This window comes from Curtobacterium sp. PhB128 (assembly GCF_004340725.1).
GTDB lineage: Bacteria > Actinomycetota > Actinomycetes > Actinomycetales > Microbacteriaceae > Curtobacterium.
The window spans coordinates 1-115,343 of record NZ_SLUR01000012.1 but is presented as its reverse complement, the minus strand read 5'-3'; the positions used below and the strand labels follow the sequence as shown (position 1 = coordinate 115,343).

Annotated in this window: 103 protein-coding genes, 1 rRNA gene, 1 pseudogene and 1 riboswitch (1 of these 106 running past the window's edge); of the genes and pseudogenes, 53 read left to right on the top strand and 52 right to left on the bottom strand. The window is 70.4% G+C overall.

Features of this window, described 5'->3' with window-relative positions; translation table 11 throughout:
• Together EDF23_RS17495 and EDF23_RS17490 are read right to left on the bottom strand one after the other, a co-directional pair.
• Positions 1-438, bottom strand: partial view of a hypothetical protein gene (locus tag EDF23_RS17495; RefSeq protein WP_131922591.1) — the start only. 726 nt of this gene lie to the left of the window's left edge; 438 of the gene's 1,164 nt are visible here — the first part of the coding sequence; its start codon is at positions 436-438; the stop codon falls past the left edge of the window.
• Positions 439-631: 193 nt separating this feature from the next.
• Positions 632-889, bottom strand: a complete 258-nt coding sequence (locus EDF23_RS17490) for a hypothetical protein (RefSeq protein WP_243648972.1) — start codon at positions 887-889, stop codon at positions 632-634.
• Between the two features lie 33 nt (positions 890-922).
• Between EDF23_RS17490 and EDF23_RS17485 the strand changes: the two genes are divergently transcribed.
• Positions 923-1,285, top strand: coding sequence for an RNA-binding S4 domain-containing protein (locus EDF23_RS17485; RefSeq protein WP_123292446.1), 363 nt, complete (start codon positions 923-925; stop codon positions 1,283-1,285).
• Between the two features lie 31 nt (positions 1,286-1,316).
• Here EDF23_RS17485 and EDF23_RS17480 read toward each other — a convergent pair whose 3' ends face one another.
• The 3 genes from EDF23_RS17480 to EDF23_RS17470 form a co-directional block, all read right to left on the bottom strand.
• Positions 1,317-2,282: a DnaJ domain-containing protein gene (locus EDF23_RS17480; protein ID WP_123939180.1), complete on the bottom strand. Its 966-nt coding sequence runs from the start codon at positions 2,280-2,282 to the stop codon at positions 1,317-1,319.
• Between the two features lie 96 nt (positions 2,283-2,378).
• Entirely contained in the window at positions 2,379-3,470 is a 1,092-nt protein-coding gene (locus EDF23_RS17475) for a winged helix DNA-binding domain-containing protein (protein ID WP_131922590.1), read from the bottom strand.
• On the bottom strand, positions 3,467-4,213 hold the full coding sequence (locus EDF23_RS17470) for an aminoglycoside phosphotransferase family protein (RefSeq protein WP_123292443.1): 747 nt from the start codon (positions 4,211-4,213) through the stop codon (positions 3,467-3,469). The genes EDF23_RS17475 and EDF23_RS17470 overlap by 4 nt, the downstream gene beginning before the upstream one ends.
• A gap of 139 nt (positions 4,214-4,352) precedes the next feature.
• Here EDF23_RS17470 and EDF23_RS17465 point away from each other — a divergent pair, with 139 nt between their 5' ends.
• Together EDF23_RS17465 and EDF23_RS17460 are read left to right on the top strand one after the other, a co-directional pair.
• The gene (locus EDF23_RS17465; protein WP_131922589.1) at positions 4,353-4,994 is read left to right on the top strand and encodes a GntR family transcriptional regulator; all 642 of its coding nucleotides are present in this window, start codon (positions 4,353-4,355) and stop codon (positions 4,992-4,994) included.
• Positions 4,991-6,235 (top strand): MFS transporter, encoded by a 1,245-nt coding sequence (locus EDF23_RS17460; RefSeq protein WP_131922588.1) that lies wholly within the window; start codon positions 4,991-4,993, stop codon positions 6,233-6,235. The genes EDF23_RS17465 and EDF23_RS17460 overlap by 4 nt, the downstream gene beginning before the upstream one ends.
• 5 nt (positions 6,236-6,240) lie before the next feature.
• Here the strand turns inward: EDF23_RS17460 and EDF23_RS17455 are convergent, their stop codons facing one another.
• Entirely contained in the window at positions 6,241-7,167 is a 927-nt protein-coding gene (locus EDF23_RS17455) for an NUDIX hydrolase (RefSeq protein ID WP_131922587.1), read from the bottom strand.
• Positions 7,168-7,279: 112 nt separating this feature from the next.
• Positions 7,280-7,375, top strand: a riboswitch (TPP riboswitch).
• On the opposite strand from EDF23_RS17455, the gene thiM reads away from it, so the two are divergent.
• The 3 genes from thiM (at position 7,364) to EDF23_RS17440 (ending at position 10,499) form a co-directional block, all read left to right on the top strand.
• Positions 7,364-8,236: a hydroxyethylthiazole kinase gene (thiM, locus tag EDF23_RS17450; RefSeq protein ID WP_207895540.1), complete on the top strand. Its 873-nt coding sequence runs from the start codon at positions 7,364-7,366 to the stop codon at positions 8,234-8,236. Its footprint overlaps the riboswitch before it by 12 nt.
• Entirely contained in the window at positions 8,233-8,964 is a 732-nt protein-coding gene (gene thiE, locus EDF23_RS17445; RefSeq protein WP_131922586.1) for a thiamine phosphate synthase, read from the top strand. The genes thiM and thiE overlap by 4 nt, the downstream gene beginning before the upstream one ends.
• The gene (locus tag EDF23_RS17440; protein WP_131922585.1) at positions 8,961-10,499 is read left to right on the top strand and encodes a bifunctional hydroxymethylpyrimidine kinase/phosphomethylpyrimidine kinase; all 1,539 of its coding nucleotides are present in this window, start codon (positions 8,961-8,963) and stop codon (positions 10,497-10,499) included. Before thiE ends, EDF23_RS17440 begins: the two co-directional genes overlap by 4 nt.
• A 66-nt stretch (positions 10,500-10,565) precedes the next feature.
• Here EDF23_RS17440 and EDF23_RS17435 read toward each other — a convergent pair whose 3' ends face one another.
• The 4 genes from EDF23_RS17435 to EDF23_RS17420 all read right to left on the bottom strand — a co-directional run bounded on the left by EDF23_RS17435 (position 10,566) and on the right by EDF23_RS17420 (position 12,405).
• Complete coding sequence (locus EDF23_RS17435) at positions 10,566-11,075, bottom strand: YfcE family phosphodiesterase (RefSeq protein WP_131922584.1); 510 nt, start codon at positions 11,073-11,075, stop codon at positions 10,566-10,568.
• Positions 11,072-11,542 (bottom strand): MarR family winged helix-turn-helix transcriptional regulator, encoded by a 471-nt coding sequence (locus tag EDF23_RS17430; protein ID WP_123939187.1) that lies wholly within the window; start codon positions 11,540-11,542, stop codon positions 11,072-11,074. Before EDF23_RS17430 ends, EDF23_RS17435 begins: the two co-directional genes overlap by 4 nt.
• Positions 11,543-11,624: 82 nt before the next feature.
• Positions 11,625-12,086, bottom strand: a complete 462-nt coding sequence (locus EDF23_RS17425; protein WP_131922583.1) for a VOC family protein — start codon at positions 12,084-12,086, stop codon at positions 11,625-11,627.
• Between the two features lie 22 nt (positions 12,087-12,108).
• Positions 12,109-12,405 (bottom strand): GNAT family N-acetyltransferase, encoded by a 297-nt coding sequence (locus EDF23_RS17420; protein ID WP_111087034.1) that lies wholly within the window; start codon positions 12,403-12,405, stop codon positions 12,109-12,111.
• A 76-nt stretch (positions 12,406-12,481) separates the two neighbouring features.
• On the opposite strand from EDF23_RS17420, the gene EDF23_RS17415 reads away from it, so the two are divergent.
• A complete protein-coding gene (locus tag EDF23_RS17415) occupies positions 12,482-13,117 on the top strand; it encodes an NAD(P)-binding domain-containing protein (RefSeq protein WP_131922582.1) in 636 nt (211 codons plus the stop codon).
• Between the two features lie 126 nt (positions 13,118-13,243).
• Here the strand turns inward: EDF23_RS17415 and EDF23_RS17410 are convergent, their stop codons facing one another.
• Positions 13,244-14,212 carry an aldo/keto reductase gene (locus tag EDF23_RS17410; RefSeq protein ID WP_131846278.1) on the bottom strand — a complete coding sequence of 323 codons (969 nt, stop codon included), beginning with the start codon at positions 14,210-14,212 and terminating at the stop codon, positions 13,244-13,246.
• Positions 14,213-14,367: 155 nt separating this feature from the next.
• Between EDF23_RS17410 and EDF23_RS17405 the strand changes: the two genes are divergently transcribed.
• Entirely contained in the window at positions 14,368-15,474 is a 1,107-nt protein-coding gene (locus EDF23_RS17405) for a hypothetical protein (RefSeq protein ID WP_131922581.1), read from the top strand.
• A gap of 38 nt (positions 15,475-15,512) precedes the next feature.
• Here EDF23_RS17405 and EDF23_RS17400 read toward each other — a convergent pair whose 3' ends face one another.
• Complete coding sequence (locus tag EDF23_RS17400; protein WP_123292823.1) at positions 15,513-16,370, bottom strand: LysR substrate-binding domain-containing protein; 858 nt, start codon at positions 16,368-16,370, stop codon at positions 15,513-15,515.
• Positions 16,371-16,517: 147 nt separating this feature from the next.
• Here EDF23_RS17400 and EDF23_RS17395 point away from each other — a divergent pair, with 147 nt between their 5' ends.
• On the top strand, positions 16,518-17,840 hold the full coding sequence (locus EDF23_RS17395; protein ID WP_123292432.1) for an MFS transporter: 1,323 nt from the start codon (positions 16,518-16,520) through the stop codon (positions 17,838-17,840).
• Between the two features lie 219 nt (positions 17,841-18,059).
• Here EDF23_RS17395 and EDF23_RS17390 read toward each other — a convergent pair whose 3' ends face one another.
• Entirely contained in the window at positions 18,060-18,707 is a 648-nt protein-coding gene (locus EDF23_RS17390; protein WP_123939193.1) for an NAD(P)H-binding protein, read from the bottom strand.
• Between the two features lie 112 nt (positions 18,708-18,819).
• Here EDF23_RS17390 and EDF23_RS17385 point away from each other — a divergent pair, with 112 nt between their 5' ends.
• Positions 18,820-19,182, top strand: coding sequence for a helix-turn-helix domain-containing protein (locus EDF23_RS17385; protein ID WP_111086871.1), 363 nt, complete (start codon positions 18,820-18,822; stop codon positions 19,180-19,182).
• Between the two features lie 142 nt (positions 19,183-19,324).
• On the top strand, positions 19,325-20,356 hold the full coding sequence (locus EDF23_RS17380; protein WP_131922580.1) for an NADPH:quinone reductase: 1,032 nt from the start codon (positions 19,325-19,327) through the stop codon (positions 20,354-20,356).
• Positions 20,357-20,426: 70 nt separating this feature from the next.
• Here the strand turns inward: EDF23_RS17380 and EDF23_RS17375 are convergent, their stop codons facing one another.
• Complete coding sequence (locus EDF23_RS17375; protein ID WP_123312988.1) at positions 20,427-20,612, bottom strand: hypothetical protein; 186 nt, start codon at positions 20,610-20,612, stop codon at positions 20,427-20,429.
• A gap of 41 nt (positions 20,613-20,653) precedes the next feature.
• A complete protein-coding gene (locus EDF23_RS17370; protein ID WP_131922579.1) occupies positions 20,654-21,463 on the bottom strand; it encodes a GAF domain-containing protein in 810 nt (269 codons plus the stop codon).
• Positions 21,464-21,576: 113 nt separating this feature from the next.
• Here EDF23_RS17370 and EDF23_RS17365 point away from each other — a divergent pair, with 113 nt between their 5' ends.
• Entirely contained in the window at positions 21,577-22,473 is an 897-nt protein-coding gene (locus EDF23_RS17365; RefSeq protein ID WP_131922578.1) for a patatin-like phospholipase family protein, read from the top strand.
• Positions 22,470-24,554: an alpha/beta fold hydrolase gene (locus EDF23_RS17360; RefSeq protein ID WP_131922577.1), complete on the top strand. Its 2,085-nt coding sequence runs from the start codon at positions 22,470-22,472 to the stop codon at positions 24,552-24,554. Before EDF23_RS17365 ends, EDF23_RS17360 begins: the two co-directional genes overlap by 4 nt.
• A gap of 104 nt (positions 24,555-24,658) precedes the next feature.
• Here EDF23_RS17360 and EDF23_RS17355 read toward each other — a convergent pair whose 3' ends face one another.
• Positions 24,659-25,852 (bottom strand): acyl-CoA dehydrogenase family protein, encoded by a 1,194-nt coding sequence (locus EDF23_RS17355; RefSeq protein WP_131922576.1) that lies wholly within the window; start codon positions 25,850-25,852, stop codon positions 24,659-24,661.
• 47 nt (positions 25,853-25,899) lie between these two features.
• Between EDF23_RS17355 and EDF23_RS17350 the strand changes: the two genes are divergently transcribed.
• Positions 25,900-26,508 carry a QsdR family transcriptional regulator gene (locus tag EDF23_RS17350; RefSeq protein ID WP_131922575.1) on the top strand — a complete coding sequence of 203 codons (609 nt, stop codon included), beginning with the start codon at positions 25,900-25,902 and terminating at the stop codon, positions 26,506-26,508.
• Positions 26,505-26,948, top strand: coding sequence for a thioesterase family protein (locus EDF23_RS17345; RefSeq protein ID WP_123292423.1), 444 nt, complete (start codon positions 26,505-26,507; stop codon positions 26,946-26,948). Before EDF23_RS17350 ends, EDF23_RS17345 begins: the two co-directional genes overlap by 4 nt.
• Before the next feature lie 19 nt (positions 26,949-26,967).
• On the opposite strand, the gene EDF23_RS19370 is transcribed toward EDF23_RS17345, so the two are convergent.
• The 3 genes from EDF23_RS19370 to EDF23_RS17335 all read right to left on the bottom strand — a co-directional run bounded on the left by EDF23_RS19370 (position 26,968) and on the right by EDF23_RS17335 (position 31,222).
• Positions 26,968-27,117: a hypothetical protein gene (locus tag EDF23_RS19370; protein WP_165901185.1), complete on the bottom strand. Its 150-nt coding sequence runs from the start codon at positions 27,115-27,117 to the stop codon at positions 26,968-26,970.
• A 47-nt stretch (positions 27,118-27,164) separates the two neighbouring features.
• Complete coding sequence (locus tag EDF23_RS17340) at positions 27,165-27,605, bottom strand: VOC family protein (protein ID WP_131922574.1); 441 nt, start codon at positions 27,603-27,605, stop codon at positions 27,165-27,167.
• Between the two features lie 158 nt (positions 27,606-27,763).
• Positions 27,764-31,222, bottom strand: coding sequence for a bifunctional proline dehydrogenase/L-glutamate gamma-semialdehyde dehydrogenase (locus tag EDF23_RS17335; protein WP_131922573.1), 3,459 nt, complete (start codon positions 31,220-31,222; stop codon positions 27,764-27,766).
• A gap of 105 nt (positions 31,223-31,327) precedes the next feature.
• Between EDF23_RS17335 and EDF23_RS17330 the strand changes: the two genes are divergently transcribed.
• From EDF23_RS17330 to EDF23_RS17320, 3 genes are all read left to right on the top strand, one after another.
• The gene (locus tag EDF23_RS17330) at positions 31,328-32,230 is read left to right on the top strand and encodes a LysR substrate-binding domain-containing protein (protein WP_111086860.1); all 903 of its coding nucleotides are present in this window, start codon (positions 31,328-31,330) and stop codon (positions 32,228-32,230) included.
• Between the two features lie 238 nt (positions 32,231-32,468).
• Positions 32,469-34,055, top strand: coding sequence for a putative Ig domain-containing protein (locus EDF23_RS17325; protein WP_131922572.1), 1,587 nt, complete (start codon positions 32,469-32,471; stop codon positions 34,053-34,055).
• 126 nt (positions 34,056-34,181) lie between these two features.
• On the top strand, positions 34,182-34,814 hold the full coding sequence (locus tag EDF23_RS17320; RefSeq protein ID WP_131846290.1) for an NAD(P)H-dependent oxidoreductase: 633 nt from the start codon (positions 34,182-34,184) through the stop codon (positions 34,812-34,814).
• Positions 34,815-34,831: 17 nt separating this feature from the next.
• On the opposite strand, the gene EDF23_RS17315 is transcribed toward EDF23_RS17320, so the two are convergent.
• Positions 34,832-35,875: an MBL fold metallo-hydrolase gene (locus EDF23_RS17315; RefSeq protein ID WP_165901184.1), complete on the bottom strand. Its 1,044-nt coding sequence runs from the start codon at positions 35,873-35,875 to the stop codon at positions 34,832-34,834.
• Positions 35,876-36,034: 159 nt separating this feature from the next.
• Here EDF23_RS17315 and EDF23_RS17310 point away from each other — a divergent pair, with 159 nt between their 5' ends.
• From EDF23_RS17310 to EDF23_RS19360, 3 genes are all read left to right on the top strand, one after another.
• Positions 36,035-37,078 carry an ATP-dependent DNA ligase gene (locus EDF23_RS17310; protein ID WP_131922570.1) on the top strand — a complete coding sequence of 348 codons (1,044 nt, stop codon included), beginning with the start codon at positions 36,035-36,037 and terminating at the stop codon, positions 37,076-37,078.
• Positions 37,079-37,216: 138 nt separating this feature from the next.
• A complete protein-coding gene (locus tag EDF23_RS19365) occupies positions 37,217-37,378 on the top strand; it encodes a hypothetical protein (RefSeq protein WP_159573681.1) in 162 nt (53 codons plus the stop codon).
• Positions 37,375-37,518: a hypothetical protein gene (locus EDF23_RS19360; protein WP_159573682.1), complete on the top strand. Its 144-nt coding sequence runs from the start codon at positions 37,375-37,377 to the stop codon at positions 37,516-37,518. The genes EDF23_RS19365 and EDF23_RS19360 overlap by 4 nt, the downstream gene beginning before the upstream one ends.
• Before the next feature lie 19 nt (positions 37,519-37,537).
• Here EDF23_RS19360 and ligD read toward each other — a convergent pair whose 3' ends face one another.
• Positions 37,538-38,557 (bottom strand): non-homologous end-joining DNA ligase, encoded by a 1,020-nt coding sequence (gene ligD, locus EDF23_RS17305; protein ID WP_131922569.1) that lies wholly within the window; start codon positions 38,555-38,557, stop codon positions 37,538-37,540.
• A gap of 32 nt (positions 38,558-38,589) precedes the next feature.
• Here ligD and EDF23_RS17300 point away from each other — a divergent pair, with 32 nt between their 5' ends.
• The 3 genes from EDF23_RS17300 to EDF23_RS17290 are packed head-to-tail and all read left to right on the top strand — an operon-like array spanning position 38,590 to position 41,321.
• The gene (locus tag EDF23_RS17300) at positions 38,590-39,486 is read left to right on the top strand and encodes a DUF429 domain-containing protein (RefSeq protein WP_165901183.1); all 897 of its coding nucleotides are present in this window, start codon (positions 38,590-38,592) and stop codon (positions 39,484-39,486) included.
• A gap of 9 nt (positions 39,487-39,495) precedes the next feature.
• The gene (locus tag EDF23_RS17295) at positions 39,496-40,698 is read left to right on the top strand and encodes a glycosyltransferase (protein ID WP_131922567.1); all 1,203 of its coding nucleotides are present in this window, start codon (positions 39,496-39,498) and stop codon (positions 40,696-40,698) included.
• A complete protein-coding gene (locus EDF23_RS17290; RefSeq protein WP_131922566.1) occupies positions 40,695-41,321 on the top strand; it encodes a uracil-DNA glycosylase in 627 nt (208 codons plus the stop codon). Before EDF23_RS17295 ends, EDF23_RS17290 begins: the two co-directional genes overlap by 4 nt.
• Positions 41,322-41,343: 22 nt before the next feature.
• Here EDF23_RS17290 and EDF23_RS17285 read toward each other — a convergent pair whose 3' ends face one another.
• Positions 41,344-41,772 carry a hypothetical protein gene (locus EDF23_RS17285; RefSeq protein WP_131846299.1) on the bottom strand — a complete coding sequence of 143 codons (429 nt, stop codon included), beginning with the start codon at positions 41,770-41,772 and terminating at the stop codon, positions 41,344-41,346.
• 98 nt (positions 41,773-41,870) lie between these two features.
• On the opposite strand from EDF23_RS17285, the gene EDF23_RS17280 reads away from it, so the two are divergent.
• Together EDF23_RS17280 and EDF23_RS17275 are read left to right on the top strand one after the other, a co-directional pair.
• Positions 41,871-43,325 (top strand): APC family permease, encoded by a 1,455-nt coding sequence (locus tag EDF23_RS17280; protein WP_123292412.1) that lies wholly within the window; start codon positions 41,871-41,873, stop codon positions 43,323-43,325.
• Between the two features lie 267 nt (positions 43,326-43,592).
• Positions 43,593-44,213: a hypothetical protein gene (locus EDF23_RS17275; RefSeq protein WP_123340324.1), complete on the top strand. Its 621-nt coding sequence runs from the start codon at positions 43,593-43,595 to the stop codon at positions 44,211-44,213.
• A gap of 28 nt (positions 44,214-44,241) precedes the next feature.
• Here the strand turns inward: EDF23_RS17275 and EDF23_RS17270 are convergent, their stop codons facing one another.
• The 3 genes and pseudogenes from EDF23_RS17270 to EDF23_RS17260 all read right to left on the bottom strand — a co-directional run bounded on the left by EDF23_RS17270 (position 44,242) and on the right by EDF23_RS17260 (position 45,838).
• Positions 44,242-44,679, bottom strand: a complete 438-nt coding sequence (locus EDF23_RS17270) for a hypothetical protein (protein ID WP_131879050.1) — start codon at positions 44,677-44,679, stop codon at positions 44,242-44,244.
• Between the two features lie 293 nt (positions 44,680-44,972).
• Positions 44,973-45,491: pseudogene (locus EDF23_RS19670) on the bottom strand (DUF6264 family protein); the annotation flags it as partial.
• A complete protein-coding gene (locus tag EDF23_RS17260; RefSeq protein ID WP_123292408.1) occupies positions 45,458-45,838 on the bottom strand; it encodes a hypothetical protein in 381 nt (126 codons plus the stop codon). The gene EDF23_RS17260 and the pseudogene EDF23_RS19670, both read right to left, overlap by 34 nt.
• Before the next feature lie 76 nt (positions 45,839-45,914).
• On the opposite strand from EDF23_RS17260, the gene EDF23_RS17255 reads away from it, so the two are divergent.
• On the top strand, positions 45,915-46,250 hold the full coding sequence (locus tag EDF23_RS17255) for a hypothetical protein (protein WP_131879054.1): 336 nt from the start codon (positions 45,915-45,917) through the stop codon (positions 46,248-46,250).
• Between the two features lie 6 nt (positions 46,251-46,256).
• Here EDF23_RS17255 and EDF23_RS17250 read toward each other — a convergent pair whose 3' ends face one another.
• A complete protein-coding gene (locus EDF23_RS17250; RefSeq protein ID WP_123292406.1) occupies positions 46,257-46,748 on the bottom strand; it encodes a DUF427 domain-containing protein in 492 nt (163 codons plus the stop codon).
• 81 nt (positions 46,749-46,829) lie between these two features.
• On the opposite strand from EDF23_RS17250, the gene EDF23_RS17245 reads away from it, so the two are divergent.
• Positions 46,830-48,257 (top strand): amino acid permease, encoded by a 1,428-nt coding sequence (locus tag EDF23_RS17245; protein ID WP_131922565.1) that lies wholly within the window; start codon positions 46,830-46,832, stop codon positions 48,255-48,257.
• Positions 48,258-48,269: 12 nt separating this feature from the next.
• Here the strand turns inward: EDF23_RS17245 and EDF23_RS17240 are convergent, their stop codons facing one another.
• Positions 48,270-48,467 (bottom strand): hypothetical protein, encoded by a 198-nt coding sequence (locus EDF23_RS17240; protein ID WP_123292404.1) that lies wholly within the window; start codon positions 48,465-48,467, stop codon positions 48,270-48,272.
• A 127-nt stretch (positions 48,468-48,594) separates the two neighbouring features.
• Here EDF23_RS17240 and EDF23_RS17235 point away from each other — a divergent pair, with 127 nt between their 5' ends.
• A complete protein-coding gene (locus EDF23_RS17235) occupies positions 48,595-52,041 on the top strand; it encodes a DEAD/DEAH box helicase (RefSeq protein WP_131922564.1) in 3,447 nt (1,148 codons plus the stop codon).
• A 78-nt stretch (positions 52,042-52,119) separates the two neighbouring features.
• Here EDF23_RS17235 and EDF23_RS17230 read toward each other — a convergent pair whose 3' ends face one another.
• Entirely contained in the window at positions 52,120-52,899 is a 780-nt protein-coding gene (locus EDF23_RS17230; RefSeq protein ID WP_207895538.1) for an aldo/keto reductase, read from the bottom strand.
• 56 nt (positions 52,900-52,955) lie between these two features.
• Between EDF23_RS17230 and EDF23_RS17225 the strand changes: the two genes are divergently transcribed.
• The 4 genes from EDF23_RS17225 (at position 52,956) to EDF23_RS17210 (ending at position 56,014) form a co-directional block, all read left to right on the top strand.
• Positions 52,956-53,870, top strand: a complete 915-nt coding sequence (locus EDF23_RS17225; protein WP_243648971.1) for an HNH endonuclease family protein — start codon at positions 52,956-52,958, stop codon at positions 53,868-53,870.
• 76 nt (positions 53,871-53,946) lie between these two features.
• Positions 53,947-54,612 (top strand): GPP34 family phosphoprotein, encoded by a 666-nt coding sequence (locus EDF23_RS17220; protein WP_165901182.1) that lies wholly within the window; start codon positions 53,947-53,949, stop codon positions 54,610-54,612.
• Between the two features lie 77 nt (positions 54,613-54,689).
• Positions 54,690-55,493: an SDR family oxidoreductase gene (locus EDF23_RS17215; RefSeq protein ID WP_131922562.1), complete on the top strand. Its 804-nt coding sequence runs from the start codon at positions 54,690-54,692 to the stop codon at positions 55,491-55,493.
• A 104-nt stretch (positions 55,494-55,597) separates the two neighbouring features.
• Positions 55,598-56,014 (top strand): SseB family protein, encoded by a 417-nt coding sequence (locus tag EDF23_RS17210; protein WP_165901181.1) that lies wholly within the window; start codon positions 55,598-55,600, stop codon positions 56,012-56,014.
• 49 nt (positions 56,015-56,063) lie between these two features.
• On the opposite strand, the gene EDF23_RS17205 is transcribed toward EDF23_RS17210, so the two are convergent.
• The 5 genes from EDF23_RS17205 to EDF23_RS17185 form a co-directional block, all read right to left on the bottom strand.
• On the bottom strand, positions 56,064-56,927 hold the full coding sequence (locus EDF23_RS17205; protein ID WP_131922560.1) for a nuclease-related domain-containing protein: 864 nt from the start codon (positions 56,925-56,927) through the stop codon (positions 56,064-56,066).
• Positions 56,928-57,140: 213 nt separating this feature from the next.
• Entirely contained in the window at positions 57,141-60,635 is a 3,495-nt protein-coding gene (locus tag EDF23_RS17200) for a TM0106 family RecB-like putative nuclease (RefSeq protein WP_131922559.1), read from the bottom strand.
• Between the two features lie 87 nt (positions 60,636-60,722).
• Positions 60,723-61,223 (bottom strand): hypothetical protein, encoded by a 501-nt coding sequence (locus EDF23_RS17195; RefSeq protein ID WP_131922558.1) that lies wholly within the window; start codon positions 61,221-61,223, stop codon positions 60,723-60,725.
• Positions 61,224-61,273: 50 nt separating this feature from the next.
• Complete coding sequence (locus EDF23_RS17190; RefSeq protein WP_131922557.1) at positions 61,274-62,185, bottom strand: hypothetical protein; 912 nt, start codon at positions 62,183-62,185, stop codon at positions 61,274-61,276.
• Positions 62,186-62,629: 444 nt separating this feature from the next.
• Entirely contained in the window at positions 62,630-62,857 is a 228-nt protein-coding gene (locus EDF23_RS17185) for a DUF1653 domain-containing protein (protein ID WP_165901180.1), read from the bottom strand.
• 47 nt (positions 62,858-62,904) lie between these two features.
• Here EDF23_RS17185 and EDF23_RS17180 point away from each other — a divergent pair, with 47 nt between their 5' ends.
• From EDF23_RS17180 to EDF23_RS17165, 4 genes are all read left to right on the top strand, one after another.
• Positions 62,905-63,504, top strand: a complete 600-nt coding sequence (locus EDF23_RS17180) for a TMEM175 family protein (protein WP_131879072.1) — start codon at positions 62,905-62,907, stop codon at positions 63,502-63,504.
• 18 nt (positions 63,505-63,522) lie between these two features.
• Positions 63,523-63,894, top strand: coding sequence for a hypothetical protein (locus EDF23_RS17175; RefSeq protein ID WP_131922556.1), 372 nt, complete (start codon positions 63,523-63,525; stop codon positions 63,892-63,894).
• A 250-nt stretch (positions 63,895-64,144) separates the two neighbouring features.
• Positions 64,145-64,609 (top strand): thioredoxin family protein, encoded by a 465-nt coding sequence (locus EDF23_RS17170; RefSeq protein WP_131922555.1) that lies wholly within the window; start codon positions 64,145-64,147, stop codon positions 64,607-64,609.
• A complete protein-coding gene (locus tag EDF23_RS17165; RefSeq protein WP_131922554.1) occupies positions 64,606-65,082 on the top strand; it encodes a DUF4395 domain-containing protein in 477 nt (158 codons plus the stop codon). The genes EDF23_RS17170 and EDF23_RS17165 overlap by 4 nt, the downstream gene beginning before the upstream one ends.
• A gap of 147 nt (positions 65,083-65,229) precedes the next feature.
• Here the strand turns inward: EDF23_RS17165 and EDF23_RS17160 are convergent, their stop codons facing one another.
• On the bottom strand, positions 65,230-66,171 hold the full coding sequence (locus EDF23_RS17160) for an ADP-ribosylglycohydrolase family protein (RefSeq protein WP_165901179.1): 942 nt from the start codon (positions 66,169-66,171) through the stop codon (positions 65,230-65,232).
• A gap of 91 nt (positions 66,172-66,262) precedes the next feature.
• Between EDF23_RS17160 and EDF23_RS17155 the strand changes: the two genes are divergently transcribed.
• The 4 genes from EDF23_RS17155 (at position 66,263) to EDF23_RS17140 (ending at position 70,500) form a co-directional block, all read left to right on the top strand.
• The gene (locus tag EDF23_RS17155; RefSeq protein WP_131922552.1) at positions 66,263-66,907 is read left to right on the top strand and encodes an NUDIX domain-containing protein; all 645 of its coding nucleotides are present in this window, start codon (positions 66,263-66,265) and stop codon (positions 66,905-66,907) included.
• A gap of 208 nt (positions 66,908-67,115) precedes the next feature.
• Positions 67,116-68,012, top strand: a complete 897-nt coding sequence (locus EDF23_RS17150; protein WP_131922551.1) for a MurR/RpiR family transcriptional regulator — start codon at positions 67,116-67,118, stop codon at positions 68,010-68,012.
• A gap of 8 nt (positions 68,013-68,020) precedes the next feature.
• Positions 68,021-68,947 (top strand): N-acetylmuramic acid 6-phosphate etherase, encoded by a 927-nt coding sequence (gene murQ / locus EDF23_RS17145; protein WP_131922550.1) that lies wholly within the window; start codon positions 68,021-68,023, stop codon positions 68,945-68,947.
• Between the two features lie 50 nt (positions 68,948-68,997).
• On the top strand, positions 68,998-70,500 hold the full coding sequence (locus EDF23_RS17140) for a PTS transporter subunit EIIC (RefSeq protein WP_131922549.1): 1,503 nt from the start codon (positions 68,998-69,000) through the stop codon (positions 70,498-70,500).
• An 824-nt stretch (positions 70,501-71,324) separates the two neighbouring features.
• Here EDF23_RS17140 and EDF23_RS17135 read toward each other — a convergent pair.
• A complete protein-coding gene (locus tag EDF23_RS17135; protein ID WP_131922548.1) occupies positions 71,325-76,835 on the bottom strand; it encodes a DUF3320 domain-containing protein in 5,511 nt (1,836 codons plus the stop codon).
• 422 nt (positions 76,836-77,257) lie between these two features.
• On the opposite strand from EDF23_RS17135, the gene EDF23_RS17130 reads away from it, so the two are divergent.
• Complete coding sequence (locus EDF23_RS17130) at positions 77,258-79,357, top strand: DUF262 and DUF1524 domain-containing protein (protein WP_131922547.1); 2,100 nt, start codon at positions 77,258-77,260, stop codon at positions 79,355-79,357.
• A gap of 30 nt (positions 79,358-79,387) precedes the next feature.
• On the opposite strand, the gene EDF23_RS17125 is transcribed toward EDF23_RS17130, so the two are convergent.
• A complete protein-coding gene (locus EDF23_RS17125) occupies positions 79,388-80,068 on the bottom strand; it encodes a hypothetical protein (RefSeq protein ID WP_131922546.1) in 681 nt (226 codons plus the stop codon).
• Between the two features lie 115 nt (positions 80,069-80,183).
• The gene (locus tag EDF23_RS17120; protein WP_207895536.1) at positions 80,184-80,921 is read right to left on the bottom strand and encodes a hypothetical protein; all 738 of its coding nucleotides are present in this window, start codon (positions 80,919-80,921) and stop codon (positions 80,184-80,186) included.
• A gap of 129 nt (positions 80,922-81,050) precedes the next feature.
• On the opposite strand from EDF23_RS17120, the gene EDF23_RS17115 reads away from it, so the two are divergent.
• From EDF23_RS17115 to EDF23_RS17100, 4 genes are all read left to right on the top strand, one after another.
• The gene (locus EDF23_RS17115) at positions 81,051-82,511 is read left to right on the top strand and encodes a class I SAM-dependent DNA methyltransferase (RefSeq protein ID WP_131922545.1); all 1,461 of its coding nucleotides are present in this window, start codon (positions 81,051-81,053) and stop codon (positions 82,509-82,511) included.
• Positions 82,508-83,650, top strand: a complete 1,143-nt coding sequence (locus tag EDF23_RS17110) for a restriction endonuclease subunit S (protein ID WP_131922544.1) — start codon at positions 82,508-82,510, stop codon at positions 83,648-83,650. Before EDF23_RS17115 ends, EDF23_RS17110 begins: the two co-directional genes overlap by 4 nt.
• Positions 83,650-87,027, top strand: coding sequence for a DEAD/DEAH box helicase family protein (locus EDF23_RS17105; RefSeq protein WP_131922543.1), 3,378 nt, complete (start codon positions 83,650-83,652; stop codon positions 87,025-87,027). Before EDF23_RS17110 ends, EDF23_RS17105 begins: the two co-directional genes overlap by 1 nt.
• A gap of 371 nt (positions 87,028-87,398) precedes the next feature.
• Positions 87,399-88,442: a hypothetical protein gene (locus tag EDF23_RS17100; protein WP_131922542.1), complete on the top strand. Its 1,044-nt coding sequence runs from the start codon at positions 87,399-87,401 to the stop codon at positions 88,440-88,442.
• 209 nt (positions 88,443-88,651) lie between these two features.
• Here the strand turns inward: EDF23_RS17100 and EDF23_RS17095 are convergent, their stop codons facing one another.
• The gene (locus tag EDF23_RS17095) at positions 88,652-89,587 is read right to left on the bottom strand and encodes an NADP-dependent oxidoreductase (RefSeq protein ID WP_131922541.1); all 936 of its coding nucleotides are present in this window, start codon (positions 89,585-89,587) and stop codon (positions 88,652-88,654) included.
• 139 nt (positions 89,588-89,726) lie between these two features.
• Between EDF23_RS17095 and EDF23_RS17090 the strand changes: the two genes are divergently transcribed.
• Positions 89,727-90,299, top strand: a complete 573-nt coding sequence (locus EDF23_RS17090) for a hypothetical protein (RefSeq protein WP_131922540.1) — start codon at positions 89,727-89,729, stop codon at positions 90,297-90,299.
• 50 nt (positions 90,300-90,349) lie between these two features.
• Here EDF23_RS17090 and EDF23_RS17085 read toward each other — a convergent pair whose 3' ends face one another.
• Genes EDF23_RS17085 through EDF23_RS19355 form a run of 4 tightly spaced genes read right to left on the bottom strand, consistent with a single transcriptional unit; the run spans position 90,350 to position 93,483 of the window.
• A complete protein-coding gene (locus tag EDF23_RS17085) occupies positions 90,350-90,565 on the bottom strand; it encodes a hypothetical protein (protein WP_131922539.1) in 216 nt (71 codons plus the stop codon).
• Positions 90,552-91,223: an ATP-binding cassette domain-containing protein gene (locus EDF23_RS17080; RefSeq protein WP_131922538.1), complete on the bottom strand. Its 672-nt coding sequence runs from the start codon at positions 91,221-91,223 to the stop codon at positions 90,552-90,554. The genes EDF23_RS17085 and EDF23_RS17080 overlap by 14 nt, the downstream gene beginning before the upstream one ends.
• Complete coding sequence (locus tag EDF23_RS17075; protein ID WP_131922536.1) at positions 91,220-93,097, bottom strand: hypothetical protein; 1,878 nt, start codon at positions 93,095-93,097, stop codon at positions 91,220-91,222. Before EDF23_RS17075 ends, EDF23_RS17080 begins: the two co-directional genes overlap by 4 nt.
• A 32-nt stretch (positions 93,098-93,129) precedes the next feature.
• Positions 93,130-93,483, bottom strand: a complete 354-nt coding sequence (locus EDF23_RS19355) for a lactococcin 972 family bacteriocin (protein WP_165901178.1) — start codon at positions 93,481-93,483, stop codon at positions 93,130-93,132.
• A gap of 199 nt (positions 93,484-93,682) precedes the next feature.
• On the opposite strand from EDF23_RS19355, the gene EDF23_RS17065 reads away from it, so the two are divergent.
• From EDF23_RS17065 to EDF23_RS17045, 5 genes are all read left to right on the top strand, one after another.
• Entirely contained in the window at positions 93,683-94,519 is an 837-nt protein-coding gene (locus tag EDF23_RS17065) for an ABC transporter ATP-binding protein (RefSeq protein WP_131922532.1), read from the top strand.
• Positions 94,519-95,328 carry an ABC transporter permease gene (locus EDF23_RS17060; protein ID WP_131922530.1) on the top strand — a complete coding sequence of 270 codons (810 nt, stop codon included), beginning with the start codon at positions 94,519-94,521 and terminating at the stop codon, positions 95,326-95,328. Before EDF23_RS17065 ends, EDF23_RS17060 begins: the two co-directional genes overlap by 1 nt.
• Before the next feature lie 53 nt (positions 95,329-95,381).
• A complete protein-coding gene (locus tag EDF23_RS17055; protein WP_165901177.1) occupies positions 95,382-96,584 on the top strand; it encodes a sensor histidine kinase in 1,203 nt (400 codons plus the stop codon).
• The gene (locus EDF23_RS17050) at positions 96,581-97,213 is read left to right on the top strand and encodes a response regulator transcription factor (RefSeq protein ID WP_123340278.1); all 633 of its coding nucleotides are present in this window, start codon (positions 96,581-96,583) and stop codon (positions 97,211-97,213) included. The genes EDF23_RS17055 and EDF23_RS17050 overlap by 4 nt, the downstream gene beginning before the upstream one ends.
• 77 nt (positions 97,214-97,290) lie before the next feature.
• On the top strand, positions 97,291-98,895 hold the full coding sequence (locus EDF23_RS17045; protein WP_131922526.1) for a DHA2 family efflux MFS transporter permease subunit: 1,605 nt from the start codon (positions 97,291-97,293) through the stop codon (positions 98,893-98,895).
• 206 nt (positions 98,896-99,101) lie between these two features.
• Here the strand turns inward: EDF23_RS17045 and EDF23_RS17040 are convergent, their stop codons facing one another.
• From EDF23_RS17040 to EDF23_RS17015, 6 genes are read right to left on the bottom strand one after another with little or no spacing between them, the layout of a single operon-like run.
• On the bottom strand, positions 99,102-101,237 hold the full coding sequence (locus EDF23_RS17040; RefSeq protein WP_131922525.1) for a glycoside hydrolase family 36 protein: 2,136 nt from the start codon (positions 101,235-101,237) through the stop codon (positions 99,102-99,104).
• A complete protein-coding gene (locus tag EDF23_RS17035) occupies positions 101,234-102,127 on the bottom strand; it encodes an ATP-binding cassette domain-containing protein (RefSeq protein WP_131922523.1) in 894 nt (297 codons plus the stop codon). Before EDF23_RS17035 ends, EDF23_RS17040 begins: the two co-directional genes overlap by 4 nt.
• Positions 102,124-102,996: an ABC transporter ATP-binding protein gene (locus EDF23_RS17030; RefSeq protein ID WP_123313058.1), complete on the bottom strand. Its 873-nt coding sequence runs from the start codon at positions 102,994-102,996 to the stop codon at positions 102,124-102,126. Before EDF23_RS17030 ends, EDF23_RS17035 begins: the two co-directional genes overlap by 4 nt.
• Positions 102,993-104,027 carry an ABC transporter permease gene (locus EDF23_RS17025; protein WP_131922521.1) on the bottom strand — a complete coding sequence of 345 codons (1,035 nt, stop codon included), beginning with the start codon at positions 104,025-104,027 and terminating at the stop codon, positions 102,993-102,995. Before EDF23_RS17025 ends, EDF23_RS17030 begins: the two co-directional genes overlap by 4 nt.
• Positions 104,028-104,039: 12 nt before the next feature.
• Positions 104,040-105,029 carry an ABC transporter permease gene (locus EDF23_RS17020; protein ID WP_111086984.1) on the bottom strand — a complete coding sequence of 330 codons (990 nt, stop codon included), beginning with the start codon at positions 105,027-105,029 and terminating at the stop codon, positions 104,040-104,042.
• Between the two features lie 34 nt (positions 105,030-105,063).
• Positions 105,064-106,749 (bottom strand): ABC transporter substrate-binding protein, encoded by a 1,686-nt coding sequence (locus EDF23_RS17015; protein WP_131922519.1) that lies wholly within the window; start codon positions 106,747-106,749, stop codon positions 105,064-105,066.
• A 117-nt stretch (positions 106,750-106,866) separates the two neighbouring features.
• Here EDF23_RS17015 and EDF23_RS17010 point away from each other — a divergent pair, with 117 nt between their 5' ends.
• Positions 106,867-109,524, top strand: coding sequence for a glycoside hydrolase family 2 protein (locus EDF23_RS17010; RefSeq protein WP_131922517.1), 2,658 nt, complete (start codon positions 106,867-106,869; stop codon positions 109,522-109,524).
• A gap of 235 nt (positions 109,525-109,759) precedes the next feature.
• Here the strand turns inward: EDF23_RS17010 and EDF23_RS17005 are convergent, their stop codons facing one another.
• The 4 genes from EDF23_RS17005 to rrf form a co-directional block, all read right to left on the bottom strand.
• The gene (locus EDF23_RS17005) at positions 109,760-111,922 is read right to left on the bottom strand and encodes an alpha-galactosidase (protein ID WP_243648970.1); all 2,163 of its coding nucleotides are present in this window, start codon (positions 111,920-111,922) and stop codon (positions 109,760-109,762) included.
• Positions 111,919-113,934, bottom strand: a complete 2,016-nt coding sequence (locus EDF23_RS17000; RefSeq protein WP_131922515.1) for a beta-galactosidase — start codon at positions 113,932-113,934, stop codon at positions 111,919-111,921. The genes EDF23_RS17005 and EDF23_RS17000 overlap by 4 nt, the downstream gene beginning before the upstream one ends.
• A gap of 92 nt (positions 113,935-114,026) precedes the next feature.
• Complete coding sequence (locus EDF23_RS16995) at positions 114,027-115,157, bottom strand: ROK family transcriptional regulator (protein WP_131922513.1); 1,131 nt, start codon at positions 115,155-115,157, stop codon at positions 114,027-114,029.
• A gap of 98 nt (positions 115,158-115,255) precedes the next feature.
• Positions 115,256-115,343 (bottom strand): 5S ribosomal RNA (gene rrf, locus EDF23_RS16990); the annotation flags it as partial.

Here is a 115,343-nt window from a genome sequence, read left to right as displayed (position 1 = left end):
GGACGGCTCGGTGGCGCGGACACTCTCGAGGACCGCGAACACGAGCTCGTCGGTCTCGAGCAGGCGTGCCAGGGGGCGTTCGATCGTCAGGTCGACGCGGTGCCGCCCGGTGACGAAGAGCAGGTGCGCGCCCGCGACGTCGCCGTGTTCGTCGGGACGGACGTACTCGACCAGGCGCGCGGGAGCCCCGGCGGCGGTCCAGGTGTCGCAGCCGACGAGCAGCAGCCCCTCGACGGAACCGGGCAGTCTCGCGAGGAGGCCCGTGTTCTCGTCGCCGATCGCGCGGTCGCTGGGTCGGGATCGGACGGTGAGGACGATGTCGTCGCCGGTGACGCGCAGGTCCGCCTGGGCAGAGTCCTCGCGGCGCCACTGGTCGGGGCGGCGGAGGGTGAGGCGGGCGGTGCGGTCCTCGGTGCCGAGCGGGACGGGGACTGCCATGCCACGAGGCTACGTCGGGTGCGGGGTGCGGAGGGGTGCGGCTCGCCGTGCGCGCGCGGCGCGGCGCGGGCGCTGCGCGTGGCGTGCGCTGCGCGTGGCGTGCGCTGCGCGTGGTGCGAAGTTGACCACTCCGTGCCGCGCAACAACCTCGCACCGGGCGGACAACCTCGCACCGAGCCGCCACTCGCGCGCGTCAGCGGCGGGGCGCGCGCGGGGCCGGGGGCGGTGGGACGGGCTTCGCGGCGACGACGTCGGCGAGCCGGACCTCGACCGGGCCGCGGCGGGTGGCGATCGTCACGGTGTCGGGGGTGCGGGCGACGAGGTCCCCGAGGGCGTCCTGTGCGCCGTCACCGTGGTGCGCCCGGACCACGAGCCGGTCCCCGATCGCGGCGTCGTGGAGCACGCCGAGCCCACGGGTCCGCGCGATCGCCGCCTGTTCCCCGGTGCTCACCCGCCCAGCGTAGGGGCCGCCTAGAGTGAGGGGATGGCCAAGGCTCGCGTGGACAGCTGGATCTGGGCGGTGCGGATCACCAAGACCCGCTCCGCTGCGACCGCCGCGTGCAAGGCCGGGCACGTCCGGGTGAACGGGGAGCGCGCGAAGCCCGCGCAGCCGATCGGCCCCGGCGACGAGGTCCGGGTGCGGCAGAACGGCTTCGACCGGATCGTCGTCGTCACGGGCATCATCCTGAAGCGGACGAGTGCTCCAGAGGCCGCGAAGCACTTCGAGGACAAGACCCCTCCGCGGCTGTCCAAGGAAGAGGCGGGGTTCGTCCCGATGCGCGACCGCGGTGCCGGGCGTCCGAGCAAGCGGGAGCGCCGCGACCTCGAGAAGCTCCGCGGCTACTGACGCCGGCCCCCGACGCCGTGCGGGCCGGACGTCAGACGAAGCGGACGGTCTGCTGCAGTCGGTCGCGGATCTCGAACACGTCGACCGATCCGGGCGGGGACCACACGCCGTTCAGCACCTGCCCGAGCGCACTGCGGCGGACGACCAGGGCAGTCGGCTTCTTCGGGGAGCCGACGAGCTGCACGTCGACCTCGACCGCGGAGTCCGGCACGACGAGCAGCCGGCCGGTGAACCGCACCCGGGTTTGCTTCTGCACGGCACGGGCGGCGCGGACGAGTTCCTTCACCGGACGCTCGCCGGGCGCCAGGGTCTCCCCGACGATGTCGCCGTGCTCGACCCGGACGGGGGCTCCCCAGTCGATCGACTCGACGGCCCAGAGCCCGCTCGGGGTCAGGACGGCGTGGTCGAGCTTGCCCTCGGCCCCGGCGTCGAGGTCGTGCCAGACGGTGACGCCGATGCCCATGTCCGAGACGATCGAGGCAGTGGCCTCTTCGGCGAGCGCTTCGCCGAGCAGCCGTCGGATGTGCCGGGGCGCCGAACGGATGAGGGTGGGGTCGTAGGGGTCCTCGATGGGGTCGCCGAGTCCGACCCATTCGCGTTCTGCCTGCAGGAAGACCTCGCGGGAGCGTCCGCCGGGGTGTCCGTGGGACCGGGCGCGGGGGCGGGTGTCGCGACGGGCTGACGGGGGTGCGTAGGCGTCGCGACCGGTGTCGGGCCTCCCGGTCGACGAACCGGACGCACCGGACGTGCTGAACGGACCGGCGCCGCTGCTGCTGAACGATCCGCGGGAGCCCGCGTCGTAGGCGCGGCGTGCTGCGGGCGTGCCGATGCGTTCCCAGGCGAGCTGGACGCGGCGGAAGTGCTGGGCGTCGCCGCCGAGGTCGGGGTGGGATTCGCGGGCGGCGCGCCGGTAGGCGCGGCGGAGCGCGTCGTCGTCGGCGGTCGCGGGGACGCCGAGGACTTCGTACGGGGTGGCGTCGGCCGGGCTGTCGGTCATGGCCCTGCGACATTACCCGAGGCAGGGTACGAGTCCGCCGCGTGGTTGCTGGGGACGGCCTGGAGGAACGGATGGACTCGACCCCACCGGCTGCGGTCAGCGGCTGGTCGCCTCCACCACCCCGAACGCGACGGGCGCGTCGAGGAACCGCGCGTACCGGGCGGCGGCGGCCTCGAGCGCGCGCACCGAGGCGACGTCGAGTGCCGCGAAGGGTGTGACGGTGACGGCCACCCCGCTGGCGCGCTCGGTCCGCTTCCAGGTGCCAACGACCCGCCCGCGGACGACGGCCATCGGCAGGAACATGCCGTTGGCGCCCGGGACGACCCGGTCGGCGTGTGCGGGGTCGAGCTGGGCGGAGCGGTCGGCGTACCCGAGCAGGTACTCGTCGAACCCGGGCAGCAGGTGGCCGGTGGGTGTGCCGCCGGTGGTGGGTCGGTCGGCGAGCGCGAGGAGTCCGTCGCCGAGGTCCTCGACGGTGTCGCCGGCGACGGCTCGGGCACGGCGGAGGTCGCCGAGCGGGAGCTTCGTCCAGCTGGCGGCGTCGGCCTCGGTGGCGGGGCCGCGGCCGCGCAGGTACCCGAGCAGGACCCGGCGGAGTGCTTCTTCGCGGTCGGGGACCTCGGCGAGCGCCGGTGCCCACTCGTCGAGGAGCACGAGTCCCTGGCCGACGCGGGCGGTGGGGCCCCAGGCGACGAGTCCCTCCTGCGAGAGCTGCAGCAGCAGGTGGTAGCCGCGGCCGGCGGTGGGGTCGATGCCGGCGGCGCGGTACTCGTCGAAGAGTTCGTCGCGGACGAGGGCGCGGCGGCCGGACAGTGCGGCGACGGTGGTGTCCCGTGCTCGGTCGAGCAGGGGTTGGTCGATGCCGAGTTCGGTGGCGCGTCGGGCGATGCTGCGCAGGGTCCGTTCGGCGGTCAGGGAGAGCAGGAGCCGGAGGTCGTCGGGGCGCATGGCGTGCAGGGTGCCCCGCATCGGCCACGAGCGGACGAGCTCGCCGCGGTCGAAGGCGGCGCGGACGTCGTCACGGGTGGCTCCGGGTGCGCGGACCCCGATGGCCCAGAGCACCTGGCCGAGGTCCTGCCCCTGCACGGCGGTCATCCGTTCGACCGCACCGGTGGGGCCGAGGCCGGCGACGGCGATCCCCTGCGCGGCGAGCCGCAGCGTGCGGAGCTGCGCAGGGGTCGGGGTCACGCGACGGCGGCGGCGATGGCGTCGGCGTGCTGCTCGATGTAGGCGACGTCGGCCCGGTACAGGTCGGCGTGCCCGTGCGCCAGGTCGCTGACGAACTTCGGGTTGCCGGCGGCGGCCTCGGTCTCCATGGTGGTGACCATCGCGACGAGGGACGCGGCCATCGTCTCGGCGAGGACGCTGCGGGAGCGGTCGTCGAGGTCGTAGGCGCGGCAGAACTCCGCGGCACGGGCGAGCCGGTCGTCGAGGTCCGGGGCGGTCATGCCCTCGACGGCGCCGGTGGTGAACGGGGCGAACCGGTACACGGCACTCGCGACGTCCCAGACCCGGGGACCGGGGTGTGCGGTGTCGAAGTCGATGAGCCCCACGGCCTGGATGCCGTCGTAGACGCAGTTGTACGGGGCGAAGTCGCCGTGCACGATCGTCTCGACGGGGGTGCGTTCGGCCTGCGACCAGCAGTCGCGCGCCCCGTCACGCGGGAACGTGGTCGCGGCGTCGTGGAAGTGCCGGAGCAGTCGTGCGCTCGTGACGAGGGCGGCTTCGCTCGCGACGTCCTCGGTCCACGGGTACTCCCCCGCGACCCCGGGGACGAACGACACCGTCTCGAGGGTGTCGCCGTGCTCGATCGGTTCCGGTGCCGCGACGAACCCCTGTTCGTGCAGGTGTGCGAGCAGCCGGTGGACGGTCGGTGTCCACGGTCCGGCCGGGCGGTGGACTCGGTCGTCGGCCCTGGTGATCCGCTCCATGGGGAACCTCCTGTGTGTGCGTCTCCGTTGACGTCCGGCCAGCGTATCGACGTGTGCCGCCGCGTGTGACCCGGTGGTGTGAACAACACGTCACGTGACGGCATGCAGCGTTGCATGCAAGGGCGTACGATCGTTCACCGTGGAGCAGCACACGACGACCCAGGCCGCATCCGACCGCGCGTACGACCACGTCAAGCGAGCGATCATCCGCGGCGACCTCCCGGGTGGGACCGCGATCAGCGAGAACGCCCTGTGCCAGGAGATCGGGGTGTCCCGCACCCCCGTGCACGAGGCCTTCCTGCGCCTGGCCGCCGAGGACCTGCTCACCCTGGAGTCCCGCAAGGGTGCGGTGGTGCGCCCGATGTCCCCGAACGAGGCGGCGGACGTACTGGAGATGCGCGAGGCGATCGAGGCCACGGCGGCGACCCGCGTCGTGACCGACGGCCGCGTGGCGGACGTCACCCCGGGCCTCCAGGCCATGCTGACGGAGCAGGAGCAGGCGGTCGCGACGGGCGACGTCGACCGGTTCATCGAGTTCGACGCGGCGTTCCACGGTGCGGTGATCGGCGCGTCGCGGAACGCGATCGCGGTGCGCTTCGCGCAGACGCTCCGTGACCGGCAGAACCGGCTCCGACACCAGCTGATGCGGGTGCAGCCGTCGCAGCTGCAGGCCTCGCTCGACGACCACCGAGCCCTCGCGGCAGCCCTGGCGGCGGGCGATGCGGCCCGCTACGCCGAGGTCCTGCACGCCCACGTCGCCTCGCACCGGGGTGCCCTGTGAGCGCGACGGGGAGCATCCCCACCACCGGCTCGCTGTCCGTCCCCTCGGCGCGTGTGCTGCCCTGGGTCGCCGTGTGGGGCGCGGTGTTCGTCTGCTCGTGGGGCGGTAACCAGTTCTCGCCCCTGCTGCTCATGTACGAGGGCCGCGAGCACTACTCGTCGGTCGTCGTCAACGTCTTCCTGGGCGTCTACGTGCTCGGCCTCGCGCCGGCGCTGCTCGTCGCCGGGTCGCTGTCCGACCGGCACGGCCGCAAGCCCCTCATGCTCGCCGCCATCGTGTCCGCCGTCGTCGGCAGCGGACTGCTCGCGCTCGGACCACTCGGCCCCGGGTTCCTGGCGGCCGGACGGCTGTTCTCCGGCATCACCGTCGGCATCGCGATGGCCGTCGGCAACAGCTGGGTCAAGGAGCTGTCACAGGGACGCTTCGACCCATCCGCCGACACCGGGTCCGGTGCCCGCCGGGCCTCGCTGGCGTTCACGCTCGGTTCGGCCTCCGGCGCGCTGGTGGCCGGGCTCATCGCACAGTGGGGCCCGATCCCCGAGGTGCTGCCCTTCCTGGTCCACATCGTCGTCGCCCTGCCCTTCGCCGTCGTCGTCTGGCGCACCCCCGAGACCAACCGCTCCGGCGGTGTCCCCGGTCCGTGGTGGCGCCAGCTGCGGGTGCCGAGCGCCGGGCACCGACGGTTCACCCGCGTGGTGCTCGTCACCGCCCCGTGGATCTTCGGCTCGGCGGCGATCGGGTACGGCTACCTGCCGACCCGGCTCACCGGAGCCACCGGCGCGTGGGGCCTGGTGTTCGCCACCGCCGCGACCGTCGTCGCCCTCGGGGTGTCCAGCGCGGTCCAACCGCTCGCGCGGCGCGTGCACTCGCTGACCTCGGCCCGGGGGCTCACGACGGCCCTCGCGTGCATGACCGCCGGCATCGCCGTGGTCGTCGTCGCGATCGAGCTGCAGTCCGTCGTGGTCGGACTCGTCGCGAACGTCGTCATCGGCGTCGGGATCGGGCTCGCCCTGGTGTCGTCGCTGCTCGAGGTGCAGCGGATCGCGGGGTCCCGCGACCTGGCCGGGCTGACCGGGGTGTTCTACGCGGCGGCGTACGCGGGGTTCCTGGCGCCGGCCGTGATCGCGGCGATCGCGAACGTCGTGGCGCTGCCGGTCGTCCTCTGGGTGATCGTCGGACTCGGTGTCGTGTCGTGGGGCGCGGTGGTCGTGTCGTCGCGGCGGTACCTGCCGACGGCGTAGCGCCGCTAGAACTGGTCGCGCAGCCAGGACGGCCCGTGCACCACGGCACCGAGCGCCTCGACGCGGGCACGGAGCTCCCGGTCCGCCGTGACGACCACGACGGGACCGTCGCCGGCGTCCACCGCGGCACGAGCGACGTCCACGATGGCGTCGTCCCCCGAACCCGGCGCTGCGACGACGTCGAGTGCACGGGGCAGTGCGCCGTGCAGTGCGCCGTCCGACGACCCGGAGGTGCCCCGGGCCTCGCGGGCCTCGCCCTCGAGCACCACGGTCCACCGCGGCCACCAGCGAGCGAACGGCAGCGCCAGCACGTCGGCGGTCACCCCGGACTCGGCGAGCGCCGTCACCGACGAGAGCAGGCGTGCAGCGGCTCCCGCCCGGTCCTTCCACCAGCCGTCGGGCACGCTGCCGACGACGTTCGCCGCGTCGACCACGACGTGCGGGGTGGTGGTGAGGGACGCGCGGAGCGCCGGCCACGACCTCCCGAACCCGGGGTGCAGGGGCAGGTCGTCGACCTCGTCGACGGGGATCCAGGACAGGGCGAGGCTCTCGCGGTCCGCGATCACCGGTTCGAACGGCCGAGCGGCACGCCCCACCACGGTCGTGTAGGTCCAGAACCCGAGGTCGAGCAGTGCCGTGTGGCGCAGGTCGACGCCGTCGTGCGGCACACCGGCTTCCTCGGCGGACTCGCGGAGCGCACCGGTGACGGCCTCCTCGCCCTGGTGACGTGCGCCGCCGGGGATGCCCCACGTGCCGCCGTGGTGGCTCCACTCGACGCGGTGCTGCAGGAGCACGCGTCCGGCGCCGTCGTCGACGAGCAGCCCCGCGGCGCCGAAGAGTCCCCAGGCCTTGGTGCCGTCGGGACCGACCGCCCAGGCGTCGCCGGGGTCGCGGGGGCCCGGTGGCGGTCCGGGAGGCGTGGAGTCTGGCACACACCAACCCTGTCACACGGTGCAGGGCATGTGACCGGAGACGACGACGCCGGAGACGACGACGCCGGAGACGACGAGCCGTGGCCCGGCGCAGCTGCTCGTGTACGGTGTCGATCGAGACACGGGGTGCCGCAACCAGCGGCTGAGATCACACCCGTCGAACCTGCTCGAGCTCGTACTCGCGAAGGGATCGTCCATGGAATCCGCTGCGCCCTCCCCTGCCTGGGCCCACCGAACCGCCGAACTGCTCGAGGCCGTCCGGGCCCGGAGCCCGTTGGTGCAGTGCATCACGAACACCGTGGTGCAGAACGTCACCGCGAACGTGCTGCTCGCCCTCGGGGCCTCGCCCGCGATGGTCGACGTGGCGACCGAGGCGGGCCCGTTCGCCCGGGTCGCCGACGCCCTGCTGGTGAACACCGGCACCCCGCACGCCGAACCCCGGGTCGCGGCGCTCGAGGCCGCGCACGCCGCCCGCAACACCGGCACCCCCTGGGTGCTCGACCCCGTCGCGGTCGGCTCGTTGCCGGTGCGCACCGCCCTGGCCCGCGACCTGCTCGCGCTGCACCCGACGGTGCTGCGCGGCAACGCCTCCGAGGTCCTCGCCCTGCTCGGCACGTCGGCCGGTGGCCGCGGTGTCGACAGCACGGTGGGTACCGAGGACGCCCGTGCGGCTGCGGTCGACGCCGTGTCCGGTCAGGCGGCCGGGAGGCTCGTGGCCGCGGTGGCCGTGTCGGGTCCCGTCGACCTGTTGGTCGCGCCGGGCACCGGTGTGGTCCGGGTCGCGAACGGCACCGAGCTGTTGACGCGGATCACCGGGGGCGGGTGCGCCCTCGGCGCGGTCGTCGCCGCGTTCACGTCGGTCGCGCCCGACGACGCCGGTGCGGCCGCCGTCGCGGCGACCGCGGTGCACACGATCGCCGCGGAGCTCGCCGCCCGCGAGGCCGACGGTCCCGGCACCTTCCAGCCGCTGTTCCTCGACCGGTTGGCGTCGCTCACCCCCGAGGACGTCGTCCGCGAGGCCCGGATCACGGTCGAGGCCGAGCCTGCGTCCCTGGTGGTGCCGGCATGAGCGGGCTGCGGGAGGACTTCGGCGTGTACCTGGTCACCGACGGCACGCTGGCAGACCGGCACGGTGTCGGTGTGCTCGGGGTGGTCCGCGCCGCGGTGCACGCCGGGGTCCGGATCGTGCAGGTGCGGGACAAGGACGCCTCGGCGCGCGACCTGCTGGCCCTGACCGCTGCCGTGGCCGACGCCGTGGGTGACCGCGCCGCAGTCGTGGTCGACGACCGGCTCGACGTCGCCCTCGCCGCTCGGCACGCGGGACACCGGGTCGCGGGGGTGCACCTCGGCCAGTCGGACGTCCCCGTGACCGCAGCTCGTGCCCTGCTCGGGCCGGACGCGCACGTCGGGTTGACCGCGAACACCCCGGAGCACCTGGCCGTCGTCGCCCGCCTGCCCCGCGGCACCGTGGACCTGCTCGGCGTCGGGGTCGTGCACCCCACCACCACGAAGGCCGACCACCCGCCGGCACTCGGGCACGACGGGTTCGCCCGGCTCGCGGAAGCGACGGACGTGCCGTGCGTGGCGATCGGCGGGGTGACCCTCGACGACGTCGCGCCGCTCCGGGCAGCGGGCGCAGCCGGGGTCGCGATCGTGTCGGGCATCTGCGCCGCGGCCGATCCCGGGTCCGCAGCGGCCGCGTACGTGGCCGCGTGGAGCTCTGGGCCCGGCCACGGAGCGGAGGCGAGGGGACCCGGTCAGGGTGATCCGGGCCTCCCGGCCGGGGCCTGGTCGTGAGCGTCCCGCGCGTCCTGGCCATCGCCGGGACCGACCCGACGGGCGGCGCCGGACTGCAGGCCGACCTCAAGGCGATCGCGGCGCACGACGGGTACGGCATGGGCGTGGTCACCGCGCTCGTCGCGCAGAACACGCACGGGGTGCGGTCGGTGCACGTGCCGGACGTCGCGTTCCTGCGGGAGCAGCTCGACGCGGTGTCGGACGACGTCACCATCGACGCCGTGAAGATCGGGATGCTCGGCACAGCACCGGTCGTCCGCGTCGTGACGGACTGGTTGCGGGAGCACCGGCCGCCCGTGGTCGTCGTGGACCCGGTGATGGTGGCGACGAGTGGTGACCGGTTGCTCGACGAGGACGCCGCCGCGGCGATGGGGGCGCTGTTCGGGCTGGCCGACCTGGTGACGCCGAACCGGGCCGAGTTGCAGGTGTTGGCGGAGCTGGCCGGGGCTGGGGCTGGTGGTGCTCGTGCTGGTGCCGCTGGTTCTGCGGCTGGTGCGGAGCCTGCGTCGTTGTCGTCGCTGGACGCTGCGCGGCTCGTGGCGTCGACGTGGGACGTGCTCGTGCTGGCGAAGGGCGGGCACGACGAGGGGCCGACCTCCGACGACGTGCTCGTGTCGCCGTCGGGGTCCGCCCGGCGGTTCACCGGTCCCCGCGTCGCGACGGCCAACACGCACGGCACCGGGTGCTCGCTGTCGAGCGCCATCGCGACGCTCGCTGCGCGGCACGGGGACTGGGAACTCGCGGTCGGGGTGGCGAAGCCCTGGCTGACGGCTGCGCTGCGGGGAGCCGATGCCCTGGAGGTCGGGTCCGGCAACGGGCCCATCGACCACGGTGCCGTGAGCCGAACGTTGCTGCCCGTGGTCCCCTTCACCGACGTGTGGTGGTCCGATGTCGGCTCCGTGCTGCAGGCCACGATCGAGTGCGGGTTCCTGGTCGGGCTGCGCGACGGGACGCTCGACGCGGACGTGTTCGCCGGGTACCTCGCGCAGGACGTGCACTACCTGCGGGCCTACGAGCAGCACCTGGCGGCGTTGGCGGCGAGCGCTGCTGGCGCTGCGGCTGCCGGCGCTGGTCGTGGTCCTGCGGCTGCCGCCTTCTGGACGGCGGCGTCCGAGGGGTGCGCCGCCGAGGCTCGCGACCTGCACCACCGACGCCTCGCCGGCACCCACGCCGACGATCCCGTCCACCCGACGTGCGCCGGGTACCTCGCACACCTGCAGGAGGCGGCGGACTCCGGGTCGGCGGCCGTGCTCGCCGCGGCGGTGCTCCCCTGCTTCCGGGTCTACGCCTGGGTGGGGGCGCAGCTCGGCTCGGCGCCGGACGGCCATCCGTTCGCCGACTGGATCACGGCGTACGGGGACCCGGGCTTCGCAGCGTCGAGTGCCGAGGCGACCCGCTTGGTCGAGGAGATGGCGGCGGCCGCGACCCCGATCGAGCGGGGGCGGATGGCGCGGGCGTTCCGCCGCTCGACCGAGTGGGAGCTGGCGTTCTTCGCGATGCCGCTGGTGGGGGCCGCTGGCGAGTTCACGTGCTGACCGACACCTCACGGGTTCGTCGACCCGCGAGGTGTCGTCTGGCGCGAAACGTCGGCGCGGGTGTCCTCAGCGGGCCGGCGGCGGCAGGCGCACCAGCTCGACGGCCAGGTCGGCGCCGGTCACCGTCCCGCGCATCCACGTGAAGTCCGGCTGCCGACGGCGATCGGTCGGCGAGCCGGGGTTGAGCAGCCGCAGCCCGGTCGGTGCGACGGTGTCCCAGGGGATGTGCGAGTGCCCGAAGACGAGCACGTCGACGTCCGGGTACTCGGCGGCCGCCCGGCGCTCCCGGCCCGTCGCGGCACCGGTCTCGTGGACGAGCGCGAACCGCAGGTCCTCGACCGCGAAGTGCGCGACGAGCGGCAGCCGGTCGTCGAACTCGGGGCCGTCGTTGTTGCCGCGCACACCCTCGAACCGGTGGGATCGGGCCTGCACGGCGTCGAGGGTGGCGAGGTCGACCCAGTCCCCCGCGTGCACGACGAGGTCGGCGGCGTCGACTTCGGCCCAGAGCGCCGCGGGCAGGTCCTTCGCCCGCTTCGGCAGGTGCGTGTCGGAGAGCAGGACGAACGACGTGGTCACGTCGAGGATCGTCCGGGCATCGGCAGTCCGGCCTCGTCCGAGGCGCCGAGCCGTTCGAGCAGTCCGGCGAGCAGGGCGATGTCGTCGTCGGACCAGCCGGCGAGCCGTTCCTCCAGCGCATCCCGGTGCAGCTGCACGGAGCGTTCGAGCGCGGTGCGACCGGCGTCCGTCGCCACGAGGGGCTTCGCGTTGCCGGTACCGCCGTCGGTCGTCTCGATCAGCTTCGTGGCGAGGAGCCCGGACAGCTGCCGCGAGATCGTCGAGCGGTTCAGGCGCAGGTACCGGGCGATGTCGATGGCCATGCAGCCGGGGTGCTGCACCACGAAGTCGACGAGGGACTGGTCGACCACGCTCAGTGCCTGGTCGGACCCGCGGGCACGGATGCTCGCACGTCGGGTGATCCGGGCGAGCTCGGTGTACGCCCGGCCGATCTCGCTGTTCCGGATCCCGGAGCTCGGGTGGTCCATCGTGGCTCCAGCCTTTCGGTGCCGGCGCCGGCCGGCGGTCTTCTGTGCCGACACCATACCGGTCGGTACGCGAGATTCGGGCTCAGTGACCTGCAGCTGCGGCCCGGAGCGCGGGGATGTCGAGCTTCTGCATCGTCATCATCGCCTGGAAGACACGGGCGTTCGCCTCGGGGTCGCCCGAACCGGTCATGAGCTCACCCATCATCGACGGGGTCACCTGCCAGGCGACACCCCAGCGGTCGAACAACCAGCCGCACATGCTCGGCTTCCCGCCGTCGGCGAGCAGGGCGTCCCAGATGCGGTCGAGTTCGTCCTGCGTGTCGACGTCGACCTGGAACGAGACGGCATCGGTGTGCGGGTGTCCCGGGCCGCCGTTCATCGCCCGGTACGGCTGCCCGAGCAACGTGAACTCGACGACCAGGGTCGCGCCGTCCGGGGTCTTCGCCACACTGTCGACCGAACTACCGGGGAACAGGTCGACGTAGTACCGGGCGGCTTGCTCGGCTTGGTCCTCGTACCAGAGGAAGGGGGTGATGGTGGGCATGGGGCGCTCTTCTCGCGTCGGCTCAGTCCGCGGCACTGCGGATGAGCAGGTCTGACTTCTCGGGGTGCTCGTCGAACCACTTGCCGACGAACCAGCACATCGGCACGACCCGCTTCGTCGAGTTCGTCTCGACGTCGGCGACCGCGTACTCGACGAGCTCGGCCGCGTAGCCGTGCCCGCGGTGCTTCGGCACCGTGTACGTGTGCGGGAACGCGATCGCGTCGCCGTTCTCGCGGTAGTCGAGCACGCTCACGAGCTCGCCGCCGACGTACATCGCGTAGCGGTCCTGGTCGGTCTCGTCGCGGAACTCGTGGTCCATGCCGCCATCATGCTCCGCCCGGGGCGCACGTGCCCCACCGGGAATGCTCGTGGCCGCCGAGCGTTGGATGGACACCATGACAACGATCGGCATCATCGGCGCAGGCAACATCGGATCCCAACTCGCACGGCTCGCGGTGCAGCACGGCCACCAGGTCGTGATCGCGAACTCCCGCGGCCCCGAGACCCTGGCCGACCTCGTGGCCGAACTCGGCGACCAGGCCCGTGCGGTCACCCGTGACGAAGCTGCCGCCGCCGGCGAGGTCGTCGTCGTGACGGTGCCGCTCGCTGCCATCGAGACGATCCCGGCGGGGCCGCTCGTCGGCAAGGTCGTCATCGACACGAACAACTACTACTGGGAGCGCGACGGCCACATCGCCGCGCTCGACGACGAGTCGACGACGACGGCCGAGCTGCTGCAGGACCACCTGCCCGGCGCCCGGGTCGTCAAGGCGTTCAACCACATCGGCGCCGCAGACCTGACCGGCCACGCCACCCCGGCCGGCACACCGGACCGTCGCGCCCTCGTGATCGCAGGCGACGACGCCGAGGCGAAGCAGGTCACCGCTGACCTCATCGACGAGTTCGGCTTCGACGTCGTCGACGCCGGACCCCTCGCCGAGGGCTGGCGCATCCAGCGGGACACCCCCGGCTACGGCCCGCGCCTGACCGCCGACCAGCTGCACGAAGCACTGCAGGCAGCCACCCGCTGACGCCCCCGAGTCTCGGCCCCGCCGCCGCGAGACTCGCGCTGGGCGACAGTCCTCGGGCCGACAGCCGCGAGAACTGTCGCTCACGCCGAGACTCGGCCCCGCGGGCGGCCGCGGGCCGCGGCCCGCCTACGCCCGGTCGAAGATGACCGTCATGTCGGCGATGTCGTCCTCGGTCGGCTCCCACGTGGTGCCGGCCTCGACGTTCTGCGTGATCTGCTCCGGCTTCGTCGCCCCCGCGATGACGCTGGACAGCCCCGGCTGCGCGAGCAACCACGCGAAGGTCGCCTGCAGCATCGTGACGCCGCGGTGGTCGCAGAAGCGCTGGTAGTCGTCGAGCACGTCCCACGGGGCGTCCTCGAGCAGCTGCGGCTTCGACGTCGACAGACGCCCGTCGGCCGGACCCCCGGCCTTCGTGTACTTGCCGGTCAGCAGCCCGTTGTAGAGCGGGAAGAACGGCAGGAACCCGAGGGCGTAGGCGCGGACGGCCGGCAGCACCTCGGCCTCGGCGGCACGGGCGAGCGGGCTGTACTCGTTCTGCGCGGACACGAACGCCGTGGTGCCGGCGATCGACGCGGTCAACTCGGCCTCGGCGATCTGCCAGCCCGCGAAGTTCGAGTGCCCGATGTAACGGATCTTGCCCTCGCGGACCAGGTCGTCGAGGACCGACAGCGTCTCCTCGATCGGGGTCACGTCGTCGGGACGGTGCATCTGGTACAGGTCGATCCAGTCCGTGCCGAGGCGACGGAGCGACGACTCGACGGCCAACCGGACGTACCGCCGCGACCCGCGCACACCCCAGTCCGGGCCGTTCGCACCCTGCATGTCCATGCCGAACTTCGTCGCGAGCACGATCTCGTCACGCCGCCCAGCGATCGACCGGCCGAGCATCTCCTCGGACATGCCGGGCCGGCCGCCGTAGATGTCGGCCGTGTCGAAGAGCGTGACCCCGGCGTCGAGTGCCGCGCGCACGACGGCGTCGGTGCCCTCCTGCGACTCGGAGGCGGTCCCCGGCCGCCCGAAGTTGTTGCAGCCGAGGCCGACGGTGGAGACGACGAGCCCCGAGGGACCCAGTGGACGGTGTTCGATTCCGGTCATGCCCCGAACGTACCGGCGACCCCGGAACTGGGGCTGCGACATCCGCGACCGTTGCCGCTAGAACTGACGATGGATCAGTCGACGAAGGGAGCACCGCAGTGGCGTCGCATCGCATGCAGGATTCGGAACGGCCGCGCCGTCCCGTGCCGTCCTGGGTGACCGCACCGGTCGTCGAACCGGCCGCGTCCGCCGGGCGGGTCGCGTCCGACTCCGCAGCGAGCACCGGCCAGGAGGCCCGTCCCACCCCCGCCACGTCGCGCGCCGCTCACGGTGCGCCGGCTCCCACCACCGTGGTCGGCTCCGCCCCGCAGCCGACGGCCACGCTCGACCCGACGCCGGAGCCTGCGTCCATCGCCACCCTGGTCGAGGACGACGTCACGGTCCCCGACTACCCGCCGCAGCAGGACCTCCTGCCGCCGGCCCCGACCTCTCCGACCGTGCACACCGTGCCGTTCGACACCGCCGCCGTGGCCTCCGCACCGGCCCCGGTCTCACCGATCGACGCCGCTCCCCGCACCGCACCGGCCCCCGCACCGTCGCCCGTGCCCTCCGCCGGGCAGCCCCGGTTCTCGGTGCCCGGCCTGGAGCACGTCGTCGTCGAGGGCACCGAGCCCGAACCCGTCGGCCCGATCGGCTTCCGCACGCCCCGCCGCTTCGCCCACCAGCAGGCCGCCGCCACCGCCGTGACCCCGGCACCGACGCCGGCGTCCGCCCACATGCGCTCCTTCGACGCGGTCCTGCAGGCGCCGGTGTCCGCGGCTGCACCCGCGGCCACGAACGCCACCGTGCCCACGAACGCCACCGTGCCCTCGAACGCCACCGTGCCCTCGACCGCACCCGTGGCGGAGGCGAGTGCGTCCGTCGGGGCCGAGCCGGGCCTCCCGACCGAACTGCTCGACCAGCCCGTGGCCGCAGCCGCCCAGCCGGAGCCGCGCCGTGCACTCGGTGCGACGCCCGGGGCGGTCCTGGGCGCCGTCGCGGGCATCGCGACGCTCGGACTCGCGGCCTGGTGGTTCACCGCGCCGGCGACCGTGCACGGTGTCGGTGTCGTGCTCGGACTCCTCGCGCTGGTGGTGGCGCTCGTGACGCTGCGCGACCGTGCGGCGACGTGGCAGCGGCCGGTCGCGCTGCTCGGCGCCGTGCTCGGTGGCGTCGGCACGCTCGTGCTGCTGTGGGCCGTCGCGTCGGCGCTGCTGCCGCTCGCCGGGGTGACGCTGCCCGACCTGACCGGGACCGGGACGACCCCGACCCTCGCGCCGTAGCGGGCTCGGTCTCCGGTTCGGCCCCTCGGCTGGCGCGGTCAGACCGCGCGGACGACCCCGCGGGACAGGATCGCGTTCGTCAGGGCGTCGATCGGCTCGCGCTGCACCGTCGGGTTCGCGATGAGGACGTAGTCGACCGCCGGCAGGTCCGGCAGCCCGAGCCGCTGCGACACCTTCACCAGGTCCGCCGGGATGAGCGAGTGCGGGAACACCGCCACGCCGATCCCCGCGCGCACCGCCGCCAGCACGCCGTTCACGTCGCGGGTGTTGCAGGTGATCCGCCAGGTGCGGCCCGCGGCCTCGAGGGCGTCGATCGCCATCTGCCGGCTGATGCTCGGCGCCTGGTACGCGATGAGCGGCACGGGCTCGTCGCGTTCGACCGCGATGCCGTCCTGCGCCATCCACACCATCTGGTCGGTCGCGACCCGGGTGCCCTCGGCGGACTCCCCCGCGGTCTGCTTGATGAACACCAGGTCGAGCTGCCCGGCGTGCACCCGGCGCAGGAGCGGTGACGACTGGTTCACCGTCAGCTCGAGGTTCACCTGCGGGTGCAGCCGCCGGAAGTCCCGGAGGATTCGCGGCAACTGCGTGATCGCGAGGTCGTCGGCCGCACCGAACCGGAGGCGCCCACGGGTCGCCGACCCCGAGAAGTAGGCGTCCGCGGTGGCGTGCGCCGCGAGGATCGTCCGGGCGAAGCCGGCCATCGCGTCGCCGTTGTCGGTGAGGGTGACGCCACGGGTGTCGCGGGCGACGAGGGTGCGGGACACCGCGGTCTCGAGCCGCCGGACGTGCTGGGAGACGGTGGGCTGGCTGATGCCGAGGCGGGCTCCGGCCTGCGTGAAGCTCTGCGTCTCGGCGACGGCCAGGAAGGTCTGCAGCAGGACCGGATCGAGCACGGGCACCTCGTTCGTTCGCGCGGTCGTTCGCGCGGTCATTCGACATCGCAATGGATTGATAGCCACCATAGGGGTGTCGAATGGCGCCCGGCCACGTAGTTTCGTTGGGGTACCAGATCCGCAACGACGTCCGGAGAACCCCTCACCGTGAGTGCGTCATCGACGACCCTCCCCCCGCCCACCGAACCACTCCCGATCCAGGCCACCCGCCCGCCCTGGCGGCACACCCTCATCGCCCTGTCCGTGCCGAACTTCCGGCTGTTCACGGCCACCAACCTCGTCGCGATGACCGCCGGGTGGATGCAGCGCATCGCCCAGGACTGGCTCGTCCTGCAGCTGACCGGCTCGGTCGCGCAGGTCGGCATCACCGTCGCCTGCCAGTTCGCGCCGATGCTGCTGTTCGGGCTGCTCGGCGGCGTGCTCGTCGACCGGTTCTCGAAGCGCGCGCTGATGATGATCACGCAGGGCGCCTTCGCGGTGCTGTCCGCGCTGCTCGCCGTGCTGACGCTCGCCGGTGTGGTCGAGGCCTGGCACATCTGGGTGATCGCGTTCCTGGTCGGCATGGTCACCGTGATCGACAACCCGGCCCGCCAGGTGTTCGTCACCGAGATCGTCGGGCACCAGCACCTCCGCAACGCGATCAGCGTGAACTCGTCGGTGTTCCAGCTCGGCGGCATGATCGGTCCGGCGCTCTCCGGCGCACTGCTCGTCGCGGTCGGGGCCGGGTGGTCGTTCGGCGTGAACGCGATCGCCTGCGTCGCCGTCGTCGTGACGCTCGGGTTCCTGAAGGTCTCGGAGCTGCACCGCACGCCCCCGGCGCCCCGCGGCAAGGGGCAGCTGATCGAGGGGCTCCGCTACGCCGTGAACAAGCCGACGATCATCGTGCCGGTGATCCTCGTGGCGTTCTTCTCGGTGTTCGCGCTGACGATGCCCGTGCTGCTGTCGGCCTTCGCGTCACAGGTGTACGACGTCGGCGCCGCCGGGTACGGCGTGTTCAACTCGGCCGTGGCGATCGGTGCGCTCGTCGGCGCCCTGCTCTCCACGCGGCGGGCGGTCGTGCGGCTCCGGACCATCGTCGGTGGGGTGTTCTGGACCGGGGTGCTGCTCGTCGTCTCGGGGTCGATCCCCGTGATCGCGCCGTTCACCGTGGCGCTCGTCGCCGTCGGGATGTCGCAGCTGCTGTTCCAGACCGCGTCGAACTCGCTCGTGCAGCTGTCGTCGAACGTGGCGATCCGCGGCCGGGTGATGTCGCTCTACGTGCTCGTGCTGCTCGGCGGCCAGGCGATCGGTGGGCCGCTGATGGGCCAGGTCGTCGACCACTTCGGGGCGCACGTCGGGATGATGGTCGCCGGTGGGGTGCCCGCGGCGGCCGCGGCCGTGATCGCGCTCGTCCTCGCCCGCCGAGGTGGCCTGCACCTCGCCGTGCGCATGCGCCACCACGTGCCACTGCCGGCCATCGTCGCCCACTGAGCGGGGCGGTGGGCGCACCGGCGCGCCGGGCGGGAGGACCATGGCGGCGTCGCCACGAGCCTCCCGTCCGGCGCGCGCCAAGGCGTTGCGCCCCGTTGCGGGCGTCGCGCCCCGACACACAGGGGTGCAATGCCCGCAACAGGGCGCGGACGCAGTCCGGGACGGACGGGAGGCACGGGGCGGCCCCGCCACGCGCCTCCCGTCCGGTGAGCGGTTGCCTCAGTACGCCACGCCGAAACGGGCCTGGTGGTGCGCCGGGTTCGCGATCTCGTCGACGAAGGCCAGGCCGAAGTCGTCGCCGGAGATGTCCGAGTTGCCCTCGGCGTCGGTCAGCAGGACCTCGTCGGTCGTGCGGTAGGTGCCACGACGCTCGCCCGGGTTGTAGCTGCCGTAGCCGGCGGCCGGGCTGACGTAGAACCAGTCGACGTCGGTGTCCGAGGCACGGAGCGCGTCGAGGATCTGCGCGTGGCTCTTCGCCTCACCCTTGAACGCGTCCGGGAACTCGGCCGAGTCGAACAGGCGCGGTCCACCGTCGGCGACGAGCAGCGAACCGGCGCCGCCGACGATGCCGAGACGCGCACCGGCGTTGGCCGCAGCGTCGACGAAGTGCTGGAACTTATCCTTGAGCTCACTGCCGTCCGACTGGACCGCGTGCAGGGCGACGACGATGACGTCGGCGTCCTTCGTGACCTCGGCCACGAAGTCGGCGTCGAAGGCATCGCCCTGCGCCAGGGTCAGGCCCTCGGCGGCGTCGAGCTTGCTCGTGTCGCGCGCGACGGCGGTGACGGCGATGCCACGGGAGAGGGCTTCGCGGGTGATGGCGGAGCCGGCGTAGCCGGTGCCTCCGAAGACGACGATGCTGGTCATGCTGTTCCTTTCGTGGGGCTGGTGCTGCTCACCGTACAAGAGTTACTCTCTTTGAGTAAGTAGGCACCTCACGGTGCGTAACGGAGCTCGTTCGTCACGGAGGCCAGTCCAGATGTCAGCACTCGAGTACAGCCCCTACGCGGCCGACTGCCCCAGTCGCCAGCTGCTCGACCGCATCGGCGACCGGTGGAGCGTGCTGACGATCGGCACCCTCGCCGACGGGCCGCAACGGTACTCGGCGATCGCGAACCGGGTGCAGGGCGTGTCGCAGAAGATGCTCACCCAGACCCTCCGGGCACTCGAGCGGGACGGACTCGTCACCCGTACGGTGTTCCCCGAGATCCCGCCGCACGTCGAGTACGAGCTCACCGATCGCGGGCGGTCGCTCCGCCGGGTGCTCGAGCCGCTCGAGGCGTGGGCGACGTCCCACATGGACGACGTCGCGGTGTCGCGCGTGGAGTACGACGCGCGCTGAGCTGGCGGGGCGGACGGGGGCGGGGGCGCTTCGTGAGCAGAAATGGTCGGGTCCGCCGAACGCACCCGACCATTTGTGCTCACGAAGTGCCGCCACGCCCACACTCGGAATCCCCGACGGCGGCGAGTGGTTGCCTGGGGGCATGCGATCGATCGTCTACACGAAGCCCGGTGACAGCAGCGTCCTCGAACTCGTCGAGCGGGACGTCCCCGAACCCGGCGCCGGCGAGGTCCGCGTCCGCGTCGTCGTCTCCGGCGTGAACCCGACGGACTGGAAGGCCCGGGCGGGCGGTACCTACGGCGACGGCCTGCCCTTCCCCGAGATCACCCCGAACCAGGACGGCGCCGGTGTCGTCGACGCGGTCGGCCCGGGTGTCGAGGACCTCGCCGTCGGTGACCGCGTGTGGCTCTTCATGGCCGCCGCCTCGCGCCCGACCGGCACCGCACAGGAGTACACCGTCGTGCCGGAGACCCGAGCGGTCCGCCTGCCCGACGAGACGAGCTTCGACGTCGGTGCTTCGCTCGGTGTCCCGGCGATGACCGCGCACCGCGCCCTCACGACGCACGAGGACGGCCCCGCACGACTCGGCCCCGGTGCGCTCGACGGCGTCACGGTGCTCGTCGCCGGTGGTGCCGGAGCGGTGGGGCACGCGGCCATCCAGCTCGCCCGTTGGGCCGGCGCGACGGTGATCACGACGATCAGCTCGGACGACAAGGCCGCTCTCGCCACCGCGGCGGGTGCCCACCACGTCGTGAACTACCGGCAGGACGACCCCGCGGCCCGCATCCGCGAGATCGCACCGGACGGCGTCGACATCGTCGTCGAGGTGTCGATCCCCCAGAACGCCGAGCTGGTCGCCGACGTCCTCGCGAACCACGGCGTCGTGTCGATCTACGCGAACAACGGCGGCGACGAGGCCACGCTGCCGATCCGCCCGAACATGAGCGTGAACGCGCGCTACCAGTTCCTGCTGCTCTACACGATCGGCGACGAGGCCCTGTCCGCTGCGGCCGAGGACGTCACCGAGGCACTGCACGACGGTGTGCTGCCGGTCGGCGCGGACGCGGGACTGCCGCTCACCCGCTTCGACCTCGCCCGCACCGCGGACGCGCACGACGCCGTCGAGCAGGACACCGTCGGCAAGGTGCTGATCGACGTGCCCGAGGCGCAGTAGCCCCGACGCCCAGACGACGAACGGCTCCCACACCCGTGGGAGCCGTTCGTCGTGGACGGTGCGGGAAGGGTCAGCGACCCAGGCGCGCGGCGATGGCTGCGGCGACCCGGATCCGGGCTGCTTCGCGCTCGCGCTCGATGTTGGCGGCGATGACGTCGAGGTCCTCGTAGTCGGCGTCGGTGGTGGTGTCGTTCCAGTTCGGCGATGAGATCCGGGCACGCCCGAACGACGGCGGAGCAGGGTTCACGGTCGTCATGAGGGCATCGTACGTCGAGCGTCCGACAGAGCGTGTGAGCATCACGGGCCTTTCCTTGGATTGCGGTCGCGCTCGGGGAACGAGTAGGTCAACGAGAACGCCACGGCCATGAACGACGCCATCATCGCGATGTTCTTGGCGTCGAGTTCGGTGAACGCGTCGGGGACCGGGGAGTCGACGGTGAGCATGCCGAACGAGTACTGGTCGGACCGGATCACCACCGAGACGTACGACGAGTAGCGCGGTTCGAAGCCCGGCACGTCCTGGTCCACGTCGACGTCGGCCGAGCGGTCGCCGACGATCCGGGGTGATCCCCCGACCAGCACCCACTCGAGGTTGCGGTCGCCGTAGGGCGTGCCCGCGCGGAAGACCCCGGCGGTGTCGCCGGCACCCCCGTGACCGATCGGCTCGAGCGCACGCAGATCGGTGGACAGCTGGTACACGTTGGCACGGACGTCGGGCACCTTCGGCAGCAGGTAGAACGCCAGGGCCACGGCGACCCGGTCGGCGATCACGGAGAGTTCGCCGTGGCGCTCGGAACGGGGCAGTTCGGTGAACCTGACGAGCCGGGTGGCGATCTGGCCGAACGCGTACCGGACCGCCGTCGACTGTTCGAGTCCGGCCCCGGTCGCGTTCTCCTCGGCCACCGCCCGCGCAGCGTCGCTGCGTCGGGTCCGGACCACCTGCACCGCCACGGCACCGGCCAGCACGACGAGCCCGAACACGACGAGCGACAGTCGGACCGCCGGGGTGACGAACAGGTTCGGCAGCTGGAACGCCGCAGTGGGCGCGGCCGCCACCACGATCGGCCACCCGACCGTGCCGACCCGTCCTGAACGCTGTTGCCCCATGACCACGACGCTAGGTCACGCCACCGACGCAGACGGAGTTGTCCACAGGTCGGTTCTCCACAGGATCTGTCGGCCTCCACCGGCCCGTCGCACGCACCTGGTAAGCAAGACCCATGACCGATGCCAGCACGCCAGTTCCCGGATCCAGAGCCCTCGTCCTGGGTGGCGGAGGTGTCGCCGGCATCGCCTGGGAGGTCGGCGTCCTCACCGCCCTGCAGGACGCCGGCGTCGACCTCGACGCCGCAGACCTGGTCGTCGGCACGAGCGCCGGCAGCGTCGTCGGCGCCTTCGTCCGGAACGGCGCGGTGCAGCAGGCGTACGACCAGCAGCACACCCCCGCACCGACGACCTACGTCGAGCCGCCGGCCATCGACACCGACGCCGTCCAGCAGCGGATCGGTGCCGCGCTCGAGGGCGCGACCGGCGAGCAGGACGCCCGCGCCCGCCTCGGCCTCGCCGCCCAGCAGGTCACCGACGGACAGTCCGACGACGAGCGCGTGGCGACCTTCACCGAGACCCTGCCGTCCACCGACTGGCCGGCGAAGCCGCTCGCGATCACCGCGGTCGACGCCACCGACGGCACGTTCCGACTGCTGACCGCGGCCGACGGCGTCCCGCTCCCCCGTGCGGTCGCCGCGAGCTGCTCCGTGCCCTTCGTGTGGTCGCCCGTCGGCATCGAGGGCCGACCGTACGTCGACGGCGGGGTCCGCTCCGGCACGAACGCCGACGCCGCCGCCGGACACGAGCGTGTCCTCGTGATCGCCTGCGGTCCCGAGGGTCCGTCGCCGGTCGGCCCGTGGCTCGACGTCGCGGTCGAGTCGCTCCGCGCCGGCGGCAGCTCGGTCGAGGTCGTCGTGGCGGACAGCACCGCGCAGGAAGCCTTCGGCACGAACTCGCTCTCGCTGGCCACCCAGGCGCCCTCGGCCGAGGCCGGCCGCGCCCAGGGCACGGCGGTCGCCGAGCAGATCGCCGCCTTCTGGGCCGATGACCTGGTGAGCGTGGTCGCATGACGACGCCGTTCTCCGACCTCGACCAGTACATCGCGCTCCCCCGGGTCGACGGGATCGCTATCAGCCCGAACGGTGAGCGCGTCGCCCTGACTGTCAGTGCGCTCGACCCGGACCGCACCGGGTACCGGCGCTCGATCTGGCAGGTGCCCGCCGGCAACGACACCGAAACGAACGCCGATGCCGACGCAGCGGGCAGCGCCGCAGCCGGTACCGCGGTCCGCCTCACCCGTTCCGCCAAGGGTGAGGGCGGCATCGCCTTCACCCGCACCGGCGACCTGCTCTTCGTCTCCGCCCGCCCCGACGCCGATGCCACCGACGCCGACGCCGCCCAGCTCTGGGTCCTCCCGGCGGCCGGTGGTGAAGCGCGCCCCCTGACGCGGCTCACCGGCGGGGTCGGCGGCGTCCTGGCGACCGCTGCGGCCGCCGACACCGCAGCGCTCACCGCCGACCTGCTGCCCGGCGCCGGTACCGACCCGGCCACCGTGGTCGACGCCGACGCCCAGCTCCGGAAGGCCCGCACGGACAAGAAGGTCCGCGCGATCCTGCACGAGACGTACCCGGTGCGGTACTGGGACCACGACCTCGGGCCGGCCCAGACCCACATCCTCACGCTCGACCTGGCCGAAGGCCAGACCGAAGACCACGCCGAGGACGCAACCGCGCTCCCCCGCCTCACCGACCGCACGCCGGCTCCCGGCCGGTCGCTGGACCACGTCGCCGGGGCACTCACGCCCGATGGTTCCGTCCTGTTGGCAGCCGTGGGTGTCCGGGAGGCCCGTGGGGACCGCTCGACGCTCGTCACGATCGACTGCACCAGCGGCCACCGCTCGGTGCTGTTCGACGACGCCGACGTCGACCACGAGATGCCCGCGCTGAGCCACGACGGTCGCACGATCGCCTGGGTCCGGACGGTGCGCTCCACCCCCGCCGGTGCGAACCAGCAAGAGGTCTGGACGGCCGGCATCGACGGGTCGGACCCGCGCCGCATCGCCACCGACTGGGACCGCTGGCCGAGCGAGCTCGTGTTCGAGCACGGCGACCGAGCGCTGCTCGCCGTGGCCGACCAGGACGGCCGGGCACCCGTGTTCCGCATCCCGCTCGACGGCGCAGCCGTCGAACAGCTGACCCACGACGACTGGGCGTACTCGAGCCTGCGCGTGGCGGAGGCGACGGGCGCGGTCGTGGCGCTCCGGGCCTCCTGGGCGGCACCGCTGCACCCCGTGCGGATCGCGACGGACGGCGAGGTGACCCCGCTCGCGACGCCTGCGCCCCTGCCCGAGGTCCCCGCGCACCTGGAAGAGGTCGAGACGACCGCGGCCGACGGCGCGCGCGTGCGCGGCTGGCTGGTCGTGCCGGAGGGTGACGGGCCGCACCCGCTGCTGCTCTGGATCCACGGCGGACCGCTCAACTCGTGGAACCAGTGGTCGTGGCGGTGGAACCCGATGCTCCTGGCGGCGCGCGGGTACGCCGTGCTGCTGCCGGACCCGGCACTGTCGACCGGCTACGGGCTCGACTTCGTGAACCGTGGGTGGAACGCGTGGGGGCAGGCGCCGTACACCGACCTGCTGGCGATCACGGACGTGGTCGAGGCCCGAGCGGACATCGACGAGACCCGCACGGCGGCGATGGGCGGCTCGTTCGGCGGCTACATGGCGAACTGGGTCGCCGGGCACACCGACCGCTTCCGCGCGATCGTCACGCACGCAAGCCTGTGGGCGCTCGACCAGTTCAACGGCACCACGGACTCGTCGCAGTACTGGTCGTCGATCTTCGACGCCGCCGGCATCGAGGCCAACGACCCGCACCGGTTCGTGGCGGACATCACGTCACCGATGCTCGTGGTCCACGGCGACAAGGACTACCGGGTGCCGATCGGCGAGGGGCTGCGACTGTGGTCCGAGCTCGCCGAGCACCACGCGGCCGACGACGGCACGATGCCGCACCGGTTCCTGTACTTCCCGGACGAGAACCACTGGGTGCTCTCGCCGCAGCACGCCGTGGTCTGGTACGAGACGGTGTTCGCGTTCCTCGGGCAGCACGTGCTCGGCCAGGAGTGGGAGCGGCCGGAGCTGCTCGGGTAGCGCGGGCGTGGCGGTCGACCCGGAACGACACGATCGACGTCGCACGACATCGAGAACGTCGTTCCGGGTCGGATCCACCCGACCGACCCGATCCGGGCGGGCTGCTAGACGAACGCGGCCTGCCCGGTGATCGCCCGACCGACGATCAGCGTGTTCACCTCGCGCGTGCCCTCGTACGAGTAGATCGCCTCGGCGTCCGCGAAGAACCGGGCCACTCCCTTGTCGAGCACGATGCCGTTGCCGCCCTGCACCTCGCGACACCAGCCCACGGTCTCACGCATCTTCGCGGTCGCGAACGCCTTCGCCAGGGCGGAGTGCTCGTCGCCCCCGACGCCGGCGTCCTGCATGGCCGAGGCCTGCGTGCAGAGCGCGATCGAGGCCGTGATGTTCGACAGCGACTTCACGAGCAGGTCCTGCACGAGCTGGTGCGCGGCGATGGGCTTACCGAACTGGATCCGCTCGCGGGCGTACGCGAGCGCCGCGTCGTAGGCGCCGACTGCGATGCCGACGGCCTGCCAGGCCACCTCGGTGCGGGTCAGGCGGAGCACCTCGGCGGTCGACCGGAACGAGTCGGCGCGCTGCAGTCGACGCGATTCCGGCACGCGCACCCCCTGCATGACGATGTCGGCGTTCTGCACCCCGCGCAGCGCGATCTTGTCCTCGATCTTCGTGGCGGTGAAGCCGGGGGTGTCCGTGGTGACCAGGAAGCCCTTCACCTGCTCGTCCGCGACGTCCTTCGCCCAGATGACGACGACGTCGGCGAAGGTGGCGTTGCCGATCCAGCGCTTCTCACCGTCGAGCACCCACGTGTCGCCGTCGCGGCGGGCGGTGGTGCGCAGGCCACGTGCGGAGTCGCTGCCGGACAGCGGTTCGGTCAGGCCGAACGCACCGATGAGCTCGCCGGCCGCCATGCGCGGCAGCCACTCGCGCTGCTGTTCCTCGCTGCCGGCGACGGCGATCGAGTTCATCGCCAGACCCGACTGCACGCCGATGAACGTCGCGACGCTGGCGTCGACGCGTCCGAGCTCGAGCGCCGCCCACCCGCGGTACACGGCCGAGTTCTCGAACTGGCGCACGAGCGGGATCCCCGGCCCGTACATCCCGAGCTCGGCGAGCGGGGCGATCACCTGCATCGGGAACTCGGCACGTGCCCAGTACCCGTCGGCGATGGGCGCGACCTCGCGCTCGAGGTACTCGCGGAGTCGCCCGATCGACGCGCGCTCCGGCTCGGTCAGCTGCTGTTGGAAGCCGTAGAAGTCCGATTCGAGGAGGCCCGTCGTGGGCGTCAGCGTTGACATGGAACCAACGATGCATCATTCTCGAAAACGTTGCAAGGGAGGACCGCGTGTACACATCGGATTCTGCGCTGCGCGCCTTCCGGGAGGCCCGCCACACGTTCATCGACGGCTCGCGGATCGACATGGGCGCGTTGGCTGCCGCACTCGGCGTGGACCGTACGTCGCTGTTCCGGTGGGTGGGCAACCGTGACCGGTTGCTGTCCGAGCTCCTGTGGTCCCTTGCAGTCCCGACGCTCGACCGGGCGTCCCGCGCTGCCGACACGATCGGGTCGTCCGGAGCGGCGCGCATCGTCGACGTGCTCGACCGGTTCACCGCCGACCTCATCGAGGCCACCTACTTCCGCGCCTTCCTGACCCGCGAACCCGCGCGGGCGATGCGCCTGCTGACCACCTCGGAGAGCGACGTGCAGAGCCGGTTCGTCGAGCGGGTCACCGCGCTCGTGGTCGAGGAGCAGTCGTCCGGCGAGTTCGATCCGGCCCCGCTGTCCGCCGAGGAGCTCGCCCGGCTGCTCGTCCGGATCTCAGAGTCGTTCACCTACGCTGAGTTCATCTCCGGTGAGGCCCCCGACCCCGTCCGGGCACGCGCCGCGTTCGAGTACGTGCTGCGCCCCGCCGCCGATCACGCCACACCCGCACCTCCGATCGGAGACCGATGACCATCGACGAGTACCCGTTCCGCCGCCTCTACCCCACACGGTGGAACGACAACGACATGTTCGGGCACGTCAACAACACGATCTACTACTCGGCGATGGACAACGCGTCGACGTACTGGTTCCGCGAGGAAGCGGGTCTCGACCCCTTCACGTCGGAGTGGATCGCAGTGCTGGTGTCGTCGAGCTGCCGCTTCGTCGAGTCCGCCGTGTGGCCGGACGTCATCGAGGTCGGGATGCGGTCCAAGCACCTCGGCAACACGAGCCTGTCGTGGGAGTTCGGCCTGTTCCGGCAGTCCGACGGCGCACTGCTCGCCACCGGTGAGTTCGCGCACGTCATCATCGACCGCGAGGGCGCCCGCCGACCGATCCCCCTGCCGGAGTCGCTGCGCGCGCTCGTGACCGGCACGATGGTCGCACAGGAGCCCGCCGTCGCCGATTGACCGCGCGCACGACGCCCGGTCAGGGGCGGTAGTCGTCGCGAAGGGGCTGGTTCAGCCGCACAGCGAGGTCGTCACCCGCGGGCTTTGCGCCGTTCAGAGTCCCGAGCACCTTCGCCGCCGTCGACAACACGAAGCCGATCCCCCGGCCGATGGCTTGCACGAAGCGCATGACGTCCCCTCTCGTCACCCCATGCTAGCCCGCGGCCCGAGGACTGCTCAGGACTTGAGGGCAGCGAGCTCGAGGTTGATGTCGTCGGGGTCCTGCACGGACAGGATCACCATGCCGGCGTCCCCGAGGTCGGTCACCTCGCCGTGCTCGACCCCCGCGGCGTCGAGACGTGCGGCCGCCTGGTGCAGCTCGTCGACGGATCCCACGACGAAGCTGACGTGGTCGAGCCCGACGGTATCCGGGTCGAACGTCTGCCCCGCCGGGGCGACCGGGCGGAGACCGAAGACCTGGTCGCCGAGCCGGAACACGGAGCCGCCGTAGAAGCGCTCACGGTCCTCGCGAACGCCGGGCTCGTCGACGTGGTCGCTGAAGTCGATCGCCGGGTCGGTGCCGAGCAGCTGCTGGTAGAACGCCTTGCTGCGGTGGATGTCGGTCACGGTGACGCGGACGTGGGCGAGGGCGGTCGGACGTGCGAACGGTTCGGTCATGGTGGGGCTCCTCCGGGTTCGACCCGACGCCAGTGCTGTCGGGTGCGCGCCGTGGTTGCGACGCGCACCCGAGGCAACGCTCTGCCCCTCCGAAGCACCCGACACCGTGCGGCGACCGGACAGCGGCGCTGGACCCGAACGCCAGCGCCGCGGTCCGGTCAGATGAGCTCGTCGGTCAGGTGGTTCGGCGTACCGAAGCGGTGCGCCGTGATCGAGACCGCCTGCTCGCGGACGAACGGCAGGATCTCGAGCCGACCGGCCTCGGTCACGGGGCCGCCGTACACCGCGACGTCGGGACGCCCGCCGATCGCCGAGTACAGCGTCGACGTGTCGCCGCCGATGAGCCGGACACGGGTCGACGGGCCCGCCGCGATCGACGACGCGAAGGACTCGTCGGAGACCGCCTGCGACACGGAGCGCACGTTGGGCAGCGAGCGGAGCGCCGATGCGACGGGTGTCGGCAGCGCGGCGGCCGTCGAGACGTCGATCGCCGTGCCGGCCCGGAGCGCAGCCGCGACGACGCGGACGAGGTCAGGAACAGCATCCTCGTCACCAGAAGCCAGCCGCACCTGCACCGACGGGAACGGCAGGTACCGCGCGATGTTCCGCTCGGCGCTCAGGGCCGAGACGTCGGTCGCGGTGCCGAACAGCGTCGACCAGGCCTGCTCGTCCGACGCCAGCGACCGGTCGAGCACCGGCGAGGTGACCCCGGTCGCACGAACGAAGGCGCTGACCGGAGCAGAAGGAACGGACGCAGCAGTCGACAGAGCAGGCGCCCACGACCCGAGCCCGAGCAGGTAGTTCAGCCCGCCGGCCTTCGTGCCCGCGCCGACGGCGGACTTCTTCCAGCCACCGAACGGCTGCCGGCGGACGATGGCGCCCGTGATGCCGCGGTTGACGTAGAGGTTGCCCGCCTGGATCCGCCCGAGCCAGGTACCGATCTCGGCCGGGTCGAGCGAGTGCAGGCCCGAGGTCAGGCCGTAGTCGACCTCGTTGACGATGTCGATCGCTTCGTCGAGGGTGTCGGCGGTCATCATGCCGAGGATCGGACCGAAGTACTCGGTGCGGTGGAACTCCGAGCCGCGGCGGACGCCCTGGCGGACACCCGGGCTCCAGAGCTTGCCGGTCTCGTCGAGCTGCTTCGGCTCGACGGCCCAGGTCTCCCCCGCACCGAGCGTCGTCAGGCCGGCGAGCAGCTTGCCCGAGGCCGGCTCGATGATCGGACCCATCTGGGTGGTGGGGTCGGTCGGGGAGCCGATGGTGAGCGAGGACACGGCGTCGAGGAGCTGGTTGCGGAAGCGCTTCGACTTCGCGACCGAGCCGACCATGACCACGAGCGACGCGGCCGAGCACTTCTGGCCGGCGTGCCCGAAGGCCGAGGCGACGACGTCCTTCACCGCGAGGTCGAGGTCCGACGACGGGGTGACGATCACGGCGTTCTTGCCCGAGGTCTCGGCGAGCAGCGGCAGGTCCGAGCGGAACGAGCGGAACAGCTCAGCGGTCTCGTAGGCACCGGTGAGGATCACCTGGTCGACCATCGGCGAGGCGATGAGCTGCTGGCCGAGCTCGTTCTCGGACACCTGCAGGAACGCGAGCACGTCGGCCGGGGCCCCGTGGGCGTCGAGCGCGGTCTCGATGATCGAGGCGAGGACGGCTCCGGAGCGCTCGGCGGGCGGCGCCGGCTTGAGGACGACGGCGGACCCGGCAGCGAGTGCGGCCAGGGTCGAGCCGGCGGGGATCGCGACCGGGAAGTTCCACGGCGGCGCGACGAGGGTCAGCGTGGCCGGGGTGAAGGTCGCACCGTCGAGGTCGTCGAGCTGCGACGCGAGCGAGCCGTAGAAGTGTGCGAAGTCGATCGCTTCGGACACCTCGGGGTCGGCCTGGTCGATGGTCTTGCCGGTCTCCGCGGCCATGACCTCGATGAGTGCTGCACGGTTGGCCTCGAGTGCGTCGCCGACGGCGTGCAGCACCGCGCCACGAGCGGCACCGGACCAGGTCCCCCAGACCGCACCGGCGGCCTGGACGCGAGCGAGCGCCGAGTCGAGCGACGCGGCGGAGTCGACCCGGGCCTCCTGGACGGCGCGGACGCCGAGCGTCGACGACGCGATCCGGTCCGTGATGGCCGAACCCCACTGGCGCACCGACGCGACCGACGGGTCGCTGTCCGGCGTGTTCTCGAACCGGCCGGGTCCGGGGCGCCCAACGGCCGCGTAGCGGTCGGCGACGCGGTGGGACGCGGGAGCGGCGAGGCCCTCGGGTGTGGCGAGCGGCACGAGCGAGGCGCGGAAGCGTTCTTCTTCGCGGGCGAACAGCGGCGGCGACGACACCAGCGAGAAGACCGCGGACATGAAGTTGTCCTGCGAGGCGCCTTCTTCGAGGCGGCGGATCAGGTACGCGATCGCGACGTCGAACTCTCCGGGGTGGACGACCGGCGTGTAGAGCAGGAGGGAACCGACCGTGTTCTTCACTGCCGACGCCTGGCCCTGCGCCATGCCGAGCAGCATCTCGAACTCGATGCCGTCCCGAACGCCCCGTTCGCCGGCGAGCAGCCAGGCGTGCGCGACGTCGAACAGGTTGTGCCCGGCGACACCGACGCGGACGTTCTCGACGCGCGACGGGGTGAGCGCCCAGTCGAGCACGCGCTTGTAGTTGGTGTCGGAGTCCTGCTTGGTGTGCCAGGTGGCGAGCGGCCAGCCGTGCACCGAGGCCTCGACCTGCTCCATCGGCAGGTTCGCGCCCTTGACCAGGCGGACCTTGATGCCGGCACCACCTCGGGCGCGGCGGGCGGCGGACCACTCCTGCAGCTGCTCCATCGCGGCGAGCGCGTCGGGCAGGTACGCCTGCAGGACGATGCCGGCTTCGAGCCCGAGGAACGCGGGCTCGTCAAGGAGCTTCGTGAAGACCGCGATCGTCAGGTCGAGGTCCTTGTACTCCTCCATGTCGAGGTTGATGAACTTCGCCGGGGTCGAGGCCGCGGCGCGCGTGAACAGCGGGCGGAGCTGCTCGACGATGTCGTCGACGGCGTGGTCGAACGCCCACGGCGAGTGCGGGTGCACGGTCGACGAGACCTTGATCGACACGTAGTCGACGTCGTCGCGTGCCAGGAGCTTGTGCGTGCCCTCGAGCCGGCGCGCGGCCTCGCGCTCGCCCAGCACGGCCTCGCCGAGCAGGTTCACGTTGAGCCGGACGCCGTCCCGCTTGATCTTGGCGATGGCGGGCCCGAGCTTCGAGTCGGTCGCGTCGACGATGAGGTGGCCGACCATGCCCCGCAGCACCCGGCGGGCGATGGGCACGACGACGCCCGGCAGCATCGGCGCCATGCCGCCACCGAGGCGCACGAGTCCGCGCATCGCGGCGGGCAGGAACCCGGGGGCACCGGGCGCGATCTGCCGGAGCTTGCGCGCGGCGACGGCGAGGTCTTCCGGGCGGACGACGCCGTCCACGAAGCCGACCGCGAAGTCGAGACCGGCGGGGTCGGCGAGCACCCCGGCGAGCTGCTTGGCGGAGCCGTCCACCGGGAACGACTCGGCCTCGGCCAGCCACTGTCGGACGAGTGCGACGGACTGGTCCGCCAGCGCGTCGTGGTCGGTGGCGGGGTGCTCCTGCAGGGTCGTCATGGGATCAGTGTGGAGGCCCGGGATACGGTAGCGGAAGCGACCGTTCCTGATGGGTACCGTTCAGTTGCACTACCGAATCAGCCGCGACCCCGCTACCGTCAGACCATGCTCGATGTCCGCCGCCTGGTCCTGCTCCGCGAGCTGTCGATCCGCGGGACCATCGCCGCCGTCGCCGAGGCCATGAACTTCACGCCGTCGGCGGTCTCGCAGCAGCTCAGCGCCCTGGAACGCGAGGCAGGGGTGCAGCTCCTCCGCAAGGCGGGTCGACGGTTGCAGCTCACCCCGCAGGCCGAGGTGCTGGTCGCCGCCGCCGGCCACGTGCAGGACGTGCTCGAGCAGGCCCAGGCGCAGGTCGAGGACACCCTGCCGTCGGTCCAGGGGCGAGTGCGCGTCGCCGTGTTCCAGTCCGCCGCCCTCGCGCTGATGCCCAACGCCCTGCACGAGATGGCCACCGAGCACCCCGACGTCCGCGTCGAGATGGTCCAGCGCGAGCCGGAGACCGCCCTGAACGAGACGTGGGCGCGGGACTTCGACATGGTCATCGCCGAGCAGTACCCGGCGCACGCTGCCCCGCACCTGTCCGGGCTCGACCGCTCGGACCTGACCACCGATGCGGTCCGCCTAGCGCTGCCGCCGCTCGACACGGCGCTGCTACCGGTCTCGAGCCTCGAGGACGCCGAGGCCCTGCCGTGGGTGATGGAACCCCGCGGGACGGCCTCGCGGCACTTCGCGGAGCAGGTGTGCCGACGCTGGGGCTTCGAGCCGGACGTCCGCTACGAGACCGCCGACCTGCAGACCCAGATCCGACTGGTCGAGTCCGGCAACGCGGTCAGCCTGATGCCGGACCTGATGTGGACCGGACGCACGACGACCTGCCGACTGCTCGAACTGCCCGAGCAGCCCCGCCGCACGATCTTCACCGTCGTGCGCGCCGCCGGGGCGTCCTCGCCCGCGGTCCGTGCGCTGCGCGCCGCCCTCGAACGTGCCGCGGCGGCCGTCGGCGACTGATCTGCCTGACGCGCCTGACGCGGTGGACCGCACCGGATGACGGACGGGAGGCCCGTGGCGGATCCGCCACGGGCCTCCCGTCCGACGCGGGTTGCCGCACGCACCCCCAAGCATGGTCACATTCCGGTCACCGTCGCCTGTACGGGCGTGCAGCACCGCTACGATCCGAGAACGCCGAAACTCTCGGCAGATTCTCACGATCCGGCCACCCAGCCGGACCTCACCCTGGGGGGAACCCGTGCACCGCAGCACCTCCGCCGTCCGTCGCGCATGCGCCGTCGGCACCACCGTCGCACTCGTCGGCCTGACCACCGGACTCGGCATCATGTCCGCGACCGCAGCCAGTGCCGTCGAGCCGATCGACTCGACGCAGCCCGTCACCTCCGCCGAGACCCCGGCACCGACCGACTCGGCCGAGACGCCCGCTCCGACCGAGGTCCCCACGGACGCCTCGACCGACGCCCCGTCCCCCGCCGAGGAGACCCCGGCACCGACCGACGAGGCGACCACTCCCGACGACGAGCCGGCCGCGCCCGAGACGACGGCTCCGGCCGCCGAGACCCCGGCGCCGACCGCGACGCCGACCCCGGACGTCACGGCGAAGGCCGCCGACGCGACCGTCACCATCGACGGTGCGGCCAAGGTCGGCGCCCTCCTGAGCGCGGTCGTCACCGGCTTCGACGAGGAGTCCACGTACAGGTACGTCTGGGCTGACCAGAACGGCGCGGTCCTGTCGAAGACCGCGACCTACCGCATCGACCCCACCGACGTGCGCAAGACGATCACCGTCACGGTGACCGGCACGCTGCCGGACGCGACCGACACCACCGCGGTGACGTCCGAGGCGACCGCCCCGGTCGCGCAGGACCCCGCGTTCCTCGGCACCGACGGCAAGCCCACGACGGCCGGCGCCGACGCCGACCACCCGCTCGCTCTGAGCACCGCCGCCGGCGACGCGTTCTCGTACACGTTCCGTGCGCAGGGTTCGCCCGAGCCGACGTACAAGCTCGACTGGTTCGAGTCGTACGACGCCGAGAACGCCGCGGAGAACGAGGAAGAGGGCTACTTCCCCTCCGATCAGCTGCCGGACGGCCTGACCTTCGACGCGTCGACCGGTGAGCTGAGCGGCGTCACGACGTGGGTCTCCGAGTGGGACTTCGCCGTCACCGCGACCAGCGGCACCGCATCGGTGACGCAGTACGTCGCGCTGAACGTCGAGGCCGGCGCCCCGGCCGGCATCCTGGTCTACACGACCGACCGCGCGGGCCTGTTCGACGACGACGACAGCGACGACCGGACGACCTGGATCATCGCGCCCGACGGCAGCGTCATCACCCTGAGCCCCGAAGAGTTCATCGAGGGCGGTCGCCCGACCATCAAGCAGGGCGGCACGCTCGTCGTCGCTGGTGGTCTCGCCGACCGCTACGGCAACCCGATCGTCGACGACGACGAGGACGCTCCGGTCCTGCTGCCGACCGTCACGTCGGACATCGCCAGTGACGTCATCGCTCCGGACCCGGACTTCGGCGACTTCGGGCTCGTGAACGTCACGTTCCCGCACGCCTCGACGCACAACCTGACCGTCGCCGCTGGCGCGTTCAGCACGTCGTTCCCCGTCGAAGTCCAGCCGACCGCCGCCACCGTCGTCACCCCGACCACCCCGGTCCCCGCGGCCGCACCGGTCACCCCGACGAACCGTGGCGGCCAGCTCGCCTACACGGGTTCGGACGCCACCGGCGCCCTGCCCTGGGCCCTCGGTCTGCTCGTCGCCGGTGCCGGCCTGATCGGCGCCCGCACCCTGCGCCGTCGCCGCGCACAGCGCTGACGGTCCCCCGTTGTCTCCCGTCCGTCGCGTGCCCGCGTGACGGACGGGAGGCCCGGCTCGGCCCCGCCTGTCCCCTCCCCGGGGCGGCGGGGCCGTTTCCGTCTCACCGTCGGTAGCGTGGGCACCATGCCCACGCTGCTGCACATCGACTCCTCGGCCGACCTCTCCCACTCCCGTTCGCGCGCGCTGACCGCCGCGTTCGCCGATGCCTGGCGCGCACGCGGACCGGAGTACACGGTGGTCCGCCGCGACCTGCACGTCGACCAGCTCCCGCACCTCGAGACCTCGGCGCTGCACTGGGCGGCAGCGGACCGCACCGCGGACGAGTCCGTCGCTCCCGAGGCCGAGGCACTGCGCCAGGAGGTCATCGACGAACTCCTCGCCGCCGACGTCGTGGTCGTCGGGTCGCCGCTGTACAACTACACGGTGCCGTCGACGCTCAAGGCCTGGATCGACCGCATCCACATCCCCGGGGTCCTGGCGGGCGACGTGCAGCCCTTGGCCGGCCGTCCGGTCGTGACCGTGGTCAGCCGCGGTGCGACGTACGACGCCGGCACCCCGACCGAGGACTGGGACCACGGCTCGCCGGTCCTGCACCTCATCCTCGGCACGGCGCTCGGCATGAAGCTCTACCCGATCACGGTCAGTGCGACCCTGGCCGACCGGCTGCCCGACCTCGCCCCGCTCGCCGAGCACGCGTCCGCCGAGCTCGCCGACGCGAAGACGACGATCGAGCGCCTGGCGTCGACCCTCGGCTGAGGTCAGGACGCGAGCGGTCAGGCGGGACGGATCTCGTCCGACCGGCCGAGCAGCTCGGCGTGGAACGCCGTCTGCGTCAGTGCGCTCGCGAGCAGGAACCCGGTCATCGACTCGATCCCGCCGCTGAACGGCACGCGTGCGGCGACCTCGAACAGCGTGGGCCGGTCGAGCAGGTCGAGCGCCTCGGCGACGTGCCGCGACCGCTCCTCGCGGTGTCGAGCCAGCGTCTGCGCGCGGGCGACGACGTCGGCGAACCGGTACTCATGGCCCGGGCAGACCTCGAGCCCGGCGTACACGTCGAGTCGGCCGAGCGACGCCAGGTAGTCGCCGAGCGGGTTCGTGGCGGTCCGACCACCGAGGCCGATCCCGGAGTTGATCCGCGGCAGCACGTGGTCACCGGTGAACAGCAGCCCGTCTGCCTCGTCGACGTAGCACACGTGCCCGGCGGTGTGCCCGGGCGTCCAGAGCGTCCGGATGGTGCGCCCCGGGATCGGCAGCTCGTCGCCGTCGGCCAGCAGCAGGTCGGCGTAGGGCGCCTCGCTCCGCCCGAGCCCGATCCGTCGCCCGCTCCCCCAGGCCGCGACGACGCCGTCGTGCAGCTCGGGCGGCAGGCCCCACGTGGCGATGTCGGCGTCGTTCCGCACCGCGTCGGTGCGCTCGCGGTCGAGGGCGTCCACCTCGAGCCCGTGCATCGCGACCCGCGCACCGGTCGCTCGGCGGACCGCGGCGGCAGCACCGAGGTGGTCGGCGTGCAGGTGCGTCACGGCGACGAGGGACACGTCGTCGAGCGACCGGCCGATCGCCGACAGTGCGGCGCGGACCTCGTCGAGCCCGCCGTCGGACGACCACCCGGGGTCGATCAGCGCGAGGGACCCGTCCGACCCCTCGACGACGTAGACCAGGGTCGCGTCGGGCACCCCGAACCGGAACGGCACCGCGAAGGTCCAGATCCCCGGCCGGACCTGTTCGACGGGCGGCAGGACGCCGTCGCGGAGCGCGGCGGCCTGCACGGGGCTGATCGGTTCCGGAGCCGGCGCTGCCGACGGGGGCACGGTCGTCACCCGCACCACAGTACTGACGCGAGCCGACCTGCCCCGGGTGATCCGGGCCTCCCGGCCGCACGTCGTGAGCAGGAATGGTCGAGTCGTCGCGCCGGACCCGACCATTCCTGCTCACGAAGCGCGCAGCGCTGCCCACCCGCGCCCGAGTAGACACGACGCATGGAGATCGCACCGATGCTCGCCAAGGCCGTCGCCGAGGTCCCGGAACCCGACAGCGTGACCGGCGGCCTGCGGTACGAACCGAAGTGGGACGGCTTCCGCGGCATCGTGACGATCGACGGCGACGACGTCGAGATCGGCAGCCGCGGGGCGAAGCCGCTCACGCGCTACTTCCCCGAACTCGTCGAGGCCTTCCGCGCGCAGTTCGGCGGCCGCGACCACCCAGTGGTGCTCGACGGCGAGGTGATCCTGCGCTCCGGCCAGCCCGGAGCCGAGCGCCTCGACTGGGAGGCGCTGTCCCAGCGCATCCACCCGGCGGCCTCGCGGATCGCGAAGCTCAGCGCCGAGACGCCCGCGCAGTTCGTCGCGTTCGACCTGCTCGCAGCGGACGGCGACGAGCTGGTCGACCTGCCGTTCGACGAACGACGTGACCGGCTGGAACAGCTCGCGAGCGGCATGTCCGACCCGCTGTTCGTCACGCGCACCACACTCGACGTCGACCAGGCACGCGAGTGGCTCACCACCTTCGAGGGCGCCGGACTCGACGGCGTGGTCGCCAAGCGCCGGGCCAAGCCGTACGAACCGGGCAAGCGGACCATGCTCAAGATCAAGCACCACCGGACGGCCGACGTCGTCGCGATCGGGTACCGCGTGCACAAGAGCGGCTCGGGCGTCGGGTCGCTGCTCGTCGGGCTGTACGGCGACGACGGTGAGCTCCGCCAGGTCGGCGGCGTCTCCGCCTTCTCCGACAAGCGCCGGCTCGCCCTGGTCGACGAGCTCGAGCCCGTCGTGCTCCGCGATGCGGACGGGAGGCCCGTCACCGGTGACGGGGAACGGTCGCGTTTCTCGTCGGGTCGCGACACGTCGTTCGTCCGGCTGGCGCCGGAGGTCGTGCTCGAGGTCCGCTACGACCAGATGGAGGGCGACCGGTTCCGGCACACCGTGCAGTTCGAACGGTGGCGTCCGGACCGCGACGCGGAGTCGTGCGGGTTCGACCAGCTCGAGGTGCCATCGGCGTACGACCTGCGGGATGTCCTGTCCTGACGCGTGGTTGTCCGTTTTTCGTCGTCTTGCCGGTCATCGCAGGAAAGTAGTTAGCCGAACTAGCGAAACGCTGCCACGATGGAGACCAGCAGCACGAGGCACCCATCCCGGGAGCCCCAGGACCGAAAGCGGATCGACATGAGCACCAGCACGCTTGTCCGCCACTCGCAGCGGAACCCCTTCACCGAGGTGCGCGAGGCACGCCGCCAGCGCACCCTGCAGCTCAGTGCGGTCATCAGCGCCATCGCCGGCGTGACCGCCACCGCGCTCGCACTCGTCACGATCGGCCTGGGCTCGTGATCGTCGACGGCATCAGCGACGCGCACCGCGGTACCTGGTCGCGCCTGACCCGCCTGCACACCGCGAGCGTCGGACTGCCGATGCAGACGTCCCGCGTCGACGACCCCGACCGCTCGACGGACACGCTGCCCGCCGTCTGACGGTCCCCGCTGGCTCGGGTCAGGACTTCTTCGCTCGGGACGGTTGCACGCGCGGCGGCTCGCCCGGCATCTTTGGGAAGTCTGGCGGGAACGGCAGTTCACCCTCGCCGTTCTCCAGGTCGCGCTCCCACCACGCCAGCAACGGCGCGATGCTCGCCGACTCGTCGTGCATCGCCTGCCACGGGTCACCGATCGTCGCCAGGCGCTCGGGAACGGTCCGGATCGTGAACGCCGTCGGGTCCGCCGTCGGCAGCTCGTCCCACGTGATCGGCGTCGACACCGAGGCGTGCGCCAGCGCCCGCGGGCTGTAGGCACCGGCCATCGTGCGGTCACGATTCGCCTGGTTGAAGTCGACGAAGACCCGTTGGCCTCGTTCCTCCTTCCACCACGCCGTCGTGACCCGGTCGGGCATCCGCCGTTCGAGTTCTCGGGCGGCGGCGATCACGGCGTGCCGGACGTCGAGGAACTCGTGCTCGGGGGCGATCGGCGCGAAGACGTGCAGACCGCGGTTGCCGCTCGTCTTGATCCACGCCGTCAGACCCGCTTCGTCCAGGACCTTCCGGAGTTCCTGCGCCACGGGCACCGTGTCCGAGAAGTCCGTGCCGGGCTGCGGGTCGAGGTCGATGCGGAGCTGGTCCGGGTGCTCGCTGTCCTCGGCGCGGGATGCCCACGGGTGGAAGACCACGGTGTTCATCTGCGCGGCCCACACCGCGACGGCCGGCTCGTCGATGACGAGCTGTGGGTGCTTCCGGCCGCTCGGGTACGTCACCGTGACGGACCGCACGTAGTCGGGGGCACCCTTGGGCGGGTTCTTCGAGAAGAACTGCTCGCCGTCGACGCCGCCGGGGAACCGCTGCAGCGAGATCGGTCGGTCGCCGTTCGCGCGGACGAAGGCGTCGCCCACCGTCACCAGGTACTCGGCGAGGTCGGCCTTGGTGATCCCGGCCTCCGGCCAGAGCACGCGGGAGGGGCTGCTGATCCGGACCTCGCGGTCCCCGTCCGGACCGGGCACCCGCACCGTCGTCGCTTCGCTCGCCATGCAGCGGAAGGTACTCGGTGCACGATGGACGGGTGAGCGCGTACCTCGGAGTGGACCTGGCGTGGGGACTCGGCACCGCGAGCCGCGCGCCCAACGAGACCGGACTGGTCGCGATGGAGGCCGACGGCACGATCACCGACGCCGGATGGGCCCGCGGGGTCGACGACGTCACGACCTGGGTCGCGGAACACCTCGGGCCGCGGTCGCTCATCGCCGTCGACGCCTCGCTCGTCGTGACGAACCCGACCGGCATCCGCGAGTCCGAACGGCAGGTCGGGCAGCGCTACGGCCGGTGGAAGGTGGCGGCGAACCCGACGAACCAGGCCTCCGCGGCGAGCGCCGGCGCCAGCCTGCTCGACCGGCTCACCGCACTGGGCGTCGAGTACGTGTCCGACACGGCATCCATGCACGCCAGGACCGGGCCGGCGATGTTCGAGTGCTACCCGTACACGACCCTGGTCGGCGTCGAGGAGCTCGGGTACGACGTCGAGCGGCCCCGGTACAAGCGCCTGGACCTCAGGGTGCCGGCAGCCGAGGCCCGGGCACGCCGCGCCGAGGCCTTCGACGAGCTCGTCCGGCGCTTACGCGAGACCCCGCTCGACCCGCCGTTGCAGCTCGACTCACATCCGCTGACGGCGAGCCTCGCCGACCCGTCAGTGCTCCACGGCCCGACGCACAAGCACCGCGAGGACCTGCTCGACGGCGCCCTGTGCGCCTGGACGGCGGCGTTCTGGGAGCGTCACGGCGACCAGCGCGTGCAGATCCTGGGAGGTGATGTCCCCCACCAGCACGGCCCGGACGCCGCTGGCGCGTCGCCCGGGAACCGGCGGCGTGGGCCCAGCCTCCCGTCCGACCCGGTGGACGAGGCGGGCCGCCGGCCGGTCGTCGTGGCGCCCGCGCGCCCGTCGCAGCGGGGCACGCGCGGCTAGGGTTGACCGGTGAGCACGACGAGCGAACCCCTGCACATCGGGCTGGTGTCGCTGCACACCTCCCCCGGAGACGAACCCGGCTCGGGCGAGGTCGGCGGCATGAACGTCGTCGTCCGGCACCAGGCCGAGGCGTTGGCCGATCGTGGCCACCACGTCGACATCATCACGCGGCGTTCGGCGCCGACGCAGCCGGACTCGGTGTCGCTCGTGCCGGGTGTGTGCCTGCGGTTCCTGTCGGCGGGTCCGGCGGAGCCGGTGCCGAAGGGCGAGCACGACGCGTTCATCGAGCCGTTCCGCCACGAGCTCGAGCAGCTCGGGCCGTTCGACGTCCTGCACTCGCACCACTGGTTCTCCGGTGCCGCTGCCCTACCGGTCGCCCGTGAGCGTGGCATCCCCCACGTGCAGTCGTTCCACTCGATCGCCGCCGACCCAGAGACACCGTTGTCCGAGGGTGAGCGGCCCGAGTCCGCCGGGCGCATCACGGGCGAGCAGCAGCTGGCGCGTGAGTCCGATGCGGTCGTCGTGGTGTCCGAAGCCGAGGCGTCGACGGTCCGGACGCGGCTCGGCGGTGCCGACTCACGCATCTGGATCGTGCCGCCCGGGGTCGACGGGTCGGTCTTCCGTCCGGCGGCCGCCGGTGCGCGCCGGGCCGCCACCCCCTACGTCGTCGCGGCGGCTCGCGTGCAGCCGTTGAAGGGGCTCGACCTGGCAATCGAGGCGATCGCGGGCATCAGCCAGGAGGCCCGTCCCACCTTGGTCATCGCCGGGGACGCCTCGAGCGAGGCGGGTGACTACGTGGACGAACTGCGTCGGCTCGCCGCCGCGCGTGGCATCGCCGACCGCGTCACCTTCATCGGGCCGCAGTCGCGTGCCGACCTGGCGTTCCTGTTCCGTGGCGCGGCAGCCGTGCTGGTGCCGTCGCACTCCGAGACCTACGGCCTCGTGGCGTTGGAGGGCTCGGCGTCCGGGGTGCCGGTCGTGGCCGCGGCTGCCGGGGGGCTGCGCGAGGCCGTGGTCGACGGTGAGACGGGCGTCGTGCTCGAGTCCCGCGAACCATCGGTGTGGGCTGCCGAGATCGAGCGGATCCTGACGGACTCCGGGTACGCGGCCGCGCTGTCCTCGGCCGGGCGGGAACACGCGGAGCGTCTGAGCTGGGAACGATCGGCTTCGGGGCTCGAGGACGTGTACCGCCGGGTGCTCGGCCGCTCGTGAGCCGCTTCGACGCGTCGGGGTTCTGGGCGGCGCTCGACTCCGTGCCGGTGGAGGCGGACGCCGAGGCGCTCTACGACCTCGGTTCGGCCGAGGGGCGGTTGCGGCGGTCGAACCTGCAGCGGTACCTGGAGCAGTTCGGGCCGGCGGCGGACACCCTGCTCGTGGCCGAGGCGCCCGGGTGGCGGGGCATGACGAACACGGGCATCCCGTTCACGAGCATGCGCGAGCTCGGGACGGATCGGTTCGGCGACGACTACCTGGTGCCGCCGGAGCCGACCGCTCCGTGGGAGGCCTCATCGCGCGTGGTGCAGGCGGCACTGTCCGACTGGGCCGGGCCGCTCCCCGTGGCGTGGGCGATCTTCCCGCACCACCCGTTCGTCGCCCCGGACCGGTTGACGAACCGCACGCCCCGTCCGGCCGAGGTGCGGTCGGGAGCGCCCGTCGCCCTCGCGCTGCTCGAGGCACTCGGTGGAGTCGACCGGGTCCGGGTGGTCGCGGTGGGGCGGAAGGCCCAGGGTGCGCTCGCACTGGCCGGCATCGAGGCGATCGCCGTCCGGCACCCTGCGCAGGGCGGCGCGAAGCAGTTCGCGGAGAAGTTGCGAGCGTTGGACCGCTCGCTGTAGTTCCCCGTGCCGGTCCCTCCGGTCAGGCTGAGCGGACCTCGACGCCCTTCGCGGCCAGGGCCTCGGCGACGTGGGCGGGCAGCGGCGCAGCTGCGTACACGGTGCGGAGGGCCGGCAGGTCGAGGACGTCGTCCCAGTTCTGCGGGTCGAAGCGGTCGTCGGAGCCCTCCCACCCGGGGTGTACGTCCTGGAGCACCTCGAGGTCGGTGTCGACGGTGAGCTCCGTGACGAGCGACAGGTGCGACGGCAGGAGTTCCAGGTCGTCGTAGTACTCACGGGCCCGGTCGTCCTGGCCGTCGACGTCGAGGTCCTCGTCCGTCTCGTCGGCAGCCTCCGGGTCGTAGGGGTCGAGGACGTCGAGGTCGTAGCAGAGGACGTCGAGCACCAGCAGCTTCGCGTTGAAGTCGGCGAACTCGACGGGCTCTTCGGTGGTGTTCGACTCGTGGTCCATGGCCCGGAGAGTATCCGTCGCCGAGCGACCGTGTTGCGATCGCGAGAAACCTTCCTGTGGGACTAGACAGCAAGGCGTCTCGCGCGCAAGGGTGACGCATGGCCACCACCAAGACGGACCGACCACAGCAGGAGCAGCCCGAGCTCCGCAGGGTCATCGGTCCCAAGCTCCTGCTGCTGTTCATCGTCGGCGACATCCTGGGAACGGGTGTCTACGCGCTCACCGGTCAGGTCGCGGCAGAGGTCGGAGGAGCAGCGTGGCTCCCCTTCCTCATCGCCTTCGCGGTCGCCCTGCTGACGGCGTTCTCGTACCTGGAACTCGTGACGAAGTACCCGCAGACCGCGGGCGCTGCGCTCTACGTGCACAAGGCGTTCGGCGTCCACTTCATCACCTTCATCGTGACCTTCATCGTGATGTGTTCCGGCATCACCTCGGCGTCGACGGCGTCGCGGGCGTTCGCCGCCAACCTCGGCGTCGGGTTCGGCCTCGAGTTGCCGAACGCCGTCGTGATGCTCATCGCCATGGGCTTCATGCTCGCGGTGATGGCGATCAACTTCCGCGGCGTCAGTGAGAGCGTGAAGACGAACGTGGTCCTCACCCTGGTCGAGCTGTCCGGTCTCGTCATGGTGATCCTGATCGGCTTCTGGGCGATCGCAGGCGGCAACGCGGACTTCTCGCGGGTGGTGATGTTCGAGACCCCGGAGGACAAGACCCTGCTCATGTCGATCTCCACGGCGACGTCGCTGGCGTTCTTCGCGATGGTCGGCTTCGAGGACTCGGTGAACATGGCCGAGGAGACCAAGGACCCCTCGCGCATCTTCCCGAAGGTGATGCTCACCGGCCTCGGCATCACGGCCGTGATCTACACGCTCGTGTCGATCTGCGCCGTCGCCGTCGTGCCGATCGGTGAGCTCGCCGGCAACGAGACCCCGCTCGTGACCGTCGTGCAGACCGCCGCCCCGGACTTCCCGATCGCCGACCTGCTGCCGTTCATCTCGATGTTCGCCGTGGCCAACACCGCCCTGATCAACATGATGATGGCGTCGCGACTGCTGTACGGCATGAGCAAGCAGGGCGTGCTGCCGGGCTTCCTGGCCCGCATCTCCCCCGCTCGTCGCACCCCGTCGAACGCGATCGTCTTCACCACCGCGATCTCCCTGCTGCTCATCGGCTGGGTCTCGCTCGACCCGGACTCCCCGATCGTGGTGGTCCTCGGTGGCACGACCTCGCTCCTGCTGCTCACCGTGTTCGCCGTCGTGAACCTGACGGTGCTCGTGCTCCGCCGCGACAAGGTCGACCACAAGCACTTCCGAGCCGGCGTGATCATCCCCGTCATCGGCATCATCACGTGTCTGTGGCTCGTGCTGCCGTTCTCGTCCGGCCGTGACCCGCAGCAGTACCAGATCGCCGGTGCACTGCTGGCCCTGGGTGTGCTGTTGTGGATCCTGACCTGGTTCACGCACGGTCGCAAGCAGCCCGAGAAGGCCCCGACCGGCCTGGTCACCGAACCGACGAAGGTGCAGCACCCGCCGCACGACCACCGCGACGTCTGATGGACGCGACCGCCGTCATCTGGACGATCGTCATCGCCGCCATCGCGCTCATCTCCCTGTCCGCCGGCGGATGGGGTCGGAGCAGGTCGCGCCGACGCCGACGCTGACGTCGCGGCTGACGGTCCTGGTGCACGAACCCCGTGTTCGGTGCACCAGGACCGTCAGTGCGTCACAGCGACCCCCGATCGGGCGGGTGCGGTTCCCAGGCGGCGCCCGTACGCTCGTCATGCTCCGCCTGCCCCGCCCCGTCCGCCGAGAGGTCCCGTCATGCGCCGTGTCGGCATCACGCTCGCGTCGGTGTTCGGCGCCGGCATCGTGGTCGTCGGGATCGGGGTCGTGGTGCTCGTCGTGATCGCGGTGAACTCGATCGCCGGCATCGCGAAGTCCAGCGCCGCCGACGCCACCCCCACGTGCCCGAAGGTCGCCTCGAAGACCGTCGGCGGCATGGTCGTCCCCGCCGGCCCCATCGCGGGCTTCTGCCAGGACCGTCTGGTGAACGCCGCGTCGGTGATCCAGGCCGCGAAGGCGGTCGGCATCGGACCGCACACCCAGGCCGTCGGGGTCATGACGGCGATCGGCGAGTCGAGCCTGGTGAACCTGGACCACGGCGACGCCGCGGGACCGGACAGCCGCGGCCTGTTTCAGCAGCGCGACAACGGCGCCTGGGGCACGTACGAGCAGCGGATGGACCCGTACACTGCGGCGTCGATGTTCTACGCGAAGCTCGTCAAGGTCCCCGGTTGGAAGACGATGACGCCGACGCAGATGGCGCACGCGGTGCAGATCAACTCGGACCCCGAGCACTACGCGAAGTCCTGGCCCGCGGCGAAGGCCGTCGTCGAGGGGCTGACAGGCGAGACCGTGCCGGACACCGCCCCGCAGGGCTGACCGGGCACGCGACCGCCGGCCCCGACGCTCACGCGACTTCCTGGTCCTGGTCGTGCTCGTCGAGTTCGATCATCGCGGCACCGCCGTCGTGGACGATGACCTGCGCGCGCAGCCGGATCGCGTGCTCGTCGAGGGCGCAGGCGCACGCGTCGACCCACTCCCAGTCGACCGGGTGCACGCGGTCGACACCGGGCCGCTCCCACGCGAGGACGACGTCGACCGCGCCGAGCTGCCCGACGATCTCGGAGATCAACGACGCGAAGTCGCTGACGTGCTCGTCCGGTTGGTAGGGCAGGTCCGCGATGGGCAGCAGGAACGGGATCGACATCCCGAGCTCGTCGAGGAACACCACCCAGCACTGCCGGCGCACCGGGCGGTCGACCAGGGCGGCGACGAGTTGGACGACGTCGTCGTCGGTACGGACAGGGGTTCGGATCAGGCGGTCGAGGGTGTCGGTGTCAGGCATGACTCCAGCGTCGCGAACCCGGCCCGCCGACCGACGGCCGCCGTGCGCATCTGTGGACAACCTCGCCGCCGCAGCCACCTGTGGAGGAACTTCGGCGATCCCGACGCCCCCGCGGTCGTCGCGGTGCACGGGTTCGACCAGCGCGAGAAGGACGCCGGACGGGCCTCCAGTCCGAACCTGACCGGCTCGGCGAGGTTCCACGACCTGCCGCACGCTGATCGCCGAGGTTCCAGACCTCGACGAACAGGGCGCCGACATGCCGAGATTTCGGAACCTCGGGACGGCAGCGCCCCTCAGATGCCGTGCGTCACCGAGCTCTCGATGAGCAACAGCGCCGCGAAGAACACCGCGACGACGGCGGCCATCCCGACGAGCACGACCGGCCACGCCAGCCGACGCCGCACCAGCCGCAGGATGCACACCACGATCGAGGCGACCAGCACCAGCGCGATCAGGATCGGCCCGACCGTCACGACCGAGTCGCCGAGCCCCACGTTGCAGGTGTTCCCCGGGGCAGCGCACGACACGAACGCCAACGACATGAGCTTGATGCCCCACCCCGCTGCCAACGCTTCGAGCGTCAGCACCACGAGCAGGGCGATGGAGGCGACCATGTCCGCGACGCGGCGGCGGCCTGCCAGGGGGTGGCGGGCCTCCCGTCCGAACCGTGCCGGAGCCGACCCGAGCGGATCGAGACGCGCCCCCGGAACAGACTCCGGCCCGGACCCGGGAGCCGAACCGGCGTCGGCCGGACCGGACGACCGGGCGGGCGCGTCCATCAGGACCGCCGGCCGCGCGTGGACCAGAGGGCCGCGGCGATGAGCAGCGGCTGCCCGAAGAGGCGCGCGACGCGCTTCTCGTCGGTGTCCAGGCCGAACGCGTCGCGGCGGTTGACCCACTGCGACAGGTTGCCCGGGAAGATCACCGTGAAGAACAGCGCAGCGACGGAGCCGACGAAGCGCCGGGCCGGCTTCGGCGCGAGCACGAGCGCCGAACCGAGGGTGATCTCGGCAACACCCGAGGCCAGCACGGTGGCGTCCTCGGACAGCGGCACGAACTCCGGAACCTGGGCCGTGAACTCCTTGCGCGCAAAGGTGAGGTGACTCGTGCCGGCGAACACGAGCGCCAGGCCGAGCAGGACGCGGAGGAAGGAACGCATGCCTCCATCGTGCCTGCTCCCGGGCGACGGTGCTCGCACGTGTACGGAACCCGACCGGCTCGCTACATTCAGACGTATGGGAGCACCCTCTCGGGACCACGAACCGCCAGCAGCCCCAGCGACCTTCGCCGTGCTGCTCGGCCCGGTCGCGTTCTACCTCGGCATCATCGTGCCGGCGCAGGGCACGGTCCGGCACGTGCTGATCGGTGCGGCGTTCGGCGTCGTCTGCGTGCTGAGCGGTTGGCGCGCGATCGTCATCGCCGGTCGCCGTCGCCGGGCGGTGCAGGTCTGGGCGTGGATCGGCATCGCGATCGGCGCGGCCGGGCTGGCCATGATCGTCTGGCAGCTGCTCGTCATCGCGACCGCCGGGGCGTTCCCGCCGCCGTTCTGGTCGCCCTACGCGAACCGCTGATGCGGGTCACCAGCCGAGCGTGCCGGGCGCACCCTTGAACGGGCCGACGACGTCCGACGTGATCCAGCCGCCGTAGAAGTCGCCGTCCTGCGACTGCACGACCTCGCCGCCGACCTCGCACGAGTCCATCGCCGACGGGTAGATCGCGACGCGGTCCCGGAGCGACTCGTACCCCGGCTCGGGCGTCGGGTAGTTCCACGCGGCGCGGCTCGCGACGGTGCCGTCCCCGCCGACCACGTCGAAGTACCGCGCCCGGCCCTTGAACTCGCACATGCTCGACCCCTGGGCGGGGCGGAGGTCGAGGTCGGCCATCGGCAGGTAGTACACCGGCGGGTGCGAGGTCTCGAGGACCCGCACGGCGTCGGTGGTGTCGGCCACGACGGTGCCGCCGAACCGGACGACGACGCGGGCGGTGACGGGCTCGACGGCGGGCGGGCGGGGGTAGTCCCAGACCGATTCCTGTCCGGGGCCGGGTTCGATCCGTGTGGGATGGCGCATGGGATCGTGTCTACGCCGAACGGCTGCGGTCCGGCTGGCGGGCGGGGTGCACTGAGCCGCCGCAAGGTGCACCATGGGCGGGTGACGACGACGACACGCACGCTCTTCCGACGGAAGCCCATCGAGACGATCGATGACGACACCGGAGCCGAGGGTGGCCTGAAACGGCACCTCGGCCTCTGGCAGCTCACCGCGATCGGCATCGGCGGCATCATCGGCGCGGGGATCTTCACCCTCGCCGGCACCGTGGCGAACGGCGTCGCCGGTCCCGCGGTCCTCATCAGCTTCCTGGTCGCCGGCGTCGCGAGTGCCGCCGCAGCACTGTCGTACGCCGAGTTCGCCGGCCTCATCCCGAAGGCCGGCAGTGCGTACACGTACGGCTACGCGGTGCTCGGCGAGATCGTCGGGTGGTTCATCGGGTGGGACCTGCTGCTCGAGTACACCGCGATCGTGGCGGTGGTCGCGATCGGCATCTCCGGCTACGTCGGGTTCCTGGTGGGCCAGTTCGGCATCGACCTGCCCGCCTGGATGCTCGGCGCCCCCGGCACCGGCGACGGCCACGTGATCGACGTCTTCGCGATCATCCTGTGCCTGGTCACCGCGTTCGTGCTCACCCGCGGCATCCGCAGCGCCGCCCGGTTCGAGTTCGTCGCTGTCGGCATCAAGGTCGCGCTCGTCGTGCTCATCGTCGTGCTCGGCGTGTTCCACATCAACAGCGCGAACTACTCCCCCTACTTCCCGTTCGGCTTCGGCGGCGTGATGACCGGCGCCGCGACGGTGTTCTTCGCGGTGTTCGGCTACGACGCCATGTCCACCGCTGCCGAGGAGTCCGTCGACGCCCGCAAGCACATGCCGAAGGCGATCCTGCTGTCCCTCGGCATCTCGATGGTCCTGTACGTGCTGGCGACCCTGGTGCTGACCGGGATGCAGAAGTACACCGACATCGACCCGGCCTCGGGCTTCTCGTCGGCGTTCGCGTCGGTCGGCCTCGGCGGTGTCGCGAACGTCATCGCGATCGGCGCCATCGTCGGCATCGTCACGGTGCTCGTCACGTTCATGCTCGGCGCCAGCCGTGTCTGGTTCTCGATGAGCCGTGACGGCCTGATGCCGAAGTGGTTCTCGAAGACCGACCCGAAGCGTCACGTCCCGACGCGCGTCACGTGGATCCTCGGCATCGCATCGGCGATCCTGGCGGGCGTCCTGCCCATCGGTGTCGTCGCCGAACTCACCAACATCGGGATCCTGCTCGCGTTCGTGGTGGTCTGCTCCGCGGTGATCGTGCTCCGCTACCGCCAGCCCGACCTCGACCGTCAGTTCCGGCTGCCGTTCATGCCCGTCATCCCGATCATCGGCGTCATCGCGTCGCTGTGGCTCGTGACGTTCCTGCAGTGGGAGACGTGGGTGCGGTTCGCGGTCTGGTTCGCGATCGGCCTGGGCGTGTACTTCGGCTACTCGCGGAAGCACAGCAAGCTGGCGGCCAGCGAGCCGACCGACGCGACGAAGCCGTAGCGAGCAGGCGCCCTAGCGTCCGCTCCAGCGCACCCAGCCCTGCACCTGCGCCGCAGCGCTCTCGAGCGACGAGTGCGCCCCGTTGATCGAGTGGTCCGGCGAGTCCACCGTGAACTGGTCCGTCCGGGTGACGTCGCAGACGACCTCGGAGCCGAGCCACACGTTCCAGTGGTCTGCGGAGTCGTGCACCCACCGCAAGCGGTCCGGCATGAGCGTGTCCAATCGAGTGGAGAGCGGCGAGCAGTCGTCGCCCGTCCACGCAGACGGTAGCCCTGCTCGATGTGTGCCGTTCGGTTCGGCGGCTCCGCGCGTCGGTGGCACCTGGCACGATTGACCCGTGCCCGCAGCCCCGATGATCGACGCCGTCGACGTCATCCGTTTCGTCGGGCCGCAGACCTTCGGCCGCGCACGCGACGTCGTGCGTGCCGGTCTGGTCGACGATGCCGTCTGGAACGCCGACGACGGCACCGTCACGGCGACCGTCTCCGGCACCGCCGACGACCCGTACGAGTGCCGCATCGACATGACCGTGGCGCGCGGCGACTTCATCCGCCCGGTCCGCAGCACGTGCAGCTGCCCCCTCGGCGGCGACTGCAAGCACGTCGCCGCCGCACTGCTCACCATCAACGCGCGTGCGCTTGCCGCCAACGCCGGCCCGCGTCCGGAAGCGCCGGCTCCGCCGCCCTCTGACTGGAGACACGACCTCGCCCGCCTCGCCGGTGACGACGAGCAGGCGGTCACCCCGCAGGGCACCCGGATGGGTCTGCAGTTCGAGTTGCGTGACGCGGTCCCCGCAGCACTTGCGGCCCGCGCCCGGGCCGCCGGCCGAGCCTTGCCGGCGCCGTCTCGCACGGTCCGGCTCGGGGTCCGGCCGGTGACCCGCAGCGACGCCGGCAACTGGGTGCGCGGGCAGCTCACCTGGGGCACGCTCCCCTACTCGCAGAACCGCCTGGGCCTCGGCGCCGAGCAGCACGGGTGGTTCATGCAGCTCGCGGCCCTGCACCGTGCGGGTCAGCTCGCGGGGTTGCCCGGCGAGAGCGACTGGCTCCACCTCGACGACTTCCGCAGCCCGCTGCTCTGGCCGTTGCTCCGGCAGGCGTCGGCGCTCGACATCGCCTTCGTGACCGGCAAGCGCGAGGGCGGGGTGGTCCTCGGCGAGCAGGCCCAGGTGCTGCTCGACGTCTCTCGGCCCGGTGTCGCCCGGCACGACGACGCCGTGGTGATCGGCGCGAGCGCGGTGCTCGACGGCCGCCCGGTGGTCCCCGGTGCAGCGCGGATGGTCGGCGACCACGGCGTGTACGTGTTCCGCGAGAGCCCGGAGTTCACGGTCGGGCTCGCACCGACCCCGGCGCCCGTGCCCGAGGACCAACGGCGCATGCTCCTCGAGGGCACCCGCATCACGGTGCCGACGGCCGAGGTCGACGAGTTCCTGGCCGACTGGTCGCCCCGGCTGCGCGGTGCCCTCGGGCTCGTCAGCTCCGACGGGTCGGTGGAGCTGCCGGAGCGCACCCCGCCCGAACTCGTGCTGACGGCGACGTTCGAGCCGGCCAGGGCACCCCGCACCGACGACCGGGTGCACCTGCACTGGCGCTGGCACGTCGACGGCCGCAAGGACCCGGTGTCGCTGCACAGCCCGCTCCCCGACCTGTCCGGGCTCCGCGCCGCGGACGATCCAGCCAGCACCGACGTTCCGGCCGGCACCGAGGCGGCGACCGCCGACGCCGACGCGCCCGCTGCCCTGGAACCCGCCACGTCGACAACGCGAGCCGACGACGCGACGTCTGGCGAGCCTCCCGTCCGCCCTGCCGGACCCGGTGGCGGACTGGACTGGTTCCAGGACGGCACCATCGACGGGGCCGACGTCGCGGTGTTCGCGAACGAGTTCCTGCCCGAGTTGCCGGCGCTCGGCGTCCGCACGGTGGTCCAGGGTGAGCGCCTCGACTACGAGCGGTTGAGCGGGCGGCCGCACATCCGCGTCACGACGATGCCGTCGGACAAGCACGACTGGTTCGACCTCGGCATCATCGTGAGCGTGAACGGCAAGCAGATCCCGTTCACCCCGCTGCTCACCGCCCTGGCCGGTCGGCAGCGGCGGCTGAAGCTCGTCGACAACTCGTACCTGTCACTCGCCGACCCCGCGTTCGACCGGCTCAAGGAACTCATCGACGAGGCCCGCGACCTCGACGAGTGGCAGCCCGACCAGCCGATCCAGGTGACGCCGCTGCAGGCCGGGCTGTGGACCGAGTTCGACCTGCTCGCCGACGAGACCTCGCACGACGAACGCTGGCAGGCGATCACCGCGGGGCTGATGGGGGCGACTCCCCCGGGTGACGTCCCGGTGCCGGACACCGTGCACGCCGAACTGCGGCCGTACCAGCACGCCGGGTACGCCTGGCTGTCGTTCCTGGCGGCGCACGGCATCGGCGGGGTGCTCGCCGACGACATGGGCCTCGGCAAGACCCTGCAGGTGCTCGCGATGGTCGCCGCCCGTCGAGCCGCCGAGCCCGACGGGGCGCCGTTCCTCGTCGTCGCGCCGACCTCGGTCGTCGGCAACTGGGTGGCCGAGGCGGCGAAGTTCACGCCGTCACTGCGGGTGGCGGCCGTCACCTCGACGTCGCTGAAGGACCCCGGGCTCGTCGCCCGCACAGCCTCGCAGGCCGACGTCGTCGTCACCTCGTACGCGCTGCTCCGGCTCGACTCGCAGGCGTGGACCGACCTGCCGTGGTCGGCGCTCGTGCTCGACGAGGCGCAGTTCGTGAAGAACCCGCAGTCGCAGACCCACCGGGTGGCGTCCGAGCTGCAGGCACCCGTGAAGTTCGCCATCACCGGCACCCCGCTCGAGAACGGGCTGACCGACCTGTGGGCGCTGTTCCACATCGTCGCGCCCGGGCTGCTGTCCACCTGGACCCGGTTCGGCGACGACTACGTGAAGCCGCTCGCCTCCCCCGAGCTCCGGGGCGAGGCCCGCCAGCAGCTCACCGCAAAGCTCCGGCGGCGGATCCGGCCGCTCATGCTCCGCCGGACGAAGCAGGCCGTCGCCGCCGACCTGCCGCCGAAGCAGGAACAGGTCGTCCGGGTCACGCTCGACCCCGCGCACCGCGAGCTGTACGAGCGCACGCTCAACCGCGAGCGACTGAAGGTCCTCGACCTGATCGACGACCTGTCGAAGAACCGGATGATCGTGTTCCGGTCGCTGACGCTGCTGCGGATGCTCGCGCTGTCGCCGGCGTTGGTCTCGAGCGGGTCGGACTCGCCCCTGTCGCCGTCGACGCCGATCCCGTCCGCCAAGCTCGACCTGCTGCTCGACGAACTCGAACAGCTCGCGGCAGAGGGCCGACGCGCTCTGGTGTTCAGCCAGTTCACGTCGTTCCTGCGGATGGTGTCCGATGCCCTCGACGAACGGGGCGTCGGCTACGAGTACCTCGACGGCTCGACGCGCAAACGCCCACAGGTGATCGAGCGCTTCCGGCAGGGCACCGCGCCCGCGTTCCTCATCTCGCTGAAGGCCGGCGGCTTCGGGCTCACCCTGACCGAGGCGGACACCGTGTTCGTGCTCGACCCGTGGTGGAACCCCGCAGCCGAGTCCCAGGCCGTCGACCGGACCCACCGCATCGGGCAGACCCGGTCGGTGAGCGTGCAGCGCTTCATCGCCGAGGACACCATCGAGGAGAAGGTCCTGGCACTCGCCGCGCGCAAGGCCGAGCTGTTCGCCACGATGATCGACGATGACGCCCTGTTCGCCGACGACCTGACCGCCGACGACATCCGCTCGCTGCTCGCCTGACGCGCGGGAGCGGTCAGGCGAGCTCGGGCGCGGGCGCGGGGGTCAGCGGGCGCGAGCGTCGGCGGGCGGGCGGGCGCGTCAGCGGGCGAGGGCGTCGATCGCCGTGACCTCGTCCGCCGAGAGCTCGATGCGGGCACCGGCAGCGTTCGACCGGATGCGTTCCGGGTTCGACGACTTCGGGATGACGACGAAGCCGTGCGCGACGTGCCACGCGACGATGACCTGGGCGCTGTCGGCTTCGTGCGCGGTGGCGATGTCGAGCAGCGTCGGGTCCTGCAGGTTGCTCGCCTTGAAGGGGCTGTAGCCCTCGAGCACGACCCCGCGCTCGGCCAACCCGTCGGCGATCGTCTTGTCGTACTCGACCGGGCTCCACTTGATCTGGTTCACGGCCGGGGTCGTGCCGGTCGCGGTGACGAGCTCGTCGATCTGGTCGAGCGAGTAGTTGCTCACACCCACGGCTCGGGTCAGTCCGTCGGACTGTGCCTGGACGACCTGCTCCCACACGTCCGGGCGGGCCTCGCCGTTCGGCGGCCAGTGCACGAGCCAGAGGTCCAGGTGGTCGAGGCCGAGCTGGTCGAGGCTCTCCTCGATCGTCTCGCGCACCCGGTCGGCGTTGTCCGGCGGCAACTTCGTCGTCACGAACACGTCGTCGCGGGCGAGGCCGGACTCGGCGAGGGCCTTGCCGACACCGCGCTGGTTGCTGTAGCCGGTGGCGGTGTCGATGTGGCGGTACCCGGCCGCCAGTGCTTCGCCGACGGCGGCGGGGGCCTCGCCGTCGGGGATCTGCCAGGTGCCGAAGCCCAGGAGCGGCATCGACCCACCGGTGACGGACACGGACGGATTCGCGTAATCGGTCATGCGGACCTGTCTACGCCGTGGTCGCGCATCGGTTCAGAGCGTGGCGGTCCACGGCCATGTCCGAGGTCTCCGCCATGATCGTCGAGGCCACCCCGGCCGGCCCCACCGCATCACCGCACCACCGCACCGCTGCACCGCCGCACCACCAGGAGTTCCACGCACCCATGACGTCCCGCCGACGCCGCCGCACCCGCATCAGCCTCACCTCCGTCCTCGTCGTCCTGGCCCTCGCGGTCGGGGGCTACGCGCTCGACGCCACCGGCGTCCTCGGACCGGACGCCGACGCCGCAGCCGGGCCCACGGCGGTCGCCACGGCCACGGTCGGTACCGAGCGCGACGCACCGGAGCCGAGCCGGGCCTCCAGTCCGACAGATTCGACGGATGCGACGGATCCGACCGTCAGCACGTCGACCGACACCGACGCTGCGGACGCCCGCGCGCTCCTCGCCACGCTGCCCGTCAAGGGCAAGGCCGCCGGCACCGGGTACGACCGCACCGGCGACTTCGGCAGCGCGTGGATCGACGTCGACCACAACGGCTGCGACACCCGGAACGACGTGCTCGCGCGCGACCTCAGCGGCATCGTGCGGCAGGGGCCGTGCAAGGTGGTGACCGGCACGCTCGTCTCGCCGTACACCGGCGCGACGATCGACTTCGTGCGCGGCAACACGACCTCGACCCTCGTGCAGATCGACCACGTCGTCGCGCTCGAGAACGCCTGGCGCACCGGTGCCCAGCAGCTCAGCCAGTCGGAGCGGGAGGCCCTGGCGAACGACGCGGCGAACCTGTTCGCCGTCGACGGCCGGTCGAACTCGCAGAAGCGCTCGGGTGACGCCGCGACCTGGCTGCCCGCGAACAAGGCCTTCCGCTGCACCTACATCGAGCACCAGGTGTCCGTGAAGGCCGAGTACCGGCTGTGGGTCGTGCCCGCTGAGCGCGATGCGATGGAGCGCGTGCTCGACGCCTGCTGACGTCAGGCGGTCTGCCGCCGCTGCGTGTCGACCTGGAGGCCCGGCGCACCTCCGCCCCGCGTGGCAGGCTGCGGACATGGCTGAGCAACTCACGGTCCCGCAGGCGTTCGCGCTCCTCCAGGTCGAACCCGACGGCCGCAAGTCCCTCGACGGGCAGACGCTGGACACCGGTCTCGCGGGAGCGGTCCTCGCCGACCTCGCGCTCCGCGGTGCCGTCTCGCTGCAGAACGGCCTGGTCACCGTCGTCGACGGCGCCGCCACGGGCGACCCGGTGCTCGACGGTGTCGTCGGCTCGATCGCAGCGTCCGGCGCGCCCCGCAAGGCGAAGTGGTGGGTGAGTCGGCTCGGGAAGCAGCGGCTCCGCGACGACGTCTTCGCCGGACTCGTCGAGCGAGGGATCATCAGCGTCGAGCAGGGCAAGGTGCTCGGGCTCTTCCCCACCACGAAGCACCCGGAGCGCGACGGGGCGCCGGAGGCACTGCTGCGATCCGGCATCGCGGACGTCCTGGCTCGGCGGGCGACCCCGACACCGTTCTCCGCTGCGGTCATCGGGCTGCTCGACGCGACGAACACGCTCCGCAAGCAGTTCGGCGCCGTCGACAAGGGACTGGTGCAGGAGATCACCTCGGGCACCTGGGCGAGCCCCGCGGTGAAGGCCGTGCTCGAGGAGATCCAGGCCGCGGCGATGATCGTCATCATGGCGGCGACCACCGCGACGACGACCACGGTCATCACGAGCTGACGTCGCCACCACACCCTGCAAAACGACAGGTGTAGCCTAAAGAGAATTCATCGTCGAAGACCTCAGGAGGCCTCCCCATGCCCGAAACCAGCACCAGCACATCCCGCTTCGCCGACCGCGTCGTCCTCATCACCGGCGGCGGCTCCGGCCTCGGTCGCGCCACCGCCGTGCGCCTGGCCGCCGAGGGCGCTGCGCTCTCCCTCGTCGACGTCTCCGAGCAGGGACTCGATTCCTCGAAGGCCGCCGTGCTCGAGGCCACCCCCGACGCCCAGGTCCTGACCACCGTTGCCGACGTCTCCGACGAGGCCCAGGTCGACGCCTACGTCGCAGCCACCACCGAGCGCTTCGGCCGCATCGACGGCTTCTTCAACAACGCCGGCATCGAGGGCAAGCAGAACCCCACCGAGTCGTTCACCGCCGCCGAGTTCGACAAGGTCGTGTCGATCAACCTGCGCGGCGTGTTCCTCGGGCTCGAGAAGGTCCTCAAGGTCATGCGCGAGCAGGGCTCCGGCATGGTCGTGAACACCGCGAGCGTCGGCGGCATCCGCGGCATCGGCAACCAGTCCGGGTACGCCGCCGCCAAGCACGGCGTCGTCGGCCTGACCCGCAACTCCGCCGTCGAGTACGGCCGCTACGGCATCCGCATCAATGCCATCGCCCCCGGCGCCATCTGGACGCCCATGGTCGAGAACTCGATGAAGCAGCTCGACGCGGAGAACCCCCGCAAGGCCGCCGAGGAGTTCATCCAGGTCAACCCGACGAAGCGCTACGGCGAAGCCCCCGAGATCGCCGCCGTCGTCGCGTTCCTGCTGTCCGACGACGCGTCCTACGTCAACGCGACGGTCGTCCCGATCGACGGTGGGCAGTCGGCCGCGTACTGAGCCGCACCGGTCCGACGCCCGGCGCACCTCCTCGTGCGCCGGGTGACGACCTGGAGGCCCGGCTCGGCCCCGCCGTGTCCGTCCAGCGTGACAGCATGGTCGGCGTGAGCAACGACGAGACGAACGGATCCGCCTTCGGCCGAGGCGTCGACAAGGCCCCGCCCACCGCGGCCGCTGAACTCCGCCGCCGGATGGCCGCCTCGCCGGCGGGCTTCCTGCGCAGCGCGGCGTGGGTGCCGTGGAAGCCGGCGGGTACTCCGGAGGCCGGCAGCGTCGCGCACGTCATGATCCGTGACAAGCCGTTCGTGCCTGTCTTCACCGACCCGGACGAACTCGCCGCCGGCCTGCCCGACGCCGAGGGGCGTCCGATTCCGATGTCCGAGCTCGTGGCCGCGCTGCCCGAGGAGTTCGGCATCGTGGTCGACCCCACCAGTGCGGCCGAAGCGAACTTCCTGCACGCCGACGTCCTCGCCCAGATGCGGGTCCAGATGCAGGGTGGCGTCCCGACCAGCGACGGCTGACTCGAACGGTCGTACCAGTCGAGTACGCCGGGCAGGTCCGCCGCTGCTCTCAGCTGCTCGCGGTCAGAGCGGCACCGGCGATCGCCCACCAGTAGCCCAGCAGCGCTCCTGCCGGGACTGCAAGTACCGCGACCGCGACGGCGCGACGCATCAGCCGCTTCCGCCGCGCTGCCTGGCCGATCTCCCGCTCGAGCCGTTCGAATCGCTGGACGTGGCGAAGGGTGTCGTTCACCACGACAGCCTCGACGTGCCAGGTCCCGCGTTCCTCGGCCAGCATCGACAGGAACCGGACGGCTTCGTCGGAGTGGACTCGCGGCAGATCCCTGATCCAGGCGCCGATCTGACGGGGCTCGACCGTCACGACAGCCGGGGCCGTCTTCCCGAACTTCAGCGAAGCCGCTACGACGACCAGGACGGGCTGCACCGTGATCGGTCCGCCGGCCGCCGCGGACAACAGGCGAGTCGCTCGTTCGCCTTCGGCGAGAGCGCGGTGCACGTGCGGGGTGCGTTGCCCGTTGACCATCAGGGTTCGGCCACCCGCCCAGACCTTCTGCCCCGAATGGTTCTTGGTGTTGATCGAGAACACGCCGGTGGGTCCGACGACGACGTGGTCGATGTCCGTCGTGCTCTTCCCGACCGGTACCGCGTGCAGCACCGTGAACTCGGAGCCGAGCGCATCGAGCTGGGCAGCGACCTGCCGTTCTCCCACAGCGCCCTTGAACCACGAGCGGGCTTCGTCACGAAGCGGGTCGTGCCCCCAGAAGCGCTGCCAGCCGGTTCGCGCCGGCCCCTCGGCCTGGATGGCCAGGCACTCCTGCATGACCGCGTACCCGGGCTTCCGCGCTCGGAGCGTCAGCGCGGCCCCGCCCCTCGGAGTCGGGCGGTGGTCGGCGACAGCGGTGTTCTCCCCCATGTGTCCACCGTCCCAGGACGACAGGTGTCGGACCAGCCCTCGTTCTGGCGTCACAGCCGCGGCGGTGCGGCTCGGCGCTCTGGCACGCTGGCACGCTGACGGTTCTGGTTCACGATCGCCGGACTTCCTGAACCAGGACCGTCACTCGCCTGGCAGCACGCCGGGCTCCGCCACCGAGCGGCGGCGGAGCGGCCGGCGCGGCCGGCGCGGTCGTCAGCGAGCGGGCTGGACGAGCTCGATGAAGCGGGACAGCAGCGACAGGCCGGCGATCGAGGGCGGGAGCCCCGTGGTCAGCGCCGGCGAGTGCACGAGGTACGCCGCCCACTTCGCCCGCGAGAGCGCCACGTTCAGCCGGTTCGGCATGAGCAGGAAGTCGAGGCCGCGCGGGATGTCGGCTGCACTCGACGCTGCCAGGGACACGATCGACACGACGGCCTCGCGGCCCTGGAACAGGTCGACCGTGCCGACCTGGGTGCCGGTGAAGCCTGCACGGTCGAGCTCTTGACGGATCAAGGCACCCTGCGCGTTGTACGGGGCGACGACGATGACGTCCTCGTCGGTCAGGGCGCGAGCGTCCGAGCCGTCGGTCCAGGTCCGCCCGACGACATCGCCGACGAGGGCCACCACGCGGGCGGCTTCCTCCGGTGACGAGGTCGTGTTGCTCGCGTGCACGACCGGCACGGGGTGCACGCCCGCGTCGATGCCGTCGAGGTGCCGACCGGACACCATCGACGCGAGCTGCCCGTCGTAGGACAACGCCGATACGGACTCGGTGAGCGCCGGCTCCATCCGACGGGTGCGGGCCAGGAAGTAGCCGAACTCCGGCGGCAGGACGTGCTCGCCGTCCGCCAGCCACCCGAGCGCGGACTCGTCGACGGGCTCCGGGTGGGAGCCCTGCGAGACCTGCGGGAGCTGCTGCGGGTCCCCGAGCAGCAGGAGTCGGGTCGCGGCGAGCGAGGACGCGATGGTCGGTGCGAGCGAGAACTGTCCGGCCTCGTCGACGACGAGCAGGTCGAGGGAGCGGCGCTCGATCGTCGACGCGTTCGCGAACGTCCACGCGGTCCCGCCGACGACGCCGCCGGTGCCGGAGGCCTCGCACGAGGACAGGAACGCGGCGACGGCAGCACCGTTCTTCACGGGCGTCCACGCGGCGGCATCGAGTTCGTCCTCGGTCGCACCGGACTTCGGCACCTTCACGACGCGGTCCGCGGGCACGCCGGCGTTCACGACCGAGGACAGGAAGTTCTCCGACGTCGCGTGGGACTGCCCGACGACCCCGACCCGCCAGCCGTACTCGCGGACGAGCCGTGCGACGACGTTCGACCCGACGTAGGTCTTGCCCGTGCCGGGAGGCCCCTGGATCGCCAAGTACGAGTGGTCGAGGCCGAGCAGCGTCGCCACCACGGCGGACACCGTGTCGTCGCCCTGCACGGGCACGATCGCACCGCGCGGCGGCACCCGGCGCAGCAGGTCGACGGCCGGGTCCGCCACCATCGAGGGCAGCTCGTCGAGGACCTGCTGCCCCCACTCGGCGATCGCCTCGGGCTGCGGCTTCGCGCGGGGCGGTGCCGACGGTGCGAGCGCGACCGGGAACTCGTGGTGCGGCTCCGCTCCGACGGGCAGCCCCTCCTTCACGAGCACCTCGACGGCGTCGCCGTTGTCCCACACGTCCACGATCACGGCGCGGGATGACGCGCCCTTCGACCCGGGGCCCGGAGACACGACCGACGGCGGAAGCGGGTCGTCGTAGACGAGGTGGGGCGTGCCTCCAGGCCGGAGCCGCGAACCGGGCGCGAGCGTCCCCGACAACCGGAGTTCTCGCGACTGCGAGCGGGCACGCGGCAGCGTGTCCCAGTCCCGCTCGACGGACGCGCGCTCCACGACGAGGACGTCGCGGGTGTCGGCCCAGTCGTCGACCGGGTTGCGCAGGCGGTCGAAGTGGTCCTGCCAGAAGGTCTTCGCCTCGCGCCGGTGGTAGTCGATCGCGGCTGCGGCGAGCGCCAGCGCGGTCTCGTCGGGCGTGCGGTCGAGGGCGTCGACGTCCTCCAGGTGTGACGCGAGCGCGACGTACACCGGGTTCGGTTCGCGCTCGACGGGGATCGGCGGGACGTCGAGTTCGAGTGCCGGATCGACTGCGTCCGGGTCGTCGGTGCGCAGCGACCGGAGCCAATCGCGCAGGCGCAGGGTCGAGCGGCAGTCGTAGGCGTTGTAGTCGGCGACCTCGTCGAGCATGTGCTGGCCGGCGGAGGGGTCCCCGTTGCGGAGTTCCTCGATCGCGTCGACGTAGGCGGTGATGCTGTCGGCGGCGTTCGTGACGTCGCTTTCGCGCAGGTCGTCGCCCATGTAGAGCGGCTCGAGCTTCTTGATCGAGTAGCTGTGGCTGCCGACGACCAGGGCCTTGCGGACGATCGGGTACAGGTCGACCAGGACGCCAGCGCGCAGCAGGTCGTCGACGGCCTCTTCACCGACCCCGTGCCGGGCGGCGAGCGAGAGCAGGTGCGTCCGCTCGTAGGCGGCGTAGTGGTAGATGTGCATGCCCGGGTACTGCTGCCGCCGGGCCTCGATGAACGCGAGGAACTGCTCCAGCGCAACTCGCTCGTCGCGGATCGTGTGCGCCCAGAACGCGGTGAACTCCGCGCGGTCGTCGACCAGGCCGAACAGGTAGTCGAGGCCCCAGTGCACGCCGTCCTCGGTGTGCAGCGGGTCGCCTTCGAAGTCGAAGAAGACGTCGCCGGCGTCGGGGGCCGGGATCGCGTCGAGCGCGCGGGCATCGAGGACTTCGAAGCGCGGCTTCACAGGCTGGTCCGGCCCGTCGGCGCCGTTCCGTCGGGCGGTCTCCGTCTCGATCTGGAGGCTCGCCTGGCGCACCAGCCGATCCTGCGTCGCGCGGGACAAGCCCGGCACTGCCCGGGTGCGGACCGCCAGGTCGTCGATCGTCCGCACCTCGTGCTTGATGAGCTTCGCCCGCTGGTCGAGGCGCATGCCCGCGACGAGGACGAGGTCGCGGTGCTCGGCCACCTGGGTCGAGCAGACGGCACAGCGGCCGCAGCTCGAGTAGCGCGGGTCGCCCCACTGCAGTTCGGCGTCGGCAGTGATCCGCTCGGCGATCACCCGCTGCAGCTCGGCGCGCTGCGTGCGGTACACCGGCGCGATGTCGGCGAGGTCGTGCGTGGTCGTCGTCCGGTCGCCGAGCACCAGGTGCACCTGCGCCCCGGTGGGGATGCCGTGTGCCTGCATCTGCTCGGCGTAGGCGGCGAGCTGCAGCAGGGCGCTGATCTTGGCGTGGCGCGCGAGCTTGGTGTCGTAGACCTCGTACTCGCCCTGGTCGTTGCGGATGATGAAGTCCGCGAAGCCGATGAAGCCCGGGCTGCCCGCCGTGGGCGCCGCGTGGAACGTCGGCTGGTACAGGACGTCGGCGCCGTCGGCGAAGGCCTGTCGCGCTTCGGCTGCGGCGCGTGCGTAGTCCGGCGGGGCGGGGCGGTCGAACTCGACGACGTCGCGGGTCTGCTTGAGGATGTCGAGGTAGTCGAGCTCGTGCTGGTCCCCCAGCCGTGCGGTGCGCTCGAGCATGTCGTCGTGCGCCTCGGGCAGGGGTTCCCCGCGACCGAGCTTGACATCCAGTCGGCGCAGGAACGCCCACTCGCAGGCCGACCACGTGCTGAGGTCACTCGGGCTGAGCAGCACGTGCCCGTCGACGCCGATCTGCATGCGTTCCCCCGTCTCTCTGGTGCCCTGCGAGCCTAGGGCCGCCCGCCGACACCGGCGCCGCGCGCGGTCAGACGGCAGCGGCCGGCGTCAGCGCACCTCCGCGGAGTCCCAAAGGCGGCGCGCCAGCCGACCGGCCTCAAAGACGGCAGGCCAAGCGACCACGGCGAGCAGACAGCCGTCCGTGACGGCGCGCGTCAGCGGAACGAGCAGCAACGGCACCTGCGTCCAACTCGCGAGCATCCAGCAGCCCGCGGCGATCCCGATGATGCACCCGAGACGCCGCAGTGCCGTGGAACCGGCCCGACGGGCGATCACCACGCCGATGGCGAGCGCGAGGACCGGCCCGAGCATGTGCGCAACCGACACCGACCAGTACACGGCCATTGGTTCCACATCGACAGCCATGCGACCAACCACCTGAACAGCCAGGGCACCGAGCGTCCAACACACGAGCCGGTCTCCACGCCAGCTGAGCACGCCCCCGATCAGCAGCAGCACGATGCTCGCACCCGCCAACACGGCGGACGAGCTGGCCATCGGACTCTCGAAGAAGATGCGGGTGAAGTCATCGGCTGCCTGGATCGTCACTCCGAGAGCCCCGAGCGCCCCGGCGCTTCGTCCGATCGACACAACGCGCATCAGTCCTCCGCTCCGGACCGGAACAGGTCGTCGTGCCGTGACATGGCTGTTCGACACACCTGTTTCCACGCGGGGCCGCGCTCGGACAGCATCGATGGCCATCGCGCCTCGTCGTCTTCCGCACGGAGGAGCGCGAGATCACGCTGGTCCAACGACGCTCGCACGGCTTCGCCGACGCCAGAGAACGCCCGGTTGTAGTACGCACCGTCCGTCTCCGTCACCCGCTCACCGCGGATCGCACGGACGGCCTCGTCGAACGTGTACTGGGAGCAGTTGGTCAGGAACTCCTGCTGCGCCGTCGGGGCAGGGGCGGATGTCGACGACGACCGCACCTCGGGATCCTCGCGAGGCGGATCGACCTGGGAGATCAGATCGCGCGGTCCGACGACGAACCAGTTCACGCCGCGCCGAGCTCCGCGTCCGTCCACGAGAGCGTCAGCCCATGACGGGAGGATCTGGTCGACGGACCGGCTGCTGCCGTACACACGAACGGAGACCGTGTCGGCCGCGTCCACGCAGTCGTAGCCACGCATCGAGTCCCAGAACGTCAAGTCGTCCTGGTAGTCGTCCCGGTCCTCACAGGGGAGCCCCGCGATGAGCACATCGGCAAGACGCTGCTGCGAGACGGTCTCGATGATCCGGGCGCTTTCCGTCGCCGGGCGAACGGTTGTGGTGGTCCGGGGCGTTCGGGTCGTCGTCGAGTCGGGAGCACCGCACCCGGTCGCGGCGACCGCGACGGCGCAAGCGCCCACCCAGATGAGCGAGCGCCTGCGCCGACGTGTCGCGATCAGCCCCACTGCACGCCCGCGACGCCCGAAGCAGTCATTCCCCGGATCTGCTTCGATGCCGCAACGTTGCCCCAGTTGATGACCACGCCACGGCGACCGGTCCCGCATCCCGACGCGGTCCACGTCGTCTGCGCACGAGCGTTGAAGCCCTTGCTCCACACGCAGACCCCGACCCGGCCTCGGTCGCGGTACCAGCTGTACGTGACCTTCGTCTTCGTGCTCGACCCGATGATGCTGCACCCCGACACGGACGTGAGCATCTTCGGGATCGCCGCGAACGCGCGGTCATGGCACGGATTGGCCCGTCCGAGCGGGTCACCGTTCTCGTCGACTCGGACAGCGTTCGTGGAATCGAACGTCGGGTCGACGACGACTCCGGACGCTGCCAGCGAGGAATCGATGCCCGTCGCGGCCGCCGGACCAGCTGCGAGCAGCGGCGAGACGACAGCCACCACCGCGCCGACGACAAGTGTTTGCTTGATGGTGCGCTTCACTGCGCACCCCCCTTCTCAAATGGGTAGCCCCCTCGGCTACACAAAGAGGTATATCGTACTCAACGGTGATGTTTCAAACGCAGTCGAGCCTGGTCCTGAAGAACCGCGGGCCGTCGTACCCGTCGCGGGTCACGTGCGCCGTGAAGTCAGCGAGCGAGCGGACCCAGTGCCCCCGCTCGCCGTACAGCGCCTGGTAGACGACGACCGGTTCCTCGGTCTCGACGTCACGGGCGACGAGCAGCACCTCGTAGTCGTTCCCCTTGAAGTGGCGGTACCGGCCAGGAGTCACGTCGTCGCTCACACCCGCGATGCTAGGGCCGGGTGGCAGAGCGCTCCTACACTCGGGCCATGACCGAGCACGCTCGAACGGACCGCGGCCTCGACCGACTCGTCAACTTCTCGGACGCCACGGTCGCCATCGCGATCACGCTCCTGATCCTGCCGCTGGTCGACATCGCCAGTGACCTGCGCGACGGCGAGGGCGCGGGCGACCTCCTCCGGGAGCACTGGCCCGCCCTGCTCGAGTTCCTCATCACGTTCTGGTTGATCTCGCGGTTCTGGATCCTGCACCACCAGGTGTTCGAGCATGTCCGCTCCTACAACGCCCGGGTCATGCAGCTGAACTTCGTGTGGCTCATCAGCATCGTGTTCCTGCCCTTCGCCGCGAACCTGCTCAACAGCGGCGAGAACGACGACCGTGTGGCCCATGCGCTGTACCTCGGCAGCATGGTCGTGACGAGCCTGGCGCTCACCGGCATCGAACTCGTGCTCCGACGGAACCCCGAGTTGCTCTCCACGCCGCTGGGCGACTCGGCGCGGGGGCTCATCGCCGCCGGACTGCTGTCGCTCGCCCTGATCCTGTCGGTGGTGTTCCCGAGCATCGGCCTGCTCTGGGCCCTGCTCCTCGTGCTGCAGGGCACGGTCGCTCGGCTGCTCCGCCGCGTCTGAGCACGGCACGGTCAGCGCATGGGCCTGGGGGACGCGGAGACCGTACTGGCACGCAAGAACGCGAACTTCGTCATCGACGAAGCGGCAGCGAAGGCCGGCCTCGTCCGGTCGATCGCAGCACCCGGCCCGTTCGGCATGCGCCGCCACGAAGCCGCGGGAGGCCGACTCACCCTCACCCCCGCTGCCCTCTGGTTCCGAGCGCACCCGTTCAACTTCTTCCGGCCGACGTTCGGCATCCCGCTCGACTCCATCGCGGAGCTCCACGACACCTCACGCAACGTCTCGCGGCAGATGCAGGTCGTCCTGCAGGACGGGCAGCGCCTGACCTTCGTCGTCTGGGGCGTTCGGGCGTTCATCGAGCGGATCGAACAGGCCCGCGCCGCGCTCTGACGACACGCGAGCCCTCCCGCGTCTTGTCGCCGGTCCACCGCGTCCGGCGACCGCCGCGCGCCGCCATGTGCGTCGGTCCAGGTGATGGTCCCGGTCGCGGTCCCTTGAATGGTATGCCTAATCTAGGGGCCAGCGACCGGCCGGCCGGACCTCCGACCCCGACCCCCTCCACGATCGTCCGACCCCACCGAGACCGTCACGTTCGGTCACGTTCGCCCCTGGACGCACCAGAACGACGTACCGTCACGGCATGACCGTCATCGTGGCCGTCGCCGTCCTGGTGGGAGTCCTCGCACTCGCCACCGTGATCGGCCTGCTCCTGCGCACGAGGACGGGCCGAGCGGTCCCCCAGACCGGCCGCGCGCGCAACACGCCAGCCAGCCCCGACAGCAGGGTCGCCGACATCGCTCCCCCGACCGCCTTCGGCACCCGCGCCACCCTCGTCCAGTTCTCCACGCCGACCTGCGCCCGCTGCCCGGCGACGGCCCGCCAGCTCGACAGCCTCGCAGCGCAGCACCCCGGCGTGACCCGGCTCGAGATCGACCTCGCCGAGCACCCGCACCTCGCCACGCGCTTCAACGTCCTGCAGACCCCCACGGTCCTGCTCGTCGACGGCTCCCACGCCGTCCGCACCCGCTTCGGAGGGCCACCCCGCCCACCGGAGCTCGCCGCAGCCCTCGACACCGTCCTCACCGGCCCACAGGAGTCCCGATGACCACCGCCCCCGACAAAGCAGGCATCGACCCCCGCTCCCCACGCTTCGGCGCCGCGATCACCACGGTCCTGCTCGCCCTGACGATCGTCCTGACGCTGATCCCCGCAACGTGGGTCGTCGGCATCGTGCTGCTCGCGGTCATCGTGGTGCTCTTCGCGATCGGCGGCATCGCCGGCATCCGCCGCCACCCGTACGGCGCGCTCTTCCGTCGCTTCGTCCGGCCGAGGCTCGCCCCGCCCGCCGAGCTCGAGGCGCCCGAACCGCCGACCTTCGCCCAGCAGGTCGGCCTGTTCGTCACCGCCGTGGCGCTGCTCCTCGCCCTGCTCGGCGTGCCGTACGCAGCCCCCATCGGCGCCGCGGTCGCCCTGATCGCCGCGTTCCTCAACGCCGTGTTCGACGTCTGCATCGGCTGCTTGCTCTACGTGTGGTTGGTCCGTGCGGGCGTGTTCCGTCCGCGACGCGGCATCGCCTGACGGCGGTCGACCGGGAGGCCCGGCTCACCTCCGCCCCGCCACCCGCGCTGCCGATGTGGTCGCCTCCAGAGCGGTGGGCCGGCCCCACGAGAACGACCAGCCCGACGGCGGAGGCTCCCCCCACGGCAGCCTCCGACGCCGGTCCGGTCAGACGGCGAGCGCCTGCTCACTGAGCGCGACGAGGTCGTCGGCGCGCAGGTTCGGCCAGCCGTGCAGTAGCTCCCGCCACTGAGCCGGCAACGACGACGCCCCGTACAGCGCACCTGCGAGCCCGCCGGCGATCGCAGCAACCGTGTCGGTGTCGTTGCCGGTGCGGACTGCGCGGACCAGGGCGTCCTCGAGCGAGGAACTCCGGCGCACCGCGGCGTAGGCGGCCTGCAGCGCGGACACCACCCACCCGTTCGACTCCGTGAAGTCCACCGGCTGTGAGTGCTCGGCCGTGACGATCCGGTCCACCCACACTCGGCGCCGGTCGAGGTCGAGCAGGTCGACGCCACGCAGGACGTCGAGCTCGCCGGTCAGCACCGCGTGCCGGATCGCCACGCACCAGAGCACGCACGCGTCCCCCGCGTCGGACTCGTAGTGCGTCAGGTCGCTGATCGCGCGAGCCGCCGCTGCGAGCCGTTCCTCTTCGCCGACGTCACCGCGCAGGTAGGCGAGCACCAACGGTGCGGTCCGCATGAGCGACCCGTTGCCGGCGGAGCGGCCCTTGAACTCGTGCTCCTGGCGGGCCGCAGCCCGCGCGACGGAGGCGATCCGTGCCTCCAGACCGGTCAACACGTTGCGCGTCTGGATGCCGACGTCGGGCGCGTTGACCGACCACGCTGCCCAGGCGGCCACCAGGCCGTCGAGGGCTGGCTCCGACGCTGGGTCGCCGCCGCGGGCGACCGTGCGGAGGATCGGAACGGCCATGCTCGTGTCGTCAGTCCACTCCCCCGGCGCCCAGCCGAAGGAGCCGCCGCCGGTCATCGTGATCGGGGTCGGCTCGGGCACTGCCGGTCGGAACTCGTGCCCGGCGCCGAGGGCGTCGCCGGCGGCGGAACCGAGGACGGCACCGACTGCTCGGTCGTGGATCTGCGGGGTGGTCATGTGGACCTCCGGATCGGGTTTACGCGGGATTGCGTAAAACCGATCCTGCACCACTCGCCACATTTGCGCAAGTGTGCGTAAACTCACGAACATGACCGACGAGTACCGCGACGCGAGCGGCCGACGCCTGACGGACTACCCGCGACCCTCCGTCGCCGTGGACACCGCGGTGCTGACCGTCCCCGCGGGCGGACCACTGTCCGTCGTGCAGGTCCGCGATGCCACCGAGGGCGACTGGCGACTCCCGGGGACGTTCGTGCACGAGGGTGAGCGGCTGGCTTCGGCCGTCTTGCGGTCGCTCTCCACGAAGGCGGGCGTGACGGGGCTCGCGCCGGAGCAGCTGCACGTGTTCGACGATCCGGCGCGGGACGACCGTGGGTGGGTGCTGTCGGTGGCGCACCTCGACGTGGTGCCGGCTCGTGCTCTGGACCTGGACGAGCCCCGGGCGCGACTCACGCCAGTGATCGAGGCGCGCGGGATGGTGCACGGGCACGACGACATCCTCGAGTTCGCGGTCGTTCGACTCCGGTCCGTCTACAGCGTTGCCCCGGATCCGCACGGGCTGCTCGACGAACCGTTCACGATGTCGGAGTTGCGGCAGCTGCACGAGGCGGTCCTCGGCGAGCGCCTCCTGCCGGACTCGTTCCGGCGAGCGATGCTGCCGAAGCTGGTCGCAACGGACACGAAGCGCGCGGACGGGCCGGGGAAGCCGGCGACGCGGTACCGGCGGGGGTGACGGAGCCGGTCACTCGCCGGACGCACGACCGCCCGGGTTCGCGTCCGCCGCTCGTCGAGTGAGCAGAAAACGTCGAGTCCGCGGCGGCGACTCGACGTTTTCTGCTCACTGAACGCGCGAGCACCGCCACGCAACCAACCCACCACCCGTAACACGCAATTTACTTTCACCTCTGGCGCTCGGTCACGAAAGACGCTTTCATAGCGGGATGACGATCACCGAGCGAGCCGACCGGGTCGAGCGCGCCGACGCCTTCGCCCTCGTCCGCACCCAGTCGGCCACGATGCCGTCGAGTATGCGCGCCATCGCCGACGCCGTGCTCGAGGACCCGGCAGCCGCAGCCACCACGAACGCCGCCGAGCTTGCCGGCCGCGCGGGCGTCTCCCCCGCCACCGTCTCCCGCTTCGCCCAGCACCTGGGCTTCGCGAACTTCGCCGGCCTGCAGCGCAGCATGACCCGGGCCGTCGAACGGGGCATCCACGAGCGCGAGCACACCGAGATCCACGCCGGGGTCGCCGTCGACGACGATGTCGCCACCGTCATCGCGAAGGTCACCGAGGACGTCCGCGCCGTGATGGCCGACACCCGCGCCGCGCTCGACCCGCACGCCCTCGAAGCCGCGGCCGCAGCGGTGAGCGAAGCCCGCCGCGTCGTCCTGTACGGCGTCGGTGCGAGCGGCATCGTCGCGCGGGACCTGCACCTCAAGCTCGAACGCATCGGCATCGTGAGCTCGATCGCCGACGACCCGCACAACGCCCTGACCCTCGCGAGCGTCATCGGTGAGCACGACGTCCTGGTGCTCGTCAGCCACTCGGGCTCCACCACCGAGACGCTCGAGGTCGCCCACGCCGCTGCAGCCCAGCGGTCGACGATCGTCGCCATCACCGGCCACGCCAACGCCCCGCTCGCCACCGCGGCCCACCACGTCCTGCTCGGGGTCGCCGGTGCCGAGAGCGCCCTCCGCCCCGCCGCGATGGGCAGCCGCATGAGCCAACTCGCCATCGTCGACGCCCTCTTCATCGTCGTCGCGCAGCGCACCGACGAGCGGTCCCAGCCGCTCCTCGCCCGCAGCCGCGACGCCGTCCGCACCCACCACCGGAACTGAGCACCACCATGACCACGAAGCACGACAGCCACGACGCCCTCCGCGACGAACTTGCCGCCCTCACGACCGAGGCGACCGACCACTCCCTGGACGACATCGACACGATCTCCACGCTGGAAGCTGCCCAGCGCATGAACGCCGGCGACCGCAGCGTGCCTGCCGCACTGGAGCCGTGCCTCCCGGCCATCGCCCTGGCGGCAGACTCGATCGCCGCAGCCTTCGCGCGCGGCGGCAGACTCGTCTACGTCGGTGCTGGTACGCCGGGCCGGCTCGGCGTCCTCGACGCCAGCGAGTGCCCGCCCACCTTCGGCACCGACCCGTCACAGGTGGTGGGGCTCATCGCCGGCGGCGACGTCGCCCTGACCACCGCCGTCGAGGGCGCGGAGGACGACGAAGCAGCGGCCGTCCGCGACCTCGACGCGCTCGGCCTGACGGCCGACGACGTGGTCGTCGGGATCAGCGCGTCCGGCAGGACGCCCTACGTGATCGCAGCCATCCTGGAGGCCCGGCGCCGCTCCGCCCTGTCGGTCTCCGTCGCGTGCAACCCCGACTCGGCCGCGGGGCGGGAGGCGGACATCGCCATCGACGTCGTCGTCGGCCCCGAGTTCATCGCCGGCTCGACCCGCCTGAAGGCGGGCACCGCGCAGAAGCTCGTCCTGAACATGCTCACCACGCTCGCGATGGTGCGCAGCCACAAGACGTACGGCAACCGCATGGTCGACGTGCGCGCCACGAACGCGAAGCTCGTCGCGCGGGCGTTCTCGCTCGTGCAGGACGTCACCGGCGCTGCCTCTGCCGAGGTCCAGGCGGCGCTCGATGCCTCGGACGGCGAGGTGAAGACGGCCATCGCCATGATCCTCACCGGCGCCTCGGCTGCTTCGGCCCGTGAGCGCCTCGTCGCTGCTTCCGGTTCCTTGCGCGCAGTCATCTCCTGACCCGTTCTCCCTTCCTTTCTTCCGTTTCCTTTCCCCCGAGGAGCACAGCAATGCCCGATGCACAGCAACTCGCCCAGCAGATCCTCGACTCCGTCGGTGGTTCCGCGAACATCGCCGACGTCGAGAACTGCATGACCCGCCTGCGGGTCGAGGTTTCGTCTCCCGCGTCGGTCGACCTGCCGGCGCTCCAGGCCACCGACGGCGTCATGGCCGCCATCGCGGCCGGCTCGAACCTGCAGATCGTGCTCGGCCCGGGTCTCGTCGACCGCGTGGCCGTCGACCTGGAGGCCCTGCGCGCGGCCGCCCCGGCGGCTGCGGCTGGTGGGTCCTCACCTGAAGAACTCGCGGCTCGCGGCGCGGAGATCAAGGCGTCTGCGCGGGCTCGTTCCGACGGCCGCACCATGCGCGCGATCCGGAAGATCTCCGCGATCTTCATCCCGCTCATCCCCGCGCTGATCGCCTGCGGGCTCATCGCCGGGATCAACGGCATCCTGACGAACCTCGGATGGCTGCCCGGCGTCACGCCTTTCCTAGGCGTGCTCTCGTCCGGCTTCTTGTCGCTGCTCGCCGTCTTCGTCGGCATGAACGCCGCGAAGGAGTTCGGAGGCACGCCGATCCTCGGCGGCGCGGTCGGCGGCATCATCGTCGCGGCCGGCGTCGCGAACGTGACCGTGTTCGGCGAGACCCTGGCTCCCGGGCAGGGCGGTGTGCTCGGTGCGCTGGCCGGTGGCATCCTCGCCGCCTACGTCGAGCGGTTCATGCGGCGCGTGACTCCCGACGTCATCGCGCTCATCGTCGTCCCGACCGTGACCGTGCTCGTCGCCGGATCCATCACGCTCGGTGTGCTCATGTCCGTCGCCGGTGTCGTCTCGGTGGCGATCGGGACCGCTGCCACGTGGCTGCTCGCGAACGGCGGGGCCTTCGCCGGTTTCGTGCTCGGAGGCCTGTTCCTGCCGCTCGTCATGACCGGGATGCACCAGGGGCTCATCCCGATCCACACCACCCTGATCGACCAGACCGGGTGGACCGTGCTGCTGCCCGTCCTCGCGATGGGTGGTGCCGGGCAGATCGGTGCCTGCATCGCGCTGTGGGTTCGGTTCCGCTCGAACGCTTCGCTGGTCCGGACCATCCGGGGCGCGCTTCCGGCCGGGTTCCTCGGTGTCGGTGAGCCCCTGATCTACGGTGTGACGCTGCCCCTCGGTCGGCCGTTCATCACCGCGTGCATCGGTGGGGCGTTCGGCGGAGGAGTCGTCGGGCTGTTCGACCAGCTCGGGCACTCCGTCGGGGCGATCGCCATCGGGGCCTCGGACCTGTCGCTCATCCCCCTGCTCAACGGGTCGTCCGGGTACGGGTGGGCGCTGCTCGGGTACGGGTCGGGGCTCGTGGTGGCGTACGTCGTCGGGTTCGTGGCGACGCTGCTGTTCGGGGTTTCCGCGTCGGTGCGGGCTGACCTCGAGGCACAGTCGTCAGCGCCGTCCGACGACCCTTTAGCTCCGGATTCGCCGCTCGATGTGCCGGTCTCGCCCGCTGGCTCCGTGGGAGCTGCGCGCTGATGCGGTTGGGCGCGAGCGCGTACCTGGCGCATGGTCCGCTGAATGGTCCGACCTTCGAGGCCGCCGCGGCCGCGGATGCGACGCTCGCGTTCAACTCGTTGCACATCCCGGAGGACTCCCCTTCGAGCGGTGGCCTGAGCGGCCACCGTTGTGACCGCCATCGACAGCGGTCCGATCAACACGAATGCGGGTACCCACCAGTAGAGCCGCGTTGACGCGACCGCGCCGATGAAACTCGTCCCTAGAAGTGTCGTTCCGAGGGCTGCTGTCAGCCCGCCAGACCACCAGGCCGCATCAAATCAGCGACGATTCCCCGCATGCGCGGCATCCGCTATGGCGGACCAGCGATGGCCGGAACTGCGGCTGAAGACGCGCTCCTTCCGAGACGCCCAACGACGTACATCCCGCAACTGAGCCGAATTTTGGGACGGCGCGCCGATAAGCGGTGTTCGATCTATTCGCAGATGCCAGCAGCGGCGCGGATCGCGGATCCCAGCAACGACGGGCCTTCCACGACTCTCGGGATTCTGTTTCACGCAGCCGAGTCCGACCCGGCGCCCTCGACGTCACTACGACAGTGCGTTCGCGAGACCCACGCTCCGCGACTCCGCTTGAAGGATTCGTGTGGGGCAACGCAGGAGCGCCCAGCCACGTGTCTCGTCGTCGGTCACCGGCGCAGTTACCAACTCACGACCTCAACGCCCGTGTGGACCGCATGCACGGTCTTGAATAGAGTCGGTCGAAGTACGGCGCTGAACTACTCCCCCGGCTCGCAGTCGCGGATGGGGGAGCAACGAGCCCGGGGGTAGACAACGGGTGGCGTCTCAACGAGCAGAATCCGGCGCTGTCTCTCGTCCTCGCTTGATGCCGTCGTTGGTCTCTTCCAATCGACCGTCGCGCAGGAGAGCGGAGATGACGCCGAGAAGCCGTCCCCGAATGTCCGCTCCGACCCGTTTCCAGCCATACAGCCCAGCGACGCCCGTGACCAGCGCGTCTTTGGTGGCCACAACCGCGTCCTGCGTCAGAAGTTCAAGCGCTCGGCTCAGCTCGTCGTCCGGGATTTGGTCCACGGACCGAACGAACGCCCCACCACTTCTGACAACGGCGCTGTGTTCGCGTTGCCTCCGCACGAAAACCCCGTCGGTCTCGAGGCCGGCTTGCCGGACGGCGAGCATCAGTGTTCCTCGGATGCGAGAGCCGATCCGACCGTAGTCGGAGTGCTCACGTAGCCGTTGCGCAAGTACGTCCATGTGCAACGGCGCCTCCGTTCCTGCGATGGCCTGTACGAATGGAATCAGTGCAGGAGCGTTCAGCGGATGGCTCAGATCGACGTTCGGGACACGGGTTGTGCGCCCGATCTGGTACTCCGACACCCAGCTCGGCGTCGCATCCAGCGGCGCTTCCACGACCTCCACGACGACAGGTGCCGCGGCTCGCGGCGTTTCGGCGACGACTCGTCCGAGAACGGGTTGGGCTGCGAGACGTTCCAGGATCTGCCGTAGCCGCTCTTTCTCCCGGTCGGGATGCCGGTACCAGGCGGTGCCCCAGATGTGGTGCAGATTCCATCCGAGACCTTCGAGGATCTGGTGCCGGAGACGATCGCGATCTCGCGCGGCGCGACTCGAGTGGTACATCGCGCCGTCGCATTCGACCCCGATCATGAACGCTCCAGGCTGATTCGGATGCTTCACGCCGATGTCGATCCGGTAGCCGGATACGCCGACCTGCGGTTGGACCTCGAAGCCGAGGCTACGGACGAAGTCCACGACCGCGTCTTCGAAGGGCGATTCCGTGTCGAGCCCAGACGGGCTGAGTTCCATCGCAAGCGCCGACGGCCCTCGCTCCGCGAAGTCGAGGTATCGCCGCAAGTGCCGAGTGCCGGCGGCGCTGACTTCGCCGATGTCGCCAGCGCTCATCGATGTGACGAGTTCCACGAGTTCCTTCGCGCGCGTGATGGCCACGTTCAATCGTCGTTCCCCGCCTGCACGCCCAACGGGACCGAACTGCCGGTACACCTTTCCGTGTTCGTCGGGTCCGTATCCGGTGGAGAAGATGATCACGTCGCGTTCGTCGCCCTGCACCGACTCCAGGCTCTTGACGAAGAACCCGGACACGCGGTCATCGTCGAAATGCGCGTCGAGGTCCGGCCGGTCGGATCGGGCCAGCTCGACGGCCGCTTCGATGGCGTCGCGTTGCGCAGTGGAAAACGCGACGACCCCGAGGCTCTTGTCGGGTCGCGTCGTGTAGTGATGCAGCACACGGTCGGCGACGTGCCGCGCTTCGATTGGGTTGTCGCGCCCGGCCGATCTCCGATAGACGCCGTCGACCTTGAAGTAGCGGACGCCGGCGTCGGCGCTCTCGGCAACGGCGCCCGGGAAGGTGACGAGCCGGGAGTCGTAGAAGGAGGCGTTTGAATACGCGATCAGGTGCTCGTGCCTGCTGCGGTAGTGCCAGCGGAGGCTTTGCGCGGTGAACGCGCCACTGGACTTCATCAGGTCGAGGATCGACTCGAAGTCGTTGGCGAGGTCCTCTTCGCCGTCCTCATCCCCGTCGTCGACGTTCGCTTCAAAGAACGAGGTCGGCGGCAGCTGCTTCTGGTCTCCCGCCGCGATGAGTGCGGCTCCCCGATAGACGCAGTTGATCGCGTCACCCGGCAGCACCTGGCTCGCCTCGTCGAAGATGACGACGTCGAACAGCTGTTCAGCAGGAAGGTACTGCGACACCGCCAGCGGACTCATCATGAAGCAGGGATGCAGCGCGAGGACGACGTCCTTTGTCTGCGCAATGAGTTCCCGGACTGCGATGTGCTTGCGCTTCTTCTCCGCTTCGCGTCGAATGATCGCGGCTTGCCCGCTCGCCGACCGCGGCCGACGGGCGGACGCGGACTCGACGATCCTGGTGACGGCGGTATCGGCGAGTTCTGAGTCAAGCTCCCGGAACTGGGCGACGAGTTCATCGCGATCGACTCCGGCTCCTGCGGCCAATCGGGGGTCGGACTTGAGTTGCGCGTCGATCCAGCCGCGGAGAACCGTCTCGGTCAGGAACGCCGCGACCGACGTCTCCTGCAGATCTTCCGCAAGCGCGTGTTGGACGGAGGGGCCAAGGCCGTGGCTTTCGAGCTTCAAGATCGAGCGCTGCAGGTCGAACCACGCGTCCACCCCGTCGAGGTCCGCCCGCAGTCGGGCGACCGATTCGGCGGCGTTACCGAGGTCGGCGAACGCTCGCCGGAGTTCGTCGCGTCGTGGCTGATCGAACTTGTCGAACAGTCCTTCGCGGGCCAGCTGGTATTCGTCCGCCACGCCCTTAATGTCGATGTGCGACTGCGTGCGCCGGAGCAGATTGATCTGTGAACTCTCGAGTCGGCGGAGGTTCGGCGCTGTCGTGGCGGCGTCGAGGAGACGTCGTGCCCACTGAATGTGCCTGCGGATCGCGGCCGGTGCGACGTCCGACGATGTCCCAGTATCCGATCCGTTCGGAGCCGTTACGAGCACGTCGCTCCAAGAGCGCGCCGCGGCGGCGGCGGCGGATTCAAGTTGGATGTGCAGCCGAGCGGCGTGCATGTGGCGATCTATGCTCGCGTTCGGACCGAGCACGTCTGCTTGCAGTGCGACGAACTCCAGCAGAGGCTGCAGGCGCCGTAGCTGCTCCTCCAATTCGGCGGCGACCTCGACGTATGGCTTGCGGTCGTCGCTGAGGATGGAGTGCCAGCGTTTGAGGTCGTCTTCGAGCCGGTCGGCGAGGGCGCCGATTTCACGGCGATGGACGGGGTCGGTGGTGGCGCGTCGTGTCTGTGGTTCGTCGACGAACGGGACGTCCGATAGCGCGTGCAGGTTGCGGAAGCGGCGGTCGATCAGCTCCCAGTCGACCGCGTGGTTCGGGTCGACATCGTCGCCGATGCCCGTCCTGGCTTCGTCGAATGCTGAGCGGTATGCATTCCACGCGTCCGCCCAGCGACGAGCTCGTGGGAGCGCAACGACGGCATCCTTCCAAGGCACGTGCGAGATCGTCGCCAGGGCCTCGCGAAGGGCCTTGTGCCCTGCCCCGAATCGTCTCGCAAAGCTGGTGTGCTCGGCTGCGAGGCGTTCGAGCTCATCGAGGTCCGCCGTGAGCACGGCGGCGTTGAAGTGAGGGCTCGCCTCGCGTTCCGCCGCCACGAGTCGCTGCAGCGCATCGCGCAGGCGATCGGCGGTGGCGCGAGCGGCCAGGGCAAGCGAGTTGTCGTAGAGCCACGTGCTCAGCGGCGGATGCGGGTCGAGCAGATGCGGCAACGCGTCGACAAGCATTCGCGTCTCAGCCGGGTTCGACGGTCCAAAGGCTCCTGCTCCGCGGGCAAGCGCTTGCGCATCCCGCTCCAACGACCGAAGCGCGCTTGCACGATCTTCTACGTCACGCCGAGCGGCATCAAGGTCGGCGGAGGTCGACGTCGATGTGACCCCGGGCAGTCCAGCGACCAGGCTCGGTTCGGGGATCCGGTCCTCCGGGACGGGCTTCAGGCGCCGCCACTGGTCCCCCACTAACGCTGTCAGGTCATGTTCGACCCATTGCAGGTCACTGGCACAGCTCTCGTACCCGGCGAGCGTGTTCTCGATCTGCTTCAGAATCTCTTCGTCCAGCCAAGGCTGCTCGTGGAATTCAGGAGCTTCAAACCACACGTCGAGGAGCGTCGCGATGCCGTTCAGCTCGTTGGAGGCCCGGGCACCGAAGGCTTCTCGTAACTCGCGGGTGCTGTCGACAACTGGGCGAAGCCGCTCGATGGCCCGGGCCAGTCGCTGTAACGGGTAGGCCAGGTCAACGCTGCCCTCGACGAGCCCATACCAAGTGGCTTGCCGGCCCTGCTTGGCGATCCGCCAGTTGCGCTGGAGTCCAGCGGCGGCACGCTCGACGGCGTCGAGCTCTTGGGCGGTCAGTCCTGCCCCAGGTGCACCCCACGGCGGTCCGACCTGGTCGGTGCGGTCTCGTTCGAGTCGGCCGAGGATGTCGTGGAAGGTGGCGTCCAGAGGTTGGCGGATCTCGTTGGCCGCCTCGGCGTAGTCGCTGAGATCCCTCCGCGCTTGTTCGAGCTGCCCGAGCTTTACCGCGCTCATGCCGGCAGGCGGGACCGGCGTAGCTCCGAGTGCATCGCCGAGTCGTCGGGCGACGTCTTTCCGAACGGCTTTGCTGCTGTGTAGTTCGAACAGGAATGCGCCGAGGCCCCTGTCGGCGAGGCGGTTGCGGACGACGTCCAGGGCCACCGCCTTCTCGGACACGAACAGCACGCTTCTACCTTCAGCGATGAGAGCGCCGATGATGTTTGCAATGGTCTGGCTCTTGCCCGTGCCGGGTGGCCCGTCGAGCGTGAAGCTCTTCCCCGCGACCGCGGCGTGAATCGCCGCTCGTTGGCTTGCATCGGCGTCGAGGACCAGTGGCGTGGTCTCTGGTGGGGCAACGACGTCGATGATGTCGTCGCCGGCAGGGTCGAACACGAAGTCGGACTGCTCGGGCGGGATGGCGCCTGAGAGGGCACGAACGAGTTCGGAGTTCGCGACAGCGTCGGCGTTGTCGAGCAGGTCGCGGTACATGGCCTCTTTGGCGAACATGAACGCGGCCAAAGCAGCGAAGTCGTGCACTTCCCAGCCGTCGGGCCAGTTCATCGATGCCAGACGATTCAGTACTGCTTGGACCCCGTCGGCTTCGAGTTCCACTTCAAGGTCGTCGGCGGACGGAAGCTCGATGCCGTACTCCTGCGCAAGAAGCAGCGACAGCGCCGGATTCACTGCGAAGTCGTCGTCGGAGAATCGGACGAACGTTCGTTCCCTGGGTCCAGGCGCGGCGAGCTCGGCGGGCACGAGCAGGAGCGGACTGCGGCGGGTATCGCCCGCGGCGTCGACCCAACGCAGTTCGCCGAGCGCCACGTACAGGATGCGCAGACCTTTGTCGATGAACTCCCGCTTTGACGCTGCTGCGAGGTTGCGGAGCGCACGGTCGACATCACGCTGCGTCTTGTCGGCGAACAGGTGTCCGGGGTGTTGCTCAAAGTCGAACTCGCGGAGCTGCTCGAGCACGGCGCCCTCGACATCGGACGTCGCCAGTTCCTCGTCGTCGCGAACCAACTCGGCGTTGCGCTCGTCCGCCCGTGTGCCCAGAGTGAACGTGAGGCTCTCGGCTGCTATCAAGTCGAACACCTCCGCAGCGGAGTGCTTCGAATACTCGATCGTCGACGATCGAGTCGGACGGTAGTTCAGCAACCGATTTCGGCCCGAGAGGTTCAGGAGGGAGTCGCGCCATTGCGCGATCGCTCGGTCCGCTTTGCCCGTTCCCAACTCCAACGCCAACGCTCCTACCTCTTGAACGACCATCCGCCCCTCGTCGACGCCCGAACAGGACGCCTGACGCCGCTCGACGATCCGGCCTTGCAGGGGCTGGGTCAGCTCGGTCAGCAGCTTCGAGCGATTGTCCTATTCTGACCGAGGCGCACGACAACCGCACGCGTCCTGATCGGGGGACGTGCTCGACAGCGCAAGACAGGACGGCGACAAAGGGTCAGGCTTGCCAGGGACTACTGCAGGTTCGGTTGACTCCTGACAGGTAGGGGCGAGGTTCCTGCGGCTGACGAGCGCAGTCAGGCGGCGTGTTCAGCCCGACCTCTAGCTGCCTCGCGAGTCCACGGGCAGCTCCCTCCCTTCGCGCACCGAAGTTCATTCAGGTCCGCCCTCTTCCAGTTATCAACACCAGGTCAGCCCACGAAAGCCCGCGGGCGAGAGCAGCTAGGTTGAGTCCCGTGAAGGCTGTCGACGCGAATCTCCTCGATCTACTCAAGGTGACGAGTCAGTTCGAGGTCCCCATCTATCAACGGGCGTACGCATGGGGCCGTGCCGAGTGTGAGCAGCTCTGGAAGGACATCCTTCGGGCTGGCGGCAACGAAGAGCTCGGCGCTCACTTCACGGGATCCGTCGTGTACGTGGAGAAAGCCGCGGGCACGCAGACCAACCAGGCGCCGAGCCTCATCATCGACGGTCAACAACGCGTCACAACCGTCAGCCTGATCCTCGCAGCGCTCGTCTCCCACCTGGAGGGCCCCGCCGCCGAGGATCGCGAACCACTCGAAGGCTTCTCCGCTGAGGAGATCCGCGACTCCTACCTCACGAATCGGTTCAAGACCGACGAACGGCGATACAAACTCCTGCTCTCCCAGGACGATCGGGGCGCACTGAAATCGGTCATCGATGGCACCGAGCCTGCGGCAGGGTCGACTAGCCGCGTGTTCGACAACTTCGAGTTCTTCCGTGCCCAGATCAGGGCGTCGTCCACCGATCTGGCGACGGTGTGCCGCGGGTTGGCGAAGTTGCAAGTGGTCGACGTGCACCTGCAGCTCGGGATCGATCACCCGCAGCTCGTGTTCGAGGCGATGAACTCAACCGGCAAGCGACTCTCGCAGGCGGATCTCATCCGCAACTTCGTGCTGATGGGGCTGACGACAAACGCGCAGGAACGGCTTTGGACGGGCTACTGGCGACCAATGGAGCTTGATTTCACCGGCGCCGGTTCCGAGTCGGCGTTCGATGACTTCGTACGGCACTACCTTGCCACCGTCACCGGCAGCATCCCGCGACTCGGGGACATCTACGACGCGTTCAAGGACTACGCAGCCATCCGGATGCAGCGCGGCGAATCGATCGATGTCCTCGTCCTCGAGCTGCGCGAGTACTCCCGCCGGTACAGCGCCATCGCGCTCGGCCGCGAACCCGACAAGGCACTACGGGCAGCGTTCGACGATCTCGTCCAGATCCGCGCGGACGTGGTCTACCCCTTCCTCCTCGAGGCATACACGGACTACGACTTCGAGGTGATCAACAAGGACGAGCTGCTCGAGATCGTCCACATGGTGACCTCGTACGTCGTGCGACGCGCCGTCACCGGCTGGGCTACGAACTCGCTGACCACCACATTCCAAAGCCTGGCGCGCGCTCTCCGGAAGGACCGCTACGTCGAAAGCGTCAAAGCACACTTCCTGCGCCTGCAGGGATACCGGACGTTCCCGACCGACGCCGAGTTCGAGGAGAAGCTGCAGTCGTTCGACGCGTACCACTTCAAGCGGCGCTCATACTTCTTCCGGTCGTTGGAGAACCACGGCCGGAAGGAACCCGTCCCGACGGACGAGTACACAATCGAGCACATCCTTCCGCAGAACGAGTTACTCCGTCCGGAGTGGCGAGCCGACCTCGGCGAGAGATGGCAGGAGATCCAGTCGGCGTACCTGCACACCCTCGGCAATCTCACACTGACCGGATACAACTCCGAATACTCAGACCGGCCGTTCCGCGAGAAGCGCGACATGGAAGGTGGCTTCAGGGAGAGCCCGCTTCGCCTCAATCAAGGCATCGGGCAGCTCGACACCTGGGACGAGTCCGCCATCCGCACCCGCGCCGCGCGGCTGGCTCAGCAGGCGCTGCAAATCTGGCCTCGGCCCGCGCTCCCGCTCGAGGTGCTCGCGACGTACCAAGAGAGCCGGACAGAGTCGCAGTACACAATCGCTGACCACCCGAATCTGTTCCGACCGGAGCGCCGTAGGGACTTCGAGCGGCTACGCAACGAAGTCATGTCGTTCGATCCCTCCGTCAGCCTCGAATATCTCAAGGTGCGCGTGGCCTTCCGAACGGAGACGACGTTCCTCGACGTCGTCCCGCAGGCGTCGCGGCTCCTCCTCGTGCTGAACATCCCGATCACGGCGCTCCGCGATGAGCGCCGAGTCGTTCGCGACGTCAGCGGGATCGGCCACTGGGGAGTCGGTAACACACAGGTCGCTTTTGACGACACGACGGACTTCAGCTACGTACTCGGCCTCGTCCGGCAGGCCTACGAGTACCAGGCTCTGGCGTGAAGGATCGTTTGCGCCTGCTTGTTTCCCGGGCTAGAAGGCGGTGGCGCCCAGAACGACGTTGACCGGGTCCTCAAGTGATCGGGTCTTTCGGTACAAGGGCATCAGCGAGGTCGGGCCATTGTGGGCTGCGTACAGGGTGGCGTTGTCAGCGAGCACCGCTGACGGCTGATCGCCCCGACGGATCATCCAAAAGTGTCGTAACGGCAGGCCAGCTTCGTCCGGGCATGCCCTGGCAGCTGACTCGAGGCCCTCGAACTCGCTGACCCATGCCGGCGTCGCCTCAGGGGTCAAGTACGACGCGCCATACCAGTGCGTGCCAACAGTGAGTCTGATTCGGTCGTTGATCGTGCGGCCCAGGACGGCGGCGATGATTCGATAGGTCAGCGATCGAGGTGTAGTGGCGTCGGCGGAGGCCGGCGACCATCCCACTGCGGTTTCGATGAGCTTCACCGCCTCGTGAGGGTCCTCGGCCTCGAAGAGTGCCTCCCAGCCGATGCCGTCGACGGCTTCTTCGTCCCCACGCATCAGGTCGATGCTGCCGTTGAGGTTCATGAACACCGAGCTACCTGAACGCGGGTCGAAGGTTTCAAGACCATGGTAGAAGCCGTCCATTGGCCACGTTTCGGCAATCGTGAAGTGGCTGTGCCGGCGAGCAAGCTCGCTGGACACCCACCACGCCTGGGTGATTTTGAATCGCTCCGCGATCTGCATACAGGCTCCATGTTGAAGGACGTTGTCGAGATTGCTTGCCGGTGCCGCTTCAGACGTCCAAGACGCGTCTGCAGGCGTCCAATGCACGGTCTCCGGCGGAGATCCGACGCCCAGGTCATTCTTCGCCCATGGGATGGTCCCCGGAATCGGACGACGTGTGGCGCGAGCCCGGCCAGGTGGCGGGTGCCGGCCCAAAAGCGCGGCGAGCTGCGCGAACCGTCAACTCGGCCATGCCCAGATTCGCACCGCCCCCGATGACGGCGCCAATACCGAACGGGACAACGTTGCCGAGCACGATGATGCCCTGCTTCGTTCCCCATTTCGTTACAAAGTTCTGGCCGAGGACCTTGTTGATCTGCTTGAGCTGCGACACGGGGATGGCATCGACGATGGCTTTCGCCCAGTGCGGTCCGGTCCGCCCCGCGACCTTCTCAATCGTCTGCGAAGCGCCGCCGCCGAGGACCACGCCTAGGACAAGCGTGCGACGGCGCTCGAGCTCGTCGACACGGACACCGTGCACTTCCGCGACGGAGAGCGCAAACAATGCGCTCAGTTCAAGTGAAGATAGGACCTCCCCTCCCGTGAGAGCCAGTCCCACAGCAGTACCGACCCCGGGGGCGGCCGCGACGGCGCCGACGGCGGCTCCGGTTCCGGCTAGGGCGGTGCGATACATGTTCTCGAGCGTGTGCACGACTTGCTGGGGAGTCGCTTCCGGGTTGCGTTGCCGGGCACGGGCAATGTTCCCTGCGACCACAACGCCCTGCACGCTGAGCGCTTTGTCCAGCGCGGCGGTGAGGAGGTTGCGTCGGTGCTCTGGCGTTGAGTCGTCTTCGCCGAGGGGCATGCTGGTCACCTGCACAGACTAGAGCGAGCCTTACTCGCTTCGCGACCGGTCACCAACCCGACCGTCCACTCCTGGCAGCAGAAAGTCGAGACGAGCGACGGCAGCCGCCGCCGCGCCGGCAGCCGCTATCGTGAGACCGTGATAGCCGGGGAACTCAAGAGCAAGATCGATCGAGTCTGGGACGCGTTCTGGTCCGGTGGCATCTCGAACCCGCTTGAAGTGATCGAGCAGATCACGTACCTGCTGTTCGTCCGCCGGCTCGACGACCTCCAGACGCTCGCGGAAAAGAAGGCGCGCGTCACCGGTGGCAGCATCGATCGGGAGATCTACGGGCCCGGCCAGGAACAGCTGCGGTGGAGCCGGTTCAAGAACGATGAGCCTGAGACGATGTGGCGGATCGTCGGGGAAGGGGTATTCCCGTTCCTCCGTGCTCTTGGCGGTGATGGGTCGACCTATGGCGATCACATGCGCGACGCCCGGTTCACCATCCCGACGCCCGCGTTGCTGTCGAAGGTCGTCGACATGCTCGACGACATCCCCATGGCCCAGCGCGACACCAACGGCGACCTGTACGAGTACCTGCTGTCGAAGATCGCCTCTGCTGGCGTGAACGGCCAGTTCCGCACGCCCCGCCACATCATCGAGCTAATGGTCGCCATGATGGCACCGCAGCCAGCGGACGAAATCTGCGACCCGGCAGCCGGCACCGCAGGGTTCTTGGTCGCCGCATCCGAGTACGTGCGGCGAGAACACCCCAGTGTGCTGACCGACGCCGCGCAGCGCTCGCACTTCCACACAAGCATGTTCCACGGGTTCGACTTCGACTCGACCATGCTGCGCATCGGCAGCATGAACATGCTCCTTCACGGCGTCGAAGCGCCCGACATCCGATACCGCGACTCCCTCTCCGAAGGCGCCAGCGACGACGCCGAACGGTACACACTGATCCTCGCGAATCCGCCCTTTGCTGGATCGCTCGACTACGAGTCGACGTCGAGGGACCTGCAGCGCATCGTGAAGACGAAGAAGACCGAGCTGCTTTTCATCGCTCTGTTCTTGAAGCTACTGAAGCCCGGCGGCCGAGCGGCTGTGATCGTGCCCGACGGGGTGCTGTTCGGTTCGTCCACCGCGCACAAGACGTTGCGGCGGATGCTCGTGGAGGACCAGAAGCTCGATGCGGTCGTCAAGCTGCCCTCCGGCGTCTTCCGCCCCTACGCAGGCGTGTCGACCGCGATCCTGTTCTTCACGAAGACGAACTCCGGCGGAACCGACGACGTCTGGTTCTACGACGTGCACGCCGACGGCCTCTCGCTAGATGACAAACGCAGCCCGATCGGGGCGAACGACTTGCCTGACGTTCTCGCCCGCTGGGCAGACCGTCGGACCAGCGAATGCGACCGGGCCCGCACCGACCAGTCATTCACTGTGCCAAAGACGGAAATCGTAGCGCAGGGCTACGACCTGTCTCTGAACCGCTACAAGGAAGTCATTCACGACGAAGTCGAACACCGGCCACCGCTCGACATCATTGCCGAGATCGAGGCTCTCGAAGCAGAAATTACTGACGGACTTGCCGAACTGAAGGCGATGATCGCGTGAGCACGCTCGCGTTGAGCGAGATCATCGGCCCGTCAGGAAGTCGAGCTGGGGCAGATAGCAAGCATCCCGTCTTTTCTGTCACCAAACACGCCGGATTTGTTCCGAGCGATGAGTATTTCAAGAAGCAGGTCCATAGCCGCGAGCTAAGCGGATACAAGCGGGTGCGGCCAGGAGATTTCGCCTACGCTACTATCCACCTCGATGAGGGTTCAGTGGGAATCGCGCCTTCTGACGGCCTGATAAGCCCGATGTATACAGTGTTTGCAGTTGACGCTGACAAGGTAGTGCCCGAATACCTGATTCGTTTCCTCAAGAGTCCTACCGCTCTGGCGCAGTACGACCGACTTGGAAGAGGCTCGGTTCATCGCCGACGGAGCATTTCGCTCGCCGCACTTGGAAGTTTACAAGTTCCGCTTCCCCCACTCGAGGAGCAGCGGCGCATCGCCGCCACCCTGGACCAGGTTGACGCGCTGCGCACCAAACGCCGGCAGGTGCTTGACAAGCTCGATGGACTGGTTTCGTCGCAGTTCATCGAGATGTTCGGCAGCCCACTGGCCCATCGGGAGGGTCAGATTCGGCAGCGGATCGGTTCCATCGCGACAGTCGTAACCGGCAAGTCGCCCTCACGCGCCATTGCGGCAAACTTTGGCCAATCCATCGAGTGGTTGAAGTCGGACAACCTCGGCGGGCCTGTTGCAACGCCGGCAAGCGAATACCTTTCAGAGCAAGGTCGCCGGCGTGCGCGAGAAGTGCCGGCAGGATCGGTCCTCGTAACTTGCATTGCAGGCAGCTCTAAAAGCATTGGGAAAGCGTCGATCGTCGATCGAGCGGTAACGTTCAATCAGCAGATCAATGCCGTCTTGCCATCAGACAACCTCGAGCCGATTTTCCTGCTCCATCAGCTGAAAGTTGCCCCGGAACTGGTACGGAACAAGTCAACAGGCGGAATGAAAGGCCTTGTTTCGAAATCTGCGTTCGAGTCGATCGAGATCCTAAGGCCCGACTTGAGGAGCCAGCAAGAATTCGTAGGGTTCGCAGCATCAGTAGAAGTTCGACGCGCGAATGCCGTAGCGGCAGGCATTGCTTCGGACAAACTCTTCGCGTCGATTCAGTCCCGTGCGTTCCGAGGTGAGCTGTGATGGCCAACTTCGATTTTGTGCGCGCCGCTTGGGTGGACGTCTTTGCAGACGCGTCACGTGCGGAGTCTTACCTGTCGAGCGATCCACGATCGGCCTGCTTCTACAGCCGCCGGGCAATCGAGCAGCTCGTCGGCCACCTCTACGAGGTCCTCGCCCTACCGATCCCGTACCAGAACGACCTCGCGGCGCGCATCAACGACGCTGGCTTCGCGCGCGTCGCAGGCGTCGGGATCAAACAGAAACTGAACTTGATCCGGAAGCTTGGCAATCACGCGGTACATGCGCAGCAGCCGGTGCGGCCCGATATCGCATCGGCTGCACTACGCGAGCTGCATCACGTGCTGGTGTGGGCAGTGTTCCGGCATTCGGCTCATCCCGAAGGCGTGCCCATTGGTGCGACGTTCGATCCCAAGCTCGCAGCCAATGCTGCCCCACTCACGCGCGAGGACGTGCAGCGGCTCGCGGCGAGGTTCGCCGCGCAGGATGAAGCGCACGCCAAGGCGCTTGCGGATCGCGACGAGGTCGCGGCGGCGCAGACTGCTGAGATTGAGCAGTTGCGCGCGCAGGTAGCCGCGGCGCAAGCTGCGAACCACACGTCCGACGAGCACGACTACTCCGAAGCTGAGACCCGCGACCTGTTCATCGACGTGCTGCTGGCCGAGGCGGGCTGGCCCCTCGCCGACGCGCGTGACCGCGAGTTCGAGGTCACAAGCATGCCGAACGGTCGCGGCGTCGGGTTCGTCGACTACGTGCTGTGGGGAGCCGATGGGCTGCCACTCGCGGTCGTCGAGGCCAAGCGCACCACGAAGAGCGCCCTCGTCGGACAGCAGCAGGCGAAGCTCTACGCCGACTGCCTCGAGGCGATGTACGGACGTCGGCCGGTCGTGTTTTACACCAACGGATACGAGCACTGGCTCTGGGACGACGCAGCCGGGCACCCGCCGCGGCAAGTCGCCGGATTCTTCACCCGCAGTGAGCTGGAACTCATGATCCAGCGTCGCACCTCCCGACAGCCGTTGTCAGAAGCTCCTGTCAGCACGCAGATCGCTGGGCGGCATTACCAGGTGCGGGCGATCAAGGCCGTCGGGGACACGTTCGATCGGCGGCAACGGCAAGCGCTACTGGTCATGGCGACCGGTTCGGGAAAGACCCGGACCGTCATCGCGTTGGCCGATCAGCTGATGAAGGCGAACTGGGCGAAGCGCATCCTGTTCCTCGCGGACCGCACTGCGCTTGTGAAGCAGGCGGCGAACGCGTTCAAGGCGCATCTGCCGAGCGTGGCGACGGTGAACCTGGTCACTGAACGCTCCGCCGAAGGACGCGTCTACGTCTCGACGTACCCGACGATGATGAACCTCATCAACCACACCGACGAAGGCGGCGACGGGCTGACGCGTCCATTTGGGCCGGGATTCTTCGACCTCATCGTGGTCGACGAAGCGCACCGGTCGATCTACCAGAAATACGGGGCGATCTTCGACTGGTTCGACGCGATGCTGGTCGGACTGACCGCCACACCAAAGGACGAGGTCGACCACAACACCTACCGACGATTCCACCTCGAAGACGGCGTGCCGACCGACGCATACGGCTTGGACGAAGCCGTCGCCGAGGGATTCCTCGTCCCGCCGTACGGCGTGTCGGTCGGCACCCGTTTCCTGCGTCAGGGCATCCGCTACGACGACCTCAGCGAGGCCGAAAAGGACGACTGGGACGCCCTCGACTGGGGCGAAGGCGGCACGCCGACCGCCGTCGACGCCGAAGAAGTGAACCGGTTCCTGTTCAACGAGGACACCGTCGACAAGGTGCTGGCGACGCTGATGACGGACGGGTACAAAGTCGCCGGCGGCGACCGCCTCGGCAAGACGATCGTGTTCGCGAAGAACAAGGACCACGCCGAGTTCATTCAGCAGCGATTCGACGAGCAGTACCCCGAACACGCGGGACACTTCGCGCGCGTCATCACCCACGGCACGCCTTACGCACAGAACCTCATCGACGAGTTCTCCATCGCCGACCACGCGCCGCACATTGCGATCTCCGTCGACATGCTCGACACCGGCATCGACGTGCCCGAAGTCGTGAACCTCGTGTTCTTCAAGACCGTGCGATCGAAGTCGAAGTTCTGGCAGATGATCGGCCGCGGCACCCGCCTCAGCCCCGACCTGTTCGGAGAAGGCCGCTCCAAGAAGGACTTCCTGGTCTTCGATTTCTGCGGCAACCTCGAGTTCTTCAGCCAGGACCTCCCCGGCGCCGAAGGGTCGACGCAGAAGTCTCTCACCCAACGGCTGTTCGAAGCCCGGCTCGGACTGATCACCGCCCTCGACCGAATGCAGGGCGACGCGGACCTTCGCGCCTCGGCCGCGGGCACGCTGCACGAGGTGGTCGCGGGCATGAACCTCGACAACTTCCTCGTCCGTCCCGAGCGGCGCTGGGTCGAGCAGTACGCAGACCTGGCGGAGTGGGACGCGCTCACGCCCGAGGGCGCATCGGAAGCGCTCGAGCACCTCGCCGGTCTTCCGTCGAGCGTGGTGGACGACGACACTGACGCGAAGCGCTTCGACCTGCTGATCCTGCGCCGACAGCTTGCGCAGCTCGACGGCGACGCCACCGCTTCCGAGCGGGTCCGTCAAACCGTGCAAGCCATCGCAACAGCGCTCCTGGCGAAGACCGCGATCCCGTCCGTCGCGGAACAGGGCTTGCTTCTGGAGGAGGTCGCCGGCGACGACTGGTGGCTCGACGTGACCCTCGGCATGCTCGAAATCGCACGCCTTCGCATCCGAGCCCTGGTCCGGTTCGTACCGAACGTCACCCGTCCCCGCGTGTACACCGACTTCATCGATGAACTGGGCGACGCCACCGAAATCGTGCTGAAGCACACGCTGCCGGGAACGGACCTCGAGCGATTCCGCGCGAAGGCAACGGCTTACCTGCGACAACACGACGACCATCTCGCGCTGCAGCGGCTGCGCCGTAACCGCCAGCTCACGTCGGAAGACCTGGACTCACTCGAGCAGATGCTCCTGGCGAGCGGTGCAGGATCAAAGGCCGATATCGATTCGGTGGCCGAAGAGGCGCAAGGGCTTGGATCCTTCATCCGTTCACTCGTCGGCCTCGACCGGGAAGCGGCTCTCGAGTCCTTCGCACACTTCCTCGACGGCTCGCGATTCTCCGTCGAACAGATCCGATTCATTTATCTGATCGTCGACGAGCTCACCGCAAACGGGCTGATGGACGCAGCGCGCCTCTACGAGTCGCCGTACACGGATCGTGCCCCGAGCGGCGTCGACTACTTGTTCGACGACGCCGACGTCGCCGCGATCGTACAGATTCTGCATGACGTGCACGGTCGAGCACGACCCGAGACCGTTGCGTAGCTCAGTGAGGTGCCGCGGGGCCGGGTCTTGTGGGGGCCTGCTGCAAGCTCGGGATGCCACGTGTCTATGTGGCATTCAGGTGGGGCCGACATCACGAACGGGTGCACGAAACGTACGGGCCCAGTAGGCTTCGAACCATGGTGGACGTTTACAAGTCGGTTGATGTGTTCGTCCCAGGGACTTACCCGGTCCACACGTACAACGATCGGCTATCCACGAGTCTCCGATCACAGGTGACTAGGTACATTACGAAGGGCAGCGGGGACTGCTTGATCGTCCACGGGGCTTCGAAGACCGGCAAGACTGTACTCATCGAACGCTGGTTGCCTCCTACTTCAGCAATTTGGATTAAAGGGGACGAGATTGGAAGCGTGAATGAGCTCTACCGCAGAATCATCGACGAACTCGGTCTGTTCGTGGACGTGTCTGCCACGGCGAGTGCCGGCGAAGAAGTAGCGGTCACCGGGGGTGTCGAGGCGGGAGTGAGCAGCCTTCTCAAATTCCGCCTGGATGCAACTCTTCGATCTACTTCGGACCAAGGCGCAACGGTTGGCCGCTCGTCCCTTTCGGTCAGCGTCGTGAAAGCTCAGCTTCGCGCCAAGCCAGTGCCGATTGTTATTGATGATTTCCACTTCATTGAAGAAAAAGTTCGGCTATCGGTCGTCCGAGCCGTGAAAGATCTTGCCCGACTGACTCGCGTGGTGATGATCGCGATTCCACACGCAGCATTCGAGCCAATGCGCAAGGTACAAGACATGGACTGGCGAGTTCGGGACCTCGAGGTCGCCCGGTGGAGTCCTACAGAGCTGCTACAAATCGCTGTTGACGGGTTCCGTCTTCTCGGCATCGAGGACTCCGGTGCCGAAATTGGCAAACGTCTAGCAGCCGAGAGTCGGGGGGCACCCGCGATCATGCAAGCACTATGTCTCGAGTACGTGACCGAAGTACTAGAGATCTGGCAGACTGCGACCCCTAAGGTGTCGGCAACCGCACCGACCGACTGGGGCTCGTTCCTTGAGTCGATGGCTAGTGACCGTAAGCCAAGCGCATTCGGCGCGCTCATCCAAGGCAAGGACACCCGTGGCACATTCAGGGCCGCGCGGCAATTGCACGATGGGGGCGTGACAGACATCTATGGCGCGATTTTTCTCACGCTGTCCCGGATGGGCGTGGTCGACCATGTTTCAAAATTCGATTTGGCGCACAAGATGACGCAACTTATATCTGACGCACCCACCGCCTCCACAATCTCAGGAACTCTACACAACCTCGCGGACGTTGCCGAGAAGCATCGGGGACACGGTGACCCTGCGCTGACTTATCAGGATCCTGAACTGCAGATCCTCGATCCTTTCTTTGCTTTCTACCTCGCGCACGGGGATTGGACACTCCCGCTTCCCGCGCGGACGGATTAGTCGAAGCTGTTGTGATTCGACGCAGGCCTGGTGCGCACAGGCATCTCGCCGTGAAGTGGCGCAGTTTGCCGGCCTCCAAGCCGCAAAGCCGCCGATAACGCTCAATATGGATTCGAACCTGGATCTCACGGTGTTGAGCCGTGGCTTGGATCGACTGTGGCAACCTTGATCGACAGCTCGGCTCGCGGGCTTCCTCTCGTGCGCTGGGTCTATCCCCAGCTCAACACGAACCGCCCCCGCGTCCCCCCAGCCTCCAACCGCTCATGCGCCTCCACAGCCCGCGCAGCCGGCAGCACCTCGGCCACCCGCGGCGTCACGGTCCCGCTCTCCACCGCATGCCGCAGCTGCTCGAGCTTGTCGAACGACCGGTACTCCGAGAACACCATCACCTGCACGAACTCGATCCCCCGAGCCCCGTTGCCCTGCCACCCCCGCACGTCGAAGAACACTCCCCCGTCGCGAACGGCGTCCACGACCTCGTCGCGCTGCACGGCAGCGTCGGCGAGCGCATCGACCCCGCCCGGCACGAGTTCACGGACAGCGGAGGCGAAGGGAGCACCGCGCGGCACCACGTGGTCCGGCCCGAGCGACCTGACGAGTGCTTCGTCCGCCGGAGCAGCATCCGCGATCACGGTCAGCCCGGCGGCCTTCGCCAGCTGCACCACGTAGTTCCCGAGCAACCCGGCAGCCCCGGTCACGGCGAGCGTGTCCCCACGCGACAGCCCGGCGAGCGACAGGATCTGCAGCGCGGTCAGCCCGTTCATCGGCACGGTCGACGCAGCGAGCAGCGACGTCCCGCGAGGAATCCGCGTGAACGACCCCACCGGCGCCACGAGCTCCTGCACGTACGCCCCACCGTGCGTGCTGAGCGGCAACGCGATCGCCATGACCTCGTCGCCGACCGCCCACCCGGTGACGTCGGGCCCGACCTCGTCGATGACTCCGGCAGCGTCCATCCCCGGCACGTACGGCGGCGAGGCCTGCGAGCTGTCCCGCTGCCCGGCACGCACCCCCGTGTCGGTCGGGTTCACGGCGAACGCCTGCACCCGGATCCGCACGGACCCCGCACCGGCGTGCGGCTCCGGCACCTCGTGGATGGCGAGGGCCTCCGGCCCTCCGAACTGTTCGACTCCGACGACCTGCATCCTCCCGGTCTACGCGGACGTTGCTTGACGCAACCTGACGCGACCCACGATCGGCCGGGAGGCACGGCGCCAGGCCGCCCCGCGCCTCCCGCCCGTCAGGGGGTGCGGTCCACAGCACGTGGTGCGCCATGCTGACAGCGTGCGTTTCGACGAACTCCTCACCCGGTCCGACGGTGCCGCGATCGCCGAGGAGCTCGCCGCCCTCCGCCGACCCGCCCGGTACGTCCTCGAAGGCATCCACCAGGAGTCCCGGCAGAAGTACTGGCAGTTCCGCGTCGACATAGACGAGGCCGCGCAGACCTGGACCCTCGTCCGCCAACGGGCCAAGCCGGTCTCCTACCGCGACGGCGTGCTGCACGACCCCGACGACGGTCCGGACGAGATCTCGTTCGCCCGGAGCATGGTCTCCGATCCCGTCGTCCGGATGGCCGTGCCCGACCTGATGCTCCGGTGGGGTCGCGGCCCCGAGAGCTTCCACCCGATCCTGGTCGAGCACATCGGCGAGCACTCGATCCTGGTGACGTTCGAGCACCGCGGGGATCCGGCGACCCGCACGACGATGGTGATCGACGAGGGCGACGGCATCGCCCGCCGCTTGTCGGAGTACGGCGAGGACACGATCATCACGAGCGTGCGGACCGCCGAGCCGGACGAGGTCCTGCCCCGCGCTCGCTTCGTGCAGCCGACGGACTGGATCCGTCCCGAGTACTGAGACGGTGACGGTTCCGGTTCACGATCCCCGACGATCGCGAACCAGAACCGTCAGCGCTCCGGCACGAGAACACCACCGCCCGCCGAGAACGCGCGGCCCTCGGCCTCGAGGACGGCCAGGGGATCGCGGCCGTCCGAGGCGTCCGGCCAGCGCAACCCCGGCGCCACGGTGCCACTCCCCTGCAGGACCCGGTGTGTCCTGCGGATGTGGGTCCCCGCCAGGTGCGCGCCCACCGCAGCTTGCAGCGTGGTCTCACGGACGTCCATGGTCGCTCCCCAGCCGGATGAGTGACCGTTCTGCACCGGCCCACGCGATGAGCGCCGGGTCGTGGGTCGCCACGACGACAGCGCTGCCCGATGCACGCAGCGCGTCGAGACCGCTGCGGACGCGCGCCGCGCTCTCGGTGTCGAGCGACGCGGTGGGCTCGTCGGCGAGAACGAGTCGTGGCCGCTGCGCCAGCACTCGTGCGACGGCCACTCGCTGCTGTTCGCCGCCGCTCATCGTCCCAGCACGAGCATCCCGCCGACCACCGAGCCCGACGATCAGCAGCGCCTCGTCGATCCGATCGCTGAGTGCCGCCCGGGTGACGCCACGGGGCCGCAGCACCCGCAGGTTCTGGGCAACGGTCCACTCCGGCACGACGGCGTGGTCCTGCACGACGAGGCCGATGGTGTCTCGGCGCAGTCCACGCCGCTCCCCCTCGCTCGCCGTGTGCAGGTCAGTGCCGTCGACGACGACCCGACCCCGCGGCGGTCGTTCCAACCCGGCGAGGCAGCGGAGCATCGTGCTCTTCCCCTGTCCGGACGGTCCGCGCAGGGCAAGGGCCTGTCCGGCGCCGAGCTGGAACGTGATGTCGTTCCAGAGCGTCCGCCCGGCGATGTCGTAGCCGATCCCCTCGATGCTGAGTCGCTGGTGATCGGTCATCGGCGTGGCCTCTCTCGGTGGTGTGTGGCGGCGAGCAGGACGGACAGCGCGACTGCGGTGAGCACGCCGACTGCCCCGGCCGTGCTGGCAGCGAGCAAGGCGCCGCTGCCGGCACCGGTGCCGTCGTCGCCGACGAGTACGGTCACGGCGGTGGTCCCGGCGGCGATGCCGCTCGCGACGAGCACGAACCGCGCGTGCTGCACCGCGGGATGCCGGCCGACCAGGAATCGCAGCCGTGCTGCTCGTCGATGCCGCGTCCGGTGGTCGGCGATCAGGGTGGCGGCAGCGAACAGGATCGCGAGCACCGTCCCGGCCGAAGCGGCGAGGATGACGGCGCGGGATGTCCGGACGGCTGCGAGCGCTCGTTCGAGCACGGCACCGACTCGGTTGATCTGCGTGACGACGTCGAGCAGGTCAGCGTCCGTGAGTTGCTGGACGAGCGCGGTCCGGTCGGCGAACCGGACCTCGCCGTTCCGGGTCGCGGTGCCGAGTCGGTTCGGCGGCAGGTCCCGCACGTCGGTCACCACGATGACGGGCACGTCCGCGCCGGTGGTGGTGCGTGGCAGCACCCAATCGATCCAGCGGTCAGCGGCGGCGACGATCGGTGCGGTCGATCCGACGACCTCGGTGTGGATCGGGACGACTCGGGGCGCTTGGTCGTCGTCCACCTCCCAGCCGTCGTCGAAGCTCTCCCGCACGCCGTCGGCGATCGCGTCGATGTCGGTCGCCACCGACTCGGGGACCAGCACGGTGACACCGTCACGGTCGTCCCCGACCAGCTGCTCCGCCCGGTCTCCGGCGACCAGCAGCGCGTCCTGCATGAACGTCGTCTGCGCCAGCTCGGCGGTGCCGGTGGCGAGGGCAGCCAGCGCAACGCGCCCGAACGCGTCCTCGTCGGCGACTGAGGCCATCCCGACCCCCAGGACCACGTCGTCGCCGTCGGCGGTCTCGGAGCGCAGCGATCGCTCGAGCTCGGAGGCCGTCCGCTCCTGCTCGACGAGGACACTGGTGCTCACGGTCAGGATGCTGACGAGTGCGACACCGCACAGTGCCACGACGGTCGGGCGCCAGACCGGGGCCGCGAGGCTCGTCCACCTGCGGCGGCCGACGACGGAGCAGACGACGTGGAGTCCGACGACACCGACGAAGGCGGCGGGGAGCATCACTCCGGCGAGCCCGACGCTGAACGACCAGATCATCGGCGATGCCCCGCGGACGAGCAAGTAGACGGCGAGCGCCCCGCACACCACCAGGGAACAGAAGACGAGCAGCCCCGCTGTCTCGAGGGCTTCACGAGCGGCGATGCGTTTCGGTGACAATCCGGAGAGTCCGCGGAGCCGCTGTCGGCTGTCCCGCCGGTCCGACTCCGCGACCACGGCGATGACGACGCCGAGCGCGATGCACGCCACGATCGCCAGGATGCCGGGCTGCCCGATCACCGCTGGTGCCAGTACGCGGACCGTCGGGGTCGCGTCGACGAACTCGAATTCCGCAGTGCGCAACGCGTCGAGGAAGGCACCGACTTGCACCGCCGATCCGTCGACCGCGTACGACCAGACGATGACGGCGTCACCGATGTCGCTCGCCGGCCGGTCGACGACGTTCCCCCAGAACACCGGGGCGGCGACGGAGCCGGCGAACGAGTACGCGGTGACGGTGCTCGGCGCGCCGGAACGATCCGGCACGACGAGGGCGAGCGACACGTCGTGGTCCTCGGCCAGTTCCGTGAGCTGCTGGATGTGCTCCTGCTTGGTCGGACCGAGCGGCAGGTCGACCATGTCGATCGTCGTCCGGCCGGTGAGGTACCCGCTCGCCTCACCACTCCCGACCACGAACACGATCAGGCCGACGAGCAGGAGCGGTACGGCCGCCACCGCGAGGACGGTGGCGGCCGCGAAGTTCCGGATCAGTAGATCGCCCAGAAGGCCTGGTTGCCCCACAGTGCTTTCGGGCGGCTCGCGCCGGCGATCTTGCCCTTCGCGATCCGTCCCGACGACTTGGTCACGCCGGAGGACTTGACCGAGGTGCTGTGGGTGTACCGACGGTTGTCGTAGGCGGAGACGACCTGGTGGCCGATCACGCCGTACGACCACGTGCCGCCGCCGACGACGGTCGTGGCGTCGGTACCGAGGTCGTCGGCGGACGCGCTGCCGCCAATGGCGGTTGCATCATCCGGAGCAGCCTGTGCGACACCGGCGCCGAGGACACCGCACAGCGTTGCAGCCGCGATGACGGCCGAGAGCTTTCCGAAGCGCTTCATGGAAGGGCCTTTCTGCTGGGGGAACGGGAGGGCCGCGTCGACCCCGCACCGAGCCAAGCAGAGCGACGCCAGAATCTGAAGTTCCGGATATCTCGAATACGACATGCTCGCGTCCTTCCCGCACCATCCCCCGATCGGAGGATGCAGCACCACCGCCCCCACCGATCCCCCGCGGCGCCCCACCGGCCAGGCTGGACCCATGCCCGAGTCCCCCGCCATCGAGGTCCAGCACCTCAGCAAGCAGTACGCCACCGGCAAGGTCGCCGTCGACGACGTCAGCTTCACCATCCAGCCCGGCGAGACCTTCGCCCTCCTCGGCCCGAACGGCGCCGGCAAGTCCACGACGGTCGAGATCCTCGAGGGGTACCGGTCCCGCTCGGCCGGCGAGGTCCGCGTCCTCGGTCACGACCCCGCACGCACAAGCCGCAGCCACAACGCACGCATCGGCATCGTCCTGCAGACCAGCGCCGAGTCCCCGAACGTCACGGTCGCCGAGCAGCTGAACCACTTCGCGACGCTGTACCCGAAGCACCGCAGCACCGAGGAACTCCTCGCGGCCGTCGGGTTGACCGACCAGCGCAACACCCGCATCGCCCGACTCTCCGGTGGCCAGCGCCGCCGCGTCGACGTCGCCCTCGGCATCATCGGCCGCCCCGAGGTGCTGTTCCTCGACGAACCGACCACGGGCTTCGACCCGGAGGCCCGCCGGCAGTTCTGGGACCTCCTGCGCCAGGTGCAGTCCGAGGGCACGACGATCCTGCTCACCACGCACTACCTCGACGAAGCCGCCCAGCTCGCCGACCGGGCAGCGGTGATCGCCGACGGGAAGCTGCTCGACATCGCCCCGATCGACGAGATCGGCGGCGCCGAAGCCCGCACACCACGAGTCCGCTGGCGCGACGACGCCGGCGACCTGCACGACGAGCGCACGAGCGACCCGACCGCGCTCGTCCGCAGCAGCACCACGGCCATGCACGACCTCGAAGTCATCCGCCCGTCCCTCGAGGACGTCTACCTCGGAATGGTGGGCCAGTAGTGAACACCGCGACCAGCCGCATCTCGTACGAGATCCGCTCCTACTTCCGCGCTCCCGACGCCGTCTTCTTCACGTTCCTCTTCCCCATCATCATGTTGGCGCTGTTCTCGGTGGCCTTCGCGGACGCCGACCCGATCCGCGCCGTCGCCAGCAACGGGCGACCGATCAGCGTCGACTACGCCACCTACTACCTGCCCGGTCTGGTCGCGACGGGCATCCTGCTCTCCGGCACCCAGTCCCTCGGCGTCGACATCGCGACCGAACGCAGCGACGGCACGCTGAAGCGCATCGGCGGCACACCACTGCCGGTCCTGAGCTACTTCGTCGGCAAGATCGGCATGGTGCTCGTCACGACCATCGTGCAGACGGCGCTGCTGCTCGGGATCGCCAGCCTGGTGTTCGGCGTCGACCTGCCGACCGACGCGAGCAACTGGGGGGTCTTCGCGGGCGTGATGGTCCTCGGCATCGCCACCAGCTGCGTCCTCGGCATCGCGATCTCGGCGCTCCCCCGCGAGGGCCGCCGCGCCACCGCCACGATCGTCCCCATCGTCCTGGTCCTGCAGTTCATCTCCGGCGTCTACCTGCCCTTCACGCAGCTGCCCGACTGGCTGCAGAACGTCGCCTCCGTCTTCCCCCTGCGCTGGATGGCGTCCGGCATGCGGTCCGTCTTCCTGCCCGACGCGTTCGCGTCTGCCGAGCCGGGAGGCGCGTGGCACCTCGCCCTCGGAACGCTCGTGTTGGTCGCGTGGCTGGTCGGGGGCACGGTGGCCTGCGCCCTCACCTTCCGCTGGAACCGCAAGGACGCCTGATGGGGCCTGTGGAGAACCGCTCCGCGGTCCTGCATCGATGGGATGCTGTGGTCATGAGCGGCGAGACGTGGGTGCGCAACCGGTGGTTGCACGTGTTCTTCGCGGGCACGATGCTCCTCACCGCCGTGATCACCGCGCTCGGCTGGTCCCCGTGGTCGACCCGCTCGCCGGCCTACCTGGCGGTGGTGGTCCTCGTCGTGGCGTACATCGCGTACGGGCACCGCGGCTACGACAGCCCCCGAGCCGCCGCGGTGTTCCTACCGCTCGTCATCGTCGCCGCCCTCGTGCTGCCGGCCGTCGTGCCGAGCACCGCCTTCGTGCAGTGCATCGTGTTCCCGCTCGTGTGGGTGCAGTCCGAGCGGGTCCGCACCGCGGTCCTGTTGTCCATCGCGGTCGGCGTCGCAAGCGGCATCGGCCTGCAGGTCTCCGAGGGCCCGGACGCCCTCGTCAGCACCCTGCTCATCGAGGGCATCAGCGTGATCGGTGCCTGCGCGATGGGCGTGTGGATCTCGAGCGTCGCCGGCCTGTCCGAGGAGCGCCGCCAGCTCGTCGAGGAACTCCGCGCCACCCAGCAGTCCCTCGCCGACGCGAACCGTACCGCGGGCATCGCGAGCGAACGGGAGCGCCTGGCCCGCGAGATCCACGACACCGTCGCGCAGAACCTCGCCGGCATCGTCATGCTCACCGAACGGGCCCGCGGCGACCTGGCGAACGACCGCCCCGATGCGCTCGAGGAACGGCTCACCGTCCTCGAGGAGTCCGCCCGCGCCGCCCTCGAGGAATCCCGCACCCTCGTCGCAGCCGGAGCCGCCGGCATGACCCGCGACAGCCTTGCCGGCGCCCTCCACCGCCTCGCCGAACGGCACACCCGCGAGACCGGCGCGGTCGTCACGGTCGACGCGGCCGACTGCGCGCTCGACCGTGATGCGCAGGTGGTCCTGCTGCGGGTCGCGCAAGAGGCCCTCTCGAACGTCCGCGCGCACGCCGACTCTGGCTCGGCGCAGGTCCGTCTGGTCTCCGAGGACGGGCAGACCGTGCTGCGGATCACCGACGACGGCGCCGGGTTCGACCCCGAGCAGCCCACGGGCGGGCACGGGCTGCGCGGGCTGCGGGAGCGCCTCGCCCTCGCTGGCGGCACCTGCACGATCACGAGCGCCCTGGGCCGGGGCACCGTCGTCGAGGCGATCCTGCCCACCGGAGCCGCACCGGGCCTCCCGTCCGCCGTTCGCCACCCCGTGACGGAGGTGACCCGGTGATCCGCGTCGTGGTCGCTGACGATCACCCGATCGTCCGCTCGGGCATCGTCGCACTGTTGCAGGACGCCGACGACATCGACGTGGTGGGCCAGGCCAGCGACGGTCGTGCAGCGGTGTCGGTGGTGCTAGCCGAGCGCCCCGACGTCGTGCTGATGGACCTCCGGATGCCCGAGCTCGACGGCGATGCGGCGACGGCGGAGATCCTCGCGGCCGAGCCAGGCGTCCGCGTCCTGATCCTGACGACGTACGAGTCCGACGACCAGATCCTCGCGGCCATCGAGGCCGGGGCGACCGGCTACCTGCTCAAGGCGGCCCCGGAGTCCGAGATCCTCGCCGGGGTGCGGGCGACGGCCCGGGGCGAGACCGCCCTCGCACCCTCCGCTGCCGCCGCGCTGGTCCGACGAGCAACGGGTTCGTCGGCCGTGGCTGCTGGCCCGTCGCTGACCCCGCGTGAACTCGAGGTCCTGCAGCTCGTCGCCCAGGGCAACTCGAACCCAGCGATCGGCCGCGCCCTGTTCCTCAGCGAGACGACGGTGAAGACGCACCTCGGGCACGTGTTCGAGAAGCTCGGCGTGAACGACCGCACCCGTGCCGTGACCCGCGCGATGGAGCTCCGCCTGCTCCCGTGATCCCCCGGTGCGCCGGTCATCGGGAGCGGGTGTACCGTCAGGTAGTCAGCATGCTGATCATCTGAGAGGACACGCACATGAGCGCCCCAGCCGCAGCTCCCACCACCACCCTCGATCGCCGCCGGTGGATCGGTCTGGTCGTGATCAGCCTGGCGGTCGCGCTCATCATCGTCGACTCCACGATCGTGAACGTGGCGATCCCGAGCATCGTCGCCGACCTCGACATCGGCTCGACGCTCGTGCAGTGGGTGCAGGAGAGCTACACGCTGGTCTTCGCCGCGCTGCTGCTTGTCTTCGGTGCCGTCGCGGACCGCTTCGGTCGCCGGCGCCTGCTGACCATCGGCGTGATCCTGTTCGCGGTGGCGTCGGTCCTGGCGGCGCTGTCCCCGACGGGCGAACTGCTCGTGGCGTCCCGCGTGCTGCAGGGTGTCGGTGGCGCGATGGTTCTGCCCACCACGCTGTCGATCCTCAACGCGACGTTCACCGGCCGGGAGCGCGGCATCGCCTTCGCGGTGTGGGGCTCCACGATCGGCGGGATGGTGGCGGTCGGTCCGCTGCTCGGCGGCTGGCTGACGACGGACTTCTCGTGGCGGTGGGCCTTCGGCATCAACGTCCCGATCGTGGCGGTCATCCTGGTCGGCCTCGCGGTCGCCGTGCGGGAGTCGCGCGACGCCGAGCACACCGGCCGCATCGACCTCGTCGGCGCCCTGCTGTCCGTGATCGCGAGCGCTGCGCTGGTCTTCGGGCTGATCGAGGGTCGCACCTACGGCTGGTGGACTCCGTCGTCGACACCGTTCACGATCGGCTCGTGGTCGTGGGACGGCCCGGTCTCGCCGATCCCCGTCGCGTTCGTGATCGCGATCGCTGCCGGGGTGGCCTTCGTCGTCCGCTCCCGGCGCCGGCAGCGTGCGGGCCGGTCGACGCTCATCGCCCCCGATCTGTTCGGCATCGGCTCGTTCCGGAACGGCTCGATCGCGGCGCTCATCGTGTCGCTCGGCGAGTTCGGCATCATCCTGTCGCTGCCCCTCTGGCTGCAGAACGTCCTCGGCTACTCGGCGCTGCAGACCGGCTTCGTGCTGCTGGCCCTGGCGATCGGGTCGTTCGTCGCGAGCGGGTTCGCGGCCACGGTCGGACAGCGGATCGGGGCGCTGCCGATCGTGCGGATGGGCATCGGCGCCGAGATCGTCGGGGTCGCCGCGATCGGGTTCGTCGTGACCTCGTCGACCCCGTGGTGGGCGATCGTCCCGTGCCTGTTCGTCTACGGCTTCGGCGTCGGACTCGCGACGGCCCAGCTCACCGGCGTCGTGCTGCAGGACGTCCCCGTGGAGCGCAGCGGCGAGGCCTCGGGTGCCCAGAGCACCGCGCGCCAGATCGGTTCAGCGCTCGGCATCGCGGTCCTCGGGACGGTGCTGTTCACCTCGACGGGCAGCATCCTGGAGCACCGCCTGCAGGACGCCGGCGTCTCGACCGCCCAGTCCGAGCAGATCGCCGACACCGTGGTGCAGTCCTCGGGCGGAGCGATCGCCGGCCTCGAGGGGCAGACCCGCGCCGACGCCGCCGAGGCGTTCTCCGACGGCACCCGCGCTGCCGCGTTCTCGGCCGCCGGCTTCCTGGTCATCGGCCTCGGTGCGACCCTGCGGCTCCGCGCCCCGCGCCGCCCCGACGACGAGGACCAGGCGTGACCGGGGGTCCCTTCCTGCACCGCTCCTGACGGTTCTGGTTCACGATCCCCGAGGATCCTGAACCAGAACCGTCACCGGCCGGACGCGAACCCGCGTCCCCCGTGCCGTGGACGCGACCACCGACGGGACAGGAGGCACGGCGCCTGCCTGCACCGTGCCTCCCGTCCGCTCCGACGCGCGCCCTGCCATCGCGACGCGCGCCCCGCTCAGTGCTCCGCGTCCGCCCCCTCCGGTCGGACGCGAAGCACCCGCGCTGTGGGGGTCGCCCCGCCGTTGGCGACCTCGAGCGAGCCCGAGGCGGCGTCCCACGTCACGGACCACGACCCGAGCGCCGTCGGGAACAGCGGCTCGACGACGACCGCTTGCCCGGCGAAGCCCGGCAGCGGCAACGACACCGATCCCGACGCACCGGGCAGCGACCACACCGACAAGTACAGATCGCCCGACGGAGCACGCAGGCCGAGCGCGAGCCACGGGTCCTCCCATGCCGGCAGCCCGAGCGGCCACTCCGGCACCGACGACTCGATGATCTCGAGCACTGCTCGGTGTGCGGCGATCGCAGAACGCACGACGGCCCGCTGCGATGTGCTCATCGAATTGAGGTAGCCCGACAGGTACATCCGCCCGAGCACTCCGTTCACGAGCGACAGGTCGAACAGGTCGGGCGACATCGACGGCGCCGGGTAGGCCCAGTTCCCGGCCTGCTCGGGCAGCATCGCGGCGGGGGCAGCGGCTGCGATCGACGCCGACAGCACCGGGTCCTGCTGGTCCGAGGTCGACTGCATGTGCAACCGGGACAGCATCGCGGAGTCGGCGCGCATCGCTCCCGAGGCGCAGTTCTCGATGAGCAGCGACGGGTACCGCTCCTGCACCGCGTCGATCCAGTCGAGCAGCGCACGCTGGTGGTCGAGCATCCCGGCGAACGGCCCGGTCATCGTGTTGTTGTCCATCTTGAAGAACGTCACGCCGAGCGACCCGACCAGTCGATCGACAACCGAGTCCAGGTGCGCCCGCGCGGCCGGTGACCGGAGGTCGAGCAGGTGCCGTCCGTGCTCGGCGACCCGCACGCCGTGGTGGTGGACGAAGGCGTCGTCCGGCAGGGTCGCGGCCAGCGGCGAGTGGATGCCGATGACCTCGGGTTCGAGCCAGAGCCCGGCCTGCATCCCCCGCGACCGGATGTGGTCGATGACGAACCCGAGCCCGGTCGGGAACCGCGAAGCAGCTTCCTCCCAGGCCCCGACGGTGTCCCACCAGTGCCCCTCGGCGTACCAGCCGGCGTCGATGCAGAACAGGTCCGCTCCGGCATCGGCAGCGGCGTCGATCAACGGCAGCAGCTTCTCGGTGGTCGGGTCGCCCATGAGCGTGTTCATGTAGTCGTTGAACACGAGCGGCAGGGCGCGATCGGCCTCGCGCACGTGCCGGAACGCCCGACGCTGCGCCGTGAGGACCCCGAACGCCCCACCGACCGAGCCGGCGATCCCCACCGACACCGGCACGGACACGAACGGCTGCCCCGGAGCGACGACCGCCGTCCACTGGTGCTCCTGGTCGGTCGGTCCGCTCAGCAGCACGTACGCGTGCCGCCGGGTCTCGCCGAGCTCGTACAGCCACGGCCCGTTGTGCTCGACCTGCCAGACGAGCGCGTAGGGCGCAGCGCCAGCGGACGGAGCAGTCGTCAGCACGCCGATCGGCAGTGCCTCACCGGTCGACCACGACCCCCGGTTCTGCACGACGGCGCGGCTGCGGGGCGGGTGGTGCTGCGCCTCGCGGTCGATCGCCGCGAGTCCGATCGACCGCAGCGGATCGGTCCGCCACCGGCTCTCGGCCGCCCAGTCGTTGTCCGCGTGCACGAGGGCCAGGTCGTCGACGCCGGCCCCGGAGTCCGTCAGGAACGCCCCGGTCGCGAACGACGACACGAAGTCCACGACGTGCTCGCCGTCCTCGGCGGATACCTCGGTCCACGTCTGGAAGCCCGCGACGTCGGCGCGCGCCCGGAAGACCGACTCGACCTGGAGGCCCGTGGCCACGTCCGCCTGCACGATCCGGAACCACGGGTCGGTCGCGTCGTCCGACACACGCCACGACACGGGTCGCAGTCGCGCCCCGATCGTGGAGTCCACGTGCCGGTACCCGCCCGGGAACCGCCCGTGTCCGATCGTCGTCAGCTCCACCAGGGGCTGCGGGTCCGCGGGCCCATCGAGGAGCGCCCCGTCGGCGCGTGCTCCGCCGGCGAGCGCTCCGCCGGCCGCCACGAACGACACGAGTGCCGCGGGCTGGTCGTCGCCGATCCGGAACCGTGCCGAGAACCCCGGGGTGACCCAGTCGGCGAAGACTCCGCTCACCGTGCGCCGACCGGAGCGGGCTCACTCGACATCCACGCGCCGACGCCGTGGTCGTAGCAGGTGGTGTTGTCGATCTTCGAGCGGTCGAGAGCGCTGCCCGAGGTCACCTTGCGGTCGGTGCGCTCCGGGTCGGGGGCGGCCTCGGCGAGCAGCCGGGTGTAGTCGTGCTGCGGGTCGAGGATGACGGCGTCGGAGGGCCCGCGTTCGACGACCCGGCCGCGGTAGAGCACCAGGATCTCGTCGGAGAAGTGGCGTGCGGTCGCCAGGTCGTGCGTGATGTAGAGCACGGCGAGGTGGTCCTCGCGCTGCAGGCGGCCCATCAGGTTGAGCACGCTGAGCCGGATCGACACGTCGAGCATCGACACCGGTTCGTCGGCGATGAGCACCTGGGCCCCGGGGGCGAGTGCGCGGGCGATGGCGACGCGCTGCCGCTGTCCGCCGGAGAGCTCGTGCGGGCGGCGGCTCGCGAAGTCCTCGTCGAGGTTGACGCGGCCGAGCAGTTCCCGCACCTTCTCGGCGGTCTCGTCGGCACCCCGGGCTCGGTGGTGCAGCTGGAGCGGCCGGGCGATGTGGTGCTCGATCGAGTGGAACGGGTTGAGCGAGGCGAAGGGGTCCTGGAACACCATCTGCACGTGCCGGCGGTACATGCTGCCGACGACGGGTGTGCCGTCCTCGAGCCGGACGTCGATCGAGCCGCGGGTGGTGCTCTCGAGCTTGGCGAGCATCCGGGCGATGGTGGACTTGCCCGAGCCGGACTCCCCGACCAACGCCACGGTCTTCCCGGGCAGCAGCTCGAACGACACGTCGTCGACGGCGTGCAGGGTGGTGCGCTTCAGGCCCTTGCGGGTGTGGAAGTCCTTGCCGAGGTGGCTGACGGTCACGCTGGTCATCGGATCTCCTCGTGGACGGCTGCCGCGTGGTCGTCGACGCCGGAGCGGATGAACGCGCCGCGCTCCCCCGACAGGCTCGGGAACGACTGCAGCAGCTTCTGCGTGTACGGGTGCTTCGGGTCGTGCTGGATGACCGAGGCCCGGTCGCACTCGACGACCTCGCCGCGCAGCATGATCGCGATCCGGTCGCTGATCTCGAGCAGCAGCGGCAGGTCGTGCGTGATGAACACGACGGCGAACCCGAGCTCGTCGCGCAGGCGGACGATCTCGCGCAGGATCTCGCGCTGCACCACGACGTCGAGTGCGGTGGTGGGCTCGTCCATGATCATGATCTGCGGTTCGAGCAGCATGGCCATCGCGATCATCACGCGCTGCCGCATGCCGCCGGACAGCTCGTGCGGGTACGCGGTGATGCGGGACGGGTCGACGCCGACGCGGCTCAGGGCGTCCTCGGCGATCGCGCGCCGCTCCTTGCGGGACAGGTCGCGCCGGTGTTCCTTCAGGGCGTCGTCGAGCTGCGCCCGGATGGTGGTGACCGGGTTGAGGGCGTTCATCGCGCCCTGGAACACCATCGACAGCTTCGACCAGCGCACGGCCCGCAGCTGCTCGTGCGGCAGCCCGAGCAGGTCGATGTCGGTGCCGTCGCGGTCGTGGAACGTGATGCTGCCCGAGGCGACCTTCGCCGGCGGTCGGTGCAACCGGGTGATGGCGTAGGCCAGGGTCGTCTTCCCGCAGCCGGACTCCCCCGCGAGCCCGAGGATCTCGCCGGGGGCCAGGGTGAGCGACACGTCCTTGACGGCGTGCACGGGGTGTTCGGTCTCGTAGACGACGTCGAGGTGGTCGATCGTCAGCACGGCTTCGGCACTCATCGGACGAACTCCTTCGTGGTGCGCGCGGAACGCGAGGCGCGGGCGGCACGCTTGGCGCGACGTTCGCGCCGCCGTTTGGCGCGCACGTTCGCCAGTCGTGGGTTGATGACCTCGTCGATCGAGAAGTTCACCAGGGACAGGCCCATGCCGAGCAGCGCGATGAGCAGGCCGGGTGGCACGAACCACCACCAGGCGCCGTTCGCCAGCGCGAAGCCGTTCTGGGCGTAGAAGAGCATGGTGCCGAGCGTCGACGAGTTCGACGCCCCGAGGCCGAGGAACGACAGCCCCGCTTCCCCGAGGATCGCGGCGATCACCGCGAACACGAACTGCGACGCCAGGACGGGCAGCAGGTTCGGCAGGATCTCGACGGCGATGACCCGCCAGGGTCGTTCACCGGCGACCCGGGCGGCGGAGACGTAGTCGCGGTTCCGGATCGACATCGTCTGCGCCCGCAGGACCCGGGCGGACCCGGCCCACGAGGTGATCGCGAGGACGACGGCGATGGTCCAGAGCCCGCGGGCCTCGCGCGGGACCAGGCCCGAGATGACGATGACGAGCGGCAGGCCGGGGATGACGAGGAACACGTTCGAGAACAGCGAGAACGCCTCGTCCATGATCCCGCCCAGGTACGCGCCGAGGATACCGAAGAACGCGGACAGCACCGTGGCGAGGACGCCGACGATCAGGCCGATCTGCAGGCTGCCGCGAGTGGCGTAGGCGAGCTGGGCGAGCACGTCCTGCCCGGTCTGGGTCGTCCCGAGCAGGTTCTCGCCGCTCGGGCCCTGCAGTCCGGAGTCGCGGATGGTGGTCGGGTCGCCGACGAGCAGCGGTCCGAGGACGCCGAACAGCGTGACGCCGGCGACGAGCGCGATGCCCGTGATGAGCCACGGGGTCAGGGTCGGCAGGAAACGGCGGATGCCGCCCTTCGGTCGTGACGCGCGGGCCGTGGCGATGCTCCGCGTCGACCCGGCGTCGGCTTCCTCGGCGAGTGCGCCGATGGTGGGTTCGGTGTCCTGCTGGATGTTGGTCATGGCGTGTCCTCCCTAGCTCCGCGCCCGCGTCCGCGGGTCGATGAGCCCGTACAGCAGGTCGACGACGAGGTTCGCGCCGAGGACCGCCAGGGTGATGAACAGGAAGATCCCCTGCATGAGCGCGTAGTCGTTGTTGGTCACCGCGGACAGCAGCTTCGACCCGATGCCCGGGTACGAGAACACCTGCTCGGTGACGACGGAGCCGGACACGATGAACCCGAGGGAGATCGCGAAGCCGGCGACCGATGGCAGCACGGCGTTCCGGGCGGCGTAGTTCCGCAGGATCTTGCCGTCGGACAGCCCCTTGGCCTGCGCGGTGGTGATGTAGTCCTCGGACAGCGTCGACACCATCATGTTGCGCATGCCGAGCAGCCAGCCGCCCAGCGACGCGAGCACGATCGTCACGGCCGGCAGCACCCCGTACTGGATCGCCGAGGCGATGAAGTCCCAGTTGAACCCGGGGGTCAGGATGACGTCGTAGCCGCCCTGCGCCGGGAACAGGTGGATGCCGGTGGCGAAGAAGTACACCAGGATCAGCGCGAGCCAGAAGTACGGCACCGCGGCGAGCAGGGTGGTGGCCGGCACGAACGAGTCGAGCCAGGTGCCCGGACGCCAGCCGACGAAGGCGCCGAGGCCGACGCCGATGATGGCGGCCAGGATGGTGGCGATGCCGACCAGGGCGATGGTCCACGGCAGCGAGCTCGCGATGACCTCGGTGACGGGGGCCGGGAAGTAGCTGACGGACACCCCGAGGTCACCGCGGAACACGTTGACCAGGTAGTGGCCGTACTGGGAGATCAGCGGCTCCGAGGAATCGCCACCGAGGAGCAGCTCGTACGCCTGCCGTGTCGCCGGGGTCACCTGCCCGCCGCGCTGCTGGAGCTTGGCGAGCAGGATGTCCACCGGGTTCCCGGGCAGCAGCCGCGGGATGATGAAGTTCAGCGTCAGTGCCGCCCACAGCGCGACGATGTAGAAGCCGATCTTGCGCAGGAAGTAGGTCATCGTCGAGTGCTCCTCGGTCGCGATCCCATCGTGGTCAGCCCTTCGCCGGCTTCAGTGCCTTGAAGATCTCGGCGTTGTCCGGGCTCGCCCAGACGGCCGGGAAGGCGTAGAGGTCGTCCTTCGTGGGCCAGCCGGTGAACTTCGCCGCGTGGAACTCACTCGTCGTGCCACCGGTCATCACGGGGATGTACGGCAGGTCCTCGACGATGTGCTGCTGGATCGTGTCGAGCTCCGGCTGCGTCGCGGCGGTGTCCTCGGGGTTGATCGTGGCGAGCTTCGCGATGGCCTTGTCCACGTCGGGGTTGCTGTACCGCGAGATGTTCATCGGGGCTGCTGCACCGACCTTCGCGGTGTTCGCCGTCGTGAAGTAGTTGTTGTACAGGTAGTACGGGTTCGCCGTCGGGCCCTGGCCGAGCGAGTCGATCGCGAGCTCGAAGTTGCCCTTGGTCTTCTTGTCGGTCCACTCGTTCCACGACGACTGCTGCGCCTTGAGCTCGATGCCCGCGGCCTTGAGCTGCTGCGTCATGGTGTCGATCGCGGTGATGTAGTCGGTCCAGCCGGTGACGACCTCGACGGTCAGGGACAGCTTCTTGCCGTCCTTGGCGTAGATGCCGTCGGCGCCCTTCTTCCACCCGGCGCCCTCGAGCGACGACGCGGCGGCGGCCTTGTCGGCGGTCTCCGGCATCACGGCCGGCTCGATGTCCTTCGAGATGGTGTCCTTCTGCGTCGTGGTGAGCGCGAAGGTCGGCGAGATCTCGCTCGCGGTGTTCTCGAACGCCAGCGAGTTGAGCTGCTTGCGGTTGATCGCGTCGGCGATGGCGTGCCGGACGGCCGGGTCGGTCTGCGGGCCGGTGCACCCGAGGTCGGTGTTCGCGCAGGTGAGCAGCGCCATCTGGTTCTGGCCGACGGTGATGCCGTCGTAGCCGTTGTAGTTGCCGGCGATGTCGTCCATGTTCGGCACCGGGCCGGTCTGCCAGTCGATCGAGCCCTGCTTGAGCGCGTCGGCGCCGGCGGTGTTGCCGGAGAGCGACAGGTAGCGGATGGTCTTCACGGCCGGGGCGCCGTCCCAGTACTTCTTGTTCGCCTCGAGGGTGAAGGCCTGCGCCTTGAAGGTGCCGAGCGTGTACGGACCGGTGCCGACGGGCTCGCGCACGACGTCGGTGGTCGGGTCGATGTCCTTCCACAGGTGCTCCGGCACGATCCAGGTCTTGCCGAGCAGGTTCGGGCCGAGCACGAACGACGGCTTGTCGAACGTCACGACGACCTTGGAGTCGCCGTCGGCCTTCGCGGTGCCGTCGTAGCCGATCGAGTTCAGGGCCTTCTGCTTCTTGAGCATGTCGAGCGTGAACACGACGTCCTTCGAGGTGAAGGGCTCGCCGTCGCTCCAGGTCGCCCCGTCGCGCAGCGTGATGGTGAGCTGCGTGCCGTCGGTGTTCCACTCGTACGACTTGCCGAGCAGCGGCTTCGGGTCGTTCGTGTTGACGTTGGTGATGAAGAACAGCGACTCGTAGATCGTGCCGACGCCGCCGATGTTGGACGGCGACCACGGGTTGAAGTTGATCTGGTAGTCGCCGGACTGTCCGGTGTAGGCGACCAGGGTCGAGGCGGCGTCGTCCTTCGTGCTGGCGTTGCCGCTCGCGCTGCAGCCGCTCAGCGCGAGGCCGGCGGCGAGGAGGACGGCGGCGCCGATGGCGAGCCGTGAACGGGTTGGGTTGAACATCGTTGTCCTCTCGGTCTGCGTCGTCGCAGGATCCACGTTGTGAGCGTGATTGTTACACGCGTAAACTAAGGCGGTCAAGGGGTCGCGTCACGGCCCCGTCACGATTGAGGAGACGCAATGGAGCGGACCACCCTGGACGGCACGTGGACGGTCGAGGCGGTGCACGGCCCGGCACAGGCCGATGCGCACCGGGAGCCGGTCGCCGCGATCGTCCCCGGCTGCGTGCACACCGACCTGCTGCGGGCGGGCCGGATCCCCGACCCGTTCGACGGCGACAACGAGGCCGCGACCCAGTGGATCGGCGACACGGTCTGGCGGTACCGCCGCACCTTCGCGTGGTCGGGCGAGACCGGCACGGGCCCGACCACGCACGCCCGCCACGACCTCGTCGCCGACGGACTCGACACCCTCGCGACGATCGAGCTGAACGGCATCGTCGTCGCCACCACCGCGAACCAGCACCGCGCGTACCGGTTCCCCGTCGGGCACCTGCTGCGCCCCGGTACGAACGAGCTCGTGATCACCTTCGACGCCCCGGTCCCCGCGGCCGAGCGACTGTCCGCCCTGCACGGCGGCGAACTCCCCCACGTCAACCACCACCCGTACAACGCACTCCGCAGGAACGCGTCGAACTTCGGCTGGGACTGGGGCATCGACGTCGCCACGAGCGGCATCTGGAAGTCGATCGGCATCGAGTCGTGGAGCGACGCCCGCATCGCGGCCGTCCGCCCCCTCGTCGACGTCGACGGCACCACCGGCGTGCTCACCGCGCACGTCGACGTCGAGTCCGCAGGTTCCACCGGGGCCTTCTCCCAGCACATCGGGTCGGCTCCGGTCGCAGGGGTGTCCGGTCGGGCCGGCCTGGAGGCGCGGGTCACCCTGACCCCGCACGTCACCCCCGGCGGGGCCGACGGCCACGGCGCCGCCCTGGCCGAGCAGAACACGTCCGCCCCCGGCGCGAGCGGCACCGATGCGGCGGCGACGCCCGTCGGGTCCGGCACCGTGCCTCCCGGCCGCCCGTCCGCGCCGGGCGCGACGTCCGTCACCAGCGTGCGCGCCGTCGTCGACGGCACCGCCGTCGTGCGGCTCGAGGTCCCCGACGTCGCCGTCTGGTGGCCGCGCGGCGAGGGCGACCAGCCGCTGTACGACGTCCGGGTCGAGGTCGGCGACGACGTCTGGACCGGCCGCGTCGGGTTCCGCACCGTGACGCTCGACACCGCCGCCGACGCCGGCGGAGCCCCGTTCCTGCTCCGGGTGAACGACCGGCCCGTGATCGTGCGGGGCGCGAACTGGATCCCCGACCACGCGTACCTGACCGAGATGACGCCCGAGCGCTACGCCGACCGGATCGACGACGCGATCGAGGCGAACGTCAACCTGCTCCGCATCTGGGGCGGCGGGATCTACGAGTCCGACGACCTGTACGACCGCTGCGACGAGCTCGGGGTGCTCGTATGGCAGGACTTCCTGTTCGCCTGCGCCGCCTACGCCGAGGAGCCCTGGCTCGCCGACGAGGTCGAGCCCGAGGTCCGCGAAGCCGTCACCCGCCTCAGCCCGCACCCGTCGCTCGTCGTGTGGAACGGCAACAACGAGAACCTCGTCGCGTACGCCGAGTGGGGCTGGCGGCCGTCGCTCGTCGGCCGGACCTGGGGCAACGGCTACTACCGCTCGCTGCTGCCCGCGATCGTCGCCGAGCTCGACCCGACCCGTCCGTACACGCCGGGCAGCCCGTTCTCGTTCGACGAGTACCTGACGCCGAACGACGAGCGGAACGGCAGCGTGCACATCTGGGACGTCTGGAACCGGCTCGACTACCGCGCCTACGCCGACTGGAACCCGCGGTTCGTGGCGGAGTTCGGGTTCCAGGGGCCGCCCGCCTGGTCGACCCTCACCGCCGTGGTGCACGACGAGCCGCTCGACCCCGACGGCCACGAGATGCTCGTGCACCAGAAGGCCGACCAGGGCAACCGGAAGCTCGCCGACGGCATGCGCGGGCACCTGCCGACGCCGACGAGCATCGAGGACTGGCACTGGGCGTCACAGCTCAACCAGGCGCACGCGATCCGCTTCGGCATGCAGTGGTTCCGGTCCCGCACGCCCGACAACACCGGGATGATCGTCTGGCAGCTCAACGACGACTGGCCCGTGGTGTCCTGGGCGCTCGTCGACCACGCGGGCATCCGGAAGCCCGTCTGGTACGCGGTGCGGCAGGCCTACCAACCGGTACTGCTGACCGTGCAGCCCGCTACCGAGGGTGCTGCTGGTGGGCTCGACGTCGTGCTTGTGAACGCGTCCGGGGCGCCGGCCGCCGACGAGGTCACGGTCGCCCGCGTCGCGTTCGACGGCACGGTGCTCGACTCGTCGTCGTTCGCGCTGGCCGCCGCACCCGCCGATGCCGACCGGGTCACGCTGCCGGCCTCGCTCGCCGTGCCCGGGGACGCCGGGTCCGAGGTGCTCGTCGTCACCGGAGCCGGAACCCGCACGGTGTTCGACTTCGCCGAGGTCGTCGACCAGGTGCTCGCCCGCGCACCGCTGTCCACGTCGGTCACGGGGACGGACGACGGGGCGGTCGTCACGGTGACGGCGACGTCCTACGCGCGGGACGTCTCGCTGTTCCCGGACCGCGTGGACCCGGCCGCTCGGGTCGACGACGGGTTGGTGTCCCTGCTCGCCGGCGAGTCGGTGACCTTCACGGTGACGGGTGCGCCGGGCATCGACGCCGAGGCGCTCGTCGGCCCGTTCGTCCTCCGTCACGCGGGCTCGCTCCTCCCCTGACGCGGGCCGCGCCCGGGCGGGGACGGGTTCCGCCAGCGGCATGACGGTTCTGGTTCACGATCCTGCGAGATCGCGAACCAGAACCGTCAGCACACCAGTACGGCCGCGCCGTCCCGCCGAGCGGGCGAAACTCCCGCGTGCGCACGCCACGAACCGGGATGTTCCGCCCGCTCGCCGGCCGCGCCTGCCCGACCACGGCCGACGGCCGCGCCAGCCGGCGGCCGGCAGGGGCGCGTCAGTCGAGGGCGTGCAGCTCGAACACGATGGCGGTCGCGGGGGCCAGCAGCGGCAGCCGCGCCCCGATGTCCTCGAGCACCGCGCCCGACAGCTCCAGGTGCCCGCGCACGAGCCACGCCGGCGGCACCATGTCGAGCCCGTGCGGCACCCGCAGCCCCGTGACGGGCGCCAGCCGGTAGCGCCGCGCCCGGTCGAGCCCCCGCATCCGGAGCGGCACCGGCAGCGACTGCGGCCCGGTCTCGGTCCGTGCGACCCGCACCAGCGCTCGCGACCGGTCGACGGCCACGACCGAGGTCGCCACGAGCCCGGGGTCGCCGAGCTCCAGGTGCCGCAGCCGGCCGGTGTGCAGCAGCCCACGCTCCCGCTTGTACAACGCCGTCCACGCCCGCAGCCGGTCGAGCTCCGTCGGGGACAGCCGGGTGACGTCGGTCTCGATGCCGGCGGAGCCGAACAGCGACACCGCCATCCGGAAGTCCAGGTCGAGGTGCCGGCCGGTGGTGTGCGAGACCTCGGGGCCGACGTGCGAGCCGATCAGCTCGAGCGGCAGCAGTGCCTCGGTCCACCGCTGGATCGGCAGGCGTTCGAACGCGTCGTTCGAGTCGGACGGCCACACACGGTCGGTGCGCTCCAGCACGCCGAGGTCCACGCGGGCGCCGCCGCTCGCGCACGCCTCGATCTCGAGCCACGGGTGCCGGGCGCGCAGCGCGTCCATCAGCGTCCAGACCCCGCGGGTGTGCGCGTCGATGCCCGCACGTCCGGCGTGGACCGCGTGCACGATGTCGCGGTTCTGGTCCCACTTCACGAAGTCGACGTGGTGCGCCCCGATGACGGCGGACATCGCCTCGAGCACGTACGCCCGCGCGAGCGGGTTCGCCATGTCGAGCACGTACTGGTTCCGCCACGTGCGGACGTGGTCCTCGGGGCGCTGCAGCAGCCACTCGGGGTGCGCCGCCGCGAGCTCGGACACCGGGCTCACCATCTCTGGCTCGAACCACAGCCCGAACTCCATGCCGAGGCCGCGGACCCGGTCGACGAGCGGCCCGAGGCCGTCCGGCCACACCGTCGGGTCGACGCGCCAGTCCCCCAGCGACGTCGAGTCCGAGCGGCGCCCGAGGAACCAGCCGTCGTCGAGCACGAACCGCTCGACACCGATGTCCGCGGCGGTCTCCGCCAGGGCCACCAGGGGTGCGAGGCCCTGCCGGTAGTAGACGGCCTCCCACGTGTTGAGCACCACCGGCCGGGGGCGCTTCGGGTGACCGGGGCGGCTGCGGAGCGAGTCGTGCAGCCGGTCGGACAGGCGGTCGAGCCCGGCGTCGCTCCAGACGAAGACGGCGTCGGGCGCGGCGAAGGACTCCCCCTGCCCGAGGACGACCTCGCCGGCGCGCAGGAGTTCCCCGGCACCGAGCAGCGGTCGCGCCTCGGCGAGCAGGTCGTACCGGTGCACCGAGTCGGCGCTCCAGGCCAGGTGCACGGCCCAGAGCTCACCCTGGGCGTCCGAGAACCCCGGCGTCCCGAGCACGAGCAGCGTCGGGGCGTCGTGGCCGGTGCGACCGCGGCGGCTCTCCCGCGCGTGGCTGCCGGCGGTCAGGGTCCGCCGCTGCGGGGTGCGCTCCCGCGTCCACCGTCCGGCCAGGTCGAGCACCTCGCCGACCCGTTCGCCCACGGGCAGCGTCGCCTCGAGCGCCTCCAGGTGCACGGGCACGGCGGCCCCGTTCGTCACGGTGTGCCCGACGCGCAGCACCCCCGCGGCGTCGAGCCGGAAGGCGCTCCGCAGCAGCAGTTCGTCGGACACCGCGGTCACGACCAGCGCGCCCGGCTCCGCGGTCACCTCGACGTCGCGCCACCGCGGCACGAGCGGCAGCCCGTCGACGTGCCCGGCGATCGCGGGTCGTCCCTCCCACCCGTCGCGTTCGGTCGGCAGCACGGTCAGTGGCCAGGCTGCATCGAGGGCGCTCGGTCCGAGCGGCCGTCCGAGCGCGAGCAGCAGTTCGGCGCCGTCGCCGTCCGTCACGGGTCCGACGTCGCGGCCCCAGTGCAGCACCTCGGGCAGCCCGTCGTCGGCGGTCGCCAGCACGAGCGACACCCCGCCGCCGCGCAGGACCTGCACCTGCCGTCCGTCGACCGCCTGCGCCGGCGCCGGGTCGCGGTCCACGACGGTCACGACGCACGCTCCTCGCGCAGGACGCGGACGCGACCGGCGGGCACGACGGTCTCCGGCCCGTGGCCGGAGCCGTCGAGCAGGTCCGTACCGGACGCGACGACCGTCACGTCGTCCGCGCGGTGGTTGACGAGGAACAGGAAGACGGATCCGTCGTCGTGGACGCGGCGCACCGCCTCCAGGCCGGGAGGCGCGGTGACCGTCCGCGGGAGCGCGCGCTCCTCGACGACCCGGTCCACGAGCCGCTGGGTGCTCTGGGCAGGCAGCATCGCGGACACGTACCAGGCGCCGCCGCCGACGGCGCGGCGGGTGACCGCTGCGCGGTCCGCGAGCGGTCCGTCCGTGTACCGGAGCACGACGTCGGCGTCGTCGACCACGACGGCCTCGGCCCAGTCGGTGACGGTACCGCCGTCGTCGAGCGTGCGGGTCTCGTCGCGCTGCAGCGGGGTGAACTCCTCGCTCCAGGCCCCGAGCACCTGCCGGAACGCGCCCGGGTAGCCGCCGGCGCGGATGCGGGCGGTCTCGTCGGCGACGCCGGACAGGTAGGTGACGATGAGGGTCGCGCCGCGGTCGACCACCGCGGCGATCCGTGCGGCGGTGGCGTCGTCGACGATGAGCATCGTGGGGACGACCACCACGTCGTAGCCGTCGAGGTCGGCGTCCGAGGGCACGACGTCGGTGAGCACCTGCCGGTCGTGGAACGCGGCGTACCAGGCACGGAGCTCTCGGGAGTACCGCAGCGCTCGGTGCGGCTTCAGCCCGGACTGCAGCGCCCAGCCGGACGGCTCGTCGACGACGATCGCGACCCGGGCCGGCTCGACGCGGCTGCCCTGCACGGGGGCGAGGTCGCGGAGTGCCCGGCCGAGCGCGACGACCTCGCGCCAGATCCGGGTGCGGGTGCCGGCGTGCGGGACCATCGCGGAGTGGAACTGCTCGGCCCCCGCGGTGGAGGCCCGCCACTGGAAGAACAGTGCGCCGTCGGACCCGCGGGCGACGTGCGCGAGCGAGTTGCGCAGGATCTCGCCCGGTTCCTTCGCCCGGTTGCGCTGCTGCCAGCTCGGGCCGCCCGTCGAGTGCTCCATGAGCAACCACGGGGTGCGGCCGGCGGTGATGCCGCGCATCCGGTCGGCCGCGAGGGCGAGGTCCTGTTCGCGGTGCGGGTCGTCGACGAGCGTGTAGTGGTCGTTCGCCGGGATCGCGACGTGCTTCGCCCACTCGGCGTAGTCGACGACCTGGGAGCCCGCGCCGACCATGAAGTTCGTCGTGACGGGGACGTTCGAGTGCTGCTCGATGACGGCCTTCTCGGCGTCGAAGTGCCGGAGCAGCGCGTCGGACGAGTACCGCTCGAAGTCCAGGAAGAGGCCGGGGTTCGGTGCGCCGCCGACGCCACGCGGGGGTGAGACCTCGTCGAAGGACGTGTAGGTGTGCCCCCAGAAGGCCGTTCCCCACGCGGCGTTGGCGGTGTCGACGTCCCCGTACCGGTCGGCGAGCCAGCGCCGGAAGTCCGCTGCCGACTCCTCGCAGTAGCAGCGGCCATTCCCGCCACCGAGCTCGTTGCTCACGTGCCACAGCCGCACCGCGGGGTGGTGACCGTACCGTTCGGCCAGGGCACCGACGATCCGCAGGGCGTGCTCGCGGAAGACCGTCGACGCCGCACACCACCCGAGGCGTCCGCCCGGGCGCTCCCGTCGCTCCGTCGCGTCCACCGGAAGGACCTCGGGGTGGGCGGTCAGCAGCCAGTTCGGCGGGGCGGCGGTCGGCGTCGCGAGGTCCACGGCGATGCCGTTGTCGTGCAGCAGGGCGATGACGTCGTCGAGCCAGTCGAAGGTGTACTCCCCCGGCGACCGCTCGAGCAGCGCCCACGAGAAGACCCCGATCGTGACCAGGTTCACCCCGGCCTCGCGCATCAGGCGGACGTCCTCGAACCAGACCTCGCGCGGCCACTGTTCAGGGCTGTAGTCGCCGCCGAACGACAGGCCGTCGGTCGGCCACGGGACGGTGGGGGCAGCGGTCACGGCATCTCCTTCGATGGGTGGACCGCACCAGCCTCCCGTCTCCGGCGGTGTTTGTCAACGTGTGTAACTAACGCACTGTCAGTGGTGCCGCATCAGGTCTCCAGCAGCTGCCGGATCGCGAGGACCGCCCCCGCTCGCGCCCACTCCGAGAACTCGAACGGCTGCACCTCGACCGTCACCGGCTGCCGGTACGGAGCCAGGGCCGCACGGAGCGACTCGTCCACCGTGGTCCGTGCCAGGTCGTACACCGGCAGCCCGTCTCCGGTCAGGACGATCGCGGCAGGGTCGGCGATGTGCACCGTGGTGGCCAGGACGACACCGAGTGCTCGTCCGGCGTCCTCGAACGCCGCCACGGCCTGCTCGTCACCGTTCCGCGCGAGCTCGACGACCTGCTCGTACGACGATCCCTCGCGCCCGGCGTTCCGCACGATCACCGGACTCGGCAGGTAGCTCGAGGCACACCCCGCGTGCCCGATGCCGCAGTCGGGCCCACCACCGAGGACCGGTAGGTGCCCGATCCGACCGAGCCGCCCGTGCTCGCCGGTGGATACCTGCCCGTTCACGATGAGTCCGAGGCCGAGCCCCTCACCCACGGTGACCAGGGCCATCGACCCACGGCCGGCGCCGGCACCGAACCAGTGCTCCTTGACGGTCAGGGCGTGGACGTCGTTCGCCGTGAAGGCTGCGAGCCCCGTTCGCTCCCGGACCATCCGTGCGAACGGGACGTCGGTCCACCCGAGGAACGGCGACGACGCGACAACGGCCTCTCCGCCCCGGATGAGGACGTCACCGGGCAGGGACACCCCGACGGCGCAGATCGCAGGGTGCACGGCACGGAGGCGCTCGTGCACGGTGCTGATCTGGTCGGCCAGGTCCTCCGGCAGGGTCGACGGCACCGTCTCCTCGTGCAGGGCGAGGACCCGCCCGCCCAGGTCGGTCACCGCGGCGTACAGACGCTCCCGGGTCAGCTTGACGCCGAGGAACTCCCACTGCCCCGAACTCGACTGCAGCAGTTCCGACGGCCGACCGGTGGCCCCACGCACGTCGGTGCCGACCTCGACCACGAGCCGGTGCGCCACGAGGATCCTCATCGCCCGGGTCAAGCTCGCTCGCGACAGCCCGAGCGACCGAGCGATCTCCGCCCGCGAGAGCGTGCCGTGGATGAGGATCTCCCGCAGTGCCAAGCGGGAACCCTCGGGCAGTGCCGGCCAGGCTTCGGTCATCGTTCCTCCGTCGTCGGCTGATCCTACGGCTCAGCCCGGAAACGCAGAAAACCCCTGACCAGTGCTGGTCAGGGGTTCCCTGGTGTTGCCTACGTTAAGTCCGGCGGCGTCCTACTCTCCCACAAGGTCCCCCTTGCAGTACCATCGGCGCTGAGAGGCTTAGCTTCCGGGTTCGGAATGTGACCG

Coding starts and splice junctions, on each gene's coding strand:
- EDF23_RS17485 (WP_123292446.1), top strand. CDS start 923: ATGGCCAAGGCTCGCGTGGACAGCTGGATCTGGGCGGTGCGGATCACC.
- EDF23_RS17480 (WP_123939180.1), bottom strand. CDS start 2,282: ATGACCGACAGCCCGGCCGACGCCACCCCGTACGAAGTCCTCGGCGTC.
- EDF23_RS17470 (WP_123292443.1), bottom strand. CDS start 4,213: ATGGAGCGGATCACCAGGGCCGACGACCGAGTCCACCGCCCGGCCGGA.
- thiM (WP_207895540.1), top strand. CDS start 7,364: ATGGAATCCGCTGCGCCCTCCCCTGCCTGGGCCCACCGAACCGCCGAA.
- thiE (WP_131922586.1), top strand. CDS start 8,233: ATGAGCGGGCTGCGGGAGGACTTCGGCGTGTACCTGGTCACCGACGGC.
- EDF23_RS17430 (WP_123939187.1), bottom strand. CDS start 11,542: ATGGACCACCCGAGCTCCGGGATCCGGAACAGCGAGATCGGCCGGGCG.
- EDF23_RS17425 (WP_131922583.1), bottom strand. CDS start 12,086: ATGCCCACCATCACCCCCTTCCTCTGGTACGAGGACCAAGCCGAGCAA.
- EDF23_RS17420 (WP_111087034.1), bottom strand. CDS start 12,405: ATGGACCACGAGTTCCGCGACGAGACCGACCAGGACCGCTACGCGATG.
- EDF23_RS17415 (WP_131922582.1), top strand. CDS start 12,482: ATGACAACGATCGGCATCATCGGCGCAGGCAACATCGGATCCCAACTC.
- EDF23_RS17410 (WP_131846278.1), bottom strand. CDS start 14,212: ATGACCGGAATCGAACACCGTCCACTGGGTCCCTCGGGGCTCGTCGTC.
- EDF23_RS17390 (WP_123939193.1), bottom strand. CDS start 18,707: ATGACCAGCATCGTCGTCTTCGGAGGCACCGGCTACGCCGGCTCCGCC.
- EDF23_RS17385 (WP_111086871.1), top strand. CDS start 18,820: ATGTCAGCACTCGAGTACAGCCCCTACGCGGCCGACTGCCCCAGTCGC.
- EDF23_RS17380 (WP_131922580.1), top strand. CDS start 19,325: ATGCGATCGATCGTCTACACGAAGCCCGGTGACAGCAGCGTCCTCGAA.
- EDF23_RS17375 (WP_123312988.1), bottom strand. CDS start 20,612: ATGACGACCGTGAACCCTGCTCCGCCGTCGTTCGGGCGTGCCCGGATC.
- EDF23_RS17370 (WP_131922579.1), bottom strand. CDS start 21,463: ATGGGGCAACAGCGTTCAGGACGGGTCGGCACGGTCGGGTGGCCGATC.
- EDF23_RS17365 (WP_131922578.1), top strand. CDS start 21,577: ATGACCGATGCCAGCACGCCAGTTCCCGGATCCAGAGCCCTCGTCCTG.
- EDF23_RS17360 (WP_131922577.1), top strand. CDS start 22,470: ATGACGACGCCGTTCTCCGACCTCGACCAGTACATCGCGCTCCCCCGG.
- EDF23_RS17355 (WP_131922576.1), bottom strand. CDS start 25,852: ATGTCAACGCTGACGCCCACGACGGGCCTCCTCGAATCGGACTTCTAC.
- EDF23_RS17345 (WP_123292423.1), top strand. CDS start 26,505: ATGACCATCGACGAGTACCCGTTCCGCCGCCTCTACCCCACACGGTGG.
- EDF23_RS19370 (WP_165901185.1), bottom strand. CDS start 27,117: ATGCGCTTCGTGCAAGCCATCGGCCGGGGGATCGGCTTCGTGTTGTCG.
- EDF23_RS17340 (WP_131922574.1), bottom strand. CDS start 27,605: ATGACCGAACCGTTCGCACGTCCGACCGCCCTCGCCCACGTCCGCGTC.
- EDF23_RS17335 (WP_131922573.1), bottom strand. CDS start 31,222: ATGACGACCCTGCAGGAGCACCCCGCCACCGACCACGACGCGCTGGCG.
- EDF23_RS17330 (WP_111086860.1), top strand. CDS start 31,328: ATGCTCGATGTCCGCCGCCTGGTCCTGCTCCGCGAGCTGTCGATCCGC.
- EDF23_RS17320 (WP_131846290.1), top strand. CDS start 34,182: ATGCCCACGCTGCTGCACATCGACTCCTCGGCCGACCTCTCCCACTCC.
- EDF23_RS17310 (WP_131922570.1), top strand. CDS start 36,035: ATGGAGATCGCACCGATGCTCGCCAAGGCCGTCGCCGAGGTCCCGGAA.
- EDF23_RS19365 (WP_159573681.1), top strand. CDS start 37,217: ATGAGCACCAGCACGCTTGTCCGCCACTCGCAGCGGAACCCCTTCACC.
- ligD (WP_131922569.1), bottom strand. CDS start 38,557: ATGGCGAGCGAAGCGACGACGGTGCGGGTGCCCGGTCCGGACGGGGAC.
- EDF23_RS17285 (WP_131846299.1), bottom strand. CDS start 41,772: ATGGACCACGAGTCGAACACCACCGAAGAGCCCGTCGAGTTCGCCGAC.
- EDF23_RS17280 (WP_123292412.1), top strand. CDS start 41,871: ATGGCCACCACCAAGACGGACCGACCACAGCAGGAGCAGCCCGAGCTC.
- EDF23_RS17275 (WP_123340324.1), top strand. CDS start 43,593: ATGCGCCGTGTCGGCATCACGCTCGCGTCGGTGTTCGGCGCCGGCATC.
- EDF23_RS17270 (WP_131879050.1), bottom strand. CDS start 44,679: ATGCCTGACACCGACACCCTCGACCGCCTGATCCGAACCCCTGTCCGT.
- EDF23_RS17260 (WP_123292408.1), bottom strand. CDS start 45,838: ATGCGTTCCTTCCTCCGCGTCCTGCTCGGCCTGGCGCTCGTGTTCGCC.
- EDF23_RS17255 (WP_131879054.1), top strand. CDS start 45,915: ATGGGAGCACCCTCTCGGGACCACGAACCGCCAGCAGCCCCAGCGACC.
- EDF23_RS17250 (WP_123292406.1), bottom strand. CDS start 46,748: ATGCGCCATCCCACACGGATCGAACCCGGCCCCGGACAGGAATCGGTC.
- EDF23_RS17240 (WP_123292404.1), bottom strand. CDS start 48,467: ATGCCGGACCGCTTGCGGTGGGTGCACGACTCCGCAGACCACTGGAAC.
- EDF23_RS17230 (WP_207895538.1), bottom strand. CDS start 52,899: ATGACCGATTACGCGAATCCGTCCGTGTCCGTCACCGGTGGGTCGATG.
- EDF23_RS17225 (WP_243648971.1), top strand. CDS start 52,956: ATGTCCGAGGTCTCCGCCATGATCGTCGAGGCCACCCCGGCCGGCCCC.
- EDF23_RS17220 (WP_165901182.1), top strand. CDS start 53,947: ATGGCTGAGCAACTCACGGTCCCGCAGGCGTTCGCGCTCCTCCAGGTC.
- EDF23_RS17215 (WP_131922562.1), top strand. CDS start 54,690: ATGCCCGAAACCAGCACCAGCACATCCCGCTTCGCCGACCGCGTCGTC.
- EDF23_RS17205 (WP_131922560.1), bottom strand. CDS start 56,927: ATGGGGGAGAACACCGCTGTCGCCGACCACCGCCCGACTCCGAGGGGC.
- EDF23_RS17200 (WP_131922559.1), bottom strand. CDS start 60,635: ATGCAGATCGGCGTCGACGGGCACGTGCTGCTCAGCCCGAGTGACCTC.
- EDF23_RS17180 (WP_131879072.1), top strand. CDS start 62,905: ATGACCGAGCACGCTCGAACGGACCGCGGCCTCGACCGACTCGTCAAC.
- EDF23_RS17175 (WP_131922556.1), top strand. CDS start 63,523: ATGGGCCTGGGGGACGCGGAGACCGTACTGGCACGCAAGAACGCGAAC.
- EDF23_RS17170 (WP_131922555.1), top strand. CDS start 64,145: ATGACCGTCATCGTGGCCGTCGCCGTCCTGGTGGGAGTCCTCGCACTC.
- EDF23_RS17165 (WP_131922554.1), top strand. CDS start 64,606: ATGACCACCGCCCCCGACAAAGCAGGCATCGACCCCCGCTCCCCACGC.
- EDF23_RS17160 (WP_165901179.1), bottom strand. CDS start 66,171: ATGACCACCCCGCAGATCCACGACCGAGCAGTCGGTGCCGTCCTCGGT.
- EDF23_RS17155 (WP_131922552.1), top strand. CDS start 66,263: ATGACCGACGAGTACCGCGACGCGAGCGGCCGACGCCTGACGGACTAC.
- EDF23_RS17150 (WP_131922551.1), top strand. CDS start 67,116: ATGACGATCACCGAGCGAGCCGACCGGGTCGAGCGCGCCGACGCCTTC.
- murQ (WP_131922550.1), top strand. CDS start 68,021: ATGACCACGAAGCACGACAGCCACGACGCCCTCCGCGACGAACTTGCC.
- EDF23_RS17140 (WP_131922549.1), top strand. CDS start 68,998: ATGCCCGATGCACAGCAACTCGCCCAGCAGATCCTCGACTCCGTCGGT.
- EDF23_RS17135 (WP_131922548.1), bottom strand. CDS start 76,835: ATGGTCGTTCAAGAGGTAGGAGCGTTGGCGTTGGAGTTGGGAACGGGC.
- EDF23_RS17125 (WP_131922546.1), bottom strand. CDS start 80,068: ATGCAGATCGCGGAGCGATTCAAAATCACCCAGGCGTGGTGGGTGTCC.
- EDF23_RS17105 (WP_131922543.1), top strand. CDS start 83,650: ATGGCCAACTTCGATTTTGTGCGCGCCGCTTGGGTGGACGTCTTTGCA.
- EDF23_RS17095 (WP_131922541.1), bottom strand. CDS start 89,587: ATGCAGGTCGTCGGAGTCGAACAGTTCGGAGGGCCGGAGGCCCTCGCC.
- EDF23_RS17085 (WP_131922539.1), bottom strand. CDS start 90,565: ATGGACGTCCGTGAGACCACGCTGCAAGCTGCGGTGGGCGCGCACCTG.
- EDF23_RS17080 (WP_131922538.1), bottom strand. CDS start 91,223: ATGACCGATCACCAGCGACTCAGCATCGAGGGGATCGGCTACGACATC.
- EDF23_RS19355 (WP_165901178.1), bottom strand. CDS start 93,483: ATGAAGCGCTTCGGAAAGCTCTCGGCCGTCATCGCGGCTGCAACGCTG.
- EDF23_RS17065 (WP_131922532.1), top strand. CDS start 93,683: ATGCCCGAGTCCCCCGCCATCGAGGTCCAGCACCTCAGCAAGCAGTAC.
- EDF23_RS17055 (WP_165901177.1), top strand. CDS start 95,382: ATGAGCGGCGAGACGTGGGTGCGCAACCGGTGGTTGCACGTGTTCTTC.
- EDF23_RS17045 (WP_131922526.1), top strand. CDS start 97,291: ATGAGCGCCCCAGCCGCAGCTCCCACCACCACCCTCGATCGCCGCCGG.
- EDF23_RS17035 (WP_131922523.1), bottom strand. CDS start 102,127: ATGACCAGCGTGACCGTCAGCCACCTCGGCAAGGACTTCCACACCCGC.
- EDF23_RS17030 (WP_123313058.1), bottom strand. CDS start 102,996: ATGAGTGCCGAAGCCGTGCTGACGATCGACCACCTCGACGTCGTCTAC.
- EDF23_RS17025 (WP_131922521.1), bottom strand. CDS start 104,027: ATGACCAACATCCAGCAGGACACCGAACCCACCATCGGCGCACTCGCC.
- EDF23_RS17020 (WP_111086984.1), bottom strand. CDS start 105,029: ATGACCTACTTCCTGCGCAAGATCGGCTTCTACATCGTCGCGCTGTGG.
- EDF23_RS17015 (WP_131922519.1), bottom strand. CDS start 106,749: ATGTTCAACCCAACCCGTTCACGGCTCGCCATCGGCGCCGCCGTCCTC.
- EDF23_RS17010 (WP_131922517.1), top strand. CDS start 106,867: ATGGAGCGGACCACCCTGGACGGCACGTGGACGGTCGAGGCGGTGCAC.
- EDF23_RS16995 (WP_131922513.1), bottom strand. CDS start 115,157: ATGACCGAAGCCTGGCCGGCACTGCCCGAGGGTTCCCGCTTGGCACTG.